At 37.5% G+C, this 115,343-nt stretch carries 102 protein-coding genes (1 of these 102 running past the window's edge); 66 read left to right on the plus strand and 36 right to left on the minus strand.

What is annotated here, in order from left to right; all coding sequences use genetic code 11:
- The first annotated feature begins 230 nt into the window (after positions 1-230).
- The 3 genes from HHO41_RS08690 (at position 231) to HHO41_RS08700 (ending at position 3,977) form a co-directional block, all read left to right on the plus strand.
- A complete protein-coding gene (locus HHO41_RS08690) occupies positions 231-2,381 on the plus strand; it encodes an EAL domain-containing protein (protein WP_169097538.1) in 2,151 nt (716 codons plus the stop codon).
- A gap of 119 nt (positions 2,382-2,500) precedes the next feature.
- Positions 2,501-2,716 (plus strand): DUF1540 domain-containing protein, encoded by a 216-nt coding sequence (locus HHO41_RS08695; RefSeq protein WP_169097540.1) that lies wholly within the window; start codon positions 2,501-2,503, stop codon positions 2,714-2,716.
- A 139-nt stretch (positions 2,717-2,855) separates the two neighbouring features.
- Positions 2,856-3,977, plus strand: coding sequence for a GerMN domain-containing protein (locus HHO41_RS08700; RefSeq protein ID WP_169097542.1), 1,122 nt, complete (start codon positions 2,856-2,858; stop codon positions 3,975-3,977).
- Positions 3,978-4,066: 89 nt separating this feature from the next.
- Here HHO41_RS08700 and HHO41_RS08705 read toward each other — a convergent pair whose 3' ends face one another.
- On the minus strand, positions 4,067-4,255 hold the full coding sequence (locus tag HHO41_RS08705) for a hypothetical protein (RefSeq protein ID WP_169097544.1): 189 nt from the start codon (positions 4,253-4,255) through the stop codon (positions 4,067-4,069).
- A gap of 176 nt (positions 4,256-4,431) precedes the next feature.
- Between HHO41_RS08705 and HHO41_RS08710 the strand changes: the two genes are divergently transcribed.
- Positions 4,432-6,531 carry an RNA degradosome polyphosphate kinase gene (locus tag HHO41_RS08710; RefSeq protein ID WP_169097546.1) on the plus strand — a complete coding sequence of 700 codons (2,100 nt, stop codon included), beginning with the start codon at positions 4,432-4,434 and terminating at the stop codon, positions 6,529-6,531.
- Positions 6,532-6,570: 39 nt separating this feature from the next.
- On the opposite strand, the gene HHO41_RS08715 is transcribed toward HHO41_RS08710, so the two are convergent.
- Positions 6,571-7,494: a cation diffusion facilitator family transporter gene (locus tag HHO41_RS08715; protein WP_169097548.1), complete on the minus strand. Its 924-nt coding sequence runs from the start codon at positions 7,492-7,494 to the stop codon at positions 6,571-6,573.
- Between the two features lie 331 nt (positions 7,495-7,825).
- Here HHO41_RS08715 and HHO41_RS08720 point away from each other — a divergent pair, with 331 nt between their 5' ends.
- From HHO41_RS08720 to HHO41_RS08730, 3 genes are all read left to right on the plus strand, one after another.
- Positions 7,826-9,805, plus strand: a complete 1,980-nt coding sequence (locus tag HHO41_RS08720) for an oxidoreductase (protein ID WP_211171095.1) — start codon at positions 7,826-7,828, stop codon at positions 9,803-9,805.
- A gap of 140 nt (positions 9,806-9,945) precedes the next feature.
- Positions 9,946-10,827 carry an EamA family transporter gene (locus HHO41_RS08725; protein WP_169097552.1) on the plus strand — a complete coding sequence of 294 codons (882 nt, stop codon included), beginning with the start codon at positions 9,946-9,948 and terminating at the stop codon, positions 10,825-10,827.
- A 1-nt stretch (position 10,828) separates the two neighbouring features.
- The gene (locus tag HHO41_RS08730; RefSeq protein ID WP_169097555.1) at positions 10,829-11,761 is read left to right on the plus strand and encodes a D-2-hydroxyacid dehydrogenase; all 933 of its coding nucleotides are present in this window, start codon (positions 10,829-10,831) and stop codon (positions 11,759-11,761) included.
- Positions 11,762-11,894: 133 nt separating this feature from the next.
- Here HHO41_RS08730 and HHO41_RS08735 read toward each other — a convergent pair whose 3' ends face one another.
- Positions 11,895-12,086: a YbxH family protein gene (locus HHO41_RS08735; protein WP_169097557.1), complete on the minus strand. Its 192-nt coding sequence runs from the start codon at positions 12,084-12,086 to the stop codon at positions 11,895-11,897.
- A gap of 195 nt (positions 12,087-12,281) precedes the next feature.
- Between HHO41_RS08735 and HHO41_RS08740 the strand changes: the two genes are divergently transcribed.
- Both HHO41_RS08740 and HHO41_RS08745 read left to right on the plus strand, forming a co-directional pair.
- Entirely contained in the window at positions 12,282-12,782 is a 501-nt protein-coding gene (locus tag HHO41_RS08740) for a hypothetical protein (protein ID WP_169097559.1), read from the plus strand.
- Between the two features lie 237 nt (positions 12,783-13,019).
- Entirely contained in the window at positions 13,020-13,913 is an 894-nt protein-coding gene (locus HHO41_RS08745) for an acyl-ACP desaturase (protein WP_169097561.1), read from the plus strand.
- Between the two features lie 128 nt (positions 13,914-14,041).
- Here HHO41_RS08745 and HHO41_RS08750 read toward each other — a convergent pair whose 3' ends face one another.
- Entirely contained in the window at positions 14,042-15,088 is a 1,047-nt protein-coding gene (locus tag HHO41_RS08750; protein ID WP_169097563.1) for a M42 family metallopeptidase, read from the minus strand.
- Positions 15,089-15,182: 94 nt separating this feature from the next.
- Between HHO41_RS08750 and HHO41_RS08755 the strand changes: the two genes are divergently transcribed.
- The gene (locus HHO41_RS08755) at positions 15,183-16,499 is read left to right on the plus strand and encodes a D-serine ammonia-lyase (RefSeq protein ID WP_481747091.1); all 1,317 of its coding nucleotides are present in this window, start codon (positions 15,183-15,185) and stop codon (positions 16,497-16,499) included.
- Positions 16,500-16,843: 344 nt separating this feature from the next.
- Here HHO41_RS08755 and HHO41_RS08760 read toward each other — a convergent pair whose 3' ends face one another.
- Positions 16,844-18,058, minus strand: coding sequence for an MFS transporter (locus HHO41_RS08760; protein WP_169097567.1), 1,215 nt, complete (start codon positions 18,056-18,058; stop codon positions 16,844-16,846).
- Positions 18,059-18,808: 750 nt separating this feature from the next.
- Here HHO41_RS08760 and HHO41_RS08765 point away from each other — a divergent pair.
- Entirely contained in the window at positions 18,809-19,012 is a 204-nt protein-coding gene (locus HHO41_RS08765; protein ID WP_169097569.1) for a hypothetical protein, read from the plus strand.
- A gap of 83 nt (positions 19,013-19,095) precedes the next feature.
- Here the strand turns inward: HHO41_RS08765 and pabB are convergent, their stop codons facing one another.
- The gene (pabB, locus tag HHO41_RS08770; RefSeq protein WP_169097571.1) at positions 19,096-20,850 is read right to left on the minus strand and encodes an aminodeoxychorismate synthase component I; all 1,755 of its coding nucleotides are present in this window, start codon (positions 20,848-20,850) and stop codon (positions 19,096-19,098) included.
- A 187-nt stretch (positions 20,851-21,037) separates the two neighbouring features.
- Between pabB and HHO41_RS08775 the strand changes: the two genes are divergently transcribed.
- From HHO41_RS08775 to HHO41_RS08835, 13 genes are all read left to right on the plus strand, one after another.
- Positions 21,038-21,574 (plus strand): HD domain-containing protein, encoded by a 537-nt coding sequence (locus HHO41_RS08775; protein ID WP_169097573.1) that lies wholly within the window; start codon positions 21,038-21,040, stop codon positions 21,572-21,574.
- A gap of 126 nt (positions 21,575-21,700) precedes the next feature.
- The gene (locus tag HHO41_RS08780; protein ID WP_169097575.1) at positions 21,701-22,876 is read left to right on the plus strand and encodes a TraB/GumN family protein; all 1,176 of its coding nucleotides are present in this window, start codon (positions 21,701-21,703) and stop codon (positions 22,874-22,876) included.
- Between the two features lie 445 nt (positions 22,877-23,321).
- Positions 23,322-24,284, plus strand: coding sequence for a sugar ABC transporter substrate-binding protein (locus tag HHO41_RS08785; protein ID WP_248278408.1), 963 nt, complete (start codon positions 23,322-23,324; stop codon positions 24,282-24,284).
- Between the two features lie 162 nt (positions 24,285-24,446).
- The gene (locus tag HHO41_RS08790; protein ID WP_169097578.1) at positions 24,447-25,937 is read left to right on the plus strand and encodes a sugar ABC transporter ATP-binding protein; all 1,491 of its coding nucleotides are present in this window, start codon (positions 24,447-24,449) and stop codon (positions 25,935-25,937) included.
- A 1-nt stretch (position 25,938) separates the two neighbouring features.
- Complete coding sequence (locus HHO41_RS08795) at positions 25,939-26,940, plus strand: ABC transporter permease (RefSeq protein WP_169097580.1); 1,002 nt, start codon at positions 25,939-25,941, stop codon at positions 26,938-26,940.
- A 14-nt stretch (positions 26,941-26,954) separates the two neighbouring features.
- The gene (locus HHO41_RS08800; protein ID WP_169097582.1) at positions 26,955-27,971 is read left to right on the plus strand and encodes a carbohydrate kinase family protein; all 1,017 of its coding nucleotides are present in this window, start codon (positions 26,955-26,957) and stop codon (positions 27,969-27,971) included.
- Between the two features lie 10 nt (positions 27,972-27,981).
- Positions 27,982-28,857 carry a class II fructose-bisphosphate aldolase gene (locus HHO41_RS08805; RefSeq protein WP_169097584.1) on the plus strand — a complete coding sequence of 292 codons (876 nt, stop codon included), beginning with the start codon at positions 27,982-27,984 and terminating at the stop codon, positions 28,855-28,857.
- Positions 28,858-28,890: 33 nt separating this feature from the next.
- A complete protein-coding gene (locus HHO41_RS08810; protein ID WP_169097586.1) occupies positions 28,891-29,433 on the plus strand; it encodes a D-lyxose/D-mannose family sugar isomerase in 543 nt (180 codons plus the stop codon).
- 13 nt (positions 29,434-29,446) lie between these two features.
- Positions 29,447-31,123 (plus strand): ribulokinase, encoded by a 1,677-nt coding sequence (locus HHO41_RS08815; protein ID WP_169097588.1) that lies wholly within the window; start codon positions 29,447-29,449, stop codon positions 31,121-31,123.
- 31 nt (positions 31,124-31,154) lie between these two features.
- The gene (gene araA, locus HHO41_RS08820; RefSeq protein ID WP_169097591.1) at positions 31,155-32,648 is read left to right on the plus strand and encodes an L-arabinose isomerase; all 1,494 of its coding nucleotides are present in this window, start codon (positions 31,155-31,157) and stop codon (positions 32,646-32,648) included.
- A gap of 108 nt (positions 32,649-32,756) precedes the next feature.
- Positions 32,757-33,866 carry a GntR family transcriptional regulator gene (locus HHO41_RS08825; protein WP_348981247.1) on the plus strand — a complete coding sequence of 370 codons (1,110 nt, stop codon included), beginning with the start codon at positions 32,757-32,759 and terminating at the stop codon, positions 33,864-33,866.
- A 5-nt stretch (positions 33,867-33,871) separates the two neighbouring features.
- Entirely contained in the window at positions 33,872-35,371 is a 1,500-nt protein-coding gene (gene xylB, locus HHO41_RS08830; RefSeq protein WP_169097595.1) for a xylulokinase, read from the plus strand.
- Positions 35,372-35,553: 182 nt separating this feature from the next.
- Positions 35,554-36,135 (plus strand): hypothetical protein, encoded by a 582-nt coding sequence (locus HHO41_RS08835; RefSeq protein ID WP_169097597.1) that lies wholly within the window; start codon positions 35,554-35,556, stop codon positions 36,133-36,135.
- Between the two features lie 50 nt (positions 36,136-36,185).
- On the opposite strand, the gene HHO41_RS08840 is transcribed toward HHO41_RS08835, so the two are convergent.
- Entirely contained in the window at positions 36,186-37,436 is a 1,251-nt protein-coding gene (locus HHO41_RS08840; RefSeq protein WP_169097599.1) for a DHH family phosphoesterase, read from the minus strand.
- Between the two features lie 212 nt (positions 37,437-37,648).
- On the opposite strand from HHO41_RS08840, the gene HHO41_RS08845 reads away from it, so the two are divergent.
- Positions 37,649-38,269 (plus strand): zinc metallopeptidase, encoded by a 621-nt coding sequence (locus HHO41_RS08845; protein ID WP_169097601.1) that lies wholly within the window; start codon positions 37,649-37,651, stop codon positions 38,267-38,269.
- 10 nt (positions 38,270-38,279) lie between these two features.
- Here HHO41_RS08845 and HHO41_RS08850 read toward each other — a convergent pair whose 3' ends face one another.
- On the minus strand, positions 38,280-39,056 hold the full coding sequence (locus tag HHO41_RS08850) for a nitrilase-related carbon-nitrogen hydrolase (RefSeq protein ID WP_169097603.1): 777 nt from the start codon (positions 39,054-39,056) through the stop codon (positions 38,280-38,282).
- Positions 39,057-39,177: 121 nt separating this feature from the next.
- Positions 39,178-39,477 carry a hypothetical protein gene (locus tag HHO41_RS08855; RefSeq protein WP_169097605.1) on the minus strand — a complete coding sequence of 100 codons (300 nt, stop codon included), beginning with the start codon at positions 39,475-39,477 and terminating at the stop codon, positions 39,178-39,180.
- A gap of 606 nt (positions 39,478-40,083) precedes the next feature.
- Here HHO41_RS08855 and HHO41_RS08860 point away from each other — a divergent pair.
- Positions 40,084-41,094, plus strand: a complete 1,011-nt coding sequence (locus HHO41_RS08860) for a VanW family protein (RefSeq protein WP_169097607.1) — start codon at positions 40,084-40,086, stop codon at positions 41,092-41,094.
- Between the two features lie 56 nt (positions 41,095-41,150).
- Here HHO41_RS08860 and ltaS read toward each other — a convergent pair whose 3' ends face one another.
- Positions 41,151-43,106 carry a lipoteichoic acid synthase gene (ltaS, locus tag HHO41_RS08865; RefSeq protein WP_169097609.1) on the minus strand — a complete coding sequence of 652 codons (1,956 nt, stop codon included), beginning with the start codon at positions 43,104-43,106 and terminating at the stop codon, positions 41,151-41,153.
- A gap of 290 nt (positions 43,107-43,396) precedes the next feature.
- Here ltaS and HHO41_RS08870 point away from each other — a divergent pair, with 290 nt between their 5' ends.
- From HHO41_RS08870 to HHO41_RS08890, 4 genes are all read left to right on the plus strand, one after another.
- On the plus strand, positions 43,397-44,236 hold the full coding sequence (locus HHO41_RS08870) for a DMT family transporter (protein WP_169097611.1): 840 nt from the start codon (positions 43,397-43,399) through the stop codon (positions 44,234-44,236).
- Between the two features lie 298 nt (positions 44,237-44,534).
- Positions 44,535-45,020 carry a nitroreductase family protein gene (locus HHO41_RS08880; protein WP_169097615.1) on the plus strand — a complete coding sequence of 162 codons (486 nt, stop codon included), beginning with the start codon at positions 44,535-44,537 and terminating at the stop codon, positions 45,018-45,020.
- A gap of 129 nt (positions 45,021-45,149) precedes the next feature.
- Positions 45,150-46,937 carry an oligoendopeptidase F gene (gene pepF, locus HHO41_RS08885; protein ID WP_169097617.1) on the plus strand — a complete coding sequence of 596 codons (1,788 nt, stop codon included), beginning with the start codon at positions 45,150-45,152 and terminating at the stop codon, positions 46,935-46,937.
- A 302-nt stretch (positions 46,938-47,239) separates the two neighbouring features.
- Positions 47,240-47,629, plus strand: a complete 390-nt coding sequence (locus HHO41_RS08890) for a MarR family winged helix-turn-helix transcriptional regulator (protein WP_169097619.1) — start codon at positions 47,240-47,242, stop codon at positions 47,627-47,629.
- Between the two features lie 74 nt (positions 47,630-47,703).
- Here HHO41_RS08890 and HHO41_RS08895 read toward each other — a convergent pair whose 3' ends face one another.
- The gene (locus HHO41_RS08895) at positions 47,704-49,230 is read right to left on the minus strand and encodes a peptide MFS transporter (protein WP_169097621.1); all 1,527 of its coding nucleotides are present in this window, start codon (positions 49,228-49,230) and stop codon (positions 47,704-47,706) included.
- Between the two features lie 457 nt (positions 49,231-49,687).
- On the opposite strand from HHO41_RS08895, the gene HHO41_RS08900 reads away from it, so the two are divergent.
- The 5 genes from HHO41_RS08900 to recQ all read left to right on the plus strand — a co-directional run bounded on the left by HHO41_RS08900 (position 49,688) and on the right by recQ (position 55,696).
- Entirely contained in the window at positions 49,688-51,799 is a 2,112-nt protein-coding gene (locus HHO41_RS08900) for an ATP-dependent DNA helicase (RefSeq protein ID WP_348981248.1), read from the plus strand.
- 259 nt (positions 51,800-52,058) lie between these two features.
- Positions 52,059-52,283 carry a hypothetical protein gene (locus tag HHO41_RS08905; RefSeq protein WP_169097625.1) on the plus strand — a complete coding sequence of 75 codons (225 nt, stop codon included), beginning with the start codon at positions 52,059-52,061 and terminating at the stop codon, positions 52,281-52,283.
- 164 nt (positions 52,284-52,447) lie between these two features.
- A complete protein-coding gene (locus HHO41_RS08910) occupies positions 52,448-52,939 on the plus strand; it encodes a hotdog domain-containing protein (RefSeq protein WP_169097627.1) in 492 nt (163 codons plus the stop codon).
- A 225-nt stretch (positions 52,940-53,164) separates the two neighbouring features.
- Complete coding sequence (locus HHO41_RS08915; RefSeq protein ID WP_169097629.1) at positions 53,165-53,428, plus strand: hypothetical protein; 264 nt, start codon at positions 53,165-53,167, stop codon at positions 53,426-53,428.
- A gap of 129 nt (positions 53,429-53,557) precedes the next feature.
- A complete protein-coding gene (gene recQ, locus HHO41_RS08920; protein WP_169097631.1) occupies positions 53,558-55,696 on the plus strand; it encodes a DNA helicase RecQ in 2,139 nt (712 codons plus the stop codon).
- A gap of 74 nt (positions 55,697-55,770) precedes the next feature.
- On the opposite strand, the gene HHO41_RS08925 is transcribed toward recQ, so the two are convergent.
- Complete coding sequence (locus tag HHO41_RS08925; protein ID WP_169097633.1) at positions 55,771-56,037, minus strand: hypothetical protein; 267 nt, start codon at positions 56,035-56,037, stop codon at positions 55,771-55,773.
- A gap of 297 nt (positions 56,038-56,334) precedes the next feature.
- On the opposite strand from HHO41_RS08925, the gene HHO41_RS08930 reads away from it, so the two are divergent.
- On the plus strand, positions 56,335-57,126 hold the full coding sequence (locus tag HHO41_RS08930) for an enoyl-CoA hydratase/isomerase family protein (protein ID WP_169097635.1): 792 nt from the start codon (positions 56,335-56,337) through the stop codon (positions 57,124-57,126).
- Between the two features lie 138 nt (positions 57,127-57,264).
- Here the strand turns inward: HHO41_RS08930 and HHO41_RS08935 are convergent, their stop codons facing one another.
- The gene (locus HHO41_RS08935; protein ID WP_169097637.1) at positions 57,265-58,089 is read right to left on the minus strand and encodes a P-loop NTPase family protein; all 825 of its coding nucleotides are present in this window, start codon (positions 58,087-58,089) and stop codon (positions 57,265-57,267) included.
- Positions 58,090-58,326: 237 nt separating this feature from the next.
- Here HHO41_RS08935 and HHO41_RS08940 point away from each other — a divergent pair, with 237 nt between their 5' ends.
- Positions 58,327-58,755: a VOC family protein gene (locus HHO41_RS08940; RefSeq protein ID WP_169097639.1), complete on the plus strand. Its 429-nt coding sequence runs from the start codon at positions 58,327-58,329 to the stop codon at positions 58,753-58,755.
- Positions 58,756-58,852: 97 nt separating this feature from the next.
- Here the strand turns inward: HHO41_RS08940 and HHO41_RS08945 are convergent, their stop codons facing one another.
- The 5 genes from HHO41_RS08945 to HHO41_RS08965 all read right to left on the minus strand — a co-directional run bounded on the left by HHO41_RS08945 (position 58,853) and on the right by HHO41_RS08965 (position 62,775).
- Positions 58,853-59,200 carry a MaoC/PaaZ C-terminal domain-containing protein gene (locus tag HHO41_RS08945; RefSeq protein ID WP_169097641.1) on the minus strand — a complete coding sequence of 116 codons (348 nt, stop codon included), beginning with the start codon at positions 59,198-59,200 and terminating at the stop codon, positions 58,853-58,855.
- The gene (locus HHO41_RS08950) at positions 59,197-59,592 is read right to left on the minus strand and encodes an FAS1-like dehydratase domain-containing protein (RefSeq protein ID WP_169097643.1); all 396 of its coding nucleotides are present in this window, start codon (positions 59,590-59,592) and stop codon (positions 59,197-59,199) included. Before HHO41_RS08950 ends, HHO41_RS08945 begins: the two co-directional genes overlap by 4 nt.
- The gene (locus tag HHO41_RS08955) at positions 59,589-60,683 is read right to left on the minus strand and encodes an acetyl-CoA C-acyltransferase (protein WP_169097812.1); all 1,095 of its coding nucleotides are present in this window, start codon (positions 60,681-60,683) and stop codon (positions 59,589-59,591) included. Before HHO41_RS08955 ends, HHO41_RS08950 begins: the two co-directional genes overlap by 4 nt.
- Entirely contained in the window at positions 60,661-62,142 is a 1,482-nt protein-coding gene (locus tag HHO41_RS08960) for an AMP-binding protein (protein ID WP_169097645.1), read from the minus strand. Before HHO41_RS08960 ends, HHO41_RS08955 begins: the two co-directional genes overlap by 23 nt.
- 78 nt (positions 62,143-62,220) lie before the next feature.
- On the minus strand, positions 62,221-62,775 hold the full coding sequence (locus HHO41_RS08965) for a biotin transporter BioY (RefSeq protein ID WP_169097647.1): 555 nt from the start codon (positions 62,773-62,775) through the stop codon (positions 62,221-62,223).
- 202 nt (positions 62,776-62,977) lie between these two features.
- On the opposite strand from HHO41_RS08965, the gene HHO41_RS08970 reads away from it, so the two are divergent.
- Positions 62,978-63,601, plus strand: coding sequence for a hypothetical protein (locus HHO41_RS08970; protein WP_169097649.1), 624 nt, complete (start codon positions 62,978-62,980; stop codon positions 63,599-63,601).
- Positions 63,602-63,639: 38 nt separating this feature from the next.
- On the opposite strand, the gene HHO41_RS08975 is transcribed toward HHO41_RS08970, so the two are convergent.
- From HHO41_RS08975 to HHO41_RS08990, 4 genes are all read right to left on the minus strand, one after another.
- Entirely contained in the window at positions 63,640-64,116 is a 477-nt protein-coding gene (locus tag HHO41_RS08975; protein WP_169097651.1) for a flavodoxin family protein, read from the minus strand.
- 131 nt (positions 64,117-64,247) lie between these two features.
- Positions 64,248-64,595, minus strand: coding sequence for a GIY-YIG nuclease family protein (locus HHO41_RS08980; RefSeq protein WP_169097653.1), 348 nt, complete (start codon positions 64,593-64,595; stop codon positions 64,248-64,250).
- A gap of 67 nt (positions 64,596-64,662) precedes the next feature.
- Positions 64,663-65,418, minus strand: coding sequence for a DUF2087 domain-containing protein (locus HHO41_RS08985; RefSeq protein WP_169097655.1), 756 nt, complete (start codon positions 65,416-65,418; stop codon positions 64,663-64,665).
- A gap of 131 nt (positions 65,419-65,549) precedes the next feature.
- Positions 65,550-66,785, minus strand: a complete 1,236-nt coding sequence (locus HHO41_RS08990) for an AraC family transcriptional regulator (protein WP_169097657.1) — start codon at positions 66,783-66,785, stop codon at positions 65,550-65,552.
- A gap of 248 nt (positions 66,786-67,033) precedes the next feature.
- Between HHO41_RS08990 and HHO41_RS08995 the strand changes: the two genes are divergently transcribed.
- The 4 genes from HHO41_RS08995 (at position 67,034) to fabF (ending at position 71,450) form a co-directional block, all read left to right on the plus strand.
- Complete coding sequence (locus tag HHO41_RS08995; protein ID WP_169097659.1) at positions 67,034-67,405, plus strand: DUF485 domain-containing protein; 372 nt, start codon at positions 67,034-67,036, stop codon at positions 67,403-67,405.
- Positions 67,402-68,970: a sodium/solute symporter gene (locus HHO41_RS09000; protein ID WP_169097661.1), complete on the plus strand. Its 1,569-nt coding sequence runs from the start codon at positions 67,402-67,404 to the stop codon at positions 68,968-68,970. The genes HHO41_RS08995 and HHO41_RS09000 overlap by 4 nt, the downstream gene beginning before the upstream one ends.
- Positions 68,971-69,228: 258 nt before the next feature.
- Complete coding sequence (locus HHO41_RS09005; RefSeq protein ID WP_348981251.1) at positions 69,229-70,164, plus strand: beta-ketoacyl-ACP synthase III; 936 nt, start codon at positions 69,229-69,231, stop codon at positions 70,162-70,164.
- A 47-nt stretch (positions 70,165-70,211) separates the two neighbouring features.
- Positions 70,212-71,450: a beta-ketoacyl-ACP synthase II gene (fabF, locus tag HHO41_RS09010; RefSeq protein ID WP_169097665.1), complete on the plus strand. Its 1,239-nt coding sequence runs from the start codon at positions 70,212-70,214 to the stop codon at positions 71,448-71,450.
- A gap of 66 nt (positions 71,451-71,516) precedes the next feature.
- Here the strand turns inward: fabF and HHO41_RS09015 are convergent, their stop codons facing one another.
- Positions 71,517-71,768, minus strand: coding sequence for a hypothetical protein (locus HHO41_RS09015; RefSeq protein WP_169097667.1), 252 nt, complete (start codon positions 71,766-71,768; stop codon positions 71,517-71,519).
- 244 nt (positions 71,769-72,012) lie between these two features.
- Here HHO41_RS09015 and HHO41_RS09020 point away from each other — a divergent pair, with 244 nt between their 5' ends.
- The 11 genes from HHO41_RS09020 to HHO41_RS09085 all read left to right on the plus strand — a co-directional run bounded on the left by HHO41_RS09020 (position 72,013) and on the right by HHO41_RS09085 (position 86,109).
- Positions 72,013-72,204, plus strand: a complete 192-nt coding sequence (locus HHO41_RS09020; protein WP_169097669.1) for a DUF2281 domain-containing protein — start codon at positions 72,013-72,015, stop codon at positions 72,202-72,204.
- Between the two features lie 176 nt (positions 72,205-72,380).
- Positions 72,381-75,887 carry a LysM peptidoglycan-binding domain-containing protein gene (locus HHO41_RS22240; RefSeq protein WP_211171097.1) on the plus strand — a complete coding sequence of 1,169 codons (3,507 nt, stop codon included), beginning with the start codon at positions 72,381-72,383 and terminating at the stop codon, positions 75,885-75,887.
- Between the two features lies 1 nt (position 75,888).
- Positions 75,889-77,298 carry a C40 family peptidase gene (locus tag HHO41_RS09045; protein ID WP_169097671.1) on the plus strand — a complete coding sequence of 470 codons (1,410 nt, stop codon included), beginning with the start codon at positions 75,889-75,891 and terminating at the stop codon, positions 77,296-77,298.
- A gap of 289 nt (positions 77,299-77,587) precedes the next feature.
- Positions 77,588-77,977 carry a GntR family transcriptional regulator gene (locus HHO41_RS09050; RefSeq protein ID WP_169097674.1) on the plus strand — a complete coding sequence of 130 codons (390 nt, stop codon included), beginning with the start codon at positions 77,588-77,590 and terminating at the stop codon, positions 77,975-77,977.
- Positions 77,970-78,872 (plus strand): ABC transporter ATP-binding protein, encoded by a 903-nt coding sequence (locus HHO41_RS09055; RefSeq protein ID WP_169097676.1) that lies wholly within the window; start codon positions 77,970-77,972, stop codon positions 78,870-78,872. Before HHO41_RS09050 ends, HHO41_RS09055 begins: the two co-directional genes overlap by 8 nt.
- Complete coding sequence (locus HHO41_RS09060; protein WP_169097678.1) at positions 78,847-80,805, plus strand: DUF6449 domain-containing protein; 1,959 nt, start codon at positions 78,847-78,849, stop codon at positions 80,803-80,805. Before HHO41_RS09055 ends, HHO41_RS09060 begins: the two co-directional genes overlap by 26 nt.
- 15 nt (positions 80,806-80,820) lie before the next feature.
- A complete protein-coding gene (locus HHO41_RS09065; RefSeq protein WP_169097680.1) occupies positions 80,821-81,345 on the plus strand; it encodes an RNA polymerase sigma factor in 525 nt (174 codons plus the stop codon).
- 80 nt (positions 81,346-81,425) lie between these two features.
- A complete protein-coding gene (locus HHO41_RS09070) occupies positions 81,426-82,115 on the plus strand; it encodes an ABC transporter ATP-binding protein (protein WP_169097682.1) in 690 nt (229 codons plus the stop codon).
- Positions 82,115-83,464: an ABC transporter permease gene (locus tag HHO41_RS09075; protein WP_169097684.1), complete on the plus strand. Its 1,350-nt coding sequence runs from the start codon at positions 82,115-82,117 to the stop codon at positions 83,462-83,464. The genes HHO41_RS09070 and HHO41_RS09075 overlap by 1 nt, the downstream gene beginning before the upstream one ends.
- 80 nt (positions 83,465-83,544) lie before the next feature.
- The gene (locus HHO41_RS09080; protein ID WP_169097686.1) at positions 83,545-83,661 is read left to right on the plus strand and encodes a DUF4023 domain-containing protein; all 117 of its coding nucleotides are present in this window, start codon (positions 83,545-83,547) and stop codon (positions 83,659-83,661) included.
- Positions 83,662-83,820: 159 nt separating this feature from the next.
- Entirely contained in the window at positions 83,821-86,109 is a 2,289-nt protein-coding gene (locus tag HHO41_RS09085) for a nitric-oxide reductase large subunit (RefSeq protein ID WP_169097688.1), read from the plus strand.
- Positions 86,110-86,177: 68 nt separating this feature from the next.
- Here HHO41_RS09085 and phaC read toward each other — a convergent pair whose 3' ends face one another.
- The 3 genes from phaC to HHO41_RS09100 all read right to left on the minus strand — a co-directional run bounded on the left by phaC (position 86,178) and on the right by HHO41_RS09100 (position 88,679).
- Positions 86,178-87,266 (minus strand): class III poly(R)-hydroxyalkanoic acid synthase subunit PhaC, encoded by a 1,089-nt coding sequence (gene phaC, locus HHO41_RS09090; RefSeq protein WP_169097690.1) that lies wholly within the window; start codon positions 87,264-87,266, stop codon positions 86,178-86,180.
- 150 nt (positions 87,267-87,416) lie between these two features.
- Positions 87,417-88,199 (minus strand): 3-oxoacyl-[acyl-carrier-protein] reductase, encoded by a 783-nt coding sequence (gene fabG, locus HHO41_RS09095; protein ID WP_169097692.1) that lies wholly within the window; start codon positions 88,197-88,199, stop codon positions 87,417-87,419.
- Positions 88,200-88,241: 42 nt separating this feature from the next.
- Positions 88,242-88,679, minus strand: a complete 438-nt coding sequence (locus HHO41_RS09100) for a poly(R)-hydroxyalkanoic acid synthase subunit PhaE (protein WP_169097694.1) — start codon at positions 88,677-88,679, stop codon at positions 88,242-88,244.
- Positions 88,680-89,013: 334 nt separating this feature from the next.
- Between HHO41_RS09100 and HHO41_RS09105 the strand changes: the two genes are divergently transcribed.
- The 3 genes from HHO41_RS09105 (at position 89,014) to HHO41_RS22620 (ending at position 91,012) form a co-directional block, all read left to right on the plus strand.
- The gene (locus HHO41_RS09105; protein ID WP_169097696.1) at positions 89,014-89,544 is read left to right on the plus strand and encodes a hypothetical protein; all 531 of its coding nucleotides are present in this window, start codon (positions 89,014-89,016) and stop codon (positions 89,542-89,544) included.
- Between the two features lie 136 nt (positions 89,545-89,680).
- Positions 89,681-90,043 (plus strand): HTH domain-containing protein, encoded by a 363-nt coding sequence (locus HHO41_RS22615; protein WP_282434276.1) that lies wholly within the window; start codon positions 89,681-89,683, stop codon positions 90,041-90,043.
- Positions 90,044-90,298: 255 nt separating this feature from the next.
- Positions 90,299-91,012, plus strand: coding sequence for an IS3 family transposase (locus HHO41_RS22620; protein ID WP_348981252.1), 714 nt, complete (start codon positions 90,299-90,301; stop codon positions 91,010-91,012).
- A gap of 80 nt (positions 91,013-91,092) precedes the next feature.
- On the opposite strand, the gene HHO41_RS09115 is transcribed toward HHO41_RS22620, so the two are convergent.
- Positions 91,093-92,208, minus strand: coding sequence for a glycoside hydrolase family 18 protein (locus HHO41_RS09115; RefSeq protein WP_169097698.1), 1,116 nt, complete (start codon positions 92,206-92,208; stop codon positions 91,093-91,095).
- Positions 92,209-92,336: 128 nt separating this feature from the next.
- Positions 92,337-93,014: a hypothetical protein gene (locus HHO41_RS09120; RefSeq protein ID WP_169097700.1), complete on the minus strand. Its 678-nt coding sequence runs from the start codon at positions 93,012-93,014 to the stop codon at positions 92,337-92,339.
- Positions 93,015-93,267: 253 nt separating this feature from the next.
- Here HHO41_RS09120 and cysK point away from each other — a divergent pair, with 253 nt between their 5' ends.
- Together cysK and HHO41_RS09130 are read left to right on the plus strand one after the other, a co-directional pair.
- Complete coding sequence (cysK, locus tag HHO41_RS09125; protein WP_169097702.1) at positions 93,268-94,191, plus strand: cysteine synthase A; 924 nt, start codon at positions 93,268-93,270, stop codon at positions 94,189-94,191.
- A 116-nt stretch (positions 94,192-94,307) separates the two neighbouring features.
- Entirely contained in the window at positions 94,308-96,731 is a 2,424-nt protein-coding gene (locus HHO41_RS09130) for a Lon protease family protein (protein ID WP_169097704.1), read from the plus strand.
- A 27-nt stretch (positions 96,732-96,758) separates the two neighbouring features.
- Here HHO41_RS09130 and HHO41_RS09135 read toward each other — a convergent pair whose 3' ends face one another.
- Positions 96,759-97,094: a hypothetical protein gene (locus tag HHO41_RS09135; protein WP_169097706.1), complete on the minus strand. Its 336-nt coding sequence runs from the start codon at positions 97,092-97,094 to the stop codon at positions 96,759-96,761.
- Positions 97,095-97,298: 204 nt separating this feature from the next.
- Here HHO41_RS09135 and HHO41_RS09140 point away from each other — a divergent pair, with 204 nt between their 5' ends.
- From HHO41_RS09140 to HHO41_RS09165, 6 genes are all read left to right on the plus strand, one after another.
- Positions 97,299-98,096 carry an HAD family hydrolase gene (locus HHO41_RS09140; protein WP_169097815.1) on the plus strand — a complete coding sequence of 266 codons (798 nt, stop codon included), beginning with the start codon at positions 97,299-97,301 and terminating at the stop codon, positions 98,094-98,096.
- Positions 98,097-98,421: 325 nt separating this feature from the next.
- Complete coding sequence (locus tag HHO41_RS09145; RefSeq protein ID WP_169097708.1) at positions 98,422-99,288, plus strand: tyrosine-type recombinase/integrase; 867 nt, start codon at positions 98,422-98,424, stop codon at positions 99,286-99,288.
- A 31-nt stretch (positions 99,289-99,319) separates the two neighbouring features.
- Positions 99,320-100,093 carry a cobalamin-binding protein gene (locus tag HHO41_RS09150; protein ID WP_169097710.1) on the plus strand — a complete coding sequence of 258 codons (774 nt, stop codon included), beginning with the start codon at positions 99,320-99,322 and terminating at the stop codon, positions 100,091-100,093.
- A gap of 105 nt (positions 100,094-100,198) precedes the next feature.
- Positions 100,199-101,152 carry a DMT family transporter gene (locus HHO41_RS09155; protein WP_169097712.1) on the plus strand — a complete coding sequence of 318 codons (954 nt, stop codon included), beginning with the start codon at positions 100,199-100,201 and terminating at the stop codon, positions 101,150-101,152.
- 111 nt (positions 101,153-101,263) lie between these two features.
- A complete protein-coding gene (locus HHO41_RS09160) occupies positions 101,264-102,058 on the plus strand; it encodes an LAGLIDADG family homing endonuclease (RefSeq protein WP_169097714.1) in 795 nt (264 codons plus the stop codon).
- A 13-nt stretch (positions 102,059-102,071) separates the two neighbouring features.
- Positions 102,072-102,443 carry an rRNA methyltransferase gene (locus tag HHO41_RS09165; protein ID WP_169097716.1) on the plus strand — a complete coding sequence of 124 codons (372 nt, stop codon included), beginning with the start codon at positions 102,072-102,074 and terminating at the stop codon, positions 102,441-102,443.
- 203 nt (positions 102,444-102,646) lie between these two features.
- On the opposite strand, the gene HHO41_RS09170 is transcribed toward HHO41_RS09165, so the two are convergent.
- The 7 genes from HHO41_RS09170 to HHO41_RS09200 form a co-directional block, all read right to left on the minus strand.
- Positions 102,647-103,804, minus strand: a complete 1,158-nt coding sequence (locus tag HHO41_RS09170) for a glycosyltransferase (protein ID WP_248278409.1) — start codon at positions 103,802-103,804, stop codon at positions 102,647-102,649.
- 137 nt (positions 103,805-103,941) lie between these two features.
- Positions 103,942-105,315, minus strand: a complete 1,374-nt coding sequence (locus tag HHO41_RS09175) for an exosporium glycoprotein BclB-related protein (protein WP_169097718.1) — start codon at positions 105,313-105,315, stop codon at positions 103,942-103,944.
- 152 nt (positions 105,316-105,467) lie between these two features.
- Positions 105,468-106,190: a hypothetical protein gene (locus HHO41_RS09180; RefSeq protein WP_169097720.1), complete on the minus strand. Its 723-nt coding sequence runs from the start codon at positions 106,188-106,190 to the stop codon at positions 105,468-105,470.
- 126 nt (positions 106,191-106,316) lie between these two features.
- Positions 106,317-108,761, minus strand: a complete 2,445-nt coding sequence (gene parC / locus HHO41_RS09185) for a DNA topoisomerase IV subunit A (RefSeq protein ID WP_169097722.1) — start codon at positions 108,759-108,761, stop codon at positions 106,317-106,319.
- The gene (parE, locus tag HHO41_RS09190; RefSeq protein WP_169097724.1) at positions 108,758-110,737 is read right to left on the minus strand and encodes a DNA topoisomerase IV subunit B; all 1,980 of its coding nucleotides are present in this window, start codon (positions 110,735-110,737) and stop codon (positions 108,758-108,760) included. Before parE ends, parC begins: the two co-directional genes overlap by 4 nt.
- Before the next feature lie 337 nt (positions 110,738-111,074).
- On the minus strand, positions 111,075-111,494 hold the full coding sequence (locus tag HHO41_RS09195) for a CoA-binding protein (protein WP_169097726.1): 420 nt from the start codon (positions 111,492-111,494) through the stop codon (positions 111,075-111,077).
- Between the two features lie 143 nt (positions 111,495-111,637).
- Complete coding sequence (locus tag HHO41_RS09200) at positions 111,638-113,455, minus strand: glycosyl hydrolase family 18 protein (RefSeq protein WP_348981249.1); 1,818 nt, start codon at positions 113,453-113,455, stop codon at positions 111,638-111,640.
- Positions 113,456-113,599: 144 nt separating this feature from the next.
- On the opposite strand from HHO41_RS09200, the gene plsY reads away from it, so the two are divergent.
- Both plsY and HHO41_RS09210 read left to right on the plus strand, forming a co-directional pair.
- On the plus strand, positions 113,600-114,205 hold the full coding sequence (gene plsY / locus HHO41_RS09205; RefSeq protein WP_169097728.1) for a glycerol-3-phosphate 1-O-acyltransferase PlsY: 606 nt from the start codon (positions 113,600-113,602) through the stop codon (positions 114,203-114,205).
- Between the two features lie 277 nt (positions 114,206-114,482).
- Positions 114,483-115,343 carry the 5' portion of an ATP-binding protein gene (locus HHO41_RS09210; RefSeq protein WP_169097730.1) on the plus strand. Its footprint extends 252 nt past the window's final position, so the window shows 861 of its 1,113 coding nt (coding positions 1-861); the start codon lies at positions 114,483-114,485; its stop codon lies off the right edge, out of view.

Raw genomic sequence — 115,343 nt, forward strand, 5'->3', positions numbered from 1 at the left:
TACACACTGTAATATAAATTGAACCGCCGTATACGGAACCGTACGTACGGTGGTGTGAGAGGGGCGAAAATAATAATCTTATTTTCCCTCTACTCGATTTAGAATACATTCATGAAGAATTCAGATTTGTGATATTCCATCTAGCGATAGGTATACTATAATAAGTTATTGATATTGCATGGATTCATCAACCAATCTAAAGCATGAAATAGTATATGAGGTGAACATTTGTGAACGATCAGTGGAAACAAACAAACCATGCGAATAATGAGCTGCTGCGCTCACAAATAGAAGAATTAAAGCAAAAAAATCAAGAATTGGAAAAGCAACTCCGTATCAAGGAATCATTATATCTTAGTGTATTTGATGCTTTGCCGATTGCAATTTTTCTTGAGGACCCTGAAGGTCGTACGACCTATGCTAATAAAAATGCATGTGAAGCAAATGGTTTGGATTTTGAGGATTTAATCGGTAAAACAGTATTTGATTTTTTTCCGAAGCCAATTGCCGAGCTAAACCGTGCCTATGATTTAGAAGTTTGGAAAAAAAGAAGTCTGATAACGAAAGAAATAGAGGCAGGCTTCAAAGGTGAAACTCACCACATGTTTACTGGAAAGACGATATTACACATAACCGAATCTAATCAGGATTTTTTGTTGGGTTTTGGCTTAGATATCACTGACCGGGTAGAGGTTGAGAAGCAGTTAATCGAAAGTGAAGAGAAATTCCGGAGTGTGATAGAGCAAGCAGGAGACAGCATTTTTCTTATCACTACAGAAGGAACTCTCGTCGATGTAAATCCAACGGCATGTGAAGTACTTGGGTTAACTAAGGAAGAATTGCTAGAAATAAATATTGAATTACTTTTCCAAAACTTGTCAGGTAAAATTAGCGAATTTAGCAATATTGAAGGAAACCATTCGATCACAAATTTCGAAGATTATCTGATTGGAAAAGATAATTTACAAATCCCAGTTGATATAAGCATCCGTCTCATATCGATTGGGGAAAACCAAGTGTTTGTTGCACTATGTCGGGATATCCGCGAGAAAAAAAGAGCCGAAGCCCAAATCAGACATATGGCCTATCACGATGCCTTAACAGAACTACCGAATCGTTGGTATATACAATCCTATATTAATAAATATACTTCAAACCACCGGACTACAAACGATCAACTCGGTTTTATTTTACTTGATCTTGATTATTTTAAAGTGATCAATGATAGTTTGGGCCATGATGCAGGAGACCAATTATTAAAGGAAGTTGCGCACCGCTTACAGAATACCATTCAAGATTCTGAGAACATACTAGCCAGGTTTGGCGGGGATGAATTTATTATTCTGCTCCCTCATTTACAAAGTGAGCAAGCAGTCCTTTCCTTAGGGGAAAAGATTATTGATCAACTATCGATACCATTTATGATTTCAGGGCAGAAATGTAATATTTCAGCCAGTTTTGGAATAAGCTTATACCCCTTGGATGGGCAGGATTTAAATACCTTAATCAAAAACGCAGATTTGGCAATGTACTATTCGAAGGAAAAAGGACGAAGCTGTTACAGTTTATATAATCCAATCATGAAAATGAAAGCAATCGAAAGAATGGACCTTGATATTCATTTGCGAGAGGCTTTAGAAAATAATGAATTTATTCTTCATTATCAACCGAAAATCAACTTAAAGACTGGAAAAATTGATGGAATGGAAGCACTCATTCGCTGGAAAACAAAAGAAAACCAGATTTTATATCCAGCTTCGTTTATTCATATTGCGGAAGAAACGGGATTAATTAATCCGATTGGAGAATGGGTATTACGTGAAGCCTGTCGTCAATGTAAGGAATGGCAAAACGAAGGCTTTAAAGACTTGACTATAAGTGTAAATTTATCTCCAAAGCAATTTCAGCATAATAATCTTGTCGAGCTAATCGTTTTAGTTTTAGCTGAGACAGGGTTACCACCTGGGTCATTGGAATTAGAACTGACCGAGGGGATGATTATGAAGGAACCGGAGGAAGCGGTACTGGTATTGACTAAACTAAAAGATTTAGGGGTCAAAATTTCCATCGACGATTTCGGAACAGGATTTTCGTCATTAAGTTACTTAAAGCTATTCCCAATTGATACCCTTAAAATCGATAAATCATTTATTTTGAATATGGATGAAGATAAGACTGCATCAAAGATTGTTACAGCAATTATAACATTGGCTCATAGTTTAAATTTAAATGTTGTCGCTGAAGGAGTAGAAAAAAAAGAGCAATTTAACTTGCTTATGGATGTCAACTGTGATGTTGTCCAGGGGTACTATGTTAGTAAGCCAAAAAGTGCCATGGATATTATTCATAATCTGGAAGAATTTCAATATCTAAAAAGATAATTCAACTAACCTTGATGCCAAATTTATTTGGTAACAAGGTTTTTTTTAGTTGTTTTAGGGCAAAATAGTCACTATGGCAAAAAATGCTGATAAGTTATTAAAGTAGGAGGTAACGAACAATGCCAAAGGTTGAAGTTTCGTGTGCAATTTCAAACTGTAATTTTTACGGTGAAGGAAATGTTTGTAGAGCTGAAAAGATCATGGTTGAATTAGATCAACATGCTCGATATGACTCAGAGTTCTCTTCTGAATTAGGTGAAAAAAATCATATTGATGAAGCTGGTAGTTCAGCACACACCTGTTGTAAAACCTTTAAACCGAAAAATGAAAACTAATTGAAATTGAATGAAAAAGCATTGATTATCTACTTAGTTAGAAATCAGTGCTTATTCTTTGTTGTTTATTTTAATTTTCTGATAAATACTCTTTTTTTGCTAGGTTTCGAGATATACTAGAGAAAAGGGGGCAAATGCAATGAAAAAAATGCTTGTCGTTTTCTTTATCCTATTAATAGCAGGTTTTATGGCAGGGTGTAATTTATTTGAGAATTCCAATCAAACAACCTCAGACAAAAATAATAATCAAGCACCGACTAAAACAAGCGACAATAAGTCAAAAAGTGATACCAAGAAACAAGTTGATAATGAAAAGGATAAAAATAATAACTTATCTGAAATTGAAGCATACTTTCCAATGAAAAAAAACACCAGATATATATACGAAGGTAGCGGCAACGAGTTCGCTTCATTTGATATTTACAATGATTATATAGATGAAAAAAAACTACAACAACGCTTTAATAATGGTGGAACGGTAATGGCTTATGTGATAGAAATTAAGAATGGACAATTAGTGAAGGTCTACTCAAGAGGTGAAGTCTATTATCGGGAAAATCTTTTAAAAGAAACCGGCGATACGGAAGTTTTGTTAAAAGAGCCACTTTCAAAAGGTACCCAATGGACATTAGCTGATTCACGAGTCCGGACGATTACAGCGACAGATGCATCTGTTACGACCCCAACTGGGACTTATAAAGCAATCGAAGTAACAACCGAGGATAAAGAAGGGAAATCGCTTGAATATTATGCACCAAATATGGGTTTGATAAAATCGGTATTTGTCATGAATGGTTCTGAGGTTTCTTCCTCTTTAGCAAAAGTAGAAGAAAATGTTCCTCTAATTCAACAAATTCGATTCTATTATCCAAATATTGATGACGACAAACTCTATTATAAAGATCGTGATGTTCGCTTTTTCACTAATGATATTACGCGTAAGGTACTAGCTGAAGAATATAAAAAAGCCGAAAACAATGAAGTTGTATTTACAAAAAATACGACGATTAACAGTTTATATTTAAATAAAGACCAGCAAGTCTACATTGATTTGAATAAAGAATTTATTAATGAAATGAGCGCAGGTGCAGCTTTTGAAGGGAAGATTTTACAATCAATTGTTAATACGTTTGGAGGCTATTATCAAGCTGATAGAGTTTATTTAACAATTAATAATACGCCGTATGAATCAGGACATATCTCTAAGCAAAAGGGAGAATATTTTATCGTCAATACCGAGAATGCAGTTAAGTTACCATAATACTGAACTGGAATGATTAGTTTATGGCAAAATGAATGAAAAAAGCCATCCAAGCATGAATTGGATGGCTTTTAATCATTGTTCGTGGCTTAGAACCAAAAACCACGACCTTCATGTCTGCGATTATCATTTCTGTTGTTGCGATTATGATCACGATCTTCTTCGATTCTAATGTTTTCTGCATTGATAATCACATTTTCAGCATTAATAATCACATCATCTACATCAATTTCAATTCTACTTCTGTTTCTGTTTCTATCATTGTTTCTGTTGCTCATTAACATTCCCCCCTTTCTTGTTTTCTACTTCAGCATATGCTTGTCTCAAATAAACGTTTGGGTAAGCATGGACATTAAGCAAAAAAGGGCTAAGTGCTTCTTGGTAATTAAGAGCCATCAATTGTAAAACTTTGTTATAATAAAAGGGAACAGATTGGGATAAAGAGGGGAAAAAGATGCTGACGCCAAATAAACAAAGAGAAATGCTAAATCATTCAAAATTCTATGTTAACAGAGAACTAAGCTGGCTATCCTTTAACAAACGTGTATTAGAAGAAGCAATTGATACACGCAATCCCTTACTTGAAAGATGTAAATTCTTAGCGGTGTTTAGTTCAAATTTAGATGAATTTTTTATGGTTCGTGTAGCAGGACTTAAGGACCAAGTTAAAGCAGGCTATCATAAGCCTGAAAAAAAGGCAGGTCTGACTCCGAAACAACAATTAGAAAAAATATCCTCAAAAACCCATGACCTAGTTAATCGACAGTATGAAACTTTTAATCACGATATACTTACTAGTTTGAAAGAGCAACAAATCGAACTCTTGCATATCGAACAATTAACCGATGATCAACTCAAAGAGGTTGAGGACTATTTTGAAAAGCAAATATTTCCAGTCCTAACCCCAATGGCCATTGATGCTTATCACCCTTTCCCGATGCTTCTTAATAACAGTTTAAACATTGCCATCGTTATTGATGAATATCAAAAGGAAGACAAACATCCGTTGAAAATTGCGATTGTTCAAGTTCCGAAAGTGTTAAATCGATTCGTTCAACTTCAATGTACAGGAAAACTTCAGTTGATTTTATTAGAAGAAATTATTTGTCACTTTATCGAGAAATTGTTTGCTGGATTTCAAGTAGTGTCACGCTCAATATTTAGAATTACTAGAAATGCCGATTTAACCATTCAGGAAGAAAGTTCGAACGATTTACTGGAAGAGATTGAGAAAGAGTTAAAAAAACGGAAATGGGGTGCCGCGGTCAGGTTAGAAATCCAGACGCCTGGCTTCGACCAACGAGTCTTAGAATATATTGCAGAGGAACTAGAGCTTAAGGATCAAGACATATACGAAATTGAGGGTCCTTTGGATTTAACGGTTCTTTTTCAATTATATAAAATATTGGAAACTACTCATTCAGAGTTGATGTATGACAAACTGATTCCGCAGCAACAAAACAACCTAATCGAGGAGCTATTTGACATTATTTCCGAACGAGATGTTTTGCTACATCATCCATATGATTCGTTCGAGCCTGTTGTTGAGTTCGTTAGGAAGGCCGCATTTGATCCTGAAGTCTTAGCGATTAAACAAACACTATATCGGGTCAGTGGTGACTCACCAATCATTCATGCCTTAAAGCGAGCTGCAGAAAATGGTAAGCAGGTAACCGTATTGGTTGAACTCCGGGCACGCTTTGATGAGCAAAATAATGTTCATTGGGCGAAAGAACTTGAAAAGGCAGGTTGCCATGTAATCTTTGGTAAGCACAATTTGAAAACACACAGTAAAATTACCCTCGTCGTACGGCGTAAGGCTGGTCAGATTGAGCGACTCATCCATTTAGGAACAGGGAACTACAATGACCAGACCGCAAAACTTTATACCGATTTTGGGTTGTTTACAGCAAACAAGAATTTGGGGGAAGATGCGACCAATTTTTTTAATTATTTAAGTGGTTATACCAAAAGACCAATCTTTCATTATTTTTCGATTTCGCCGACCGATATTCGAAAGGAACTTTACCAGTTAATCGATGACGAGATTGCCTTTCATCGTCAATTCTCTAATGGTCGAATCATTGCCAAGATGAACTCGATAACAGACAAAGACATGATTATCAAACTATATGAGGCATCTATAGCCGGGGTTCAAATTGATCTAATTGTAAGAGGAGTTTGTTGTTTGAAACCAGGCATACCTGGAGTAAGTGAAAATATACGGGTACGGAGCATTGTTGGTAGATTTTTAGAGCATAGCCGAATTTTTTACTTTCATCACAACGGGGAAGCGAAGACTTATTTATCTTCAGCTGATTTAATGAAACGAAATTTGGATAAACGAGTGGAAATTATGTTTCCGGTTTTGGAGGAAAGTTTAAAGGAAAAGGTTACCAGTGTTTTATCCTATTTGTTAATGGATAATGTCAAAGCTCGTGAAATGGATGAGGATGGCCATTATCATTATGCATATAAACAGGTAGGTATTCCCGAAGTAGAAAGTCAGTTGATATTATTTCATGAAGCAAATCCAGCTCATGAATTCGTATGAAAAAAGCAGATCTCCTAAGGGAGGTCTGCTTTTTGAGTGTTAAAGAAACTTTTGTCCATATAAACCGTGATCATTAATTGCAGGATGTTCAATCTGGATCGTTGAATGGGTCAGACCGTATTTTTCTTTTAAAAGCTTACTGATGGCTGAAACAGCCTTAAGTGGTTCGCTTTGTTCATTAAGAAAAACATGTGCAGTAAACGAATAATGGTTGGATGTGACCGTCCATAAGTGCATTTCATGGACATCTTCGACTCCCTCAACAGCCGTAATATCAGTTCGAATTGCTTCAAGATCAAAATTCTCAGGAACTGTTTCCATTAAGATTGTATAGGACTCTTTGACAATTTTGGCACCACCGATCAGAATAACAGCTCCGATAACCATACTTATTATTGGGTCTAATATTTGGAAACCAGTAAAGTGGATAATAAGAGCGGATGCAATGACGCCAACTGAATTCAACAAATCCCCAATAAAATGCCAAAGTGCGCTTTTGATGTTTAAGTTTTCTTCATGTTTGGTACTTTTTGTTAGAACAATAGTCAAGATAATATTGACAATTAACCCGATAATCGCAACCGTTAGCATGAGACCGAGTTCTATTTCTCTTGGAGTAATAATACGTTTGACACCTTCGATAAAAATCCCTAACGCAATCACAATTAACGCTAGGCCATTAATAAAGGACGCGATGATTTCAAACCGCAAATAACCAAACGTATACTTTTGATTTGGCTTTTTGGTGGCTAAATAAATAGCTGTCATACTAAATCCTAAGGCAATTACATCGGAAGCCATATGGGCAGAATCTGATAATAAGGCGAGGGAATTGGACAATATACCTCCGACAACTTCCACAAGCATAAAAAATGAAGTCAATATTAATGTAATCCATAGTGTGTTTTTCGACTTCTGTTGGTTCTTCACATGATTTAAGTGATGAAAATCAAAATCTCTCATAATACCATCCCTCTTTTTATTAAAAACTATTTCATCTAGATTATACGCTTAAACAGGATGATGTCAATCTAATTGAGAATAAATAATTTGTAATTGAGAATAGGTTTCAAAATCACTCATGAATAAATGGGAATGATTCTTATATTTAATAAAAAACATATTATAATCATTATTATTTTTTTATTATTAAAAAACTTTTTTGATATCATATTGGAGAATATTTTTTATTTGTTTTACAATGAAATTGACAACTGCAGATTCTCTTTTTAAAGAAAAGGGGTTCAGCTGACAAGGCTACCCTATGATGATATTAAAATAGGAGGATGTAGTGATGAGCAAATGGAAGTTTGAGAAGGTACTAGAGCCGTTGAAAATTGGATCAATGGAAGTTAGGAACAGATTTGTGATGCCGCCAATGGTTACAAATTATGCAGTTTCAGATGGTTCGGTCTCTGACAGAATCATTGATTATCATGAAGCTAGAGCAAGAGGTGGAGTGGGCTTAATTATTGTCGAAGCAATTTATGTTCATCAAACAGGGAAAGGGTTTTCCAATGAATTAGGTATTGACCGAGATGAACTGATACCTGGTTTAAGAAAACTGGTGAATGCTGTTCACCACCATGGGGCAAAAATTGCCTGTCAACTCTATCATGCTGGTCGACAGACATCATCTGACGTTACAGGCATGAAGCTAGTAGCTCCATCACCAATACCTTGTCCCGTGAAGCAGGAAATTCCTAAGCAACTCTCAACCTTGGAAATTAAAGGTTTGATAGAGGAATTTCGCCATGCGGCACGTCGTGCAAAACAAGCCGGCTTTGATGCCGTGGAAATCCATGGAGCACATGGATATTTATTAAATCAATTCCTGTCAGCTAATAGCAATAAGCGTCAAGATGAGTATGGCGGGTCATTTGAAAATAGAATGCGCTTCCCGCTTGAAGTGGTAAATAGTGTTCGTGAAGAAGTAGGATTGGATTTTCCAATCATTTATCGATTAAGTGCGGAAGAATATGTTGAAGGTGGACTCACAATTGACGATACGACGTGGTTTGCTCAACAATTAGTCGAAGCTGGCGTGAATGCAATTCATGTTTCCGGGGGTGTTTATGCATCAGCAGCAATGATTATTCAACCTGCTGCCTTAACACAAGGACTTTACATAGAAAATGCTGCAGCAATTAAGCATGCGATAGATGATGCGGTACCTATCATTGTGGTGGGTAGAATCAAAAATCCTGAAATGGCAGAAGCTATTATTCGTGGCGGACAAGCCGATTTTGTGGCCATGGGACGTGCGTTGTTAGCAGACCCTAACCTCCCTAATAAAGTGAGAGAGGGTCGCCTTGCGGAGATTCGAAATTGCCTCGGCTGTAATCAGGGCTGTATAGATCGGTTATTTGAAGATGAGGATATTGCCTGTATGATTAATCCATTAACGGGTTATGAAGGGGAATATGATTTATCTGCACCTGTGGAGAAGAAGAAAGTGTTAATCATTGGTTCGGGTCCAGCTGGATTAGAAGCAACAAGAATTGCCGCAATGCGCGGTCATGAGACGATATTATTTGAAAAAGAAGACCAATTGGGTGGACAATTACGGATCGCAGCTAAGCCACCATTGAAGTCAGAATTACACGATTTGCTGCATTATTTAACAAGACAGGTCGAAACCTCCAATGCTGAAATAGTAAAAGGGTGGAAGGCGGACATCAGTGCTATCCGTGAATTACAGCCCGATGTAGTGATACTTGCCACAGGTTCTGAGCCGGTGATTCCAAATATACCAGGTATTTTCCAAAGAAATGTGGTTACTGGAAACGATGTATTGAATGATACTGTATCTGTCGGCAATAAAGTAGTCGTGCTAGGAGGCGGAATGGTCGGTTGTGAAACAGCCGAATATCTCGCTGAGCGTGGCAAGAGTGTGACCATTATTGAAGTGATGGATGAAATCGCCACAGATGTAGGCTCCTTAACACGTGCCTTAATGTTGAATCGAATTGCAGAAAAGAACATTTCTGTGTTGACGAACTGCCATGTACATGAGATTATCGATGACCGGATTAGTGTTACTAAAGACGATGGTCATGGATTCTTAACAGGTATTGATACGATAGTGGTTGCGGTTGGTTCAAGATCAGTCAATGAAATGGCTGGAGTCATTAAGCGGGAGGGTATTCCGGTTTATACTATTGGAGATGCAACCAAACCTAGAAAAATACTTGATGCCATTCATGAAGGCTTTAAATTGGCTTATAATATTGGGACGATTCCGACCTCTCAACGTAAATTGGTTACGAGTTAATCGATAATAATAACTAAATCTTATTCTGAAAGAAGGCAGGAAACTGCCTTCTTTTTTCTGGTTATTTCTACGTTAGAAAGTTATAATAAAATAATTATTAACGATAAATACCATTTATCACCAAGTGAGGGAGGGTTACGGTGAAAGGGGAAGCTAGATTAATTATTGCCATGCTCATTTTTGGAAGCATTGGTTTGTTTGTGAAAAACATTCAGTTTGCATCCAGTGAAATTGCGTTATTTCGTGGTATTATCGGTAGTGTATTTTTACTTGGTGCGAGTTTAGTCGTAAAACAAAAAATCTCATGGACAAACATAAAAAGAAACCTTTTATTATTGATTCTGTCAGGTGCTGCCATTGGCTTTAATTGGATTTTTTTATTTGAAGCCTATCGGTATACATCGATTGCCAATGCGACTGTCAGCTATTATTTTGCACCTATCTTTGTGATGCTTCTTTCGCCCCTTGTGCTTAAAGAGAAGCTAACAATGATCAAGGTAGGCAGTATTTTTATCGCCATGCTCGGTTTATTTTTAATCGTCCAAAACGGCAGTATTACTAATAGCTCCGATCAACAACTTGTCGGAATATTTTATGGTCTTATCGCTGCAAGCTTGTATGCAAGTGTGATTTTAATAAATAAATTCATCAAAGGCCTGTCAGGTTTTGAGACAACTTTAATTCAATTGGCAGCAGCTTCACTTGTGTTACTGCCATATGTTCTTATTAAGGAAGACATTAATCTAGTAAGCCTGGATGTACAATCACTTTTATTCATTGTGATTTTAGGAATTATTCATACTGGTTTTGCCTATTTTCTATATTTTGGTGCTATTCACGCCTTGAAAGGTCAAACCATAGCAGTCTTGAGTTATATCGATCCTATTTTTGCGGTGATGATATCAGCTTTATTTTTACAAGAAAACATGAGCCTTATCCAAATTTTTGGAGGTATTCTTATTTTAGGCGCAACCTTTATGAGTGAAAAAATCGGAAATCAACAGCCTGTGGAGGTAGACTAAAATGGAGATTCATAACATTTTGATTGTTAGTCCTATGCATCAAGAGCTACGAGCCATTATCGAAAAAGAACAGCTTCCAAATCAATTTCGATATTCCTCAGATGCAGAGTTGAATAATGGAGATTTAGCTTGGGCGGATGCTTTGGTGACATTTAATCTAAACGCAAATCTAGATTATTCACATCTAAAATGGGTTCATTCACTAGGGGCTGGTGTGGATCGCTTTTTATACCAGAAAAGCTGGAACGATTCAGTTTTATTAACAAGAACGATTTGTTCATTTGGGCAACGTATAGCCGAATATTGTTTAAGCTATATTTTAAAGGATATTCAATTCCATGAGGATTTTCAAAAACATCAAGAAAATCGTAAATGGGAACAGAAAACCCCTGGGTTATTGCAAGACCAAAGCGTATTGGTATTTGGAACAGGCGAAATTGGCCAAACAGTCGCAAGAATTCTTTCCAGTCTTGGCGTAAAAGTGTTTGGGGCGTCTTTAAGTGGAAAGCAAAAGAGTTTCTTTCACGAAGTATTTTCTAGTGATGATGTTTTTTCAAGAGTTGGCGGGATGAATTTTATCATCAATACCATGCCATTAACCGAAAAAACAGCACATTATTTTGATTCTCAATTTTTCAGTCATCTTACTGGTGCTGGTTTCATCAATGTTGGCCGCGGGGCTTCGTTGGATGAAATGGCATTACTACAAGCAATCGAGGAACATCGTGTCAAATTTGCGGTTCTAGATGTTTTATCACAGGAGCCTCTTCCAATCGATAGCCCATTATGGGGACATCCGAACGTATATATTACACCACATATTTCCGCGTTGACCACTCCTGTTGAGGGTGCAGCTTGTTTTATCGAAACACTGAAAAAAATAGAAATGGATCAGCACCTCAAAAATATTGTCGATATTCATAAGGGATATTAGCTTCATTTTTCATGTATTTACCAGATTTGTGCAGTATGATGTGTTTAGCCTAAACCTCTTGAGGAGAATGGCTGATTGGGAATAGGCCACCAATCAGTCATTCTCCTTAATACTTTTTCTGGAGTATTTAATCTTATATCCCATGTTCTTCACAATATTTGTCAACGATTTTTTCAATTTCATCAAGCTCAGGAAATTTACCGTTAAATGTAAACTTCAACTCATCGATAAAGTCACCTTGATGATAGACATGTATCGCGCCGTTTTGAGCTATTACGCTATATTCAGGCTCGAACCGATAATCATTTCGTTCTATTGCTCCCATTTCAACACTCCTACTTTTTTTACTTATTATTCCACCTTTCAATCATGCTCAATCTGAATTTGTTTTTAAAAGTAAAATAATGATACAGCTAGGAGAATTTTTGTATTAAGATAAAAGATATTCATTCATTGTATGAAACGATCGATTATTTTAGCGATATATATAAAGCATCGTACCAGCGGAAGGGGATTTAAGATGGTACAAGTCAAAACAGTTGTGATAGATGGGGAGCCCATCCATTTCTTTAATAGTGCAATTTACATATTCGAATCTAGTAACAGTTACTCGATTGAATTAACAATGGTGGTCAGTGAAATTGTAGTCGCAAAGTATAACCAGATTGAAAATCTGTTTCTGGAAATTGAACTGACGGACGGAAGACTGTTCAATTTTTTAATGCATCAGCAAGGGGATTCAGGAGGCTTACCGAAATTGAATTTATTCTGTGAAGTGGGGAATATTGAAGAATATTACGATTTTCAGATAATCCATGAGAGCGATCCAAACTTTCCAGATATTGAAGCCGGATTAACAATCGAGGAAATTCGAAAACATGAAATGCCAAATGTAAAGGTAAATCTTAAATTAACTTTACCAATTGATCAGGCAGAATGGCTATCCAAACAAAAGAAAAAGGATTTGGAGCATTTAATCAGAGAAACGATTTATGAATATTGGGATAAACAACAAGATTAGGATCAAAAAACAGAGAATTCTTTTAAGGATTTTCTGTTTTTTTATTATGGGGGGATTAAAATTCATATCGATTTGTAAGAATGATGATATAGAGTATCGCATAGACATAATAGAAGGAAATTTCAGTGATTTTAATAAAAGTATGAGACATTTCTTAATTTTTAAAGTAAAATAAATAAAGGTTTATGTAATCACTATTAATACAATGAGTACAGGGATAATTTCAGGAGGTAAACTTTGTTAACCAATCATTTAGATTTTAGATTAGAACCAAAATTGAAAGAGCTTTATGAAGAACATAAAAGAAGGGCTGCAAAAATAGATTGGGGCTATCATGAGTTCCTTCCATGGGACAAGGCTCAAGACTTTAGAAGAGTTCCGTGGGATCCAAGCCAAGTAACCCTTCCGCAAGGACTGGTTACGGCTGTTGAAACCGCCCTTTTAACTGAAGTAAATTTACCTTGGTTCACTTCCCACCTTGATCAAACCTTTAAAGGATCACTTTCGGTTATTAAGGATTTTGTTCATACATGGACAGCGGAAGAAGACCAACACTCCAATTTATTGGAAACGTATTTACTCATAACAAGAAATGCAGATCCAATGCGGATTCGCCAATTGCAAAAACAAACAATCGAGGGTGGCTGGGAACCAAGTTTTCATACACCATTTGAGACGATGGTTTACACATCGCTGCAAGAGTTAGCCACCATGGTGTTTTATAATAATGTGGCGAAGGTTGCAGGTCAGCATGATCCTGAATTAGCAACGCTTTTACGTCGATTAGCGAAGGATGAGATATTACACTATGCGTTTTATCGCGATGTGATTAAATTTCATCTCGAGCTTGAGCCTAATTATTGCTACTATTTAGGATATGTTATTAAGAATTTCCAAATGCCTGGAACGGTCATGCCGGATTTTGAAGACCGCATGTCCATTATTGCTAAAGAAGTAAATTATGGACCATTAGAATATTTTGATCAGGTGTTAGATGTTATCGTCGATTATTGGGAGCTAGAAAAGCTTAGACCAATTGCACCAGAGGCCGAAGAAGCAAGGTTGGATATCTTAAAATATCACGCTAGGCTCAAAAAAGTCAGAAATCGTTTCTATTCATCGAAGCGATAATTGAACATTAAATTAAGAGTGGTACTAGGTGCTGCTCTTTTTTTGTTTTACATAATATGATTATGTAAACCGTTGTGCTGGTAAAGTGAGTTGAGGCTTGAGTGTATACTCAAGCCTCGTATAATTTATCAAATCATGTCAGAAAGAACGTAATGGTATAAAAGCTTGGCTGTGTTTTCAATCGAGTCCCGATGTGTTCTTTCAAACGCGTGTGAAGCATCAATTCCTGGACCAATTAGACCGTGGATGATATCGTGACCAGATCGAATTGCCGCTGATGCATCGGAACCATAGTAAGGGTAGATATCGAGCTTATAGGAAATGTTGTTATCCACGGCAAGTTGAATAAGTCGCTTTCTTAATCCGTAGTGGTAAGGGCCGCTTGCATCTTTCACGCAGATGGATACTGTAAACTCATCAGTCGCTTGTCCGTCACCAATAGCCCCCATGTCGACAGCAAGATATTCGACGGTTTCAGGGGTTATGTTTGAATTTCCCCCATATCCGATTTCCTCATTATTTGAGATGAGAAAATGGGTGGTGTAAGGTAATACAATATTATTAGTTTTTACCTCTCTAATTAACATTAGGAGAATCGCGACACTGGCTTTATCATCGAGATGGCGTGACTTAATAAAACCGGTTGGCGTAATCTGAGCCCGCGGATCAAAGGATACAAAATCGCCTACCTCGATGCCAAGAGCTCTTACGTCCTCAGCATTATGCACTTTATCATCAAGACGGACTTCCATGTTTTCTTGATTTCGCTCCACTTTATCTGCATCTTTATATACATGCACTGAGGTTTGATGCATTAAAATTGTACCTGTGTACTTTTTACCTCCAATTGTTTCGATTTGACAATATTCACCTTCGATGGAGTTATATTTAAATCCACCGATTAAATCTAGTTTTAAACGACCACTCGGTTTGATTTCTTTGACGATAGCGCCGAGTGTATCGACGTGAGCTGTTAAGAATCGATGGTGGTTTTCATCAGTTCCTTTAAGCGTGGCAATCAAACCACCTTTGTGATTTCGTCTAGTTACAATATTATATTGCGATAGGAAGGTTTCTACAAAGGAAATGACCTCATATGTATTTCCAGAAGGACTTGGGATATCAACTAATTTCTTGATTAGTTCTAGTGTTTTATCAGGGCATGGATAACTCAATATAATGCTCCTTTCATGGGAATATGTATTAATAATTTCATGTTAACACTTTAGGTGGGATAAACCAAAATAGTAGAGAATGAGGGGAGTTCATATGCACAAAAATCTTCTTATCCAGTATCCACTTATGAAAGAGATCGCAAATGAAAATGAAGTGGTTTGGTTAAATACTAATGTGCAGTCCAATTATGTAAATCAGGTTACAGTTGCTGACATTGAAGAAGCAAGAAAACGTTTAGAGCGGTTTGCACCGTATTTCCGAAAGGTATTTCCGGAAACTACCGCAAATGGTGGTTTAATCGAATCTGAATTAATAGAAATCCCATTGATGAAAGAAGCATTACAAAAATACAGCGAGAATGAATTATTAGGGACATTACTATTAAAATGTGATAGTCATTTGCCAATTTCAGGATCGATTAAGGCGCGTGGTGGGATTTATGAAGTGCTGACCATTGCCGAAGCTATCGCTGTAACAGCTGGTATGCTTTCATGGAAGGACGATTACTCAATCCTTGCGGAAGAAAAATTTCATCAGCTTTTTTCAAATTACACGATTGCAGTTGGATCAACTGGTAATTTAGGTTTAAGTATAGGGATTATGAGCTCTAAGCTCGGTTTTAAAGTCGATGTCCATATGTCTAGTGATGCAAAACAATGGAAAAAAGATTTGCTAAGAAATACGGGAGCAACGGTGATTGAATATAGTGGTCATTATGAAATAGCAGTATCCGAAGGAAGAAAACAAGCTGAACAAAACCCAAATTGTTATTTTATCGATGATGAAAATTCGAAAACTCTCTTCCTAGGGTATGCGGTGGCAGCCACGCGGGTAGCAGAACAATTAAATCAAAACAATATCATTGTGAACAACGAGCATCCATTATTTGTGTATTTACCATGTGGAGTTGGAGGTGGCCCAGGAGGTATCACTTTTGGTCTAAAGCAAATTTACGGAGAGCAGGTTCATTGCTTTTTTGTAGAACCAGTTGCTGCTCCGTGTATGCTTTTAGGTGTTATGACCGGACTGGGTAATAAGATTAGTATACAAGATATTGGTTTAAGCGGAATCACAGCAGCTGATGGATTGGCAGTCAGTCGTCCGTCTAAACTTGTATGTAAAAATGTTGGTCCCCTCCTAGATGGAATCGCATCGGTTCATGATTATCGTTTATATCAATATCTCGCTGAGTTAGCTAATAATGAAGGGCTTCAAATCGAGCCTTCGGCAGCAGCTGGATTCCATGGGTATATCACGATTCAAAATGATCAAAACTATCGAATGAAAATATCACAAACTACCCTCCAAAATGGAACTCATATCGTCTGGGCAACTGGCGGGAGCATGGTTCCGCAACAAGAGATGGAGCAATTTCGAAAAATGGGAGAAAAAAATATAAGATTGACATGAAGTTTAAGTAAGGGTGATTCAATTACGAAAGAATTTGTTATCTACGAAAAAGTAGCGCCAATCATCCGGATTGGAGCTACATTCTCAGTATGCACTACGCAAAAGTAGCACCAATCACCCTCATTGGAGCTACATTTTCAGTATGTACTACGCAAAAGTAGCACCAATCACCCTCATTGGAGCTACATTTTCAGTATGTACTACGCAAAAATAGCACCAATCACCCTCATTGGAGCTACATTTTCAGTCTGCACTACGCAAAAGTAGCGCCAATCACCCTCATTGGAGCTACATTTTCACTATGTACTACGCAAAAGTAGCACCAATGAGCCTATCCAGGTATTTTAATCTGAGTCAGTTTCTAGTTGATTGTTATTTAATTCTCTTATTTTCGTTGATTTAACAAAAAATAATAATGTCATCGTAATCGCGAGTACTCCAAACAGAACACACATTTGTTGTAAGCCCATTAAATCAAGCAGAAAACCAGTTAATAGTAAAATGATTTGAAAAGTTACACGGTCCAACATATTACGGAACGAGAAAAATCGACCATGGTATTTTTTTGGAATTTTCGTTTGAAAAATCGTCGCAACAGTTGGAAAAAAACAACCAACGGAAAAGCCAAACAGTAAAAAAGCCATAATCGTTAGAGTCGGACTGATTGAAAAATAAAGCATTAATTGAGATAGGCCAATCAAAAAAGATGTAATAAACAGAATGGATAATGTTGAAATTTTTGCGATGATTCGATTGACGAAAAACGCACCAAGCATAAACGATACACCTTCAGCGGTATAAATCATTCCTTTTATTAATGAGCTATCCTGCAATTCGCTAATGTTAATCACGATTAAATTGAAGCCGCCTAAAAAGAGGGTCGGAACTAGTGTCAAAAGTAATGTCATATAGACGATTGGGCGTTCGACGATAATTGGAAATACATCCTTAAAGCTTGTATTAATCTGTAGTTTCTCTTTTGAAATATTACCCGTATGATCTTCATTTATATTTAAGAAGAAAGTAAGGATGAATAATACGATATATGCCACAAAGGACGCAGTGTAGACAACATATAATGGTACTATTACAAGCAAAAGTCCAGCCAATGCAGTACCGATGATTCTAGAAAGGGTTGAAACATTCATGTGAATGCCATTTAGACTTAGTAAATCCTGCTCTTTGACGATAAGTGGTAGTGCGGCCTGAAGTGCCGGAAAATAGAATGCAGCTGACGTTTGAAGTAGAATCAGGAAACCAACCATCCATATAATCGATCCAGTATATAAGGCAATGAACATAAACAGGACACTAATTACCCGAATGAAACCAGCAATCAGCATTACCCTTTTTTTACTAGAACGATCTGTCAGTCTACCCGCCAGTGGTCCCACTGCAATCCCTGCCAAAATTCCAGTTGCTAACAGCAAGGATTTTAAGAAATCAGAAGGTATCTTTGCTTGCATAAATTCCAAATTACCGATAATTCCTAACCATAATCCAAGTCCTGCAATGAATTCCCCTGATAGGATAATCCAAACATTTTTATCTCTTAACATCTCGGTGCCTCACATTCCTTGAATTCATACTTTTTCATTTTACAATATAAAAAGAATGAATGTTAGCAATACGATTTTTGATACTCTTAGAAAATTATCTCAAAAATCATACTCTGATATAGAAGGGAAAGGCCGAACTAAAATAATCTTAGAAAAAATAAAGGACACCTCCATAAAAATGAAGGTGTCATCCGAAATAGGTTTAGGGATGGTGCCTAAATCCAATTGAAACAATACATGAAACGCACTGCATGTGACATTTTTTATTTCCCTGTAGTATCAGCCCCACCTACGCTAAATACCATGATGACCACTTATGTCATCCCACCCACTTATTATTATAGTTGAAAACGCTTACAATATACAATGGTTTTTTCAGAAAATTTTAAAAAAGGTAACTAAAGTCCTAGTAGATAAACATTTGATTACTTACTTATATTAGTGTACTAAAGTTTTTAGCAAGTTTAAAATATTTTTACTTTCGACAAATTATTATATTAATATATTAGATTATGGTATTAAAACATTCTTATAAAAGGTTATTAATCTAGGAAAAGAAATTAATTAATATAGTAATATTATTTACAAGTTATCTCAATATTTCCATTTTTATTATACTCATTCACAGAAAATAATGTCTATGCTAATATGAAAAATATCTTGGGGCAGGTAAGATGGGGACTTGACCTTTAGGGGTATGGGTTCAAGTGGTCATGCATTGAAAATTTATCATAAAAGGGTGGTCATTCTATGCAATGTATGAATTTGGAAAGAGAACCGCTTCAATGTGAAAACATAAGCCTATTGATGGAGATTCTCGAACTAAAACAACGGTTAAGTGATTTGTACCGTCAAAGTGGACCGGGGAGCTCAAAATATATTTCACTTTCATTAAAACTGGATTTATTAATCCATGAGTATTTCGAAGAAAAAGCACGAGACCTACTTTTATAGGATCGTAAATCAGGCACTCTTCCTAATGATTTAGGGGAGTGCCTTAATAATTTGCATTAACACTATTCCGTTACTTGTTTAAGTTACAGTAATTCCACTTCCAGCCATTTACGTACACTATTGATAAACCAAATTGTTGTTGCATTTATAAGTTCGTTTTTGTAAATTACTTTCTCATGAATTTTACCGCTTTGAACCAGTGTATTTCGAAAAGTACCTCCTAGCAATCCAGATTCAACTGGCGGTGTCCAAAGCTTTCCACCCAACTCGACAACAATATTACCATTGGTAAATTCAGTTAATTCATCAGCTTCATTCCATAATAATACATCAAAGGCATGCTGAGGTTTTAGTCTCTGAAAGTTTGTGTATATGTCTCGGTAAGTGGTTTTGTGATATAAAAAGTGCTGGGACCTTTCTATAGGTTGCATGGCTAAAACAATTTTGATTGGTGTAGAAATAGGCTTGATTTTTTCTGTTTCAATTTTGAAACCTCCACTTTTTGACAGTAATAAACGTACTTTAAATTTCCCAATGGGATGCTTCCGCGCACAAGAAATTAACCCTTGTTTAACGTCATTGTTAATAAATGTGTAGCTAAAATAAGTGGCAGAGTCACCAAGACGGCGTAAATGCTGGTCTAATAAGAAATATTCCCCATCCTCTAATAGCAGACTTTCAAGCAAATCGAATTGTGGTGGATGCTCTTTAAGGAAACGGGCTTTGGTAAGGATTTCTTCATATTCTCCGGTTGTTGTTGAATCCCACGTAATTCCACCACCGACTCCATAAACAGCTTTGCTATTCTCCTCATCAATGATGACTGTTCGTATCGGAACATTGAAGATTGCTTCTTTTTCTGGGGTAAGATAGCCTATCGCACCACAGTACACTTCACGCGGAGATGTTTCCAGTTCAGAGATTATTGCCATCGTCGTAAGTTTCGGAGCACCAGTAATCGAACCGCATGGGAAAATTGCTTTAAAAATATCAATAAGTCCTCGATTTTCTGCAACAGTTGCACATATTGTGGAAGTCATTTGATGGAGAGTAGGGTACTTCTCGATTTCAAACAGTTTTGATACATTGACCGAGCCTGTCTCCGCAACCATACCTAAATCGTTCCGTAATAAATCAACAATCATAACATTTTCGGCACGGTTTTTCTTTGAATGAAACAAGGTATTTGAATTGAGTTCATCTTGTTCCAAAGTGTAACCACGCTGAATTGTACCTTTCATCGGCCGAGTAGTAATCATATTTCCGTTTAGGTGGAAAAAGAGCTCAGGAGACGCGGACAGAATTTTGTATTTACCGATATTGAGATACGCCGAGTAGTTTGAGGCTTGTCCGTGTTTTAATTTTTCATAAAAAGCTAAATCATCCCCAGCAAAGTCCGCTTCTAAACGAATGGTGAAATTGGTTTGATACGTTTCTCCTTGTTCGATTGCATTTTTTATGGCCTGAATCGAATAATGATATTCCTCTTTTGAAACAGTAGATTTCCAATGAGATAGTGTATAAGATCCATGGCTTTTAACAGTGTCTTTGATTGGTTCATCATATATGCCAAACCATAGCAGTGGCATTTTGTGGCCTGCTTTTACCTTCATACCTTGTTGAAATGCCGGTGCACTTTCATATGATAAAAAACCAGCAGCGTAATAACCTTTTTCGACTTCAGCTTGTACACTATTTAAGCAAGGAATTACTTCATCTACGGTGTAAGCTTCGAAAATATAAACTGGATTAATAAACGTTAGTGGTTGTTTTTGTCCAGTTGAAGTAGCAAACTCAAAAGATAGTAATGGTAGTTGTTCTGAAATTGATGGTTCCATTTTTAGTTTCCTTTTCTCGTAAAATTAATCATTACTCTAGATTTAAGCAAAATTACTGCAGAAATTCAATCAATTGAGTAAAACCATTCAAATCGGATGAAAATGATTCATTTTGAGACTATGTAGCAGCTTCCTGTTACTATAATTAAGATAATCGTACTGAGTAAAATAAAGGAGAGGTTATGAGATGGATTTAATTGATAAGGCATTACAAATAGCTAGCATCGCTCATGAGCATCAATATCGCAAGGGAACAAAAATCCCATATATTACACATCCTATAGCTGTGGGCATGATATTATTGAAAGCGGGCTACGGTGATGAGGTGGTCGCTGCAGGGATATTACATGACACAATTGAGGATACCAATGTTTCCGTAGATGAAATTGAAGCGGAGTTTGGCAAAACAATTGCAGAGATTGTTATGGGCTGCTCAGAGCCAGATAAATCTCTATCCTGGCATGAAAGAAAGGTGCATACGATACAATTTTTGAAAACAGCTTCACCGAATGTTCGTGCTGTTGCATGTGCAGACAAGTTGCATAATGTTCGCTCAATCATTGATGACATTGAGCGGGAAGGTGAAACCGTATGGACACGTTTTAATGCGGGGAAGGAACAGCAGGATTGGTACTATCAAAGTCTGGTTGATAGTATGGGGAATTCTGAAACTTTCCCTTTATTAAAAGAATTACAAAAAGCAGTTACTGAACTCTTCCAATAAAAATAAAAACAATTTAAGAACACAGACATCGATTTAGGTATTTCGACACCAAATTAATGTATAATAGAAAAAATAAACAACAATTGTTTCTATTTAGAAATAGAAAGCTATAAAGGAAGGTAACACATGTCTGTTGAAAATGAAAACATAACTAGAATCGAGCTTGACGGCAAAGAATTTATCTTAATTGGTACTGCTCATGTTTCAAAAAACAGCGCAGAGCTCGTCAAAGAAGTAATTGAAGCGGAACAACCTGACTCCGTTTGCGTCGAACTGGATGAACAGCGATATCAATCCATTGTTGACGGAAACAAGTGGAAGGACACTGACATTTTTAAAGTCATCAAAGAAAAGAAAGCTCCGTTATTATTAATGAATCTTGCTTTATCTTCCTTTCAAAAACGAATTGCTAATCAATTTGGAATTAATGCTGGTCAAGAAATGATTCAAGGTATTCAATCAGCGAAAGATACGGGTGCAGAACTCGTTTTAGCAGACCGAAATATTCAAACAACCTTTTCAAGAATTTGGGGTAACGTCGGATTTAAAGGCAAAATGATGTTACTTGCTCAAGTCATCGCCAGTGTCTTTAGTAACGAAAAAATTACTGAAGAAGAACTGGAAAAAATGAAAAACCAAGATACGATTAATGCAGTTTTAAGTGAATTCACGGAAGCATTCCCGCGATTGAAAAAGCCCTTAATCGACGAACGAGATCAATACTTATCTCAAAAAATTAAAGAAGCTAAAGGTCCAAAGGTTGTCGCTGTGCTTGGAGCAGCCCATGTACCAGGGATTAAAGAGGAAATCAAACAGGATCACGATTTAAGGCAACTCAATGAACTCCCGGCAAAGTCAAGTTTTCCGAAATACATTGGTTGGCTTATTCCAATCATCATTATCTCAATGATAGTCTATACTTTTGTGACGAATCCTGAGGTGGGGATGCAACAAACGATGAGTTGGATCCTTTTCCATGGAACGTTCTCAGCGCTTGGTACTGCGTTAGCCTTTGGTCATCCGCTTGCTATATTAACAGCATTTGTCGCAGCACCAATCACAGCCCTAGATCCAATTACCGCCGCTGGATGGTTTGCTGGAATTGTACAGGCATATTTTAGTCGCCCGAGTGTTCGAGATTTTGAAAACTTGGCAGAGGATGTGTTTAGCTTTAAGGGGTTCTGGCACAACAAAGTAACTAGGGTATTACTAGTTGTTGTATTCGCAAATCTTGGCAGCTCGTTAGGTACGTTTATTGGGGCTGCAGATGTTGTGCGCTTATTCCTAAAAAACTTTATTTGAATACAATATGCAATATAAAAAGGAGCGGGTAATCCGCTTCTTTTTTGTGCTTATAGAATCATAAATATTTATTATGTTGATATAATTATACGGACAAATAATTCAGGATAATAATTAATAAAATGAAAATTAAAGTGATTTATATCGCTTTAATTCAGGGGTTTTTACGTTGTTTATAAGAAATATATGCTGATAAGTTCGTCTGAATTGTGACAAATACAATATATTTAAATAATTCTATTGTCAACTTATACGTACATATATATAATGTGCTTGTGAACCTGATAATGTTACACTATTTAGAAATTAACGGCATAATAGTATGTCACTTTTAAATAGTGTAAACGCTTTATGCTCGTTATTTAAACTCATTAGGTTATCGATATTAAATCACGACTCTGTGATTCTAATATAAAAATTACAAATGGTTAGAGGGGGCAGTACATTGAAAAAATTTATTTCTTTAATGTTGGTTGCAGTCCTGATGTTGGGATTAGCTGCGTGTAACGGGAAAGAAAATGCCAAAAGTCCTGGTGAGAAGAAAGCCAAGGATGATCAAATTGTCTTTGGGTATACATCAATGACCCAAAACAATCCTTTCTTCCAAATCCTTGAAGAGTCTATTCGTAAGGAAGTTGAAGCAAATGGCGACAAACTTATTACAACCAATCCGGCTATGGACGTTGCACTGCAAATTAACCAAATTGAAGATATGATTTCTCAAGGAATTGATGCCATTTTCTTAAACCCAGTTGATTGGGAAGGAATTCGCCCAGCTCTTGTTATGCTTGAAGAAGCAGGAATTCCAATTATCAACTATGACACAGAAGTAAAAGATTTTGATTATGTGACTGCATATGTAGGTTCCGATAACAAAAATGCAGGTCGTGTTTGTGGTCAAGACCTTGTAAAAAGATTTCCTGATGGTGGAGAAATTGTCATCTTAGATAGCCCAACAATGAATTCAGTCAATGATAGAATCGCTGGATTTGAGGAAGCGATCAAAGGGTCAAAACTTAAAGTTGTTGCACAACAAGATGCAAAAGGCGATTTAGAAACAGCACTTGATTTAACTGAGGATATCCTTCAAGCACATCAAAATGTAATCGCCATAATGGGCGGAAATGACCCTACTGCATTAGGTGCTTTAGCTGCTGCAAAAGCTGCTAACAAAACAGATATTGCTATTTACGGTGTAGACGGATCTCCAGATGCGAAAGCCGCAATCGCTGAAGGTGGAATGTTTGTTGGATCAGGTGCACAATCACCAATCCAAATAGGTGTTAAATCAGTTGAAGTGGCCTACAAAGTATTAAATAAAGAGAAATACGAAAAGAGAACGCCAGTAGAAACATTCCTCATTAACAAAGATAATGTAGCTGAATATGGCACAGATGGATGGCAATAATATTTTATTCATAATGGTTTAGATTATAGTGGGTGGCTCAATACATAGGTTTTCTGCTAAGACTTACATTTCATAGTGAGAAACAACTCACTGCTGGAAATGCAAGTTCAATTAGGGCAAAACACATATGAGTCACCCTTTATATTTAACGAGGTGGAGAATATGAGCGGCAAACTGTTGGAAATGAGTGGTGTTAATAAACGATTCCCTGGTGTTTATGCTTTAAAGGGAGTCGATTTTGAACTGGAGCGCGCAGAAGTTCATGCGCTTTTAGGTGAGAATGGTGCTGGGAAGTCGACGCTCATGAAAATATTAAGTGGCATTTACAGCATCGACGAAGGAAAAATTTTCATCGAAGGACAGGAAGTGCAAATCAACGGAGTTAAGGATGCTCAAAAACATGGGATTAGTATTATCCACCAAGAAATTTGTTTAGTCCCTTATTTATCAATTGCCGAAAATATTTACTTAGGTCGAGAGCCTGTTACTAAAACAGGATTAATTGACAAATATACAATGGATGACAATGCCCAGCAGTTTTTAAATGATTTTGGACTTGCTTTATCATCGAGAACACTCATCAAAGAACTTAATGTTGCCCAGCAACAAATGATTGAAATTATTAAAGCGGTTTCATTTCATTCTAAAATCATTGTGATGGACGAACCAACCTCTTCATTAACCGAAAAAGAGGTTCAATTTTTATTTAGTACGATCCGAAATTTAAAAGCGCAGGGCGTTGGAATGGTTTATATTTCACACAGAATGAATGAATTATTTGAGATATCAGACCGAATTACCGTTCTCCGGGATGGTGCTTATATTGGAACGGTCAAAACAAAAGAAACTACACATGAAAAATTGATTGCGATGATGGTTGGGCGCGAACTAACGAACTATTATGTAAGAGACTTTACTACTGCAGGTGAATCCATCCTTAAGGTGAAGAACTTAACCCGAAAAGGTGTTTTGGAAAATGCTAGTTTTGAACTAAGGAAAGGTGAAATCCTTGGTTTTGCAGGATTAGTCGGAGCAGGAAGATCAGAATTGATGAAATGTATTTTTGGACTAGATCCATTTGAAAAAGGAGAAATTTTTGTAAATGGTGAAAAGGCAAAAATAAAAAATCCAAATGATGCGATGAAAAATGGAATTGCCTACGTAACGGAGAATCGAAAAGAAGAAGGCTTATTTTTAATTCAGTCTGTTCGATACAACACAACCATTAAAATCTTGGACAAATTTATGAAGTTTTTCCGAGTCGATTCTAAAATTGAAAATAATGAAACCAATAATTATATAAAGGAATTGTCAATCAAAACACCTAGCGCTGATCAAGAAGTTGGTAATTTAAGCGGTGGAAATCAGCAAAAGGTTTTAATTTCCAGATGGTTAGCAACTAAACCGCGCGTATTAATTCTTGATGAGCCGACCCGAGGTGTCGATGTTGGTGCAAAAGCGGAAATCTATACGATTATGAACCAATTAGTAAAAGAGGGTGTTTCAATTATCATGATTAGTTCGGAGCTGCCTGAAGTTATTAATATGAGCGACCGAGTTGCGGTTATGTGTAAAGGGAAAATCCAAAGTATTTTAAATAAAGACCGCTTTAGTCAAGAAGCAATTATGCATTACGCTACTGGGGGTAATTAATATGGCTCAAGCTATTAGTTTAACAGAAAAAAAGCATAGCGGATTTGTTCAAAATGTCGGTATTGGGATTAAAGATTTTGTGCGTCATAATTTGGGGATTATGTTAGGTCTAATAGTTTTGTGTATTGTCATTTCGGTTATTAACCCTAATTTTTTGACCTCTAACAATCTCCTAAATGTATTGCGACAAACATCTACAAACCTATATTTAGCTCTTGCGATGACGATGATCATTATTTTGGGTGGCATTGACCTATCAGTTGGTTCGATTATGGCCGTTGTGGGGGTTGTGACAACCGCCCTTATTGCTCAATTCGGAGCACCCGTTTATCTTGCAGTAGCCGCTGGATTTGCAGTCGGTATTCTAGTAGGAGCGATGAACGGTTATGTCGTTGCGACAACTGTTATTCCTCCGTTTATTGTGACTTTGGCGACGATGAATATTGCCCGTGGTGCAGCTTACGTTTTAACTGATGGTAAGCCGGTTCGTGTAATGTCTGACTCATTTAACTATCTTGGTTCTGGCTATCTTGGTGGCGTCATTCCAATGCCAGTCGTGTACTTACTTATTATCCTGTTAATTTGTTATTTAATAATGAACAAAACAAAGCTAGGCCGTTACATGTATGCAGTAGGTGGAAATGCTGAGGCGGCAAAATTCGCCGGAATTAATATTAAGAAGGTAAAATTTTTCGCTTACACTTTTAGTGGATTAATGGCATCTGTAGCAGGGATTGTGCTAGCTTCACGGATGTTCTCTGGGCAACCTACTGCAGGGAACGGAGCAGAATTAGATGCAATTGCCGCGGTTGTATTAGGCGGAACTAGTATGACCGGTGGTTCCGGTAAAATTGGCGGGACGGTAATCGGTGCACTTATTATTGGAATTTTAAGTAACGGCCTAAACCTGATGGGAGTTAGTTCGTTTTGGCAATATATCGTCAAAGGAATTGTTATTCTAGTTGCAGTTTATGCTGATGTGATTAAAAAACGTAAAGCATAAAAGTGGGTGATTTTTTGGAACCGGGAATTGCAATCGCCGGAACTATTGCAGTTGATGAAATCAAACAAATAGCAAAATTTCCTCATTCCTCTGAACTGACAACCATTCAAAGTGTAAGCCGCTCTATCGGCGGGGCAGTCTCTAATTGTTCAGTCGCCTTGTCAAAAATTGACCCGAATTTACAGGTTGAGGTGATTACACTTATTGGTGCTGATGACAAAGGTTTATTTTTAAATGAAAGATTGGGAAGCTATCAAAATATCGATTTAAGTCAGGTAAAAATCGTTGGAGAAACACCTTTTACTGATGTTTACCAAGACGTTACAGACCATAGTCGGACATTTTTTACTTTCCGCGGGAATTCGCGTTTTTTTGATGAGAATTCGATAGACTTTACTAAGTTAAACGCAAAAATACTACATATTGCCTATATTCTGCTGCTGGATGGTCTTGACCAACTAGATCCTGTGTATGGAACGAAGTTAGCAAAAGTATTATGTCATGCGCAAGATAAAGGTATCAAGACTTCGATTGATATTGTGAGCGAAAATAGTAATCGATATCAACAACTTGTACCACCAAGTTTAAAATACACAAATTATTGCGTCATTAACGAGCTTGAAGCTGGTAAAACCGTGGGGATTAGTTTAAGAGACGGTGCAGGTAAGCTTAATAATCAATATATTAAACAGGTTCTCTATAAACTTATGGATTTTGGCGTCGAAGACTGGGTCGTGATTCATACACCAGAGGGAAGCTTTGGGTTTGATGGCAAATCTGTATATAGTGTTCCATCAATATTATTATCAAATAAAATGATAAAGGGAACAGTTGGTGCAGGTGATGCTTATGTTTCAGGTGTATTATATGGTGCGCTTAAAGAGATGGATCTTGAGAGCGCAATGAAGCTTGGCACGGCTGCAGCTGCTTCGTCTTTGTTTGCAGAAGACAGTACCTCTGGGATAAAGCAATATGATGAACTCATATCGATGTACAACGACTACCAAAAACGAGAACCAATCGAAATATAGGGAGGAAGCCATGTTAGTTTCTTTGAACGAATTGTTACATAATGCACAAGCAGGCAATTATGCAGTTGGAGCGTTTAATTGTCCGACGTTGGAGTCTGTAAGAGCCGTGATTGAAGCTGCTGAGGAATTGCAGGTATCTGTTATTTTATCCCATGCTGAGGTCCATAATGATTTAGTTCCAATTGAAATTATCGGGCCGATTTTGGTTGATTTTGCCAAGAGAGCTAGTATTCCTGTTGCTGTCCATCTTGATCATGGCTCTAATTTAGACATAGTAAAAACAGCTATTGGTTTAGGGTTTAGCTCGGTGATGATCGATGCTTCACATCTAAACTATGAGGATAATATCAAAATTGTGAAGGAAGTAGTGGCATATGCTCAAGCGCGCAAGGTTTCTGTAGAGGCTGAATTAGGGGTCATGACCTCTTCGGGACTAGGTGGTGAAGATACGGAACGCTCCGAAGTAGTAGAAGTGGGTGATTTGTACACGGATCCGCTTATTGCCAAAGATTTTGTAGAAAGAACTGGGACGGATGCATTGGCAGCTTCATTTGGCACTGTTCATGGAATTTATATGACAGAACCTAAATTGGATTTTGAACGGCTGCGAGCTATTCATAAAAATATTAAAAGACCGGTTGTCATGCACGGAGGGTCCGGATTAAGCGAAGCAGATTATCGTTCAGCCATCAATAATGGTGTGAGAAAAATAAATTATTATAGCTATTCTGCACTCGCTGGTGCAAAGGCAGTGAAGGATTTTATCGAACAAAACGAAAAGTATTTCTATCACGACATAACGACCGTTGCCAAAATTGCGATGAAAAAAGATGTTAAAAAAGCAATGGAAATCTTTCAAAACAACAAAATCAATGTTCATGGTTGATTTGAAAACCTCAGATGATAGGAGTGGTTCAATATGAATTTAAATGATGATCAAAGAATGAGAGCGCGAGCAATTGAATTATTTTTTAAAGCAAATATTATTGTGACAGAAAAGGAACAGGAAAACATTGAGGTTGCTGACTTCGGTTTGAACCATGTTGAAGAAACGGGTTTGCAACTAATTACTTATGTGAACACTGACAAAGTTTGTGCCAAAGAGCTTGCTCTCATCCCACACCAAACTTGTCCGGAACACCGCCATCCAAAACGAGCTTTTGATGAAGGAAAAGAAGAAACGTTTCGCTGCAGATATGGAACTGTGTATTTATTTGTAGAAGGTGAACCAACGCCAAATCGAAAAGTGGAACCACCACGTGGCGACGAGAAATATTACACTGCATACAAGGAAATTGTTTTACATGCGGGAGATCAATACACTATTCATCCTAACACACTTCATTGGTTTAAAGCAGGGAGTGAAGGTGCAGTAGTTTCAGAATTTTCAACCAGAAGTACAGATGAAGAAGATATCTTTACCGATGTTAGAATTAAACGGATCCCAGTCATCGATGTGTAGGGGGGAAACCGGGATGACAAAATACACGATCGGAATTGATTATGGGACTCAATCAGGACGGGCAGTTTTGGTATCTCTTGTTGATGGTAGGGAAATTTGTGATCATGTTACTCTTTATCGTCACGGTGTGATTGATAGGGTGTTACCAGACACGGACATTCAGTTAGGCCATGAATGGGCGCTTCAGCATCCAAATGATTATCTTGACGTATTGAAATTCTCAGTTCCGGCTGTATTGAATGAATCTGGTATCAACCCTCTAGATGTAATTGGAATTGGGATTGATTTTACAGCATGTACGATGTTGCCTGTGAACGAATTAAATGTTCCATTATGTATATTGGAGGAATATAGAAGAAATCCACATAGTTGGGTAAAGCTATGGAAACATCATGCTGCACAACCAGAAGCGAATAAACTTAATGAAATTGCAGCACGGCGAGGAGAACGATTTTTACAAAGGTATGGTGGAAAAATCTCATCAGAATGGATGATTGCCAAGGTATGGCAAATCTTAAATGAGGCACCAGATATTTATGAAGTAACAGATAAGTTTGTTGAGGCGACTGATTGGGTCATATCGCAATTAACAGGGGTCTTGTTGCGAAATAGTTGCACAGCAGGCTATAAAGCAATTTGGCATAAACAGGAGGGCTACCCAAGCGAAGCGTTTTTCCAAGCTTTAGATTCGCGTCTAGGGAATTTTCGCACGACGAAGCTCAGAGGCGATGTTGTCCCATTAGGAACAAAAGCAGGATCGCTAACAATCGAAATGGCTCAGATGATGGGTCTTCCAGCAGGGATCTCAGTTGCCGTTGGTAATGTAGATGCTCATGCTGCTGTACCTGCAGTAGGAGTAGTAGAGCCGGGGAAATTAGTAATGGCAATGGGTACTTCGATTTGTCATATGGTTCTCGGACAAGTAGAACGTGAAGTTGAAGGGATGTGTGGTGTTGTTGAGGACGGAATCATCCCTGGATTATTTGGCTATGAAGCAGGACAATCTGCGGTGGGTGATATATTTGCATGGTTTGTTGAAGAAGCTGTGCCTGAGTATGCAAAAGTTGAAGCAAAACGCCACAACTTGTCCGTACATCAGTATTTAGAACATAAAGCTTCCCAGTATAAGCCTGGTGAAACGGGATTACTTGCTTTGGATTGGTGGAATGGTAATCGCTCTGTTTTAGTCGACACTCAGTTAAGTGGAATGTTATTAGGAATGTCACTGCATACGAAACCAGAAGAAGTATATCGAGCTTTACTTGAAGCGACAGCATTCGGTACAAGAATGATCGTCGATTCTTTTAACCAAAATGGAATCTTGATTAACGAACTATATGCGTGTGGAGGTTTACCACAAAAAAATCGGTTGCTCATGCAGATATTTTCTGATGTAACAAATTTGCCTATCAAAATTGCTGCGTCAAAGCAAACACCAGCCCTCGGTGCAGCAATGTTTGCTGCAGTAGCAGCAGGAAAAGCAACAGGGGGATATAACACCATTTTAGAGGCAGCTAGGAAGATGGCTCGTGTAAAGGATGATGTGATTAAACCCATCGCTGAAAATGCTGTAATCTATGATAAACTATTTGCGGAATACAAAAGATTACATGATTATTTCGGTCGAGGTGAAAATGATGTAATGAAGGTGCTAATGTCCCTTCGAAAATCGGCACCTGAACCTGAATAATGACATTTCTTCGAGACATTGGGAGGTTCACATGATACGCGTAAAGCCATATCAGTTTTGGTTTGTTACCGGTAGTCAGCAGCTTTATGGTGAAGATGTTTTGAGTGAGGTAGAAATTAATTCAAAAGTGATTGTCGAAACATTAAACAAAAATGGACATCTTCCCTATAACTTGGTGTTTAAAGGTGTGTTAACCAACGCAAAAGAAGTTGACCAACTCATTCTCACTGCAAATTATCATGAAGAATGTGCGGGGTTGGTTACTTGGATGCACACATTTTCACCAGGGAAAATGTGGATTACTGGTTTGTCAAAACTACAAAAACCGTTGCTTCACTTCCATACTCAGTTTATTCGGGATATTCCTTGGGATTCAATTGATATGGACTATATGAATTTACACCAATCAGCACATGGTGATCGTGAATATGGCTATACTGTTACTCGTTTAATGCTGCCTAGGAAAGTGATTTTCGGTTATTGGGAGCAGGAGTTGACCCAGAAAAAGATGGGTGATTGGATGAAGACAGCAGTAGCTGTTTTTGAAAGCGGACACATTCGCGTAGCCCGATTCGGCGATATTATGCGAACTGTGGCTGTAACAGATGGAGATAAGTTAGAAGCGCACATTAAATTTGGCTGGACCTTAGATTACTATGGAATTGGTGATTTAGTCGATAAAATAAACACAATTTCCAAAACTCAGGTTGAAGAACTTTTTTATGAATATCAAAAGTTGTATGTAATGGATGAAGTGTATCTTCAGCCTGGCCCGCTTCAGGACTCGATTAAAGAACAGGCTCGAATCGAATTAGGATTAAGGGCATTTTTGGAGGAAGGCGACTATAACGCATTTACAACCAATTTCGAGGACTTGCATGGAATGAAACAATTACCGGGTCTGGCTGTTCAACGATTAATGGCTGAAGGTTACGGCTTCGCTGCAGAAGGTGATTGGAAGACGGCAGCACTGACACGTTTGATAAAAATATTAACTCATAACCAAAATACATCATTTATTGAAGATTATACATACCATTTAAATCCCGAAAATGAGATGACTTTGGGCTCTCATATGTTAGAGGTTTGCCCATCCATTGCTACAGAAACACCAAAACTTGTCGTACAGCCTTTAAGTATCGGTAATAAAGAAGACCCAGCAAGACTTATTTTTGACGGAAAATCAGGGTTAGGCTATGTGGTTTCGCTTGTAGACATGGGTGGACGCTTTCGACTGGTAGTGAATGAAATTATTGCGGTGCAATCCGAGGAGCTGACGCCAAACCTTCCAGTTGCTAAGGTATTCTGGAGGCCGATTCCATCTCTTACGACAGCAACTGAAGCCTGGATATATTCGGGTGGTTCTCATCATTCAGTGTTCTCATTATCGGTTACAAAAGATCAGCTGTTTGATTTTGCAGAGATGCTAGATATTGAATGTATAATCATAGATCAGGACACCGATATTAGGCAGCTAAGACAAGAATTAAAATTGAATGAAATGTATTGGAAAATAAGAAAATAGAAACCATTCCGGTCATTTAGTTAAGCATGGCATAATGTACTCTAATCGTTATACAATAGTTGTACGAATAAGCGAATGCTTACTAAAAGGACATCGAGGTGCAGGTTCGTGACAGAGACTAAATACAATAAAGTTAAAGGTTGGATTAGATCCAAAATACTAGATGGAACATACGTCCCTAATCAAAAAATCCTTTCTGAAAGTGAATTAATGAAGCTATTTAAAGTTAGCCGCCACACAGTTCGTATCGCCATCGGCGAACTAGTGAAAGAGGGCTGGCTTTATACCGAACGAGGTGCGGGTACATATTGTTCCAATCGAACAATTCATAAAGCAGAAAGTGCTGAAATTCCGCAAAAGAAGATTGCTATTATTACGACCTATATATCTGATTATATTTTTCCATCCATCATTAGGGGAGCCGAAGCAGAAATTAGCCAGGAAGGCTATCAGGTAAGTCTTTTTAGTACGAATAATGATCATGATCAAGAACGGCGGATATTAGAAGCAATCATCACCCAACGTTTTGATGGGGTTATTATTGAAGCAACTATGAGTGCTACACTTAATCCAAATATTAATTATTATTTACATCTTGAATCAATCGGAATTCCTTATATTATGATTAATGCTTTTTACGAAGAGCTTGAACCAATTAGCGTGGTGATTGATGATGAAAAGGGTGGTTATTTACAAACTGAGCATTTAATTAAGCTTGGTCATAAAAGGATTGCTGGATTTTTTAAAACGGATGATTTACAAGGCGTAAAGCGAATGAAGGGTTATATTAAAGCACTTAGAGACCATGGGCTATCAATTAATTCCAAGAATATTATTACATATTCCACCTCTGAGAAATTAACAAAACCTGCCGAATGTTTAAAAGCGATGCTTGATAGTGGGACAGAGCAACCGACTGGATTGGTTTGTTACAACGATGAGTTGGTCATGCGCTTGTTAGACATTTTAAGGCAAAAGGACATGAACATTCCAGAGGATATCTCCGTTGTCGGTTTTGACAATTCATTTCTAGCAGAAATAACAGAAGTCAAACTGACCACGATTGAACATCCTAAAAGCGAGTTAGGAAAAGTTGCGGCACAAAAGATTTTAGAAATCATAAAAAAAGGAAAAACATCAAAGCAGGCTAATCAACTGCAGTCGGTCGTATTTGATACAAGCTTGATAATAAGAAACTCTACCAAAGCGATAGGGTGATCACAGTGAAATATTGTATAGGGATAGACCTGGGGACTAGTTCGGTTAAAGTGATATTAGTAAATCAGAACGGTAAAATTTGTGGTGAAGTCTCCAAAACATATCCATTAATTCAGGACAAGCCAGGTTATAGTGAACAAAACCCCGAGGAATGGGTTAAAAAAACCGTAGCTGCGTTACAAGAATTATTTAAGGCGTCCACATTAGCTCCAAACCAAATAGAAGGGATTAGTTTTTCAGGACAAATGCATGGGTTGGTGTTGTTGGATGAAGCGCATCGAGTGCTCCGAAATGCAATTCTCTGGAATGATACAAGAACAACGGAACAGTGTGAAAAAATCAAACGGCTTGTTGGAACGAAAACATTATTAGAAATAACGAAAAATCCCGTTCTTGAAGGGTTTACTTTACCAAAAATCTTGTGGGTAAAGGAGCATGAGCCAAATGTTTTTGAGCAAGCTGCGCTCTTTTTATTACCAAAAGATTATTTAAGATATCGATTAACTGGAAAATTGCATAGTGAGTATTCAGATGCTGCGGGGACCCTCTTATTAGATGTAGCCGAAAAGCAATGGAGCAAGGAGATTTGTGATGCTGTAGGAGTTGATATTCGGCTTTGCCCGCCATTGGTCGAGTCGCATCACTGTGTTGGTACGATTACTAGACAAATAGCAGAACAAACCAGTTTATCTGTTGAGACTAAAGTGTTCGCAGGTGGAGCTGACAATGCATGTGGCGCAATAGGTTCAGGGGTATTAGAGGAAGGAAACACTTTGTGTAGCATTGGGACTTCAGGTGTCCTCCTATCCTATGAAAGTAGTTCACAACATGATTTTCAAGGGAAAGTACACTATTTTAATCATGGCAAACAAAATGCGTATTATACGATGGGTGTCACACTTGCAGCAGGCTTTGCATTAAGTTGGTTTAAAGATACGTTCGCAGCCCATGAGAATTTTTCTGATTTACTCGATGGAATCGAAGAAGTACCTGTTGGTGCTAACGGGTTACTGTTTACCCCTTATATCGTTGGGGAACGAACTCCACATGCCGATGCCCAGATTAGAGCAAGCTTTATCGGTATGGATTCTAGGCATAAAATGATTGATTTTGTTCGTGCTGTAATAGAAGGTATTACTTTTTCTTTAAATGAGAGCATCGAAATTTTTCGTGAAAGTGGGAAGAAGATTGATTCAATCATTTCCATTGGTGGTGGAGCGAAAAATGACGAATGGCTGCAAATTCAAGCAGATATCTTCAATGCGAAGATTCACAAGCTAGCTTCGGAGCAAGGTCCAGGAGTAGGCGCAGCAATAATCGCTGCCTACGGCTGTGGCTGGTACACATCTTTAAAGGAGTGTGTAGATTTGTTTTCGCATACCGTGAAAACGTTTGTACCAATGCCTGAGAATGTTGAAAAATATAAAAAGTTATTCTCACTCTATCAATTAATTTATCAGCAAACGAAAGATTTAAATAGAGAATTATATGCATTTAGATATTGAGAATTACAATGAATTGAAAACAGCCAATTATTCTGGCTGTTTTTATTATAAAATCCTGACCAGCACCTCCATATATTGGTATAATGGAATATATAGGTAAATTATAAAAGCTAAACAACTAACGAAAGGGGGAATATAGTATTATCCTAAATATTTTATTTATTACTCTATTTATTGTCGGCATGTACTACATACTTTGGTATCGAATAAATCTGAAGAAAGCAGTTGAAGCTTCCAAGGATGCCATTTTTCCACAACCAAAAGAGGAATTAGCCAAAATTCTGATTCCTGCGGAATGGAAGGAAATGCAGCCACTCACAAAACATTCTAGGTCCTATCGCCTCGTTAATTGGGGGACCGTGCTTGTTATCATATTATTTTCCGGTTTATTCACGTTGGCCTTAGTGACTGACTGGTTTCAGTCGGAATTTTTAAACCTTATCTATTTTTTCTGTGTTGCGATAAGTGCCATTCACCATCCTGGCAATTTCTATATTTGTCAAAATGGACTTGTGTTAAACGGAAAATATCATTCATTTACCCAAGTAAAACACTATCAGGTTGAGCAAATCATCCGTTGGCATGATTTATATGGGTTAGATTCACGTGTGAATAATGCTTATAAATTGAGCTTTGATGTTAAGAATACATTTACTCAGCCAAATTTTATTGTCATCGAAGATTTGGAATCACTGAATACAATTGTGGGATTATTACAAAAGCACAACATTAGCAAAAAAAATGAAATTCAGCAGGCAAAATAACAAAGAAGGTCGGGTAATGTAAGTTATCCGACCTTCACTTTTAAGTGGTTCTATTTCATTTTTTCAAGTTTAGCAATAAATGTTTTAAGATGATCTTTATATTTCTTTTTCACTTGGTCGATTGGAAGTTGCAATTGTCTTGAAATATCAAATAAATTATCGTTATCATATCGTAACCATGATACGAAATTTCGTTTGATATATCTTTCAGCATCATCGTAACTATTAAAGCTTTCTGAGAGCTTACGTCCATTATGGATGATTTCAAAAACATTCGTCGTAGCTTGGTGAAGGTATGAAATTTCACCACGGCGATTTTCATAAATGGTGCCGTATGCTGCCTCCTTAACATTTAGTTCATTTCGGTCAGCGTCTATTTTTGCTGGAACGACTCCAAAAACATTGACCACAAATTTTTCGAATAGTTCACTACTTAAATCACAACCGGAAGCTTTTGGGTGACCACCACCGCCATAGCCCTTTGCAAACTCAGACACATTAATGTGATCATGAATCGTCCGAAAACCAGATTTCTTCGTACCAACATTTAAGAGAGCAATCATATCAAGATGTGGATTAAGCTTATTCAACGCATTACCAAGTTCTGACAAATATTGTTCAGCATGTACAATGCCTATTGCATAATCATCAATCATCGCTTGAACCATTTGTCTGTTTTTTGAGTTAATGTAACGATCAATTTTTTTCTCTTCAATATCTAGAAGCAAATTCTCTGTTTCTGTTAATGAAAATGTATCCGGATTATCTACAAGTCGTTTGAGAAGACTTTCCTCAAATTTTTCACGCTCAAGGATATAAAATAAGTCATTAAGTCGCTTTGCTGTGATGTTATTATTTTCGTCCCATTCCCATGTATCATATTGTCTAACGAGCTCAATAAATTCTTCTAAGCTTTTTAACCGTTGCATTTTGTTGTTAGTAATGAGGTGATCATAAAATAATGAAGTCGCACATGTTTTTTTGCCTGTTTCATATTCAGGTAATACCTGGCCCCATTGGTAATCGTTGAAGTGCAACGCTGTAACGTGATGATCAATCATTTGAATATGATGCCCTTTTTTATGACGTTCCTCAAGTTTCTTCTCAACAGCCTCATTCACCGCAAGGTCTGTGATATAAGTTTCTGTATGATGAAAATCAGGGTTGTCGATAAATTGTTCGACGCGCTGATTTAGAACACGGTAAGTGCAGTAAGATACGTGCGCTTCATCGCCGAAAGCAAGTTTGGCAATAATTCCGCAACCGAGACCATCTAAATCAATATCTGTAAAAAGTTTCATTCTGAAAATCTCCATCCTGTAAAATTTTCCATAAGGTCTATTTTAAACTAGGTTGTCTTTCTTATACAGTCATTAACAAGAAAAATATGAAAAAAATAGACAAATTCACTTAGAAAGAAATATACTTCAATTGAAACCATAGCCTAAATATTATAAAAATTCAACTTGGTGACCGCTTTCGACCCATTATTAAATGAATAGGGGGGAGTAGCTTGACACCATATGTGATTATTTTCATAACAATCTTATCTTTTTTGTTGAATTTACTCGCAGCGCAAAAGTGTTCGAACTTGATAACGCAAACTAGGAAATCAAACATGTCCGGAGACGAACTTGCTAAATGGATATTGATAAAGAATAAAAAAAGACATATCAAAATAGTCCAAACAGAAATAATAGGGGAAAACTTATATGACCCCTTATTAAAGGTAATTCAATTTGGACCGGATGTTTACGGAAAGAAGACAATTTATTCTATTGCTGTTGGAAGTCACGAGGCATGCCACGCCTTAAGATTTCAATATTTTCGTTTTTTATTTATACCAATTTCAGTCATTGCTAAGTACATATTCATCCCATTATTGCTCGGTTCACTATTATTTAACTTGCCAGTGTTACATGGAACAGTGCTAATCCTTTATGTAGGTCTGATTTTAATCAAACTTCAAATAGAAGTATATGATGAAATCAAAATCAATCAGCTTTCAATTAGATTGCTGTCACAAAACAAGCTTATTACCGATACGGAGTTACTAGAAACCAAAAAGCTCTATCGATTTTTCAATTACACATATTTTGTCAGCTTGCCCTTAAAAATTGTTCTGAATCGTTAATAAGTGAGTGTCAATATAGGTCTGTACGTCTGTCTTGAAAGATGGGGATAGTTTGGCGGACTTGTTCAATCTCGGTTAATTCCAATTCAACATAGTACAAACCTTCTTCAGTCTGATTACTTAATAATATGTCTCCCCATGGCCCAATAATCATTGAGTGACCGTTGAATTCATTGTTAGGATCACTACCGACTCGATTTACAGCAACGATAAAGCATTGATTTTCGATTGCCCGCGCTTGGAGGAGGAGGCGCCAATGGTCAATGCGTAGCTTTGGCCACTCAGCAGGGATAAAAATAATTTTAGCACCTGCTAATACATGGCTACGAAACCACTCTGGAAATCGTAAATCGTAACAAATCAGACCGGCGCAAACAGTACCTGATAGTTCAAACAAGTTTTTGCTATTTCCGGGATTTAAATAGAGATGTTCATCCATTAATCTAAAAAGATGGGCTTTATCATATTCAGCAACGATTGTACCAGCTTTATTGCTTACATACATTGTATTATAAAAGCCATCTGCTTTTTTTGTGGCGACTGATCCGCCGACTATATTAATATTATATCTGCGGCTAAGTGTGGTTAATAATTGTTTTGTTTTGTGACCGTCACAATCAGCGAGGCTATTAAGTTGAGTTAAAGCATAACCGGTATTCCACATCTCTGGAAAAACGACAATATCGCTCCCAGCAGCTGCTGCATCTTGGACGAAATTTTCAATAGTCAAGTAATTCTTATCGGGTTTAGCAAAAGCTATATTCATTTGCACACAAGCAATTTTCACCTTAAAACACCTCTATCACGTTTTAGTTTAGATTAAGAAATATTTTCGTTTACTGCAATAAAAAAATAAGTGAAGTCAAATAAAGAGGACATCATCTGATGGATGATGTCCTTTTTTAAAGTTAAATAAACATTGTACCTGAAACGATAAAGCTAAATAATGTACCTAGAACGGTGCTAGTTGCAGCGAATACCATCAACATGATACCGTGAAGTTCATTTCTCTCATGATAGGTCATGAACCCCATCGCCAAAGCAGCTACTCCAAAAATAATTGGCATAAAAATGAGTGAAATTGCTAAAAACAGCCATCCCAACGCCACATAAGCTAATCCACTTTTTTTAGTTGCTACTGCTCCATCATTTGCTAAAGTTATATTTCCGCAATTTTGACAATATGACCCACTTTGAGAATTATACATATGATCCACTCCATAAATTTATTTTTTTCACAAAGACCAGTAACAGGAAAACATGAGTACGAAAGAGACATATGGCTCGTTCTAACCTCTTAAATCACTCCTATCAACCGATTATCTATATTGAAAAAAACTGGATGTACAATACTTGGGTGATTGTTCACAATTTAGACAAATTTGTGAATGTAATCATAGATTACCATAATATTTAGAAAAATCAAGCAAAAAGTTTCGAAAAATACTATTGTAATAAAATGTAATCAATGTACTTACAGTGAAAACTCTGCGCGCATCTCAGACAAAATAATAGTTCTCTGCAAATTCGCAGTGGACCTATATGGTAAGACCCGCTTAAATTGACAAGAAATTTGTTCAATTTCTCACAAATACCGACAAAAGGACAAATCTATACAATATCATCAAAAATTTTGTGTCTTCATTACAGTTTTTGACTAAAAGTATAGCGCTATATGTTGAAGGGATTTACATGTCCTGGTGGAATACCTTTATACAAGAATGAATAAATTGAAAAGTGGAAATATTCTTACCATTAATTTGATCGATTAGTTATGGATAGAAAATATTGTTAAAGGTTAGGTAGGATGTGACATGTTAAAGCGGAAATGGTTCATGGCAATGGTTGTGGCTAGTAGTTTAATAGGATTAGTAGGTTGTTCAGGAAATACCACCAAAGAAGCAGAGGCATACAATCGAACTGTTAACAAGGAAGAAAAGAGGGCAGAGGAGAAGGTATCTGGAGAAGAATCAAATAAAAAAGAAGAACCTGAGGAAATTGTCGTCAATATCCTGGATCCAAACACAAAAGCTGTTATCAAGACGATAAATCCACAGGAAATGGGCTTTGGTTCCAATGATCAATTATATAAACAAGAGCTTGGAAAATGGGCACAGGAGTTAGCGAGGGGAAATGATACTACACCAGGATATGACCAACGAAATACACCTGATAGAATCGGACCAGATGGACAAATTGTTAAAGGTAATCCTCGAGTAGTCCTTGAGGAAGAGGAACTTGTGAACCGAATCTTCTCTGCATCTTCTAAGGGTGGTGATATTGAACTACCTCTTACCATTCAAGAAAGTAGTTACAATCCAGATGATGTTCCATTTTTAGGAGAAGTTGTTGTTGCTACATATACCACAAATTTTAATCCTAGTGTTACTGGGCGAAATAAAAATATTGAACTTTCAGCTGGAGCAATCCACAATGTAATTGTAGGAGTCAATGATTATTTTTCTTTTAATACAACAGTTGGTCCAAGTGATCAAGAACATGGCTATCAGCCTGCACAGGAAGCTGTAAATGGACAATTGATTATGGGGATTGGCGGCGGAATTTGCCAAACTTCATCTACCTTATATAATGCCGTTGATCAGATTGGTGTAAATTACATTGAGCTACATCACCATTCAGTCACGGTAGGATATGTCCCATCTGGGCGTGATGCGACCGTGTCATATGGTGGAGTTGATTTTCGTTTCCAAAACACAACCGGTGCACCATTTTTGATTACAACCACCTATAATCCAGGCGGAACATTGACGGTAGAAATAAAAACGTCTGCACAATATGCTGGTGTTATAAAGCGAGCAGTATAAGAAACACCATTATAGAAAAGCAGCCTTGGATGAATTCCAAGGCTGCTTGCTTTATCTTATTGTTCGTTAACTTGTTGATTATCAGGAGTGTTATAATTATATTTTGCTCGATCAACTGAGACAAAATTATCTGGTTTGTAAAATCTTAACAAATCTCCATTTACAACTCGATCTGAAAGCTCTAATTTTTGCTCAACACTCTCCGAGTATTTTTTAGCCTCTTCAAGTTGGTCCTCAGATAATGGTAAACCTGTTACAGAATCATAATATTTTCCATCAATAGAAGTAATGGTTGAACTTACATAATCCCCGTTACGGAATGGAACGATATCGTCATGTTGTTCTGATAATAAATCTGTACCAAATTGAACATATTGCTTCGAATCAATCCCTAGTAAATGTAAAAGGGTAGGTAGGATGTCAATTTGTCCACCATACTCATGGTTAGTTCCACCTTCAATCCCTGGAACGTGGATGAAAAATGGCACACGTTGCAAACCAGTGCTTTCAAAAGCGTTTACTTCTTTTCCAAGAACTTGTTCCATTGCTTGATTATGATTTTGAGATATTCCATAATGGTCACCGTACATAATGATAACTGAATTATCATATAAACCTGATTCTTTCAGGTAATTGAAGAATTGCTCTAAAGCCTCATCAGCATATCTTACTGTTTGGAAGTACTGATCAACTGACTTATCTCCTGTTGTCGCTGCTTCAATTGTTGTATCTTCTTGCGCCATATTATACGGATAATGGTTTGAAACTGTTATAAATTTTGTATAGAAAGGCTGCGGTAGTTTATCTAGTAGTGCAGTTGATTGTTCATAGAATGGTTTATCCATTAATCCATAGTCCGCAAGGCTTTCAGGCGTCATTTCATAATAATTTTCATCAAAGAAGTTTTGATATCCAAAGGACTTATAAATTTCATTTCGATTCCAAAAACTTCCGGAATTCCCATGGAATACTGCTGAAGTGTAACCTTGCTGTCCTAAAATTGCCGGTGCTGCCTGGTACGTATTCAACCCTTTTGTTGTAAAAGCGGAACCTTGAGGCAATCCATATAAAGAATTTTCAAGAATAAATTCGGCATCCGCTGTCTTTCCTTGAGCTGTTTGATGGAAGAAGTTATCAAAATAAAGCGTATTTTTCTCTCGAGTTAACGAATTTAAGAAAGGTGTTACTTCTTCACCATTTAGTTTATAATTAATGACAAATTCTTGCATCGATTCAAGATGGAGATATATGACATTCATGCCTTTAGCTTTACCAAAATAGGTTGGATTAGGCTCTGCATAATTTGATTTTGTAAAGTTAATGACTTCAGTGATATCGTTACTGTCAGCTAAAACTCGTTGAGCAGATGCTTTTGTACTTTGAACCGCATCGTATATTGTGTAATTATACATACCTAAATATTTAACAATATAGTTTCGATCAAAGCCACGTGTCAAAAGCTGTGGACGGTCAGCTTCAGCTAGTCCAAGGTTTGCACATGTAATTCCGAGTGCTAATGTAAACAGGGCTGCAACTTTACGACGTGTTATATCTTTTGCTTCCACTTTTATAAAACGCAATGATAGCAATACTAGTAAGATAAGAAAATCAACAAAAAACAAAACATCGTAAGGCTTTAATAATGAAGTAACGCTTGTACTTACATCGCCAAAGTTTTGTGTCTGCGTCAAAGTCGGTAATGTAATAAAATCGTTAAAGAAACGGTAGTATAGGACATTGGCGTATAGCAGAAAACTCATAATGAAATAATTAATCATCAGGAAGGTGTATTTCTTTCTTCCTTTAAAAATTAACGCTAATCCTAAAAACAATATCGAAGATCCTAATGGATTTAAAAACAAAAGAAATTTTTGAATCGTATTTTCAATACCTAAGTCAAACTGTGTGAGCTGAATTAAATACGTTTTAATCCATAAAAGGATTACCGCCATAAAGAAAAAGCCAATATATTTGTTTAAAATAATTTGACCTTTTTGAACGACGTTATTCATATAAGCACCTACCTTCTAGCACATAATTATGGCATAGTTTTTATGTTTTTTAAATACGTTATTTGAACTAATTGATGTAGGAAATGGTAATTTTGTTAAAAGATGAGCAACCGTCATTTTATATAAAGAATCGTTGCACAAGAGACTATCATACTACTTTTTTATAAAAAGTCAAGGATATGACCAAAGATTCTTTCTCACATTTTTTCTTTCCTCGGCCTTATTAAATGATTATACTAATATAGTGTTAGAAAACATCATTCTTTATACAGTTTGCGAGGAAAGTGGATATGTGGTTTTTGGGAGCAATGTTAACAACTGTTTGTTTCGGCATCAACAATGCAATTTTTAAATGGAGCACACAAAAGGGATTTTCCAAAGTTCATCTGCAATTTTTCTTTTATTTTACAGCGTTTATACTCACAACAGCTTACGCAATCAGTACCGGATCGTTAAAATTGAATGTCATTACGATTGTGCTTGGTGCGACGATTGGGATATTAAATACGAACGGAAATATTCAAATGTCAAAAGCATATGATAATGGGCCAGCGAGTTTAACTGCACCTATTGTTTCAGCTAATGCCATCTTTCCCGTATTAAGTGCAGGACTTATTTTTCATGAGCAGATTTCAACCGTTCAATGGCTTGGCATCTTGTTAATTTTATCCTCGGTTATTACGATTCAATATACGCCTAAACAATTAAAAATGAACACGAATTATTCAGCATGGTTATTCAGAATTATCTTGGCGTTTTTGTCGTTTGGAATATTGGGTGTTCTGATGAAATTATCTTCCGTTTTACATATTAGCTCGTTAAATATTTTAATCTCATTATATGGTGGAGGTTGTACTTATTTGCTCGTTTTAATGCTTTCAAATCGAGAAAAAATTGTACTACCCGTCATCAAGCTTGGTGGTTTAGTAGGTTTATTAAGTATTATTGGCTATAGTTGCTATTTTTTTGCATTGAAAACGGGTGTCGCGAGTATTGTTTTTCCGTTAGTTAGTTTAAATTGTTTGATTGTCATCTTCGTCGGTTGTTTCATATATAAAGAAACGTTGAAATCTTATCAAGTTGTTGGAATTTTTTCAGCCCTGCTCGGAATTATTTTAACCAAAATATAGCAAGGTAAAAATGTTGATTTCCGCTGCAGGCACTTCGCTTTCCGCAGGGCTAGTTGGGAGCCTCCTCGGCGCATTCGCGCCTGCGGGGTCTCCCATACCAGCTACTCCTGCAGGAGTCTTCGTGCCTTCCGCTCCAATCAACTCAATTTGTAATCAACCCCATCCTTTAACATTGCAACTATATAAATTTGTAACGATTCTTCATGTGAGGAATCGTTTTTTGTTTGTATGGGTATAGGCTGGTGGTCAAACACCCAATAATCGTAATAGCATACGTTATTATGAGGAGGGATGTTTAGTGGAGATCATCGAGGTTATAAACACCCGTCGCATTATTAAAAAATTCAAACCAGAACAAGTTGAACGAGATAAAATCATAGCTTGGTTAACAGCTGCCTCAATGGCACCAAACCATCGGCTCACAGAGCCATGGGAGATCGTGTTTATTGGGCCAGAGACACGTTCGAGTATTAATCACAAGACTAACTTTGGTGGAGCACCCATCGTCTTTGCAGTATTATCGAAACATGGGAAAAATGAAGTGGAACGTGAGGAAAACCGCTCGGCTACCTCATGTTTTATCGAAAACTTTATGCTTGCAGCCTGGGCAGAGGGGGTCGGTACATTTTGGTCCTCGGTTGGAATCACCCCTAAGAATCGCACACTTTTAGCTGTAAATGAGGATGTTGATGTGATCGGGGTGTTTGGCGTAGGCTACCCTGAAGAAATCCCAGAAGCTAAAAAAAGAACGCCCATCGTTGAAAAAATAAGCGAACTACCATAACACTAAGCCCGCAACGCAAACGCAGTGCGGGCTATATTTTTAGCATGAATTGGATAAAACAAGCATAAAGATAGATGATTATTGGTTGTTAGGTTAAAATTTAATCAAATATGTTTAAAGGAGGAGACTATGAAAACCTATAACTCAAGAACAGAAGTACCTATCGAAGAAACTTGGAACTTAGCTGATTTATATACAGACATTGATAAATGGGAGAAAGACTTTACTAAAGTTGAAAATATTATTCCGGAATTGAAGAAATTTGATGGGGCGATTCATGATGGCAAAAGTCTGTATCAATACCTGAAGCAATCAGAGCAACTCTCCTACACATTTAATCATCTATACGCTTATTGCATGCTTAAAGCTGATGAAGATACACGAGATACTTCTTCACAAAGTCTCCTCGACCGAATGAAGGGATTAAGTGTAAAGTTCAGTGGAGCAACCTCTTTCTTCATGCCATTTTTATTAAGCCTGGATGAGGACACGTTAAAAGGTTATATCGCGGAAGAAAAAGGACTTGATTATTTTGCAGAGGATTTGTTTGATTCATTTCGTTATAAACACCATGTATTAACGAGTGAGCAAGAGGCGGTACTTTCACAGCTAGGCGAAGCTCTATCTGCACCTGCGACAACATTTGGGATGATTAATAATGCAGATATTAAATTTGGCGAAGTAACAGGTGAGAATGATGAAAAGATTGAACTAACAAGGGGATTGTATTCTAAATTAATTGAGGATGAAGATCGAAGCAAGCGAATGGAGGCGTACAAAGCCTATTACAAACCCTATATTGCTGCGAAAAACACAATTGCTTCGACATTGTCCGCTGCAATTAAAAATAATGTAACATTAGCACGGCTTAGAAATTATCCTTCTGCCTTAGAAAAAGCATTATTTGGAGACAAGGTTCCAAAAGAAGTATATGAAAACCTCATAAAGGCCACGAAGGAAAATATTACTCCACTACATCATTATACAAGCATTCGTAAGGCGAAGCTTGGGCAAGATGACTTGCGTCAGTATGACATGAGCGTGCCGCTTGTAAAGGGAGTAAAAAAAGAGATTTCATATGATGAGGCATACGAATTAATGTTAAAAGGCTTAGCTCCGCTGGGCGAAGATTATGTTGAAGCATTAAAAGAGTTCAGAGCATCCCGCTATATTGATGTTAGAGAAACTCCTGGAAAACGATCAGGAGCCTATAATCTTGGAGTTTATGGTGTTCATCCATTTATCCTCTTAAATCACCAAGATGATTTGGATAGTCTATTTACCTTAGTTCACGAGTGCGGCCATGGAGTACATAGTAAGCTTAGTTCACAACACCAGCCGCAAATTACAGCACGTTATAGTATTTTTGTCGCTGAGGTTGCTTCTACAGTAAATGAGGTCCTCATGATGAATTATTTAATTGCGCATGAACAAAACGAGGAACTCAAGAAGTATTTATTAAACCATTTTATTGATAAGTTTAAGGGGACATTTTTCACTCAAGTAATGTTTGCTGAGTTCGAGAAGATCACTCATGAATTAGCTGAACAAGGGAAGCCCCTAAATGTTGAGATATTTAACGATATATATGAAACTCTCTTTAGGGAGTACAATGGACCTGAAGTCGTTTTCGATGAGGAAGTCAAATATGGCTGGTCGAGGATTCCGCATTTCTATCGACCATTCTATGTTTATAAATATGCGACAGGTTTTGCATCAGCTATCGATTTGGCAACAAAGATTTTTGAGGGAGATAAGCAAACTCTCTCAGCTTACTTAGAGTTTTTAAAAAGCGGTAGTAGTGATTATCCGTTAGAGTTATTGAAAAAAACAGGTGTGGATTTAACCACACCTATGCCAATTGAAAACACTCTCATTCGATTTAAACAATTAATCGAGGAGTTTTCACAAGTATAAAAAACCAGGCGAATCAGCCTGGTTTTTTCTTCGTACTGTATTATTTTGTTGTTTGATAAACTTTAATATTGAGGAAAATAGTCCATAATACACCTGTAGCGAAAACAATCGCACCAGTTAAGCTATTCGGAGAAAACAATTGTAATAAATCCATTACGATTCACCATCCTATTTTAGTTATGAAGTAGTATATAAATTCACAGTATGGACATACTTTATATCGCATTAAGATATATTCTTTGTTAATATTATATCGCAACAAGATATAAATATCAATACTAATACGAAAGTAGGGAAATCGGTTGGCTTCGATTTTAACGAAAGAAGTATACGAATATCTTGCCGAGTTTCGCTATCAATTGCGGAAATTCCAAAAATTTAGTGAATCTGCTGCTCGCGACCTTGGCCTAACACCGCAGCAACATCAATTAATTCTCGCAATAAAAGGTTATCCGGGTAGAGAATATGTTACGGCTAGTGAATTGGCTGAACGGCTTCAAATTACCCATCATGCTTGTGTAGGGTTGATTGATCGTTGTGAAACTGTTGGGTTAGTAACGCGAAGCAAAAACCCTGATGATGGCAGAAGCATATTAATTGAAGTGACTCCTCAGGGTATTCAATTGCTCGAAAAACTTTCAGAGATTCACCTAGAGGAAATAAAACGGATAGGTTTGTTTAGAAAACAGTAGTGGTCAAAATATATATCTTCAAAGACAAAAATGAGTGCTGTTCATGTGAACAGCACTCATTAACTTTATATTATTTATTTTACACCCTTCATAAACTCTTGAATTTTTGGAGCAAGAACGAAGAGGATAATACCTAATACGATAGAGGCACCACCGATTGTACCGAAATACGCTGTTTCGGTTTCGGGAGAGTAAAACTTTACTAATTGAGCATTAAGTGCTTGTGCTGCTGCACTTGCTAAGAACCATAAACTCATAATTTGTGCTGAGAAGGCAGCAGGTGCTAGTTTCGATGTTGCAGATAAACCTACAGGTGATAAAAGCAATTCACCAAAGACACAAACTAATATACTTAATACAAGCCATAAAGGGTTTACCAATGAATCAGTTCCACCAATGGCTGCTGGTAAAAGAATAACAATAAATGATATTCCAGCTAAGAGTAAAGATAAAGCAAATTTTTGCGGCACCGTTGGTTGGCGTTTCCCTAATTTTACCCACATCCAAGCAAAAAGTGGCGCAAACGTAATAATAAATAATGGATTTAATGATTGGAACCAAGCTGGTGAAATCTCAAGACCAGCAAAGTTTAATTGCGTACGATTATCTGCGTAGGTGGCAAGAATGGTTGATCCTTGCTCCTGGATTGCCCAGAACATGACTGCTGCAATAAATAATGGAATGTATGCAAGTAAACGAGAACGCTCGACTGCAGTTGTTTTGGGGCTGCGATACATCACAATAAAATAAGAAGTTGGAATAATGATACCAAGAATTGTAACTAGATTAATGACACTTGTAAATGTAAGAATGCCCATTGGAATCAACACTGCACACAATATTGCGACAATTGCAACTCCAATACCCATCATTGTGAAGACTTTCGTCTTTTCTGTTGGTGAAAGCGGATTTGGAATATTTGTACCTGCTAAACCTAAGTTTTTCTTTTTTGATAATACAAACATTACTAAACCTAAGAACATTCCAACTGCAGCTACACCAAAACCTAAATGGAAACTTTGCTTCATTAGTGAACCAACGATAAGCGGAGACAAGAAAGCTCCCATATTGATACCCATATAGAAGATGGTGAAACCTGCATCGCGTCGCTCATCTGATTCGCTGTACATTTCTCCAACAATCGTTGATACGTTCGGTTTTAATAAACCAGTACCTAAGACGATTAGAACCATGGAAATAATGAACATGGTAAAGCTACCAGGTATAGCAAGAGCAATATGCCCGGACATGATTAAGATTCCACCGTAAAATACTGCTTTTGAGGGGCCAAAGATACGGTCTGCAAACCAACCGCCAATAATACCACTCATATAGACGAGGGAACCATAAATTGAAGTGATGGATAACGCGAGGGATTGATCTATTCCTAAACCACCCTTTGATACCTCGTAATACAAATAAAACACTAGGATCGCTTTCATTCCATAATAGGAGAAACGTTCCCAAAATTCTGTGAAGAAAAGTGTGAAGAGTCCTTTAGGATGCCCTACGAAACCAGTTTGTGGCACACTGTCAACAATGCGCTGGCGCTCGCTAATTGGGGCACTATCCACAATTTTCTGTCTTTTTGCAACTGACATGTTTCAACCTCCTTGTTATTTTAATATAATACTTTCAATAGTTTGTTATTGTCAAAATAAATATTTGTAATACGTTATCTGATAATGTATAAATGCTTTAATGCCAATGTTTTAGAGTGGGTATCATGAAAAAGAAAGTTTTTTCAAAAGAATATTGTTATTTCGATATAATAAAAATTTCAAATAATTATGTTGATAATAAGCCGTTTGGGACTTATTTTGAAAGATTTGATATAATACAATAAGAACATACATTCTTATTGTTGATATAAAGGCTGGTGAGGTTTTGGCGTTAGAGGTTCAATTATCAGTTAGGGCTTTGGTGGAGTATGTGTATTCCAGTGGTAACATTGATGTGCGTTTTCGCTCACAAGGGTCGAGGGTAGACGGGACGAGGTTGCACCAAAAAATCCAAAAAACATACCAGGAAGGGGATCAAAAGGAGGTTTACTTGTCGATGAAGCTTCCTTTTGATGATCTTTGGTTCTTAATCGATGGCAGATGTGATGGACTATTAGCAGAGTCAGATGGTTATTGCGTGGATGAGATTAAATCGTTTTCACAGCCACTCAGAGATTTGGAACCAAATGGATATCCAGTTCATTGGGCGCAGGTCAAATTATATGCTTATATGATTTGCGCAGAACGTAAGATAACTGATGTTTATGTACAATTGACTTATATACATGTCGATACAGAAGAAACACGGAGATTGCGTCTGCGTTATTCATTCGCTAATCTTGAGGATTTTGTGTTTGAATTGTTAAGTGCATATGCTCCATATGCGCGCTTACAGCAGGAGCATATAATAAACAGAAATAAGAGTATCAAGCAACTGGCATTCCCATTTGAAAAGTATCGGACAGGTCAGCGGAAACTAGCCGGTGCAGTTTATAAGACGATTTTAGATGAGAAAAATTTGTTTGCGAAAGCACCAACAGGAATTGGTAAAACGATGTCAACCTTATTTCCTGCTGTCAAAGCAATCGGTGAAGGTCTATGCAATCGAATTTTTTATTTGACCGCAAAAACCATTACGAGAACCACAGCCGAGGAAGCCATGGTACAGATGCGTGGACAGAGTCTTCAGATAAAACATGTGACGATTACAGCGAAGGATAAGATTTGTTTCAAAGAGAGCACAAAATGCCAGGCTGATGCATGTGAATTTGCAAAGGGCTATTATGATCGAGTAAATGAGGCTGTACTTGATATCTATTCAAATGAAATGAGCATGACCAGAGAAGTCATTGAAATCTATGCGCGTAAATTTCAAATTTGCCCATTCGAATTTTCGCTCGATTTGGCCTATACAGTTGATGTAATCGTGTGTGACTATAATTATATTTTTGACCCACGAGTATCTTTAAAACGTCTTATGGAAGAACAAAAGAATACAACGGTTTTGCTCGTGGATGAAGCACATAATCTTGTGGACCGCGGCAGGGATATGTTTTCTGGAGCACTTGACAAAGCCCCATTTTTAGAAATAAAGAAACAGTTCAAGAATCATGATCAAAATCTGTATCAAGTGAGTTCACAAATCAACTCATTGTTCCTTTCAGTGAAAAAGACTAATCCTCATCATGCTGATTTTACAATCACTACATTGCCAGACGGTATGACTCAGCTTTTGGAACAATTTATTGGAACTGTAGAGACAATCTTGTTAAATGAGAGCCATGCCGAGTCAAATCTTCTCGAAACGTATTTTGAGGTTCAAAGGTTTTTAAGGATTTCGGAACTTCTCGATGATCACTATATTATTTATGGAGAAACAATAGGAACGAATGTAAGGATTAAATTATTTTGTATCGATCCATCCCAATTGTTAAAGAAACAGGGTAAGGGCTACCGATCAAAAGTTTTCTTTTCGGCTACACTATCACCCATCTCCTATTATATTGATATTTTAGGTGGAACTTCGGAGGATTTTCACCTTTTGATTTCATCTCCCTTTAAACAGGAACAACTTGATGTGTTTATTAACCCATTATCAACTAGGTATAAGGATCGGGAGCGTTCGTTAGCAAAAATTGTCACGATGACACAATCGTTAATTCTGAGTCGACCAGGTAAATATTTAATTTTTTTCCCTTCATATCAATATTTGTTAGCTGTCTATGATGAATATAAAAAATATGACCAAACTACAAAGACTATTGTTCAAAATCAAGGAATGTCAGAAGCCGAACGAGAGAACTTTTTAAATACATTTACAGACGAGCCTAATGAAAGTTTACTCGGGTTCGCTGTTTTAGGCGGGATTTTTTCCGAGGGAGTCGATTTGGTTGGAAATCGCCTAAATGGTGTTATCGTCATCGGGATCGGTTTGCCACAGGTTTGCTATGAACGAAACTTAATGAAGGAACATTTTTCCGAAAAAAATAAAAATGGTTACGATTATGCGTATGTATATCCTGGAATGAATAAAGTTCTGCAGGCAGGCGGAAGATTAATTCGTTCCGAATTTGATAATGGGACAATTGTTTTGGTTGATGATCGTTTTTTATCAGAGCCCTATCATTCGCTATTGCCAATAGAGTGGGGTCACTACACGATCATATAAAACAAGCTGTATGAATCCATTATGATGGAGGACATACAGCTTGTTTTTTTGAAATTGGAAAATATTTCTTATAAAAACTGCATAGGATGGATTAATAAGTAAATTTTAAGGATTTACCAGAAAAATGTATACATAGATTGTGATTTATATCGTTGGTGGATGACATTTGTCTGTATTATTATTAGTTTTAAATGATTGAATATTTTGTAATATAATGTTATTTTGAAATCGGAACTAGTGAAAAGGAATGGGGGATAACATGATTCGAATGGCCATAGCGGGGGTAGTTGGTTTCGTTCTGATTTTTGTTGAATCAATCATCGTAATGAAACTAAAAGGCTATCAAACCATCGAATTTGGCGGGATTGCCCCGTTCATCAACGTGTGGGCAATGAATTTTTTTCTCGTCTTTGCGATTGTAACTCAAATTACCAATTGGTATGAAAACAGAGAAGAAACCAGAGCAGAAGAAGAACGTCTTTAACTGACGTGCCAATTTAACTTGTCCTTTATGTTTCTATGATATCACCACATTCTATGACTAAGGAGAATGTGGTTTTCTTTTGTGCAAATTTTGGATTAATTAACCAAATTTTCTGTATTTTTAGAATAAATATGTTATAATGTACAACAAAGGAGTGATTTTTAGTGGCAGAAACTGTAGAAAAAGTAGTGAATGCAATTCAAGATGAGTATCCAGATGATTTCGCATGGTGTTATGGCTGTGGTCGTTTAAACGAACACGGACATCAATTAAGAACAGGTTGGCAGGGCGAACAAACAGTCACAATCTATGAACCTAAACCAGAGCATACAGCACTTCCAGGTTTTGTGTATGGTGGTGTCGTGGCTTCATTAATTGACTGTCATGGGACAGGTTCTGCAGCATTGACATTACATAGAAAAAATGGTCATGAGGTCGGCGACGGAGCTGAACCGCCTCGATTTGTAACCGCTTCCTTGAAGGTTGATTTTCTGCAACCGACACCTCAAAATGTTCCTTTAAAAGCGGTTGGGACTGTCCATGAAATTCATCCAAAAAAATTCAAGGTGGAAGCAGAAGTGTATGCAAACGAAGCATTATGTGCTCGTGGCGAAGTGATCGCTGTCGTTATGCCAAGCACATTCTTGAAGAAGTAATTGATTTAAGTAATCTATTTATGAAAAATAATCAGGGTGTCTCAAATTTTGAGACCCTTTTTATTTTTTGCAGCAGTTGCGGTAGGGTTACAAAAAATATTAGATAATTTTTCGACAGAAACACTATTTTACGATTTTAGGAGTATACTGAAATTGAGGGATGCTATTAAATTTTGTCGCACTTTTTGTAACCCTCATAAAGCGTAATATCGTGGAGGGAGTCATATGGAATTCTTCTTGTTAGGCTTTAACTGGGGGGATTGGGGACTCTTATTTATCGGAGTTGTTGTGTGGGGTCTTGTTATTGCATCTGGACTTTTGTTATTATGGGGAATTTGGAAAAAGTCTTGGAAAGCCTTAGTCATAAGTGGTTTGGCGTTCCTAGTACCAGCAATTATTCTGTTTACACAGCCCGGATTTACTAGATTATTTATCCTGATACCGTTACTCGTTTTCATTCTAGCTTACTTTTTTAAAAAGAAGCATTAACCATTTTTAAAATTGGGATGACTTAGTTGGTGTAAACTGATATAAGTCATCCTTTATATTTTTCTTATACATAATCATGTATAATACTCATATGATACATGTCTTTAAATGGTAAGGAGGGAATGTCGTTTGCTTGAAGCAGCACAGCAAATTTTAAAAACATATTTTGGTTATGATGAATTTCGCCAAGGCCAAAAAGCTACGCTTGAACACGTATTTAAAGGCGAAAATACGTTATGCGTAATGCCTACTGGAGGCGGAAAATCACTCTGTTATCAAATCCCCGCACTTAATTTCCCTGGAACAACGATTGTCATCTCACCACTTATTTCTCTCATGAAAGATCAGGTTGATTCATTGCAGCAATTAGGTATTGCTGCCACATATATTAATAGCAGTTTAACACCAGCGGAAATGAATGAAAGATTGACATTAGTTCAACAAGGTACATACAAGCTGTTATATATTTCACCAGAGCGGCTAGAATCAGGGATGTTTTTAGACGAGTTAAAGGATATAGAAATTCCTTTGATTGCCGTTGATGAAGCTCATTGCATATCGCAATGGGGTCACGATTTTCGACCAAGCTATCGTTATATTTCGAGCATTCTGGCTCACATAAGTACAAAGCCGATTATCTTAGCTTTGACTGCGACAGCAACAGCTCAGGTCCGTGCGGATATCCGACAATCGTTACAAATCGAAGATGAAGTTGTCACTAGCTTCGAAAGAACCAATCTAGCTTTTTCTGTTGTTAAAGGTCAAGACCGCGACGCATTTTTGCTAGATTATTTGAAACAAAATGACAAAGAATCTGGCATTATTTATGCTGCCACTCGAAAAACAGTTGATCAACTTTATCAGCAATTACAGGCACAAAATATTCAAGCTGCACGCTATCACGCGGGTTTAAGTGATCAAGAGCGGCAAGAGATGCAAACGGCATTTTTACAGGATGAAAAAACGGTCATGGTGGCTACTTCTGCATTTGGAATGGGAATTGATAAATCGAATGTTCGTTTTGTTATCCATTATCAAATGCCACGAAATATGGAAAGTTATTATCAAGAGGCCGGTAGAGCAGGACGGGATGGATTGGACAGTACATGCATCCTTTTATACGGACCTGCCGATACACAAATTCATCGCTTTTTAATAGATCAATCATGGGAGAGAGAACGCATCCCCCTCGAACTCGAAAAATTAAACCAAATGGTGGGGTTTTGTCATACCGAGGATTGTCTCCAAAGTTGGATTGTTGATTACTTTAATCAAGAGCCTTCAGGTGACTGCGGGAGATGCAGCAATTGCACTGATACGAGACAAAGTGTTGATGTGACAAAGGAAGCGCAAATTGTGCTTTCTTGTATTGTGAGAATGGGGCAGCGCTTTGGTAAGGCGGCTGTTGCCAAAGTCCTGACTGGTTCAAAAAGCAAGTCGGTGACACAATTTCAGTTTGATAAGCTTTCCACCTATGGACTGCTGCAATCAGAGGGCACGAAGGATGTCACTGAGTTTATCGATTATTTAATTACCGAAGAATTAATTGGAATAGAGAATGGGCAATTCCCAACGATATACGTCACGGTTAAAGGCAAAGAAGTACTTACCGGTCGACAAAACGTCAGCCGAAAAGAGGCAATTCAAGCAAAAACGATTTCAAAGTCAGACCCATTATTTGAGGAACTCCGCTTGCTCCGCAAATCGATTGCCGAACAGGAAAAAGTACCACCGTTTGTCATTTTTTCAGATTCTAGTTTGCAAGATATGTGTATAAAGTTGCCAAAAACAAACAGTGAAATGTTAAATGTTAAAGGTGTAGGCGAACATAAGTTAGAAAAATACGGTCTGGAATTTATTCAATTAATCCGTGACTTTTGTCAGCGAAATCCAGAGCGGGAGACGCAAGTCTCATTACACGAAGCAAATTCTGTTACGACACCAAAACCTCATGCTAAGAAGCGGAATCCAACTGGAAGTCCATCACATCATGAAACGTATGAAAAATACCGGTCTGGATTGTCATTATTTGAGATTGCAAAGGAAAGGGATATTACCTTAATTACCGTTCAAAATCACCTGATTCGCTGTGCCGAAGAGGGACTTGAAATTGATTGGGAAAATGAACTGCCGCAGGAGGTCAGACCAGTCATTGCAAAAGCCGTTCAAACCGCAGGTACTGATAAACTAAAGCCTATCAAGGAATTGCTTCCTAATGAAATCACCTATTTTATGATTCGAGGATATTTCTTTTTAAATAGTAAATAAAATGAATCCCTGTGAAAAGGAAACAAGCACCTTTGCACAGGGATGTTACATATCATACGGTACCATAATATTCATTAAAGGATCCCCTCTAAAAGTTGTCGAAAATAGAAAGCCCCCAACGATGTCACACTAATAATCAACACTGCGATGGATAAATAACGCGCTCTAGCAGCTTGTTTTACATATTGGTACAGAAAATAAGCAGATATGATTATACCTAAGTAAAAAGCAATTGCCCAAACTGAATTCAAGAGAGCAGCACTGCCAAAATTAGCGATGAAAAAAATATAATAAAAGCTGTTTACCACTAATAGTATCATTAAAATAATTTTCCTTATCATTCATCTCATCTCCTTTTATGCTCATTCATATTTTAACATAATTTACTCACTAATTGTAATATTCTGATTTTTAATTTGATGATTGTCATCATATCATTATGGAAACAGAATAATTCCGAACGAAAAATTTTGTTAAAAGAGCGCGAATTGTTTATATTTTTCGTCAATTGTGTTATAGTACAGTATGTTATCATAATCACATACGGAAAATTCCATCAATTTTTGTCGGGATATGACAAAGGTTTGCACAATAGTTGACCAATATTTTCAAAGATTATCGTAAAGGGAGAGAGATTGATGCGTGTAGGAATTAAAAGAATGACAGAGGAACAAGCGAAAATTACATTGCAAGAAGCAGCAGGGCTGGCCATTATTACCATTCATCGCCCACAGAAACGCAATGCGCTAACTGCTAATATGTGGAATCAGTTAGCTGAAATAGGTCAAAAGGTGATTGAAAATCCTAAAAATAGAGTACTGCTTTTAAGAGGTGCTGGCGAACAATTTACAGCTGGTTCTGACTTAGGTGAGTTCCATGAAATGTCACTGGAAGAGGCAGAGCATGCGTTTGTATTAATGGAAAAGGCTATTTCGACGATTGAAGGCTTACCAATTCCGACAATCGGTGTCATTAACGGACCGGCAATGGGCGCAGGTCTTGAACTAGCCTTAGCATGTGATATTCGTGTAGGTTCAAACAAGGCAGCATTGGGAATTCCCGTTGGAAAGCTTGGTATAACTTTAAATAATAAATTTGCGAAACGGATCGTTGATCTAGTGGGTCCAAGCATTACAAAAGAATTAGTTTATTTAGGGAGAATTTTGAAAGCGGAAGAAGCATATTCGTTAGGGATGCTAAACTATTTGGTTGATGAGTCAGAATTAGACCGGTATGCATTTAAAATGGGGAAATTAGTTGCGACGATGTCACCTGCATCATTGTTAGCGGTGAAACAATCAGTTAATGAATGCATTAACAGCGCACCGGTACTTTGGAATGGTTCAACACCATTTGTCGATGCCCAAGATTTTCCTGAAGGAGTCGCAGCTTTCGTTGAAAAAAGACCACCTCAATTTAAAAGAAAATAGTAAGAAAAGCGGAAACGGCTCGCATAGGGGCGACAGGCATAAGACGAATCACGCAGGAGGCGTAAGCCTCTGGAGAGATTTGGCTTATGACCCGAGGCCCTAGCCGCTGAAGCTAGACAGTAAAAAAAACGGAAGGCTCTAGCTTATGCTTGAGCCTTCCGTTTTTTTTGATAACAGAATGGTAAGATTTACTTGATAAAGCTCAATATTTAACTGATTTAAAAAATGCATGCGGATTTCTTGTTGCAGCTTTTCCGTCAAGTTAATCAGATTGCCGCGGATTGGGTATTTAATCGAAATGATAACCTTAAGGAGTGGCATTTTGTCAATATTAAATTCAACTGCTTTACATTCACCAATTTGCTGATATTGACTACAGATAATTTCAACGATGTTTTTAAATACTTTTGGCTGGATGTTAATTGCGCCGCGATGGAAATCAGGATGGACAATGGTATTTTCACCAATTCGTTCTTTTTTTGAGGAGAAGATTTCGACACCACTTTGGATCAGTTTTTTAAAAAAATTCTGATCTACCTGTTTATACGGAATGGGGATAATATGCTTACCCTCAGTTCCTCTAATAAATTGAGCTAATTTTATTTCGCTTGAAGTCCGAATATCCTCCACATAAAAATAATGGTTAATGTCACCTAGATTTAATCGACTAGCGATTAGACGGGTCATTTTATCAGAAGTCCCGATGATAAGAATTCTATCGATGAAATAATTATTGATTGCCATTTGAACCTCTTTTAAATGATCTTCATCGAAAAAGGTTGCCCGCTTCACAGCTTTTAGAGCATTTTTTTCAAATTTTGCTGAGTAGCCAGCAATTTTTTCACCATTAAAAATTAATAAACCATCATCAATAATGGCAGGAATTTTATGTTTATGCGCAAATGAAAGAGCGCTTGTACTTTTCCCTGATCCACTTGGACCACTTAATGAAAAAATTTCCATTCATGACTCTCCTAAATCTATAGACTTTTCTCTATTTTATGTCATTTTACAATACCTGTCATCACAATGGTTTTGACAATATTAAACTAGTAATCGAATATAGCGGCAGAATATAGTCGATATTTGTAAAGAAATGTAGCAAATAATTTTCGTAGTTTTGAAATGAATATCACTGATTTTGGACATGCTATAATTGAGAATGAATCATAAGGATAGCAATAATAGGAGGGGATTTATATGCCGATTGAAGCGTATTTAAATTTTGATGGGAATTGTCGTGAAGCAGTTGAATTTTATGCAGAAGTGTTTGAAACGGGAGCACCACAAATTATGACATTTGGTGAAGGCCCACAAAACCCAGACTATCCTTTACCAGAAGAGGCAAAACACTTAGTCATGCACGCTAATATCATCGTAAGTGGCAGCCGCTTAATGTTTTCAGATGTTTTTCCAGGGATGCCGTTTACACAAGGGAATAACATTAGTTTAACCGTATTAAGTAAGGATGAAAATGAACTTAAGGTGTGGTATAACAAGCTTAAGGACGGCGGTAAGGTGAATATGGAGCTTCAGGAAACATTCTGGAGTAAATGCTATGGAAGTTTAACCGATAAATTCGGAATTGAATGGCAATTAAGTATGGAACCAGAAGAAGCGCAAGGTTAATTTTCATTAAGTTCTATTGAAGTGTAGCTCCAATCTACCGCATTGGAGCTATATTTTTATTGAGTTTTTTCGAAACGTAGCTCCAATCAGCCCCTTCTTATTGTTTTATTAGGATGGTAGCATTAATAATTGGTTTTTTGGCACACACACCTTTGATGGTCCATTTATCACCAACATGGTTTATGGATAAAGTCACCGTATCACCTACAAAGACGGGGGCAATAAACTTCATCTCATACGAATAAGGTAAATCGTTTGGTTTAAGAAAATGGCTTGATAATACACTCCAAACCTTTCCCATTGTTAATAATCCATGACTAATCCGATTGGGGAATCCATGAACTTTGGCGTATTCTTGATCCAAATGAACAGGGTTGAAATCTCCAGAAACATGAGCAAACGCTTCAATATCAGCTTCACTTATGATAAATTCTATCGTTTTCATATAACACCACCACAGACAATTTGATAATTTCCTTCAAAACAAAGTTTACCTTGCATATCCACAATGACTAGAGATTGTTTCACTAGATAAAAACCTTTTCGCTCAGTATGCTCTGTTAAATAAATGTGCGCTTTGTAAGTTTCTCCGATATACATCGTTTGATGATACGAGCATTCTTGTTTGCGGTGAAGGATAGGTTCAGTCAACTGCCAAGGAAGGTTCAACAGTTTGTAAGCAACCAACGGCATGGTTGGTGGAAGTGGCATTGTTTTAAATCCAAAATTTTTAGCTGCTTCCACACTTTGGTAAATTGGATTTGGGTCAGACATTACTTTCATAAATTCAGTAACGTCCGTTTGATGAAATATGATAGAAACCTCACTAGTTTTCATTGTACCACCTCAAATAAAATTGCCATACCGATGCCGCCACCACTACCAACTGCAGCAATTGCATATTTTGCAGCTGCCATTCTTTGAACTTCATAAAATAATCGGGTTACAAGGACTGCACCAGAAGCTCCGTATGGATGCCCTAGTGTTAAAGCCCCACCGCGAACATTTACCTTTTCAATTGGTATGGATAGTTCATTTGTACAAGCTGCTATTTTGGAAGCAAACGCTTCATTTATTTCAATCAAGTCAATATCGGCGATTGTAAGTTTGTTTCGTTCAAGTAGTTCAGATATCGCCGGAACTGGTGAAATGCCAGGAAAATTCGGATGGACACCGGCTATAGCACTGTCTACAAAACGAAGCACTGGCGTGTATCCTTGAGAACGAGCCGCTTCTTCTTCCATGATTAATACTGCACTGGCGCCATCATTTATCGCACAGCTGTTTGCTGCGGTTACTGTCCCATTTTTATCAGTAAAAAGCGGCTTTGCACGTCTTAATAATGCTTCCATATTACGTTTTTTGGTAAATTCCTCATCGCGTGCTTGCTCTTCAATTGGGACTATTTCTGCTTCGAAAATCCCTTGCTCGAGGGATGTCCAACTTCTTTCATAGCTTAATAGAGCAAAGTGATCCTGAGTCTCACGGCTAATCCCATAATACTGTGCAACAAATTCTGCTGCTACACCCATGTCAGGGTCACCGATTTCAAGAGGAGCAAAGCGGGCTCTTGTTGGAAACGGTGAAGTTGATGTACTCTCGACCCCTCCGGCAATATAGCTAATTCCGGCACCAGCTTTAATGAAGCAGGCAGCGATTCTGATCGCTTCTAATCCTGCACTACATTGGCGATCTAAGGTTAGTCCAGTTACGGAAAGGGGCAGACCAGCTTTTAACGAAGCGACGCGAGCCACATTACCGCCAGGGCCGACAATATTACCGAGAATCACCTCATTAATGGTTTCAATTCCGGTGGCTAAATGACGAATGATAGGAGCAGCGAGGTCAGAAGCATCCAAGTGCTTAAACATGCCATTTTTCTTTCCAATTGCTGTTCGTTTTGCATTAACAATGACTGCGGTTGGCATCATTCTTCACCTCGCTTTCTATTAATTGCTTTAATTCAGCACGTGCAATTTTTCCGCTAATGGTGTGCGGCATTTCCTCTACAAAAACCCATTTTCGCGGGATTTTAAAGGAGGCCAACTCATCTTTGCAGTGTTTGACTAATCCTTTTTTTGTGGTGTTCCCAACGACAACTGCTGCGACGATTTGTCCCCAGTATTCATCAGTCAGACCAATAACAGCAACCTCGTCAATGTCTGGATGGGAAGATAAAACTTTTTCAATTTCTTCCGGAAAAATATTAATACCGCCGTAAAGAATCATATTTTTCTCTCGACCAACTAAATACAAATATCCATCTTCGTCAAAATAGCCCATATCATCAACGGTTATCCAACCTTCCTTATCAGCTATTATCGTGATCGAGTCATTTGATTGATAAAGATACCCCATAAACACCATTTCGCTTCGCACGTATATTTTTCCAATTTCATTAACTTTAGCTAATTCATTATCTTTAGTGCGAATTTGCAATTCAACCTTGTAGCAAGGCTTTCCGACAGAGCCGGGTTTTAGTTCTTGCTCGTGATTGTTTAAGACCGTCACAAAGCTAAGCTCGCTTGCTCCGTAGTACTCGTACATCGTTAAATTTGGAAACCAACGACGAATGCTCAGCTTTGAAGCTTCCTCCCATTTTGCCCCAGAGGATATCATGGTTAGCTGTTTTGAGATGGGTTTACATTGCTTCAAAAAGGCTTGTACCATCGTCGGAACGACAAAAACGGTAGAGATCGACTTTTCTTTTAAAATCGAAAGGGTGAGGGAGGGGTTGAATTTTTCGAGTAAGTAAACTGTCCCTCCTAAGTATAGTGTGCTGATAGCGCCATACAGAAAATGTGAATGGATCAAAGCGCCAGGAATAAGCACAGACTCAGAGCCGTCCATCGCAAAATCATAAATATTACAGATAAAGCTCGCAGTCCATGAAGCATGTGAGCGCACAAACGCTTTAGGATCCCCAGTTGTACCAGAGGTGAAACCCATATAAAAGGGGAGTGCGGGATTCGGCTCCTGTATTAGAGGAGTTGCCTGTAATATGCTGATATGGCATTCCTCCCAAATCAAGATTTCTCCCGAAAAAGGCCTAATTTTTTCTGCCATTCTACGAGTTGTGATAAGGATTGAGGGACGAGAAAGAGACAAACGTTTGTCAATTTCCGCAACTTGCCACTTTGGGTCAAATAGAACTGAGGTCCAACCAGCCTTTGCTGCACCAGCAAATAATTGTAAAAATGGAATGCCATTTGGTAAATATATCCCCAATGTTGGTGTTTTTTCATGTAAGCTAATAAGCCAACCTGCTGTTTTTTCAACTATTTCATTCCATTGCTTATATGTAATCGTTTGTTGTCCTATCTGAATCGCCGGGCGATTAGGAAATTCGCTAGCGTTTTTTCCATATGTCGCAGTAATCGTTGTCATTGCTACTCTCCTTTTGCAAAGAAACTTTATGTTCTAAAACATTTAATATGAAGAAAAAGGAGACACGATTGCGTCTCCTTAGGAAGCTTTTGCAAGATTTTTTTGTAATGCCGGGTGTTTTCTTAATCGATAGACTACTAGTGAAGCTAAAACAGCTTTAATTACATCACCAGGAATATAAACAAGGCTTAATTTAATTGCTTCTGCTACTGGAATATCCATGATAAATGCTTGGACAGGGATCCCGAAAAGGTAAATTAACAAAATGCCGACAGTTAGGTTAACTAGCATAATTTTTCCAAGTTGTACAGTACGTAAGTGAGACACTAAATATCCAATGACAAAAGCAGTGATGGGATATGCGATTAAATATCCAGCACTAGGTCCAACAAATACGCCGATACCGCCACGACCTCCAGATAGGAGTGGTAAACCTGTTGCAACAAGTAATAAGAATAAAGTGATACTTAACCCACCTAATCTTGCACCTAAAATTCCACCTGCTAGAAGGACACCGATAGTTTGAAGTGTAATAGGAACAGGCGTAAACGATAACATAATCGGTGGCACAAAGCCAAGAGCCCCCATAATTGCAGCAAATAAAGCTACATAAGTCATTTCTTTAATTTTCATTATTTCCTCACCATTTTCTTAAATATTTCGACTTTTTTTCCTCTTTTTTTCATTTTAGTTTGGTCAAAAGATATTGTCAACTATTAATTAAATAAAGTTAACAATAAATAAACGGCTGGAATCTGGACAAGACAGTGGAATAACCGTCTCGTTTTTGAAAAACGAGAATAGTATGACTATATAATGAAAGGGGTGTTGATGTGTGGGAGAAGACAATGAACGTTTGAACAATGAAGGTCCAACTTTCGAGAAATGGAGTAAGCAAAGGATGATAAGTTCAGGACCAATCGAAGCTACACCAAATACAGAAATAATATCTGTAAATATAATAAATGTAGATCCTGTACAACCACGTGATATCATTGTGGAAATTAAGAATTGGACAACTTGTCCACCAACCGAACTGGGTAAAATCATTCTCCTGTGTGGAGAACAGGTTAATCCAAATGATATTGGCTATCAGCAAGATGAAGGGGTACAGGGGTTTGACCCAACGATTCACCCGTTTGAAGAAGAGGATGATATTCCTGCTTTGACAAAGCCGTTAGTTTTTAAACTCCCACCACAAATGCAGCTCACTGTCTTGGCAGATTTCCCACAACCACTATTATTGCCCTCAAATCCTTGTTACGAGGTCAGAATATCACTCATTAATACTAGTAATATGTTAATCAGCAGTTTTGGTTTAAATGATGAATTTGAACCACAAGTGGGGAACACAGTATTACATCATCAATTTTTTACTTTAAACCCTATAATGATTGAATCTCCCGAAAATCCCGGTTCCACGAATAATCAAGACTTTGGAAATAAAAAAACTGAGTGAGGAATCTCACTCAGTAATTGTTGTCGAATCAGTCAGACCTAGGTCCCATTTTTAAGCTTTTGCAGAATATCTTGTGCCCAATGTTCCGCATGCTCGAGTTCATTGGCTTTTAGTGGACCTTCACATTTTGTAACAAGAAAACTTTCGGGTTTACATATTGTTGCAATTCCAAACTGCTTAAGTTTTTTTGTTATTTTTTTAGCGGCAGAGCCTGATATCAAAATGTGCATATTATACCTGGTATCAAATACTGCAGCATGTTTGATATAATTCTTTTTTGCTGCCAGCTGATCCAAAAATCGCGACATCTCATGTGTCGGCTTATGGCTGTGTGTTGGGCTTCCAATGATTAATAGGTCGATGTCAGCTATATCATCCGGCTCTATTTCATGATGAATGGATCCAGCGATAATCTTACAATCATTGCATAGTTCCAAACCGATGCGATCAGCGATTCTTTTTGTGTTTCCAAAAATAGAATCATAGACAATTACAACCGAAAAACTCCGTTTCATTCAAGCCCTCTCCCTATTATTACCGAAAACTAAAATACCAACTTAAATTTACCATAATTAACAAAAGAAATGGCATTTTAATTATTGGAATTTTAGCAGTATAAAGGGGATTTGTTGACAAGTCTGTGTTTTTAGCGGTTATAGCCTTGATCTCCGTAAGGCTTAAGCTCGTTTAGCCATTTTTCTTCAAGTTTTTTAAGTTCACGTTTTTCATCGAAAAAGGCTGATTCTTTTGGTTTAAGCACTTCTAAAATTTCAAATTCAAAGGCATCTTTTCCGTATTCATTCCATGCTTGTTGAAGTAGAGGATGAGTGTAATCTGTACCTGACTCCAACATGAATTTTTTGCCATTTAATGTTTTGAAGTTTCTGGTGCTATCGACGTAAATTTTGCCGTTAATTGTATTTTTGATTTGATAGATTCCGCCTTCTATTTTTGTTTCTTTATATTGCTGCTTTAATTCTTTTTTACGATCCATCGTGATAGTCTCCTTTATTATTATTTTGCGTTGTTAATGAGTAAGTGATTTCCGTTCCAGGCACTTCCTATTTTTTTAGCCAGTATTCGCTTCCGTCTGGCTTTCGGTCTAGGAAGCCGTATTCAATCAGGTAGCGTCTGATAGTTACGAAATCAGCGTGAATTGGTTTGATGATTTCATTCAGTTCTTTTTCAGTAAGGATACTGTCTGATTTTATCCGTTTAGTGATCTCCTGAAGAATAATAAGTTTTTGTTTTTCTTTTTTGGGAAAAACTTTCAGGGGACCATCCGTTCCTTCTGGAAAGAATTTTGCGAGTGTTTCTTCTTTATCCTTTACGGTAACATTGTACCGCTCATCCACCATAGTTGCTGTTTTATGGGGAGCTAGGAAGGTGGGGGCGTTCTGGTCTTTTTCCTTCAGCAGTTCCATTAACGTTAAGAACATTTTCGCTTGGCGTTCTTTTTCTTTTAAGACAAAACGGTGATTTCGGATGGTTGATGCACTACCGATTCCCATTTCCTTTTGAATTTCAGCATCATTTTTACCCTGGTAAAATAACTGCAACAAACGATTCTGATGGTCGGTTAATCCGGTTAATTTTTTATTCAAACTGATTAAATAATCAAAAACGGAATGATGTTGCTTATAAATATGAACGCTCATAAACTTTTCAGCTTCATAAAATATGTTATCAAGAGGGTAAATTACACCTTTTTCAATTCTTTCTCCGCACAATAGGCAGACGTAACCGTTAGTTTCCTCAAGGTAGCCTCGCTTTAATTCATTAATATCTGCATTCCAAAATAACTCAGATAGTTCCATTTATAAACACATCCTTAAATTGTCTATCTCTACACAAACATTTTACGTTAATGTTTTATAAAATACAACAAATCTATGACTAGAAAACATAAAAACGCACACCACTAATGGCGTACGTTTAGAATGAGGTATTAATAAAACAATATTTCTTTTGTGGCTCGGTATTCACTTGGAGTAAGTCCAACATATTTTTTGAAGGTGTTACTAAAATAATTAGGGGTATTAAAGCCCAGTTCTTCGGCAATTTGTTCAAGCGTATTATCAGAGTGGCGTATTAACGCAATGGCTCTTTGTAAGCGAACGAAACTAACATATTCCACGTAACTCCGACCGGTTTCTTTTTTAAATAGCCTACTAAAGTAGGTTGGACTAAAGTTGATATGCGCTGCCACCTTTGTACAAGTGATTTCATCCGCATAATGTTCAGCGATATATTCAATACTTTTTAAGATGGTTGGGTCCTGTGCTGTTTCATCATAATAACGAAGTTCAAGTCGTTCAAAAGGAGGGGTCCGTCTAGCCGTCTTTGCCTCGATATAAGATTTATACAAGAGTTGAGGCTCGCTGTATATACTACCAATACCGATAAACAGAAATATTCCATATTGTTGCTGTAATTCTGTGATGACCTCCAATATGATATCTTCACCTTGCTTCCAAAACCTAGGTGAAGTAAAACCAGTTGGAACACGGAGGAGCATCAACAAATGCTTACGATAGGGCACGAAGAAGATTTTACCGTTTAATTTTTCAAAATGCCGTTCAAAGCATTCTTGAATGATTTGGTGTGCTTGCCATCCTTCTATTTTCTCCCGGTTTGCTATGTTCACGTAACCTTGAATAAAGCAAACTGTGTTAGGAATCATTTTAGAACTGTTGAACAACCCAGATTCGATTATTTCTTGCTCAGATGTAACATCACCACGAAGCAAGCGCCGCAAAAACAATCCCTGAAGCGCTTCATGATCCTCATAATCATAGTGAGGAATGTTTGTTTGTTGTACATGAAATTGATGATAAGTAGTTTTTGGCTCGAGAAATGCTTGTTTAATTTTTCGAATAAACACGTTTTTCCGTAGAGGTTTAACAAAAAAGTAGGGCAAATTTAGCTCAATCGTAACTGATGCCGTATGTAATAGCTCATTATTGACAATAGGAAATACGATTAGTTGAGGATTGTGCTTTTTCAATCTTTTAATAAAGACCCAATCTAATAATTTACTAATTTCGACGACTAAAATGCGGTAATCGAAAGAAGGGTCTATGTTAGAAATAAGAAGTGAATTATTGTGGAATTCCTCTTGCAGCCACATGGTAAGCTTGTCTTTTTCATTGATATCATTGATGATTAGCTGAATGCTATCCAATGCCATCCTCCTCCATTCAACACACATCTATTTGATTATCCCTTTCCTATTATAACGAAAATATTTTGAAAATAGCAAATATTTATAAATTTATGACAATTATCTGCAAGGTATTGTCTGACAATTTACAGTAAAATCAAGACAAGCATCAGTTAAGATTTGTTGCAAATTGATGAAAAGGGGGATAGAACAAAAGGGGAAACGAACTCTTACGATGCATTTTAGTTAAAAGAGGAGGAGATGAACCAATGGCAGGCGAGTATACTGAATATGATTATGTAGAAGCAGGCAAGATTGACGTAAAAGATCTACCACCACTAGACACTGAAACAAATAATATCATGAAAAAAGAGTTTGGGACAGGAATTACCCTTTCTTTATTCTATTATGTATTTGTTTTCACGATCCCAGTATTAAACTGGTTCGCTCCAGATTTTATGTTTTCCCAGATGTGGGGAGGAATGAGTGTATCTTGGTTTTTCACAGCAATTGTATCAATGGCTATGGCGTTTATCATCGCTTATGTACATACACACTTGTATGAAAAACGCTTAAAAGCATCACAAAGCCCTCTCGACAAAGATGTTAACAAATCTAATGATGGGAGGAGCATTATATGATCCAAACGCTACTCGAACCAAAAATGCTCATGACGATCATCCTAATGGGAACTATCGTCTTCATCACGTATTTAACTAAACGAAATGCAAGTGCGTCTGACTTCTTCGTAGGCGGACGGAGTTTTGGCTGGTTTACAAACGGGTCAGCAATCGGGGGAGACTACCTTAGTGCAGCAACCTTCCTTGGTATTGCAGGTCTTACCTTCCAATTAGGCTATGATGGTGCTTATTATGCATTCTGTTTCTCAATTGGTTTAACGCTATTGGCTATTTTCGTTGCTGGTCCACTTCGTCGTTTTGGTGCTTATACAGTTCCGGATTTCTTAGCTTACCGCTTTCATAGTAAACGCGCTAGATTAGCAGCTGTTGCTGTTGTATTAGCCATTTCCGGTTTCTATGCAGCCCCACAATTATTAGGTGCAGCTCAGATTTTAACGATGTTCTTTGGTACTTCCTATGAATTTGGAATCATTTTTACTTGCACAGTAATGATTTTCTATGTTGGTGTAGGGGGTATGAAAGGGACTACACTTAACCAAGCATTAGAATTATGGATTCGTTTGGGATGTTTCGTCCTGATGGTTGCAGCAGCTATTTATGGCGGCTTACATTATCCAAAAATTCTTGCTGGATTAACTGAATTTACAGGATCAATCAAAGGAACTGCTCAATTTGCTCTTGATGGTAAAGATGTTGTACATGATGGACAATCATGGTCTGGTACAGGAAACTACTTCCCAAGCTTCTGGCAAACTGTATCAATGACAATCGCCTTATCTCTAGGAACAATGGGCTTACCACATATTTTATTACGTTTCTATACGAATCCAAGTGCAAAAGCAGCTCGTAAATCAGCATTAATGGCAATTGGAATTGCATCTGTCTTCTTCTTCTTTGCAGTATATCTAGGTGCAGTAGGTCGTTCAATTTATCTTGCAGGCACAGCTGATCCACAAGTTATTAAAGACTTAGTACTTGGTGGAAACAACATGGTTATTCCTTCAACAGCTCAAGCTCTTGGTGGAAAATGGTTATTAGGTTTAGTTATTGCAGGTGCATTTGCTGCGATTTTCTCAAACTTATCTGGTTTATTTATTGCCAGCTCCGGAGCACTTGCACACGATCTATATGCAAACCTTTTCCGCAAGAATATCAGCGAAAAACAACGTGTTATTGCTGGTAAAGTATCGATTGTCATTCTAGGTATTCTTTATGGTGCATTAGGTTTAATGGTTAAAAATGCTTCAATTGGTCACTTGGTTGCTCTTGCTTTTACAGTGGCAGCTAGTACTTTCACACCAATCTTCATCCTTGGTATTTGGTGGAGAGGTATGACTGAAAAAGGTGCAATTGCGGGTCTTATCATTGGATTAGCAGTTTCAATGTATATGATTTTCTTACCAACTACATTACCTGAGTTTTTACAATTTAAAATTCCTGGAATCATCACGGTACCAGTTGGTTTCTTATCTGTATACATCGTTTCTAAGCTTGACCGTAAAGTTCCAGCCGATGTTAACAGCTTTATGAAGAAGGTTCATTCGAAGGAATCTGAGGTTGCATAATCCGGATTTTAAAAATGATGCACTTCGACAAAAACATTAAGTTTTTTGACAACGCTTACATTGTTCGACAAACGTTTTCTATTAATACTTCCTTCTATATTGTTAGACTGCTACCTGTTAGCAGTCTCTTTTTTATTTCACAACTTTAGTGGTTTTCTGTTTCCTTTCTTCACTTTTTCGCAAGAAGCGTTTATAATGTTATATGAGATATTATGACCTAGTCTTAAAAACAAATGTTAGGGTGATGTAATGAAACGGGTGGGGATTGTTGGAATTGGGACATACGTTCCAGAGCAAATTGTGACAAACATTGATTTAGAAAGTAAAATAGATACTAATGACGAATGGATTCGTACCAGAACCGGTATTGAAGAGCGTCGAATTGCCGGAGAAGATATCGATACTTCGCATATGGCAATAAAAGCGGCAGAGCGTGCCCTTCTAAATGCAGGATTAAAGGCTAGTGAAATTGATATGATTTTAGTTGCGACAGCAACACCAGATCAGCCATTTCCATCGGTTGCCTGTATGGTACAGGAGGCACTTGGTGCTAGAAACATTCCAGCCATGGATGTTGGAGCTGCATGTTCTGGTTTTATATATGCAATGGCCACTGCAAAACCTTTTATTGAAACAGGTACTTATCGAAATATTTTAGTGATTGGCAGTGAGAAATTCACGAAAACACTAGATTGGAACGACCGAACGACATGCGTTTTATTTGGAGACGGTGCAGGCGCCGTCATTCTCAGTGAGGTCTCAAGTGATAAAGGCATCCTTTCAGTAGATTTAGGTGCTGACGGAAGTGGTGGGGATACTTTATACATTGATTCTGAAACTGGTAAAATAAAGATGAATGGTCGTGAAGTTTATAAATTTGCCGTTCGCCAAATGCCTGAGTCCAGTTTGCATGCAGTAGATAAAGCAGGGCTAAAAAAAGAGGATGTTGATTTTTTGATTCCGCATCAAGCTAATGTTCGAATCATTGATGCTGCCAGAGAACGGTTTGGACTTGACAAAGACAAGGTATCAACCGCTGTTACGAAACATGGGAATACCTCAGCAGCATCGATTCCCTTAGCCTTGTTTGAGGAAATTGAAAAAGGTTTAATCCAAGATGGCGATACCATCGTCCTCGTCGGCTTCGGCGGCGGCCTAACCTGGGGTTCGGTTTGTATGAAATGGGGCAAGTAAACTAACGGCATAATTGCCAAATATATATGATTTGGGGAGAAAAGCTAATGAAAAAAAGAGTAGTAGTCACAGGGATTGGAGCCATTACTCCACTTGGAAATGATGCTTTTTCAACATGGGAAAACATTAAAAGTGGCGTTTCCGGTATTGCTCCAATCACTAAATTCGACACAGAAAAGTTTAACGTTAAAGTTGATGGAGAAGTAAAGAACTTTCAACCAGAGGAATTTATGGACGCTAAGGAAGCGAAACGAATGGGGCGCTATACCCAGCTAGCTGTCGCTGCAAGTAAAATGGCAATCATGGATGCTGGTGTTCAAATTGGTGAAGATGTTGACCCAGAACGTGTTGGTGTATGGATCGGTTCTGGAATTGGCGGCTTGGATGAATTCGAGGCGCAACATAAGCGCTACCTTGATAAAGGACCACGGCGTGTTAATCCATTTATTATTCCGATGTTAATTCCTGACATGGCTGCAGGGCGTGTATCTATCGAATTGGGCGCAAAGGCAATAAATAACTGCTCGGTAACTGCCTGTGCCTCTGGATCGAACTCAATTGGTGATGCTTTTCGGGTGATCCAAAACGGTGAGGTTGATATGATGGTAGCGGGTGGTACAGAAGCAGCCATCACGGAAATGACTTTAGCAGGATTTTCAAATATGACTGCCCTATCAACGAATCCAGACCCCAATACTGCTAGCCGTCCATTCGATAAAAATCGCGATGGATTTGTCATCGCCGAAGGTTCTGGAATCATTATATTAGAAGAGCTTGAACATGCTCTAGCACGTGGCGCGAAAATTTACGGTGAGATAGTCGGCTATGGTGCAACAGGTGACGCACATCATATTACAACACCGGCTCCAAATGGTGAAGGTGGACAACGAGCTATGAAGCTTGCTTTAAGCGATGCTGGATTAGCTCCTGAACAGGTTGATTATATTAATGCACATGGTACAAGTACTTTTTATAATGATCTCTATGAAACGAAAGCGATTAAGGAAGTATTTGGTGACCACGCATATAAACTATCAGTTAGCTCAACTAAATCAATGACAGGCCATTTATTAGGTGCAGCTGGTGCAATTGAAGCGGTATTTTCTTTATTAGCAATCCAGGATGGTATCATTCCACCTACCATTAATTTAGAAAACCCTGATGAAGAACTAGATTTAGATTATGTACCTAATGTAGCGAGAGAGCAGGAAGTAAATATTGTTTTATCGAATTCACTAGGATTTGGTGGACATAACGCTTCATTAATTTTTAAAAAATATGAATAAATAAAGATAACCCCGCATTAAACTGGTAAGCAAGTTTAATGCGGGGTTTTTTAAGTTATTCTGGCTTTATTGTGGCTTCGAAATAGGAAGTCTCTCTTCTACAGGTAAATAGCTCTTTTTGCTTAACACTAAGGGAACTAAAACCGCAACAGCCATCGTAATCATAGCCACTTTAAAAGAAACAACTGTCCAAATGGTAATGGATGCTAAAAATATTACAATAAATCCGAGGAGAACCTTGTATTTATTGAAAAATTCAGTAATTTTTTCTCTCTTTTTTTGCCTCTTATACTCGACAAAATCGATTATCTTATTCATTTCGATCCCCTCAACAATTTCAAATATTTAGATATTTTCAGTTAATTATACTTTTACCAACTTTCTATAATTTTGTCAATAGTGTTTTTTAACAACTTTGTGAATTTGGGGCCGCTAAATGTAATGTTAAACCCGCAAAATGTTAATACTGTCAGTAATTTTTGAAGGTTTTGTTAACATCGCCATATTGGAAAATAAACATGCTATAATGTAATCAAGTCAAATAAACACAGGAGTGATTGCCATGAACGAGGCAAAGGAAAAATTATTAAAACTAATTAATGAAATTCCAGAAAGTGAAGTAGCTGATGTTTTAGACTTTGCGGAGCGTCTACCAGAGTTGAATTTATATAAGGAACTTACCAGTGAGGATAAAGAAGTAGATATCCAATATTGGGATAGTGATATTTATGATGAAGTTTGGAAAGATTTGTAATCATCTCTATTCCATTACATTACAAAGATTAAAACGCGCACAGCATTTATAAAATGCTGTGCGTTTTTATATTTACCTTGCTATTTTCTACACTTTATAAAGTGATGTATGAATTAATGAATGATAATCCTCGCTCAATCGAAAGATATGACTAAACAAAAATGCGAGGTGATTAGATGGAAATCAGAAATGTAAAACTCATCCCTGATGGTGATGGATATAAGTTAGTCGTATACGTAAATCAGCCAACAGCAGAATTTGCGATGGAGTTCGGTTCAATAAATCAACAAATAAAACCATCGTTTCGACAGGATTTAAAGCAGTTGATTCGTGAAAAGTTTCCCAATCTTAGAGTGACGACTGTTACCATCATGATGGGGACGATGTTAATTGGGTCATTTCCATTTACTCAGATTGATGTTAAGGCACAGGAGACAAATTCGACCTCCTCAACGCAAAACACCATTGCGAGTTTACCATATATTACATATATCGTAAAAAGCGGAGATAGCTTATCGAAAATCGCAGCTGCAAACGGGATATCAGTCAGTCAAATTACACAAATTAACCAAATTAATGGAACAACCATTTATGTTGGACAATTATTAAAATTACCATTTGTAGGATATACGGTTGTAAGCGGGGATTCACTGTCAGTGATCGCCAAGAAATACTACTCTACGGTTGATAGTATTAAAGCTAAAAATAATTTAACAACTAATGTGATTTTGATTGGACAGCGGTTAATCGTTCCAGTTGTAAATCTTCCTAGTAGTACAGGTAACGTTACAACTACAACATCAGCTCCAACGACACAGCCGGTAACTGCACCGGCACAGATCGTTCCAATAGTACCAACAACAACTGAAACAATGGGGCCAACACAGCAAACACCCGTACTCACTGACTATCGCGTAGTCTCTGGAGATACACTATCAATCATCGCCAAACGCTTTAATACAACTGTCGCAGCAATTAAAACGGAAAATCAGCTAACAACTGATTTGATTCGGGTTGGACAAGTGTTAAAAATCCCTGGTCCAACTGCTATTACAAATACTAATACCAGTACGACACCTGTTACTACACCATCCACAACTCCGAACGTTGAGCCTGTGCCAGTACCAGCTCCTACTACTGCACCGGCACCAACAAACACTGTACAAAATCAATCTGCTTATATCGTTGTCAGCGGGGATACTTTAAGTATTATTGCGAAAAAATTCAATACAACCTCAAAAGATATAATGGAGCTGAACAAATTAAACTCTGACCGAATATATATCGGTCAGAAACTACTCATTCCCGTTAAAGTAGACGAACCTGTTGTGGCAAAAGATACCAAAGCTCCAAATATGCCAAGTCTTCAGGTGGACTCATTCGCCACTTCCGAAAATTTAGATTCATTTATGGTTTCGGGGAAAACTGAAGCTGGAGCACATATCATCTTAACTGTATTTGATGAAATCGGTGGTTTGTTAACAAAACAAATTAATGTGGATAATGAAGGAAATTATCAAACCACGATCGATTTAACTTCTCTTAAAGATGGAAATTTATCCATCACGGCGATTAGTGAAGATGTTGCCGGAAATAAAAGTGTAGCGAATCAAATATCATTTCAAAAAGATACAACTGCTCCAAGTTCACTTACATTTAACCCTTTATTGACAATTAGTCATCAGACGATTAGTAATTATGTAGTTTCAGGTAATACAGAACCAAACAGTACTGTCGCTATTTCGGTAACAGATGGCGTAAATACTGTTTCCGAAACTATTCAAGCAGATACTAACGGACAATTTTTATTTCATCCAAATCTTAGTGGTTTAGGCGATGGTGAAATTACAATATCAGCAATTCCGCGCGATCAACACGGTAATCTTGGAAACAGTTTTGTAACCAAGGCTGTAAAGGACACGACTATAATTCCTGTGTCGGCAGTTGAGTTTGAAAATAACGGAAAAATCAATAATGAGAATGTGAAGAACGTTTCGATTCGAGGAAATAGTGACGAAGATGGCAGCATTGTTTCTATTACTGTTTCTGATGGGGTACATTCGATTACTGAAGAAGCATTAGTGTTAAACTCTCGCTTTGATAAACAAATTGATTTAGTTAGCTTAAATGACGGTACGCTAAATGTCTCGATTACCCACCGGGATCAAGCCGGAAATATTAGTGACATTGTGACAAATACGATTGAAAAGGATACAAAGATTATTGATCCAGTTATTGTTACAAGTAAAGTAGAAAAAACTGCCAATGGTTTATTTTATCGAGTATCTGGTACCGGTGAAGCTGATTCAACAATTGAATTGACAGTACTAGAACAAACAGGGACTAAGGAATTGCAGCAAGTCATTCAAACAGATCACAACGGAAAGTTTGAACAGATCGTTAATATTTCAACAATTTCCAAACCATTTGTAATGATTAAACAAACTGATTCATTTGGGAATCAAACCAATGATTCCATTGTTGGAATTACGAGTTATGTCGTCGGAAGCGGGGACACATTATGGGGAATTTCATCGCGCTTAAATATTACCGTCGCCAGCATCAAAGCGCTAAATAATCTTAGTACTGATATGATATTCATTGGTCAGGAATTAAACCTTCCCGTCGTTGCAGGAGTCCAATCTCCAAATATTAATGAGCAGGAATTTTTCAATATGGGTTATTTATATTTTGGTAATACGCAAAATTATATTGAAGGAATAAATCAAACCGCTAATACGATTAACGTTGTTTCACCTAGCTATTTTGACCTTAATAGCGATGGTTCATTAAAGCTTACAGCCAATTTTGACCGACAATTTATTGTTTCATCGCAAAGTGCGGGAGTCAGAGTTGTGCCATTTTTAAGTAATCACTGGGACCGAGCAACAGGAGAAATTGCATTGAAAAATCGCGATCAACTATCAACTCAAATCGCCGAAGCGGTAAAGCTTTATAATTTAGATGGAGTAAATATTGATATTGAAAATGTAACGGCGGAACATCGTGACGAATATACCGATTTCGTTCGCTTGCTAAGAGAAAAAATCCCACAAAATAAAGAGGTTTCAGTGGCGGTTGCAGCCAATCCTAATGGACTAACATCAGGCTGGAATGGTTCTTATGACTATAGTGGCATAGCTAAGTACTCTGATTATCTGATGATTATGGCTTATGATGAAAGCTATCCAGGAAGTGCAGCTGGACCCATTGCTAGTATAAGTTTTGTTGAAGATTCAATCCAATATGCCATCAGTCAGGGTGTTGACAAGGATCAAATAGTTGTCGGAGTGGGACATTATGGGCGTTATTGGAAGGAAGGGACAAGCTATGGTGGTGACGGTATATCAAATAATCAAATCCAAAAAGCTTTGGAATTATATAACGGTACGGTTACTTTTGATGAAGCCACTAAGTCAGCCAAAGCTGTTTTTACAATCAAAAAAGGTGACCCTGTGATGACCGTAAGCGGTAAACCACTAACCGAGGGTACCTACACGGTTTGGTTTGAAAATTCCGAAGCGATTAAAGCAAAAATTGACCTTATTCATCAATACGATGTAAAGGGTTTGGGGAACTGGAGCATCGGTCAAGACAATCCATTGATTTGGAAGGATATCTCAGCATGGCTTCAAGTGGGTTCTACACCTGAAGCGGGTCAGACTACTCTAGGGGGGGAATAGGATGGATATTTTCTCAAGCTATCGTTTAATTCCTGACGAAGATGGTTACACGGTTATTCTTTTCTTAAATAAACATGCAACTGAGTTTTCAAGAGAGCTAGACATAACAAACGCGCAAAATCCGGACACATTGGAACGTTCGGTTGGGCGATATATTGCCGAAAAGTTTCCGAAAAGAATCGTCATCAAAACCGTGCAAGTGATGATTGGGACTCTTTTAATATCGACTGTACACATGATGGGTGAAACCCGTCATCATGCAGAAGCAGCTACTAATTCTACACAAACAGCCAATCAAACAACTTATGTTGTTAAAGCCGGTGATAGTTTGTGGGGAATTTCGAAAACATATGGTGTTAGCGTCGATCAATTAAAAGCTGCGAATGGACTGACGAGTAATATTATTCAAGTAGGTCAAACGTTATTGATTCCAGGAACAGGAACCGCTTTTGAAGAACCGGCTCCAGCACCACAGCCAGCCGCGATAACTTATACTGTAGTCTCTGGAGATAGTTTGTGGGCGATTTCGCAAAGATATGGCACGACAGTTGATGCGCTTAGGTCCGCTAATCATTTAACTTCCGATCGATTATTTGTAGGTCAAACATTGATTATACCGAGTAGTTCAACTACTCCGTCACCTGCGCCGACACCAACTCCAGCCCCAGCACCAGTACAAACGATTACTTATACAGTCAAAGCGGGTGATACGCTTTCAGGAATTGCCAAGCTTCATAATACAACGGTTGAAGCGATTAAAAAAAGTAATAACTTAACTACGGATTTAATTAGGGTTGGACAAGTATTGACGATTCAAAGTAATACAACTACTCCGCCAACCACGACGACTCCGAGCAATTCTGGCGCAGCGGTGACGATTCAAAAGCAATTACAGGTATTGGGGTATTATTCCGTACCGACCATGACAGGCAATTATGATAGCGGTACGATAGAAGCCATTAAAACGTTCCAAAGCGATTATGGTTTACCAATAACAGGCACCGGGGATGCAGCAACGGTGACTGCACTTGAACATGCCATGGTGAAAAAAGGATTAATTCAGGATTCACAAAATTATATTGGAGTTCCCTATTTGTGGGGAGGGACAACACCGAGCGGCTTTGATTGTTCTGGATTTGTCTATTTTATGTTTAACAAACATGGAGTAAATACGGCTCGGTCTACATCCAGTAATCTATACACACAAGGAGCATCGATAACTAAAAGCAAGTTACAGCCTGGAGACCTTGTCTTTTATGCGGTGAATTCACCAGGAGTTATTTCTCATGTTGGTTTTTACGTTGGTAATAACAAATTTATCTCCGCAACAAGTTCAAACGGGATTCAAATCGTCTCACTAGATAATACTTACTGGTCTAAATACTATGTAGGTGCTAAAAGGGTCTATTAGCAAACAAAATTTAAGACTACGGTTAAACCTTTATATACGGTCATATAAGGCAGGTTTTCTGGTTTTATATGACCATTCCTCTGCTTTTCTTCACTAATGAACTTTCACATTTCCCCATCTTAATAAAATCTTAAGAAATATAGGTCTTTCCATTTCAATCAACTTGAATTATAATCTAACTGTATTAAGAGAAGTAGTACACATAATACACATACATTTTATTTAATGCGCTTCAATACATTTATTTAATATTAATTGATGCTATGTAGCATCAGAATTGGGGGGTTTTATGTTTGAGCTTGATTTAAGAAGCCGGAAACCCATTTATGAACAACTGGTAGATAAATTGAAAGAATTGATTATGAATGAGGTCCTTAAGCCAGATGAACAACTGCCGTCAGTAAGGCAATTAGCAACACAGCTAACAATAAATCCAAACACGATTCAAAAGGCATATCGGGAGCTCGAGGTCCAAGGCTTTATTTACTCTGTCAAAGGGAAAGGAAGTTTTGTGAACCCAAGCAATGAAACAAAGAATCACGAGAAAATCGCAGAGGTGAAAAAAGAATTGGAAAAGCTGATCCTTGAGGCTCTCTATCTTGGTGTCCCGGTAGAAGAATTAGTCCAGCTCATTTTGAAGTTAGACAATGCGAAAAAGGGAGGCGACCATATTGATTGAACTAAAGCAGGTATGTAAAGCCTTCGACCGCTCACAAGCAGTCAATCATGTTAATTTATCAATATCAAAAGGCTCTATCTATGGATTGATAGGCTCAAATGGGGCTGGGAAAACAACACTGATCAAAATGATTGCGGGAATATATCAAACAGATCTTGGCGCAGTGACAATCGCTGGCCATTCAGTGTTCGAAAATATCAATTTAAAACAAAAGTTGTTTTTTATACCAGATCAACCGCAGTTTTTATCGCAATATAATACGAAGCAAATGGCCCGTTTCTATCAAAATATGTATCCATCTTGGAGTGAAGAACGGTTCGAGAAGCTAACAAAATCATTTGAGCTAAATATTCATAAAAAAATCCAAAGCTTTTCAAAGGGATGGCAACGGCAAATTGCATTTATACTGGCACTTTCAGCTAAGCCTGAGATTATGATTCTTGATGAACCAATGGATGGACTTGATCCGGTTGTCCGAAAAAAAGTAAAAAATATATTAATTCAGGATGTAGCAGAACGGGAAATGACAATATTAATCTCGTCTCATAATCTTCGTGAGATTGAGGATCTTTGTGACCATATCGGAGTACTTCATAAAGGAAAATTGCTGTTAGAAAAGGAAATAGATGAATTAAAAGCCGATGTCCATAAAATCCAGGTAGCCTATAAAGGCGGAAGTGTTCCTGAGCAGTTGAAAACGAAGTTTGATATTCTCCATTCAGAAACAAGAGGAAGTGTACAACTTTATATTGTCAGGGGCAGTGCTGGGTCAATTGAATTGGAATTTGAAAAAACCAACCCTGTCATTTTTGACATATTGCCGTTGACACTTGAAGAAATCTTTATTTATGAAATGGGGGATATCGGCTATGCAATCAAAAATGTCATCATTTAATAAAGAGCTATTTTTGCAAATCATTCGCAGTGTTGGCTGGGTCTCCATCGTTTATTTCATTGGATTGTTTATTGCGTTACCCATTCGGGTCATGATGACGTATTCGAATGATCAGCTAGGTCCAGTTAAAGTTGAAAATCTGTTTTATTTTGATTATGAAATCCAAATGACCTTGTTAATCGCTGTTCCCGTATTAATGTCGGTATTCTTGTTTCGTTTTTTACACGTAAAGCAAGCAGCTGATTTAATGCACAGCCTACCGATAAAAAGAGCTAAAATCTATCATCATTATTGTCTTACTGGTGGAGTGCTCTTAATTCTTCCAGTCGTGTTCATTACGATTATCATGTTCATTATTCATAGTATGTTAGACCTTGGCCTGTTTTTTGATGGTAAAGATATTTTGTATTGGGCTGGGGTTACCATATTATTTAATTTAGTGTTGATGATTTGTGGCGTGTTTGTGGCGATGATGACAGGGATCTCAGCGGTTCAGGCTGTATTATCATATATTTTTATGGCATTTCCAGTCGGTATTACCCTGTTAGTATTTTATAACCTGAGGATAACACTTTATGGATTTCCTGGAGATTTTTTATTAAGTCGTGATTTGGAAAAGTATTCACCGCTTACTTATGCGTTAATGCTTCAAAATCGTCCGTTACAGTGGGGTTACGTGTTTGGATTTAGTGCTCTGGCAATAATTTTATACTGGCTCTCTCTGTATTTTTATCAAATCAGAAAAGTGGAGGCAGCTCAAGAAGCAGTCGCATTTTCAAAGCTTCGATCCGTTTTTAAATATGGCGTTACTTTTTGTATGATGCTATTCGGAGGTGCTTATTTTTACGAAATTGAAAATTCCGGTAGAGGCTGGGTTATTTTTGGCTATATACTTGGGGCGGCTATAGGTTATTTTATCGCCGAGATGGTTCTGCAAAAAACTTGGCGTGTACTTGGCAGTATTAAAGGGTTTGTAATATACGGACTAGCTGTTACTGTTATATTTACTGCGGTTCAATCGCTAGGTTTTTATGAAAAAAAATTGCCTGCGCTAGCAGAAGTCGAGAATGTGATATTGACTGACCAGCCTTATGTTTTATCTGAAAATCCAGATATATATGGTGAATATTTTGTCCCAACTCCTTTAGTTAGTGAACAAAACAAAAAAGAAATCATTAAGTTGCATAAACAAATCATTGCCGATAAGGACATGAACGAAAAGTTGAAGGATGGAAAATATGAAACAGCGTTGTTTATGTATACACTAAAAGATGGAAGTAAACTCACTAGACAATATCGTGTGAATCGAGACGTTTATGAAGATTCTTACAGCAAAATATATGAAAGTGCAGAATTCAAGCAGGGAACCAATCAAATATTCCATATAAACATAAATAAAGTAAGTAGCATCACCATTTCGTCTCCGCTTGCTACAAAGAAAAATACAATTGTGTCAAACCCAACTGAGATTAACGAAGCAATTGCAGCGTTGAAAGCGGATATTCTCGAGGAAACGTATCAGGACCAATTTTATTATGATAGTCGCAGTCAGGGAATTGAACTGTTTATTAACAAGCAACAGTCCGTTTACCTAAATTATAAACCAAATTATCAGCATTTTAAAAAGTGGTTAACGAATCAGGGATTATTTGAGATTGCTACTGTCACCGCAAAGGATGTTGATAAAATAACGGTAGCAAAAATAAATACCACAGACTTTTTAGATATAAATGAACTTATTAGTGACATCGAGAACAGCCATAATCCGTTAACAGTTACGAAAGACGAACAAATCGAGCAGTGCTTACATCAGGCCGGAACGATGGCAAAGCAAAAATATGCTGCTGCTGTTTATTACAACGGGGGACCGGCGGAAGTATTCTTTTTTGATGAAGCCCATGCACCTGACTTTGTGAAAAAACATTTTAACTAAGGGAGATTTATCAGCATGGAAATAGCACTCGATTTTAATCAGTTGTATTCCATGTACTCCAAACGCTTATATTTTACTGCATTCAAAATCGTCCACGATCATCATTTAGCTGAGGACATTGTCCAAGAAACATTTTTAAAGGCGTATAAAAAAATGGAAACAATCGATGATGTTTCGAAAGTCGCTGCCTGGTTGAATGCCATTTCAGCCAGGACCGCGATCGATTTTCTCCGTTCTAAACAGAGAAAGAACTACCTCGTATCTGATCATACATTAATTGAATCTGTATTATATGAGTCGAATTGTCAAAATCAGACTGAGGATGAAGTTAGCCAGCATTTTTTCGAACAGGAGCTCAACGATTCAATGGCCGACTTATCCAAGGAGTACAAGGAAGTATTGGAATTAAAAATAAATCATGGCTTAAAGGAACAAGAAATTGCGACTTTTTTACAGCTAAAGCCAACCACCGTCAAAAATAGATTATATCGTGCTCGAAAAAAGCTCATTGCGCGTATGGCAGAAAAATATATAGCTTAAATGATCATTACTTTTCGGCCTTTTTGACTAATCGGATGTAAATATTTAGAAAAAATGCAAAATATTGAGAGGAGAAAAACATGATTACTGTTCAAAATCTAAGCCATGATTTTGTGATTGGCAAAAAGGGACGTCAATCGATTATACCAGTACTAAAAGATATTTCTTTTACAATAAACAAAGGGGAAATCGTTACGATTGTAGGACGAAGTGGTTCTGGGAAATCGACCCTGTTAAACCTGATTAGCGGATTCATCCGACCAAAGCAAGGTGACATTATCATTAGTGGTGTGAAGGTTTCTGAATTAAATGAAGCAAAATTCGCAGATTTTCGAATTCAGAATATCGGATTTATTTTCCAGAGTTTTCAGCTGATTCCGAGCATGACAGCCTTTGAAAATGTTGAACTACCACTTATCCTAAAGGGTGTTAGTGAAGTTGCTAGGAAAAAACAAACAGAAGAAATGCTTTCAAGAGTAGGTCTTCTCGATTACAGAGACCATTACCCTGGGGAGTTATCAGGAGGACAACAGCAGCGGGTCAGCATCGCCAGAGCTTTGATTGTAAATCCACCGGTAATACTTGCAGATGAACCAACAGGAAGTTTAGACAGTGAAACAGAAGCGGATTTATTAATGTTTATTAAACGATTAAATCACGAGCTTGGAATAACGTTTCTGATTATTACCCATGATGACAAGGTTGCTGAAACCGGAGATCGCATCATCGAACTAAGGGATGGACAAATATTGGAAGGAGCATTTGCCTGATGAAACTAAAGGATCAATTCCGGTTTGTCCGACAAAATATGAAGAAAAATAAGACAAGGGTGTTTATGACGATTTTAGCCACTGCAATGGGTTGCGCCTTCTTAATTGTTCTCGCATCAGTTGGATTTGGTTTGCAGAAATCGCTCATAAAAGATTTAATGGAACAAAGAATTGTAACTGCGATTGACGTATATGGTAAAGAAATCAACAAGGGCGAATTTCAACAGTTAACGGATAAGGATGTTCATGCTTTTGAAAAAATCAAAAAGGTAAAAGCGGTTACGCGTCGAAAGCAGCTCATGCAAGCAGCCAGCTATGAAATAGACAATTATCAAACAACAGCAGAAACAATTGTCACCCATGTCCCATCTGAAGTAAAGGCTGGGTTTGAGTTATCTAAAGGAAGGCTTCCTAAAAGCAAGGATGAAGTGGTAGTTGGATACCATTTTGTCGAGGAACTTGCTCAAAAAACTGTAGATCAAAATGATCTATACGATGAAAAAGGGCAGATTAAGGAGCAATATAAGTACAAAAAAGACATGATTGGTAAGAAAGTTCAGTTGACTGTGAAACAATTTGAAAATAACCAGGAAGTGTCGAAAACTTTTGAAGTGACAGTTGTCGGCATCACAAAGAAGCCAACAAAGGAATGGGTCTTCGATAAAAATGTTTTTATTTCAGATGAAATTCTAAAAGAGATTGAAGCATTTACTGGTACCTCAAGAGGGATGATAAAAGACAGCTATTATAATGAAACAACACAGTCAGGTGTAACTGACGGAGGATACGACCAAGTAAAAATTTATGCGACCAATATGGAAGCTATAAAAGGAATTACTGACAAACTTAAAGAGGAAAAATATGCTACGTATTCAGTGGTTGATGAACTAAAACAAATCAATATGGTGTTTAATATTATTAAAATTGGATTGATTTTCATCGGAACGATTGCAATTTTAATTGCATCGATAGGCATCTATAACACGATGACCATGGCAGTAACAGAGCGCGCTCCCGATATCGGGATTATGAAAGCAATCGGAGCGAACCCAAAAACAATCAAAAATATTTTTCTATTGGAAAGTAGTTATATTGGCTTGATTGGAGCATTAATTGGAACCGTTGTTTCCTATGCTATTAGTTTTGGCGTTAATTTCGCGCTCCCACTTGTCATAAAACAATTTTTCAAGGAAAGTATTCCTGAAGGATTCATGTTTAGCCATATCCCATGGTCCTTGCCAGTTATCTGTTTTGTGATTTGCTATCTAGTAACGATTGTTTCTGGTTTAAGACCAGCAAAACGCGCTACACAAATTGATGTACTAAGCGCTATGCGTCGTGAGGTATAATTTCGTTCTGGATTGCGCATGATTTTCCTGCTCTTAGGTAACAGTAACATTAGGCTGTTCTATGAAGGAGGGAAAGCAATTTGGATACAAGTCAATTTGTGAAAAAGCTTGCAGATAATCAAGCAAAGCAAGAAAAAAATAAACGAACACAAGGAAAGGGTCATCCGGAAAGACAATTGCCTAATAAACAGCATTAAATCATTTGTATTAGAAGCTTCGGAATTAACCGAGGCTTCTTTTTCTATATATACATCTAATTTCCAAAACAGGAAAAACTACCAAAACATTATTAAATTCTTACATTAAATTGGAATACTGTGGAATGCTAACTTTATTAAATTTATTGGAGGTAAAACATGGGAAACTATAGAAGGCTTTGGATTAGCTTAGCTCTAGTCGTCGTTATCTCTTTTATTGTTCTAGGTTATTTTGGTGGCCGGATTTATCAATCTATGCCCCCTATACCGGATAAGATAGTCTCGGAGAATGGCGAAGTGCTCTTTACAGGTGAGGATATTAAAAATGGTCAAAATGTATGGCAATCAATGGGCGGTCAGGAACTGGGAAGTATCTGGGGTCATGGTGCCTACCTTGCGCCTGATTGGAACGCCGATTGGCTTCATCGCGAGTTAACCTATATTTTAGATAACTGGTCTCACCAAGATTTTAAAACAGATTACGACAAATTGGACAATGAACAAAAAGCGATGCTTAAAGCAAGACTAAAGGATGAAATTCGAACTAATAATTATAACCCTAAGACAAAGGAATTGGTCATTTCCAATGACCGGGTTGCTGCGCTTGACTATTTAAGTGACTATTATCGCGGACTCTTTATGAATGATCCTGAGTTTGAAGAGCTACGGGCCGATTATGCTATTCCTGAAAATACAATAAAAGATGAAGAACGAATGGCAAACATGAACGCATTCTTTTTCTGGAGTACTTGGGCAACAGCAACAAATCGACCAAATGACGATGTTACCTATACAAACAACTGGCCGAATGAAGAGTTAATCGATAATCATCCATCTGGAGAGATGGTCGTATGGTCAGTCGTTAGCTTTGTCTTATTATTAGCAGGAGTTGGTGCGCTTGCCTGGTATTTTGCTGCACAGCGTCATAAGGAGTCACATATAGATGAGGTGTTCCCGGAAAAGGATCCTTTGTTGGCGCTAAATCCAACTCCGTCAATGAAAGCCACGCTTAAATATTTTTGGGTGGTAGCAGCGTTGATTGTTCTCCAGGTCGCACTTGGTGCAATTGATGCTCATTATGCGGTAGAAGGTTCAGGGTTCTTTGGTATTCCGCTGCAAGATTGGCTTCCTTATTCAGTTGCAAGAACATGGCATACACAGCTTGGTATTCTTTGGATAGCAACCGCTTGGCTAGCCACAGGTTTGTTCATGGCTCCAGCTGTATCAGGCTATGAGCCGAAATTTCAACGAGCTTTAGTAAATTTCTTATTTATTTGTTTACTAATTATTGTCGTAGGTTCAATGGCTGGTCAATGGCTGGCTGTTGATCAGCGGTTCTCGAATGTACAAAACTTCTGGTTCGGGCACCAGGGCTATGAATACGTAGATTTGGGACGCTTCTGGCAAATTTTCTTAACTGTAGGCTTATTTTTATGGTTATTCTTGATGGGAAGAGCACTGATTCCTGCTTTAAAGAAAAACAAAGAAGATCGCCACTTGTTGACAATGTTCTTACTAGCCGCGACTGCAATTCCACTATTTTATATTCCTGGGCTATTGTGGGGTCAACATACTCATATTGCGATTGCTGAATACTGGCGCTGGTGGGTGGTTCATCTTTGGGTTGAAGGATTTTTCGAAGTTTTCGCGACGGTTATTATTGCCTTCCTGTTTACACGAATGGGCTTATTAAGAACAACGACTGCGACTGCGACCGTGCTCTTCTCCACAACTATCTTTTTGTTCGGTGGTATTATTGGGACGTTCCATCATCTTTATTTTAGTGGAACGCCCATTGGTGTATTAGCCTTCGGTGCAGTTTTCAGTGGACTAGAAGTGGTTCCGCTGGTCTTAATTGGATTTGAAGCTTATGAAAATCTAACCATGAGTCGCGCAAAGGAATGGACCCAAGCTTATAAATGGCCGATATACTGCTTTGTTGCAGTGGCCTTCTGGAACTTAGTTGGAGCAGGGATCTTTGGCTTCTTAATTAATCCACCGATTGCACTATATTATATGCAAGGGTTAAATACGACGCCAGTTCACGGACATACAGCTCTTTTCGGGGTTTATGGAGTACTCGGTATTGGCCTCATGCTGTTTTGTCTAAAAGGCTTAACCGGAATGCGGAAGTGGAAAACAAAAGTTTTAGCTTTTGCCTTTTGGAGTATCAATATAGGATTAGCCTTGATGGTACTGATTAGCTTATTACCAATTGGTCTTTTACAGACGTGGGCAAGCGTTGAGCATGGAATGTGGTATGCAAGATCTGCCGATTTCCTCCAACAGAATATCATTTTGCGGTTAACTTGGCTTCGCATGTTTGGTGACATTATCTTTGCTTCCGGTATTTTAGCACTTGGTTGGTTTATTTTAGGTTTAAAGACGGGCTGGTCCTTAGAGGATGAAACGCATAATTTCGTCGAAAAAAATAGTGTAAAAAAATAAATCAGATTAACCTGTAACTATATTACCCACAAAAAACCCCTTCACAAAAGAAGGGGTTTTTGAATAACCTAGTTTGAGCGCTCGCTCAACCATTGGTCAATCAAAGGATAGGTCTTTCTTACTGCAGTTCCACCAACAATAACAGATACGTGACCTGTTGGCATCACTTCAAAAGTTTTATCAGTGCTAGAAATTTTCTCTATTAATGGTTCAACTTGGTTAGGTGCTGCGATATGATCGCGTTGTGCTGCAATATTTAAGACATTCGCTTTGATATCGCTCAATTTAACTTGGCGACCACGAATAAATAATTCGTCGTTAATCAGCTTATTGTTTTGATAGAATTCACCAATCCATTGTCTGAATGCTTCGCCAGGGAAAGGTACGCCATCAGCAACCCATTTTTGCATTAAGCTCCAGCTTTTGATGAATTCTTCGTTTTCATATCGTTCTGCTAAACTAACATATGGACCAACGTAATTTACCAATGGTTTTAATAGCTTATTACCAAGGTCAATCATTTCACCAGGAACGATTCCGAATGTATCAACAACTTTATCAAGGTTGAAATAACGCTCATCAAGCCAGTTTGAGAACAAACCTGTATCTTCAAAATCAAAAGGACTTGTTAAGAAGACTAAGTTGCGAATTGGCCAATCAGAATGAAGTGCAGCGAAAATAGATGTCAAGGTACCACCCATACAATAGCCAAGAATGCTGATTTCATCTGCCCCAGATTTACGTAGGACCTTCTGCACAGCGCGCGGGATGTACTCAAGTACATAGTCATCAAATTTCAAATTGCGATCTTCATAGCCTGGAGTACCCCAATCAAGTAAATATACATCATGACCTTGATTAGTTAAGTATTCAATTAAGCTACTACCAGGTGTTAAATCAACAATATAAGGCTTATTGATTAAGGCATAAATAATCAATAGGGGAACCTTTTTAGTTTTAGTTAAAGTTGGTTGGTAACGATATAATTTTGCTTTATTTTTAGTCCAAATAACTTCTTTTGGAGTTTGACCTACTTGTGGCTCTGGTTCTCTTGTTAATACATCTGAAACACGCTTAAAGCGACGATAGCTTTTTTGTGTTTCTTCAGGCATCATGTTAAGCCATGATTCCACTTCTTTCGTTGTTGAAAAAACCATGATTCTCCTCCTTATAACCATTCGTTTTCTGATTAATATTTTTGATTAAAGACTCAGAACAGGGAATACTTATCAGTTTACTAAACATTAACTTTGTAATTAAAACTTGTAGTAGACAAGTATCAAAACCGATTAGTAACCGGTTTAAAATTACATGTAAGCTCCACCGTTTACGTTGATGCATTGACCAGTGATATATTCGCTGTTTGCTAAGAAAATGCAAGCATCGGCAATTTCAGTAGTTGTACCCATACGCTTCATTGGGATGCTGTTTACGATTTTTTCCATAACATTTTCAGGAATTTCTGCAGTCATTTCAGTTAAGATATAACCTGGGCAAATTGAGTTTACAGTAATTCCATTTTTAGCTGTTTCCAATGCAAGTGATTTTGTGAAACCGATCATTCCAGCTTTTGCAGCTGCATAGTTCGTTTGACCAAAAGCACCCGCTTGACCAACGATAGAGCTAATATTGATAATACGACCGAATTTTTGCTCTAACATTGTATTAATTACTGCAGAAGTAGTGTGGTAAATGCTGTTAAGATTTACATTGATAACTTCATTCCAATCAGCTTCGCTAAGCTTACGGAATGTGCGGTCGCGAGTGATACCTGCATTGTTAATTAAGATATCAATGCGTCCGAATTCGTTAATTGTTTGTTCGATTAAAGATTTCGCTTCTTCAATGTTCGAAACGTTTGCTTTACAAGCAATCGCACTACCACCAAATTGCGTAATTTCGTCGACTACGTTTTCAGCGGCTGTAGAGCTTGCGTTGTAGTTTACAACAACTTTAGCACCTTTTTTTGCGAATTCTTTTGCAATTGTTGCACCAATACCTTTAGAGCTACCTGTAACAACTACTACTTTATCCTTTAGCCCGTATGTATTATCTAATACTTGTACTTGCTCTTTATCTACGATTGCCATGTTAATTGCTCCTTTTCATATAATAATTATTTTTTAAAAAACTTACTTATTTTCTACTGGAGTAGAAGTGCGAACTGGCTCATCAGTTACTTGAATAGCCTTTAATAACGTGTCAATCTTCTTATCAAGCTTAGCAATGCTAGACTTAAGCTTATTAATCTCAGAAGCGGCACTGTTTGTTAACAATTCCTCTTCAATTTTTTGGTCAAGGTCTTCAACCTTTTCTTCTAAATTAATAATAAGAGAAGCAATGCTGGAAATTTCTTCACGAGTTGGTACATTAACTTGCTTTAAATAGCCTTCAGTCGAATTTTGAACGAATTGTTGGTATTGTAAATATCCATTTTGAACTTGACCCATCCATTCAGAAAATGCTTCTTTTTGCATTGTTTCATGTAGAACTTCGTTTACTTTGGACTCAGTTTGATCATATAAGCCTTTCCAAATGGCGAATGGATCCAAAAACTTATTTTGTGTCACCAATTTTCAACCCCTTTTGATTTTTCAAGCTTTTTGGAAAATTTAAAAAACTATATCTATTACAATAAACTATTTTGTTAATATATGGTCGGAAAAAAAACCGTTAAATTACGCTGAAAAAGGCTAAAATCCGACAAAATCTGGTAAACTCTAGCCAATTTAAGTGAAATTTTGTCTGATTATGCATAATAAGTAACCGTTGACAGTAAAAACAAATAGGTGTAAATTACACATATGGGTAGCAAAAAACTTGAACTATTTTTTTCAAATGATGAATAGGAATAAAATAGGGCAAGTTTACTTTATCAGGTGACGAATAAGGGGAGGTATTTTTATGGCAGCAAAAAAAGAAGAAAATAAGTTAATTAATGTAATGGATGTATTTTGGGATGGCTGGTTTAACAGCTACCGAACATTCCATACGATTCAAAATGAAGTGGAAGAAAAATCGATTCAGGCTTTCGAAAGCCAAAAAGAATGGATTCGTTCAACTGGAGATCAATTAACAAAGATGGAAGAAGATTCAAAACGCTTAACTACTGAGTGGATTACTAACCTTCAAGATGTTTTAAGCAAAGCACAGCTTGATTTCGGCTTCCAAAATACGCTTGATTGGACAGATCGCGTCGAAGAACTTGGACATAAAGCGCAAACATTAGCGTTCACTCCTGGTAAAAACTCTTTAGAAGTTGCTGAAAGAACGCTTTCGCAATTAGAAGAAACTTTCAAAAATGTTATTGACCAACAACAAAAAAATCGCGAAGAAGTATTAAAAGCGGTTGAAGGATTCCTTGATCAATTAAAGCAATCTCAAGCAACAGCAACAAAGCAATTAGAGCTTTACAACCCATTAGTTGCGAAGTAATCAATATGAAAAAAGCGGCATACAAGAAATAAAATGTACCCTATAGAGTAGACACGTAAAAAAAGTCTACCTATAGGGTATTTTTTTGTATAATTTAGAAATACAACTAGAGAATCAACACGGAGACGGGGAAATTATGAGTAAAAAGATATTCACAGACAAAGAGATCAAGCAGCTATCAATTAATCCTTACGTTAAATCAGTAAGTAAAAAAGGAGTTACTTATACTGATGAATTTAAACATATTTTTATTGCAGAAAAAGAGAAAGGCAAGTTTGCCAGAGGCATATTTGAAGAACATGGTTTTGATGTAGATATTCTGGGGAAACAGCGGATTCAATCAGCGAGTAGAAGATGGAATGATACTTACAAAGAGAGAGGAATCAACGGTTTACGTGACACGAGATCTGATAATTCCGGTCGCCCAGTGGAAAGAGAGCTTTCTCTAGAGGAGAAAAATGCTCGCTTAGAAGCACAAATTAACCTGCTAAAGGCGTAAAATGAACTCTTAAAAAAGATTCGTTTTGCAGAAAGGGGGATGAGGAAATAATACTTCCCCCAAGTCAGAAATTTATCCTTATTCACTCAGTTATAGAGAAATATCAATTAGAAAATATGGTGAGCTATCTTTGCGAAGTTGCCGGTGTTTCAAGGAGTGGTTATTACAATTACTTTTCAGAGAAGTCCCAAAAACAAAGAGAGCTTAAAGATGAAAAGGATGAAGTAGTAAAGGAGATTATCTTAAAGGCATTCAATTTCAAACGACGGAAAAAAGGGGCACGTCAAATCAAAAATGACTTTGGCGGGTCAATTTGGTGTTGTCTATAATTTGAAGCGTATAGGACGAATCATGAAGAAGTATGGAATCAAATGCCCAATCAGAGAGGCAAATCCATATAGACGAATGATGAAAGCCACTCAAGAACACCGGGTTGTACCAAACCTATTGAACCGACAATTTAAGCAAGGAATCCCTGGAAAGGTTCTCCTAACCGATATTACATATTTATTTTATGGAAAGGGTCAGAAAGCCTATTTGTCGACAATTAAAGATGCTTCAACCAATGAAATCTTGGCCTATCAAGTGTCAGAACGTATTACTATGGATTTAGCCACAGATACCCTCCTAAAGCTAAAGAAAAATCGGAACTTTAGAAAGGTAGAAGACACTTTAATACACTCTGATCAAGGTACCCACTATACACACCCTGACTTTCAGAAATTAGTAAAGAAACTTGGATTACATCAATCCATGTCCAGACGAGGAAACTGTTGGGATAATGCTCCTCAAGAATCTTTCTTTGGGCATTTTAAGGACGAAGCCTGTATTAAACCATGTACAACACTAGAGGAACTAAAACATGAAATTAAGCAATATATGATTTATTACAATAACTACAGGTATCAATGGAATTTAAAAAAGATGACCCCTGTTCAATACAGAGATCATCTTCTAAAAGCAGCCTAGGCTTTTTTAAATTGTCCTTTACAAAGGGTACATTTTAAAACTTGTATGCCGCTTTTTATTACTGACTATCTGACTAACTATTAAGTATTTTCAAGTACTTCAAAGATGGCGCTTGTTAAACTTTGTGAGCCTTTTGCATCTAAACCAACCTCCCAAAGCATCATGCCCCCGAATCCGCTTGATAGTGCTAGGCTGGTTTTTCTTTGAATCGTCGCATCACTATTATAATGATAGGTTGTCCCGTTTATGAATGTTGAATCTCGATTGGCATTAGCCGGATCATATTCTAGCAGTGTTTGATAAGATAGTTGTTTCGTAGCTGGATCCTCAGGTTGTGCATAGGATGGAACACCAAGAATTAGTCTTTCAGTTGGAAGCTTGAGCGACTGAAATAGATTGGACCAATAACTTACAATTTTTTCAGTAAACGGCAGCGGTGATAAATTTGCTGCATTATAGCCGCCATCCCATTGACCATCATATGCCATGATATTGACATAATCTACATATTTGAACATCTCAGGTGCGTATTTTACAAAATGTGCTTCAGTAAGTGTACCTGCATGAATTTTCGCATGAACAGCAACCGTCACCTGCTTGTTTAATGGATGAAGTTGATCGCTTAATTGTTTGATAAACTGTTCAAGATTTTCCGCATCTTGAACAGTTCGGGGATGTTCAAAATCAACATCGATCCCATCGAGCTGTTCTGCTTCCACAATTTTTATTAATTCTTCAACCAATCTTGACCGAGTAGAATCATTACTAATCGCGCTTTGAAAATATGGGTAAGCTTCACCACCTTGAAGATGAAACCAACCTCCGACAGCTAGCAGTACTTTTGTATGGGAGGATTTGGCTTTACTGACCACTGAGCGCAAATTGGTAAGGGCTTGGTCGCCATTTAAGATGAAGCTACCATCCTTAGTCGGATGCGCAAATGAAAAAATAAGATGGCTAAAAGCTTGGTAATCAATAGAATCCGGGCTTCGAAAATCTTGAACATAACCAATCAACACCTTTTGTTGTTCAGGTTTCCAGCTTAACGCCTCTTTGTGCTGCAGTTTTTTTTGAGAAAGAGGATTATTGCTAACATTTAATACTTTATGTTTTTCTATTTTAGTTTCAAAAAAACCTCTAGCAAAAAAAACTCCAATAAAGGTGAGAATAATGAGTAGGAGTATTCGACGTTTCATATCATTCAATCCTCCTTAGTCTGTCTCCATTTTAAAAGTGTAACAGATTATCGAGGGAGGAAAGGTTGGTAAATATAACTAGTTTGACATATTAGGAGAGGGAAAATGAGGAGTATCCTATGAAACAATTAATAGAACAGTTTACTATTGAGAGCTTTGGTTAATTGTTCTGAGGTAAGGTCGGGCATATTAGGCAGCTTTGGCCAAAACATGCCGGTTGGATACATTAAATTCGCTTGATGTGAATTATGTGCTGGGTCGCTTCTGATTGGCTCGGGATCATTCGTTTCTCCAAAGCGATTGGTATTAAATAGGAAATGTCCCATTTCATGTGCGAGGATAAAATCACTTGATTGTGCACCATTTGACATGATGATAATCGGATAATCGATGTAGGTTATCGCCAGAATTCTAGACCCTCCTTGCTGAACAGCTCCAACTCGATCACCATCCATATAAAAAACATACAAATCACATGAAGGACCATATTTTTCAGCCAGCCCCAATAACAGCTTTGCGTTTTTTGAAAGTTTTCGGGCATTCATGCTGATATCTTCCGCACTCACTGCAAAACCTTTAACAACATTCGGAAAAATGATGGTTTTCTTTAATTTAAAATGAACTGCTTTTTTTGTTTCATTACCTGATTGTTGTTTCCAAACAGCATTGGCACAGGCAATTTCTCGCTTTATTCGTGCTGGTGCAGATTGTTTTGTAGATGAAAACGTGCCAATATCTGCGCCAGGAAACACAAATGCACATACATTAATGGTACCAAAAGACACGGTGTCCTTACGCTTTTTCATGTATGACCACTCTTTCATTCGTTTATATCTTTATATGAAAAACGAGCAGAATGGCTTGGACAAACATACTGAGTTCAAAAGTATTTTCATACAAAATACAGCAGCGCCTGGCATTTCCTCGGCGTTTTTTTGATTCTTGTGATACACTTATTTGAGTAAAATATTGTAGGACATCGTTAAAAGAGGTTCTTCGCAAAAGAATTGTCTTCAAAGACACGCCTCAACACAAATTCGAAGGAAAGGTTGATTACGAATGAGACTTTATGAGTCAGTATTAGATTTAATCGGCAATACGCCCATTGTTAAAATCAATAAACTTGCTAATCCAAATGGAGCACAAGTATACATAAAACTGGAATCGTTTAATCCCGGTGGTAGTGTGAAGGATCGAGCTTCAATTAATATGATTGAACAGGCCGAGCGTGAAGGAAAATTGATTCCCGGGACAAGCACTATTATCGAACCAACATCTGGAAATACAGGAATAGGAATTGCGATGGTTAGTGCGATCAAGGGGTACCCTTGCATCATTACGATGCCAGATAACGCAACAGAAGAAAGGGTTAAAATATTGAAAGCATATGGTGCAAAAGTGGTGCTGACTCCAGCAAAAGACCGTATGCAAGGTGCAATTGATGAGGCTAATAACATAGCTGAAACCATTCCAAATTACTTTATTCCGATGCAATTCGAAAACCCTGCAAATTCAGATGCTCATCGTACTACAACAGCTGTTGAGATCATTGAAGCCTTTGATGGTAAGCTCGATGCCCTAGTACTTACTGCCGGAACAGGGGGGACTGTTACTGGGGTCGGAGAGGAATTAAAGAAAGTGATGCCCAATATCAAAATATATGTGGTCGAGCCATATGGCTCACCAGTATTATCTGGTGGACAACCTGGCCCGCACAAAATTCCAGGTACTGGCCCAGGTTTTATTCCGAAGATATTAAACCAAACGATTTATGATGAAATTCTTCATATCAAAGATGAGGACGCACAAATGATGGCGCGTCAGTTAGCTGCGAAAGAAGGGATATTTATCGGTGCAAGTGGGGCATCGAGTGCATATTTTGCTCTTGAAGTAGCGAAAAAGCTTCCAAAAGAAGCGCGAGTTCTATGCCTTGCTCCAGATACAGGAGAACGGTACTTATCATCTGATTTATTTCCAAGTTAAGATCGTTCCATTTAAAACATGAATATTAAAAAAAACAGTCAGCAACAGTTGTTGTTGGCTGTTTTTTATGAAACAATTAAGTAAATATAGAGAATAATCCGAATGGAGAGATATCTATGAATATGGAAGAATATAAAAATATTACATCAATCCTCCGCGTTCCAATCGGAAGCTTACGTAGAGAATTTGATTCAAGCAATTTTCCGTTTGAAACGACGGCAGACCTCGATAAAATGGCTAAAGAAATGATCGGACAACAGCGTGCAGAACGGGCGATGGAATTTGGTTTATCTGTTGAGCAACTCGATTATAATTTATTTGTCGTTGGGCCAAGCGGAACGGGACGAAAAACCTATACGCTTGATAGTGTTGACAAAATCGCAAAAACACGGGAAGTACCTAACGATTGGTGCTATGTATTTAATTTTGATAATCCTGATCATCCGCTAGTGATTTCTTTGCCTGCTGGGGAAGGACAAGTATTTCAGCGAAAAATTGAAACATTATTAATAGATATAGAACGTGAATTCCGTTCGACTTTTTCTAGTGAAGAGTATGAAAAAAAGAAACAAGTCATTATTGATCAATTCCGTGATGAAACGGAGGATTTGTGGGATTTAGCCGAAGATTTTGCTAATGAACAGCAATACAATTTGGAGCGAACTCCTACAGGGATTAATTCTTATCCGCTTTATAATGGCAAGCCATTAGAACGAAAAAAGTACGAACAGCTTTCCGTTGAAGCCCAGGAGCAAATCGCAGCTTGTGAAAAGCTTGTCGATGGAAAGATTCGCGAAACACTCCATCAAATTAGAAAATTAGAGGAGCAATTACAAAAAAATCTTGAGCAGTTTATGAGAGAATCAGCTGCGAACTCGATTGAAGCATTATTTCAACCGCTTCGAGAAGCTTATCAAGATTATCCTAACATCCTTACCTATTTAGAAGCGTATTTCCATGATGTTGTTGTTAGTTTTTCGTTCTTTTTGGCATCAGAGGAAGATGAACAGAACAACATCATGAATGCACTCATCGGTTCGAAGGAACAGCATTTTCATCGCTATACTGTTAACCTTTTGGTGAATAACAAGCATCAAAAAGGGGCACCCGTGATTTATGAAACGAATCCGACTTTTTACAATTTATTTGGAAAAATTGAATATCGAGGTTCATTAGGTAGCTGGGTCACTGACTTTTCATATATCAAACCAGGTGCGCTCCAGTTAGCTAATGGTGGATACTTAATCCTTCAGGCGACGGAATTGCTACAGCAGCCATATGTTTGGAGTCTATTAAAACGTTCACTGCAAACTGGCTATGTGCAAATCGAAAATTCACTTGAAGATCGTGGTATGGTGCCAACAAGTGGGATAAAGCCAGAGCCGATTCCATTAAATATAAAGGTGATTATAATCGGTTCTTATTATTTATATGACCTTCTTTCAGCTGTTGATGACGATTTCCATAAACTGTTTAAAGTGAAGGTTGAGTTCGATACAGTCATGGACCGAAATAGTGAAAACTGTTACAAAATGGCCATGTTTGTGAAAAATTATGCTGAACAAGAGGGGCTCCTTCCGTTTCACCGCCAAGCAGTAGCTAAAATTGTTGATTACAGCTCCCGTTTAGTCGAAGAGCAATCTAAACTGTCAACACGGTTTCAGGATATTACGAAATTATTAGTTGAAGCGAGCTACTGGGCGAAAAAAAGCGAGGCTGAAAGCGTCGATGGTCGCCATATAGAGCAGGCGATAGCTGAACAAATCCAGCGCACAAATCATGCATCCGAGCAAATTCGCGAAATGATCCAAAAGGGTACGATTATGGTTGATACGGAGGGGTTCCGTACTGGTCAAATTAATGGTCTGGCCGTATTAGGTACTCGAGATTCTGTGTTTGGTATTCCAACCAAGATTACAGCACAAACGTTTGTTGGGAAAAGTGGAATTATGAACATCGATCGTGAAGCGTCATTAAGCGGCCAAATTCATAATAAAGGCTTAATGATTTTAACGGGATTTTTATCCGGAGAATTTGCAAAGAATCGGCCGATTCCATTATCAGCAAGTATTACTTTTGAGCAAACTTATTCTGCAATAGATGGTGACAGCGCATCAAGTACGGAATTGTATGTTCTCTTATCTTCACTGGCAGAAGTTCCAATTAACCAGGGGATAGCTGTAACAGGATCTGTAAATCAATGGGGTGAAATTCAGCCAATTGGTGGTGTGAATGAAAAAATCGAAGGATTTTTCCATATTTGCAAAGAACGAGGTTTAACAGGTGAACAAGGTGTCATGATTCCGAAGCAAAACGTAGCCAATTTGATGCTTGATCATGAAGTGGTTGAAGCGGTCAATCAAGGAAAATTCCACATTTGGGCGATTGGTCATATTGCTGAAGGAATTGAGTTGTTAACCGGAGTAGTGGCTGGAAATATTCGTGATGAATTCGGTCAATACCCAGCCGGATCCATCTTCGCTAAAGTAGAGGACCGCTTCAATACAATGTATGAAGCAGCCAAAATAGAAAAGCAATGAGAGAATTCGTTTTAAACAAATCGTCGATTAATATCTAGTTTTAATGTTTATTTTAGGCGATTTGTTATGTTCTTCTTTGCGAGGGTGTGGATGTTGAATGTGTTGCAATAGTGGTGTAGGTATTTCAGAAGATATGACTTGAATATTTTCTATCGTAATATGATCAATTGTGATGCTTGGTAATTCTTTTTGCTGTACGTCTGACTTTAGTGTTTGGATTTCCTTATTTTGCTTTAGGTCAAACAATTCATTTTCCAGAAGAGCTAGTTTCTCGTTCAGGCGAGCGTGGTGTTCATCTGTTCTTTCAAGGACATGGGAAAGAATTCTGCTCACCAGTTTGTTTAAAAGAAATGCAGGAATCATGTTATCACACACTTACGTTATAGGTTTATGAGCCATTATCGACAGTTTGGTCTTTTATACATTATGCATAACAAACAAAATATGTTAGCATCCTAAATAATATGCTAAAATATTAAGAAATTTCACTATATAGGATACCTTTAACGATGATTAATGGTAAACTATGAATATTCATATTTCTAATAAAGAGAGGCATATTTGAGCATGATTAAAGCATTATTTTTCGATTTAGATGACACGCTCCTTTGGGATCAAAAGAGCATTAAGGATGCATTTGAAGCAACTTGTAAAATTGCCGAAGTACGCTACGGTTTAGACCCAGAGCAATTTGAAGAAGCAGTTAGAGAAGCGGCGCGCGAGTTGTATGCTTCTTATGAAACATATTCGTTCACGCAAATGATTGGTATTAATCCATTTGAAGGGCTTTGGGGCAATTTCCTTGACGATCATGATGATTTCCGGAAAATGGCTACGATTGTTCCTACATATCGTAAGGATGCTTGGACCAATGGATTAAAGAAGCTAGGAATTGACGATCCTGAGTTTGGTTACGAACTCGCCGAACGCTTCCCGGAGGAGCGCCGCAAAACACCTTATGTTTATGAAGAAACTTTTCACACACTTGATGCATTGAAAGGGAACTATAAACTTCTTATGTTAACTAACGGCTCACCAGACCTACAAAATACGAAGCTTGCGATTACGCCTGAGTTAGTACCATATTTTGATCAAATTCTGATTTCAGGAGATTTCGGAAGAGGGAAGCCTGATCCTTCGATTTTTGAACACGCCTTAAAGCTTATGAATTTAAGTAAAGATGAGGTGTTAATGGTTGGTGATAATCTGATGACGGATATTCTTGGGGCAAATACTGTCGGGATTAAGTCCGTTTGGATTAACCGCCATGACAAAGAGAGAAATGAAGTCATTCCAACATACGAAATCAAGCACTTAGAAGAACTTTTTGGCATAATCGAATCATTGAATGAAGCAACTAAATAATCAAAAAGGCCACATTCCAGGTTTTTTACCCGAGAATGTGGCCTTTTTTACTAATAATAGCTTGAAATTTGAATCAGAATCGCGAAAATTCCTTAACTGCTATTAATTATTTGGACAATCATCATTTAGGGTACAAACATACCCTAAATAAATCTAGTGTTTTCAAAACTAGCAACTAAGGGGAATTTTAAAATATTAACAAAAGGAATACAATCCTTCTATAAAAAGTGATAAAATTCTGTTAATTTCGATAATTTGACAGGAAATTGCGAACCTATACTCGAATATTATTCTTATCTGACAGTATATTGGGGGGAATAAAAGGATGCCTTACGGATTTATTCAAGCGATAGAGCAAAAAGGCTACAGCGAGGAAACGATTAAAAGTTATGAAAAAGTAATCCAGCAGTTTTTTAGTTTTATTGGCAGTACTTATCCGCAAAACAAGGAGCCTTTTCAAATATCTCCCAGTGATATAAAGCAATACCTGAAGGAACAACAGGAAAAGCAGAAAAGTATATCAACAATTAATAAAGAACTCGCTATCATTAAAACGTTATTCAATTATTTATGGGAGATTGATAAAGTCCCTGTGGATCCGACGGTAAAAATTCGCCGAATCAAATTGCAGGAAAGAATAAATTTAGAAATCACTTATCAAGAAATATTGGAATTGCAAATTAAAGTATTAAACAATCCGAGCTATTCTCCACTCAGAAAGGTAATATTTCTATTAGCAACAAAAGGCTTAAAAACAGCAGATTTCCGATTTACAAAACAACATGTAAGCATTTCAAGTACGAGAAATCAAGTTGAAATTGACCTCAGTAATCGTATGATAACGCTTGATGGTGTAGAAGCGACGATTTTTAAGGAATATTATTACGAGTCGTTAACAAACAACAATCATTATGTGTTTATCACTAAACATCGCGCAAAAGAAGACCCTGGTCCAATTCAGGTGATGTCAATCTTGACTCATTTACGTGCAATATCCAAGGATCTTTTACCAGAACATGTTCCAGCACTTACGCTCATTTCGATTCGAAAGGCATTAATTTATGATTTATATAAAAAACGCATCTCCATACAATCGATTGCAAATCAGCTGGGAATCGAAGAAATTTCAGCCTCAAATTATCTTAAAACCATTACCGAAGGCGTTTTCCGCCAAAAAACAAATACAGTATAAATGAAGAAAAATAGGAAGGTTGATTAAAAACATGAGAGTTATTTCTATTTGCCCAAGCAATACCGAAATCGTAGAATATTTGGGTTTAACTCATCTATTGGTTGGGGTAGATGACCATTCAGATTGGCCGGAAAGTATCACCCATCTGCCGAGACTTGGACCTGATTTGAAAATAAACATGGATTTAGTCGAACAATTGCAGCCGGATCTAGTGCTGGCTAGTTTAAGTGTGCCTGGGATGGAACGAAATATAGCAGAATTAGAAAAACGCGGCATTCCACACATTATTCTTAATCCACAATCGCTTGCTGATATTGAACAGGATTTAACTATTACAGCAAATGCATTGGGTGAGCCTGAACGGGGTAGAGCAGCAGCGCAAAGTTTCAGAACTCGGTTGGAGTCGATTCAAGCACGATCAAAAGAGCATGAGTACCGTCCCAAGCTGTATTGGGAGTGGTGGCCAAAACCTGTGTTTACACCAGGTAAAACAAATTGGTTAACCGAAATTTCACAGGCTGCTGGTGCAGTCAATATTTTTGAAGATGTTGACTTGGCAAACGTGCAAACCGATTGGGACGATGTTCTATCACGTAAACCTGATTATATTTGTCTGGCCTGGGTTGGAGTTCGTAAGGAAAAAGTCCAGAAAAGTAATGTTACAAAACGACCTGGCTTTGAGAGCCTTAAACTTTGTGCCGATAACATCTTTATTCTTGAAGAAGAGCTATTTTGTCGGCCATCGCCACGACTATTGGATGGATTAGAAAAACTTTATTCATTAATCCATATTGCGATAGATTAAATTTGTAAAAATCAAACAAATCTCCTGCAGAAAAAATAGTGGTATAATACATTGTTATTGAAACAAAATACCCACTAATGTATTGAAGCTAGGAGATGGGCTTAATTGACAAATGTTTTTCAAAATAAATGGACTGTTATAGGACTTGCTTTGGTCTGTTGTTTACTATGGGGCAGTGCATTTCCAGTATTGAAAATCAGTTACGTTGAACTGCAAATGATAAAAGGTGATGTCATTGCACAAATCGTCTTTGCTGGTATGCGTTTTTTATTAGCAGGAATGATTCTGTTAATATTTTTAATGATAACGAATCAAAACGTATTACGTGTTAAACGTTCATCTATATTGATTTTAGTATTGTTTGGAGTCATTCAAACAGCAGTTCAATATTTCTTCTTTTACAATGGCTTAGCGAAAGTGTCAGGGATGCAAGGGGCGATATTAACTTCAAGTGGCACGTTTATTGCGGTAATTCTGGCACATTTTTTCTATAAAAATGATCGTTTGAATGGAAAGAAGGCGATTGGAATTATCGCAGGAATTGCCGGTATTATTGTGGCCAATTGGGGTCAGGACTTTCAGTTCTCATTTCAATGGACCGGTGAAGGATATATGATCCTTTCTGCTTTAACTAGTGCAGTGACAACGATCATGGGTAAAGAGCTCGCTTCTGACATTCATCCCGTTGCACTAACAGGCTGGCAATTGACGATTGGTTCCCTGGTGCTATTATTAATTGGTCTACCGCAGCTTACGCCAAATTCGATTACTTTTACGCCATTTGGTTGGGGCCTATTGGTATACGCCGCAATTATTTCGTCAGTTGCATTTGCGCTATGGTTTACAATTTTGAAATACAATAAAGCTGGCGAAATGAGCATATATAATTTTTTAACACCTGTTTTTGGAACGATGTTATCAGCCATGTTCATACCGGGAGAAAGTATGAATTTCTTTATTATTGCTGCTATTGGACTAGTTGCAATAGGTATTATTGCGATTAACTATCAAAGCAAATCAATTCCTAATATTTCTATCGAGAATAAAAAAATAGGTTAATTAAACAGTAGAGTGGAATCATGATGGTTCTGCTCTTTGTTATGTTTATTACTAGAACATTTGTTCTCATTCGTGTATAATGGTATATATAAGGATGTGAGGAGTGGGATGATGACTAGAAACGAGGGGATAACAGACGAGGTTATTATAAAATTGTATAAAAGTGGAATGCCTTACAAAGAAATGATACCAATTATCGGACTAACAGCTAGAGGGATTTGTAAGGTACTACATAGGAATGGAGTTAAAATGCTCCGTGAACAAAGATCTGGGCAGCCACGAAAGCACAAGGTAAATGAGGATTTTTTTAAAACATGGTCGCACGAAATGGCATGGGTTTTAGGTATGTTTATCACAGATGGAAATGTAAATAGAACAAACAATACTATCTCATTTGCTCAAAAAGATGAAAAAATATTACATATAATAGCTGATTACATGAATGCAGAATACGTTTTATCTCCATTTGGCCCAACAAAAACAACTCCAAGCCTAATCATACATTCAAAAGAAGTTTGTAACGATCTTGAAAAAATAGGAATTAAATCAAATAAATCCTTAACCGTACCGTTTCCAGATGTACCTATGGAGTTTTTACCTTCCTTTATTAGAGGTGTAATCGATGGTGACGGTTGGGTTCAAAGATCTGGATATGTTATGAACATTACAACTGGCAGCATTCTCTTTGCAGAAGGTCTTTTAAACGTTTTTCGATCATGGGAATTACGAAGCGAAATTAAATCTCAAATTACCAAGGCTGCTATACCTGTATATCGGGTATGGGTTAAAGGAAAACATGAACTTCCAAAGTTAGCGAAAATTATATATGATAGAAACACACATCAAGCTTATATTGATTATAAAAAACAACGTATGATGATACATGTAAGTCAAGACAATTATTAATGGAGTGATATTTATGTGGAAAAAATCAAATGGAAGATTAGTTTCAGTTACTGATTCATCAAGAATAAAATTTAGGACCACAATTAGTAAATCAATTTTAGATCAATTAAAAATGTTAGCCAAAAATAACAATACTTATGTGAATTATTTAATTGAAAGTGGATTACAAGTTGTATTAACAAAAGGCATCATTACTTATAACAAAGAATTGAGACCTAAAGATCGAATCCATTATAAAACTGTATACGACAAACAAACGCTTGAGAATGTAAAAAAGTTTGCTAAAGATCACGATCTGTATATCAATGACGTAATTGAATACAGTGTGAATCATATCAATCTGGAAAATATAAAAAACAGTAACTATCGACACAGGGTAGAGTGAAATCCGATTATTCTTTTAGTGCCCCCGACATAATATTCATTTAAGGAACATGAATCTAAAATAAATATTCTGTCTCAATCATTAAGTATACTTATAATAATGAGACAGAATTTATTTTTATATAAATTGCTGATTTATTTACAATGTTCCTTGTTGATTACAAATTGATACTCATTAAATATAAAAATTTCTCATCATTATGGTCAATAAAATCTGGCATTATTTTTTACCGACACAGCTAGATGATCTGGTAATCGATCGATCATTGATTCTAATCGTTTCTGAGCTGCACGACCAATTTCCAGTTTATCTTTAATATAATTTGCACATATTGAAATTTCGTAATCAAACAAATATTCGTATACATGATAATCAACAAACAAAATATCCTCATTTGGAAATGGGATTTCTTTGCCCCGACTAGCGAATAACAATCCTAAATGGTGATTGGAATTGATTCGATGAAGTCGAGCTAAATGATATAATGGTTCAGCTCTTGTAGGTCGGGTTTCCCAGGCTTTCTGGAAATAATGTAATGCCAATGCAAAACTCTCTTCATTTGACTCTGTACTATTTGCTATGAAATCATAACAAAGACCAATTTGTAACAAAGAATAATAAATCTCTTCTACCCACCCACCTACTTCAATTCTTTTCTTATACCAGTGTATAGACTCGGCATATTCTCCAAGGCACATATGGGTTTGAGCTAGGTAAAACATGTAACGACCTCTTAAAAAACCAGGTGTTTTACTATCTCCGAGACCTTGTAATAATAATTGTTTATCACGCTCAAATTTGTCGGTTTTACTTCCCCCATCTTCCTGGTCGTTTACAATTAAGCTATCCAATTTACCTTTACTATCTATATATATAAATGACTCTTTAGGTAATTTTGCACGATCAATGTCCCAATATTCATGGGTAACACCTACAGAATGCCATGGTAATGAGGTTTTAAGGAGGCGTGTTAACCAATATTTTATTTTTCGATTGTATTGCATCGTTAAATATTGGTCCTGTTTTAAGGAATTTTTATTAAATTCCGGTGAAACCTCTAACACCATATCTGCATCAAGTAGCAGTAAATAATCAGACTTTGGATATGCTTCCTTTGCTAAAGTTACTGCCTTGCTGCGATTGTAACCAAAGTTTTTAAATGGTTCGAAATGAACTGTTCCGGGAATTTTTTTATCTTTACACCAATTTTTTATTATTTCAGGAGTGCCGTCCGTAGAGCCTGTATCACAAATCGAAATACAGTCTATTACCCCTTTTGCAGAATTTAAACATCGTTCAATTATCTTAGACTCATTTTTTACGATCATACATAAGCATATTTTTTTTTCAACTTCCTCCATTCTCGTTCTCCCCCATTCTCTTCTATTAATATTATGAAATATACTTGATAATGGTTATACGTAGTACCTGAATGTAACAATGAAATAGGAAGGATACCTAAGTAATCCTTCCTAAATTTGTAGCACCATTCCTTTAATTAGCTTAACGCTAGACCGCCGCTTGCTACACCTTCCAGTCCTGCAACTAATAAACCAGGATCTGAAGATGCATAGATTACCATAATGAGGCGTTCACCTGCTAAAACTGGAATGCTTAAGCCACTTAGGACCCCACTAGCAGTATCCCCAAGTGAAATCAATCCAGAAAAATCAGGGGATAGAGCTAAATCTGTTCCAACAATTGGTGTGAATACGTTTGAGTTTGCTGGTGCACTCCAAATTTCTGCGTGGACTGTAACTGTTTCTAGTAGTGATACGCCAAGTGTAACACTGAAGAAGGCTGAAATATCGGTGATAACGGTATCCCTTGGTACTGAAAATGCCAGATTTAACTGTCCTTGCAAATCCAGTGTATTACCTACAAGAGATATCGTTGGTAAAGCATCGCCAAATGCAATGACACCACCTGAACCAATTGTTCCACCTAATACTGTTGAAAGAGTTAAACTTGCTCCAGATGAGAATGGAATAATCGCTCCCAAGCCGTCTGCTCCAGTCGGTCCTGTCGCACCTGTTGCACCAGTCGGTCCTGCTATACCTTGTGCTCCAATTGGTCCTGTATCACCAGTCGGTCCTGTTGCTCCCGTTGGTCCTGTTGCTCCTGTTGCACCAGTCGGTCCTGCTACACCTTGTGCTCCAATTGGTCCTGTATCACCAGTCGGTCCTGTTGCTCCCGTTGGCCCTGTTGCTCCTGTTGCACCAGTCGGTCCTGCTATACCTTGTGCTCCAATTGGTCCTGTATCACCAGTCGGTCCTGTTGCTCCCGTTGGCCCTGTTGCTCCTGTTGCACCAGTAGGTCCTGCTACACCTTGTGCTCCAATTGGTCCTGTATCACCAGTCGGTCCTGTTGCTCCCGTTGGCCCTGTTGCTCCTGTTGCACCAGTCGGTCCTGCTATACCTTGTGCTCCAATTGGTCCTGTATCACCAGTCGGTCCTGTTGCTCCCGTTGGCCCTGTTGCTCCTGTTGCACCAGTCGGTCCTGCTACACCTTGTGCTCCAATTGGTCCTGTATCACCAGTCGGTCCTGTTGCGCCAGTAGGACCAGTGCCTCCTGTTGGGCCAGTAGGGCCAGTGCCTCCTGTTGGGCCGGTAGGACCAGTGCCTCCTGTTGGGCCGGTAGGACCAGTGCCTCCTGTTGGGCCGGTAGGACCAGTGCCTCCTGTTGGGCCGGTAGGACCAGTGCCTCCTGTTGGGCCAGTAGGGCCAGTGCCTCCTGTTGGGCCAGTAGGGCCGGTATTTCCTGTCGCGCCCGTAGCTCCAGTAGGGCCAGTAGCTCCAGTTGGACCCTGTTTAGGTTTTGGAGGCTTGGGTTTATGATGATGGTGTTTTTTTTCTTCTTCTTCGTTAGACATATACTCAACTCCTTTTTCATAATTTGTGCTTGCATTCTATAATATTTAGAAACTGGAAATTTGGTATCGGACAACTGCCTTTCATATAAAAAATTTTGTGGAATAATAAAAAAACCTATGCTCAAAAGTCTTGAGAATAGGTCAGGAATTTATTAGTATTGGATTTTTCTAACTGTAGTTTTCTGTAATTCCCAATTAGCATTTATCCTTTTCCAAGTTGAATCCACATAAGCAAATTTTGCACCGCCGTAACCATCATCAACAAACTGTCTTCCTTTTAAACCAAGTGATAAATCCTTATGACGAATAATGTGTAATGAAGTTAATTCTGAAACCATTAATTCCGTCGGCTCATTTAGAGCACCATTATGATAGACACCCGTTTTTTCAAGTTGTCCCTTATAGTTGAGCAAATTTACCATATAAGATTGTTTTGTTTGATTAATTTTTATTGATGCTTGATAATTATTTTCAAATTGAGCTGTAATATCTAACGTCTCTGGTAATGATACGTTTGATATTTCCCCATTTTCATAAGCAACTAATAAATTTAGAACCTGATTGCTATTTTTATTGAAGGACGTTAAAAAAATATCCTTAACTCGATCCTGAGTTAAATCTTGAAAAATTAGCTTGACCTTTTTTGCAGCTCCTAATGAAAAACTATATGCTTTATAATTGCCAGTATTAACGACTAATTTAACTTTCTGACCTTCTTTAATAACTTGAACTTGTTCAGGATGATGATCTCCAGTGACATCCTTTTTATACGAACTCATGATTTGTGATTGCTTATCCAAAGCGTAAACAACTGTCATATTGGTAAAGGATACAAAGAAAATCGTGAGTAAAACAAAAAGTTTATCAATCTTCATCTAAAATCACCATACCTTTCCTACATGGTAATTTGCCCAAAATAGGAAAAATGATGCAAGTATATTTTCTATTTTTATAAAAAGAAAACCTCTTACCAGTTTGATAAGAGGTTTAACTTTTGATAATTATTCGTTTGTGACTTGTTCTAACTTGCCTTCTTCTTTAAAAATGGTGACAGTCTTACCGCTTTCTGCCTCGTCCAGCATGAAAGAACCATTTTGATAACGGTCGTTATATCGTAGTTCACCAACAAGCATTGATTCGGATTGTCCCTTGGATGATTCAATATGAACCGTATCAATATCATTGGCCATGACAAAACCAATTACCCGATGCGGATTTGTCTTTAGCTCACGTAGAACAATAACACCGCGCTTTGCTCTTGTTGCCAATTCAAATTCAGCTAATTTCATTTTCTTAACAGCTCCACGCTGTGTGGCCATAACTATTGAGTGGGAATGTTCCGATTCAATTATCTGACCGCCAACTACGTAATCACCTTCTTTAAGGTTCATTCCTTTGACTCCGGCCGCTCTAGCTCCGACAATGCTGATTTCTTCTTCTTTAAACCACAAAGCATAACCAAAGTGAGAAATCATAAATAATTCCTTATTGCCGTCTGTAATATGGACATCTAACACTTCATCATTACCCTTTAAATTAACAGCTACAAGAGGTTTGGAATAACGCTGTGCTTTATACTGATTTAATTCCGTTTTCTTGACCATTCCATTTTTAGTAATGAACAATAAATATTCATTTGTATCGAATGTCTTGATTGGTATGGCTTTAAGAATCGATTCATCACGATCAATTGGAATGATATTGGCAATATGCTGCCCCATATCCTTCCAGCGAATATCTGGTAGTTCATGAACAGGACAGTACAGATAATTACCTTTATTGGTAAACAAGAGCAATACATCTGTTGTATTCATATCTAACTTAGCCATTAAGCGATCGCTATCCTTGATGGCGAAATCTTGTCCATTTGAGGCTGCATAAGAACGTTGACTAGTTCTTTTCACATAACCATGATCAGTTACGGTAACAATTACATCCTCGTTAGGTATCATAACCTCAAGGTTAATTTTAATTTCCTCTATCTCAGCTTGAATCACAGATCGCCGTGGATCAGCATATTTCTTTTTCACTTCTTTGAGTTCTTTTTTGATTACAGACAAAAGCTTGGTTTCACTGTTAAGAATGGCCGTTAATTCTTCAATTTTCTTTGCCAATTCTTCCGCTTCATTTCTTAATGCGGTAATATCAGTGTTTGTCAAACGATATAGCTGTAAGGACACGATTGCTTCAGCTTGAGCTTCGGTAAAATGAAATTTGGCAATCAAGTTATCCTTGGCATCTCGTTTATCCTTTGAAGCACGAATTGTTGCGATTACTTCATCCAAAATAGAAAGAGCCTTAATTAAACCTTCAACGATATGTTGTCGTTCACTTGCTTTTTTCAGCTCAAATTGCGATCTTTTCGTCACAACTTCCTTTTGATGATCAATATAGGAGGTTAACATCTCCCTGATACCCATAAGTTTAGGACGTTTGTTAAGAATCGCAACCATATTAAAATTATAAGTAGTTTGCAGATCGCTATTTTTATATAAATAATTTAATACGCCCTCGGCATCAGCATCTTTCTTTAATTCAATGACGATACGTAAGCCTGTACGGTCGGTTTCATCACGAACCTCGGAAATTCCTTCAAGCTTTCGGTCAAGGCGAAATTCATCCATCTTTTTAACTAAGTTTGCTTTATTGACTTCATACGGAATTTCTGTAATGACGATTTGTTGCTTGCCACCACGAACGGTCTCAATGTCTGCTTTGCTACGGATGATAATCTTTCCCTTGCCAGTTTCATATGCTTTCTTAATCCCCTCAATACCTTGAATGATAGCACCTGTTGGAAAATCTGGACCCTTTATAACGGTCATTAACTCGTCCACCGTAACGAAAGGATTTTCAATTTTCATAAGGGCAGCATCAATCGCCTCACCAAGATTGTGAGGTGGTATATCAGTTGCATAGCCGGCAGAGATACCAGTCGAACCATTAACCAATAAATTAGGAAATCTAGCTGGCATAACGGTAGGTTCTTTTGTGGTGTCATCAAAATTCGGAACAAAATCAACAGTTTCCTTATCAATATCTCGCAAGAGTTCAGAAGCGATGGCCGATAGTCGTGCTTCTGTATAACGCATCGCTGCTGGAGGGTCACCATCAACGCTACCATTGTTTCCGTGCATTTCTATTAGAACATTCCGTACCTTCCAATCCTGACTCATCCGGACCATTGCATCATACACGGAGGAATCACCATGTGGGTGATAGTTACCAATTACATTCCCAACCGTCTTTGCAGATTTGCGGAACCCCTTTTCATGCGTATTGCCTTCTACATGCATCGCGTAAAGAATCCGCCGTTGCACTGGCTTTAAGCCATCACGGGCATCTGGTAAAGCCCGCTCCTGAATAATGTACTTACTATATCGTCCGAAGCGATCACCTAAAACATCTTCAAGAGGAAGATCTCGGAATTTTTCTACTTGACTCATTCTTCGGATTCCTCCTCTGCAACACTAATATTCTCATTTTCCAGAATGTTTCCATTTTCTTCCAATCCAAACGCTACATTGGATTCAATCCATTTTCGTCTCGGTTCCACTTTATCACCCATTAAAGTTGTGACACGTCGTTCAGCTCGAGCTGCATCATCAATACGGACACGAATTAACGTCCGTGAATCTGGATTCATGGTCGTATCCCAAAGCTGGTCAGCATTCATCTCACCAAGCCCTTTATAGCGTTGAATCATATAACCTTTGCCAATCTTTTTTATCGCCCCCTGAAGCTCATCATCGCTCCAAGCGTATTCGATTATCTCTTTTTTTCCAGCGCCTTTACTTACCTTATAAAGCGGAGGAAGGGCAATAAACACTCTACCCTTATCGATAAGGGGCTTCATATAACGATAAAAGAACGTTAACAATAAGACTTGAATATGGGCACCATCTGTATCCGCATCAGTCATAATGACGATTTTGTCATAATTAATATCTTCTATGCTAAAATCAGAACCTACTCCACCACCAATGGCGTGAATGATTGTATTAATTTCTTCATTTTTAAAGATATCTGATAACTTTGCTTTTTCGGTATTAATGACTTTACCTCGCAATGGCAGCACCGCCTGAAAACGACGATCACGCCCTTGCTTCGCTGAACCACCCGCCGAATCTCCCTCTACTAAATAAAGCTCATTTTTTTGAGGATTCCTAGATTGTGCAGGTGTAAGTTTGCCAGATAACACTGCTTCTGAGCGTTTTTTCTTTTTCCCACTGCGTGCTTCTTCGCGTGCTTTACGTGCAGCCTCGCGTGCCTGATACGCTTTGACAGACTTTTTAATAAGCAGGGTACTAATGTCAGGGTTTTCCTCCAAAAAATAGGACAAATGCTCAGAAACAACAGAATCAACTGAAGAACGTGCTTCACTTGTTCCTAATTTCCCTTTTGTTTGACCTTCAAATTGAAGTAACTCTTCGGGGATTCTCACTGAAATAATCGCCGATAGACCTTCACGAATATCTGCACCATCAAGGTTCTTATCTTTTTCCTTTAGCAAACCAACTTTGCGTGCATAATCATTAAATACACGCGTCATCGCCGTTTTCGAACCAGCTTCATGTGTGCCCCCGTCTTTTGTTCTTACATTATTTACGAAGGACAACACGTTTTCAGAATATCCATCATTGAATTGAAAGGCAAAATCAACTTCAATTCCATTTTGCGAACCTTCAAAACTTACAACTGGATGTAGGACGTCTTTTTCCTCGTTCAAATACGTGACAAATGCTTCAATTCCGTTCTCATAATGAAATACATCTTGTGCACTGTTTCGATCGTCTATAATCTCAATTTTCATGCCTTTAAGTAAAAAGGCTGATTCTCTGAGTCGTTCTGATAAAGTTTCATAATTATAGGTGGTGGTGGAGAATATGGAAGTGTCTGGTTTAAAATGAATCGTCGTCCCAGTCTGATTCGTCTTTCCAATTTTCTCTAAGGTAGTAATAGGTTTACCACCATTTTCAAAACGCTGCTCATAGACAAAGCCATCACGCTTAATCGTAACGACTAGCGATTCCGAAAGTGCATTTACAACAGAGGCACCAACTCCATGGAGACCTCCACTTGTTTTATAGCCGCCTTGTCCAAATTTCCCGCCGGCATGGAGAACTGTCAAAATTACTTCTGGGGTTGGTTTTCCTAGCTTATGCATCCCCGTCGGCATCCCTCGACCTTTATCTTGGACACTGACAGAATTGTCTTTGTGGATTTTTACAATGATATGGTTACCAAAACCGGATAATGCTTCATCAACAGAATTATCAACGATTTCATATACAAGGTGGTGAAGACCGCGGGCATCGGTGCTGCCAATATACATTCCAGGTCTCTTCCGGACTGCCTCCAGCCCCTCTAACACCTGGATGGCGTCATCATTGTAATCGAATACTTGCTGGTTTCTTGCCACGAACATACCCCTTTCATACTTACAAAACAACAAATCCTATTATAAAAGCGATGTTGTCAAACTTGTTTAATTATTCGTCTATTAAATCGTATTTTCCTTGTTGGTTATAAGAAAATATATTTTCAGAACGAACGTTCGAATTATAATATTTTACCATATATTTTTGAAACGTCTAATGTTTATTGTATCTCGCTTTCTTTATGTTTGGCAAACAGTTCTGTGGAATGCTCACCAATTTGTAGAAATTTTATACATTTTAAATAGCCTGATTTATCAATATTCTAGGCTGTTCATTAAAAGAAATGGCATGAGACTATTTCGCCCCATGCCAGTTTACTTACATATTTTTAGTAATCGCATGCTCAACCTTGATACAGCGATCCATAATAACCGTATATCCTTTATCTGTTAAATCTTTAAAGACGCCTTCGTGTTGAAGTCCTAACTGAGCCCAGAAGATATCTGCGTCAATCTTCAAAAACTCTTCTGCAACTTCTGGCAAAAATTCTGATCGGCGAAACACATTGACAATATCGACATGTCCTTTCACATCTGAAAGCTTCGCGACCGCCTTGACACCTAATACCTCGTCAGCTTGTGGGTTAACGGGTATGATTTCATAGCCTGCATCCTGCATCGCTTTGGAAACCATGTAGGAGGTTCTTTCGGGATTATCACTTAAGCCAACAACTGCAATACGCTTTGCCTTTTTTAAGATAGTAGCAATTGTTTCACGACTAGGATTTTCAATTGACATGTTCATCACTCCTGCTTCGGGTCAAATATCGTTTTGTACTATTATCTTACCTTTTTCTCCAAGATATTCCTATTATTCTGCTTGAGATGAATATCAAAGTACAGTGATATTTAACATTTTACTATCGTGATTGATTGGAGTGATTAATTTGACACTTGACTTGAAGGCATTTGCAGAGCTGACCAGGCTTCGGGCGCTGCAAAATACCGCGACCAACTTGCCACACCTGCAAGCTCATATTTGGCAGCAAGCTCGGCTCTTTTTTTCAATGAAACCTCATCTTCTAACCAAACTTTGTACGTCGCATTTTCTTCAACTGAAACATATTCTACATAGTTTTGACCGCTTTGAGCATCATATGTCGGTGTCAACTGGTGCTCTGTTAGCCATTTGGTCATTTTCTCCATCGACATCGCTTCTGAGGTTACGACCGGAGCTCCGTCCTCACCTAGCGTTTCCTTCCATAAACGTGTATATAACGGGACACCTAGAACCAATTTATGATTCTGTACTTGCTTTAGTAAGGATTGCAGATTATTCTCCACCCACGGAAGGCTGGCAACACTTCCGGCTTCAGGTGAACTCCCCCAATGCTCATCATAGGCCATAACCACCATGTAATCGACAATATCGGCTAGTTTTTCGCGTTCATAAAAACCTGACCAGTTTCCGCTCGAAGAGATAAATGTAATATCCATGGAAACATATAAACCAGCCTCATGAAAATATGGCGTCGCTTCACGGACAAATTGGGTCACTAAAGGACCATCTTCATTACGGACATTCTCAATATCAATATTAAAGCCATCTAAATCATAGATTTGGCTAAAGTGGAGCAATTGCCGAATCACGTTTTGTCTCGTTTCGAAATCAGAAAAAGCGGTATGGGTTAGATCAGGGTCAAACGCATTTGAGAATAAGCCCCAAACTTGATAACCGCGCCCCTTAGCCCATTTCACATAATCTGTAGAGGCTAAATTATGAACTGTTCCATCTGTACCTCCAAGTTTAAACCAGGTTGGTGAAACAACATTAACCCCAGGCATATCAGGAATTGAAGCAGTATTAGGATTTTTAGAATAAACTGCTTCCCAGGTTAAGTGAATGGACCCGGAAATTTCAGGAAGGTCGGCTTGTTTCACCTCCTGTTTTACTGTAACCGTTTCTTCTTTGCCTGGTGTGACAAGCTTTTTATCAATGTAACCAGCAATTCCATTTTCTTTTCTTACAAAATAGTAATCTTCCTTCTTGCTTTCAATAAATACTGATTCATTCGTAATCGTTTGTGCTGTATAAGCAGATCTTAAGTTAGGTTCTTGTCTTAATCTTAACTTTTCTTCGTTAACATCTTTGCTCGTAATCTTTGCCTTCTTAAGCTTTTGACCATCCATTTCTATTAATACAGCATTTGTATTTGGGAGAATTTTATAACGGAGTGGATAAAATTCCATGATTGAATCGATAGCAATGAAATGCTCACCATTTTTCTGCGTTAAGGCTGGGATTTCTAGGTTTACCGGAGTTTGGTTCACAAAAAAGGTTAACGATTCCGTTGGCATTTGTACCACTTTATCCGAAGTAGTAATAATCATAGATTTGGATTTTTTATCATAAATTACACTATCATCCATCTTCTTTAATAATTGATAAGGAATATAAATGGATTCCCCGTCAACAAAGGCATTCCCTTGTTGTTTTCCTGCAAAAACAATGGGGTGCTCCCCTTTGAAATACTGAACTTTATCCTTTGATGCAAAAGGATATAAGAATATCAGAATACTAGATATGACCAAAAGCACGCCAAAAAAGATGCCGGCAATCAAAATACCAGACGGAATTGATTTTTGTTTATGAAGTTGTACTCTAGCCAGTAAAATCGCCTCCTTGTTCAAACAATACAATAAACTAATCCGCTGACTTAAATCAGTGATGATCGGCCCATTATACGATTGATTTTTCACATACTCTCTAATCTTAACAAAGGATGACTGTGAAAAAAAGCCGATTCTGTGTCAGTTTTAAAAGCTTCAGATTCCCCGTGGTGTTTTTAAAAAAAGATGATACAATATATAAATGTGATTAAGTAAGTTTGAAGGAGACATTTTATGGTAACTAACGGAATTATTATTATCATCGCTTATCTACTAGGTTCCATACCTTCAGGATTAATTGTTGGGAAGGTATTTTATGGAATTGATATAAGGGAACACGGAAGCGGAAACTTAGGTGCTACCAATACTTTTCGCACATTAGGAAAAAAAGCTGGTCTTGTTGTTACTTTTGCAGATATTTTAAAGGGGACTTTAGCTGTCCTATTAGTACGTTGGTTGGGTGCTGACTTTCATCCCCTGATTGCCGGTATTATCGCCGTAGTCGGTCATATGTTTCCTGTTTTTGCAGGTTTTAGAGGTGGAAAAGCAGTCGCAACCTCAGGAGGAATTTTATTAGCTTACGCTCCAGTAATGTTTATGATATTATTACTAGCCTTTTTCATCAGTCTTTATATAACGAAGTATGTTTCACTTTCTTCGATGCTCGCTGCGATCGCTGCGATAACCTATTCACTTTTTACTGGAGATTTACCATTAATCATTGTTGTAGGTTTATTAAGCAGTTTTGTAATCTTCCGTCATCGAGCAAATATTAAAAGAATTATAGACAAAACCGAACCTAAAGTAACATGGCTTGATTTTAACAAAACAAGAAGATAGCCGAATCAAAGGACCCGCCTACAACGGGTTCTTTTTTATTACAAAACGATGTCTTATCGATTAAATCCAAAGGAAAAATGACATATTTTGTGTAAATTTCTGTTCTGAGTTGCCTTTATTTGGTATGATGTGTTTGTGTAAAGGTGATTTTTCTCACAGTTAACAATGTTTTTTCAATAATCGACATATATACAGGAAAAGTATCATAAATTTTTTGTAGACGAATGAAATTAAAAATGACTGGTACATTTACCGGTATACTTAAGGGTGGATGGTTATGCAAATGGATCAAAAATCAGTATTTGAACAATTGCCTTTTCCTTACTTTATCATTGATGCACACTATCAAATTCTGTTTTCTTCTCACTCAGCCAAACGGCGTTTTTCAGAAAGGTCTACTATTTTCGAAATTGTTCCGGAAACTTACTGGCCTCTATTAGATGACTATTTTAACAATAAGTTAGAACATCCATATGTAGAGGTAAAAATGAATGTAAATGAAAACAAAATGCTGTTTTTTCAAGTTTACAAAGTTCAACAGGAAGATGGCATATGCCATCTGTTTTGCATCCCTATGGACAGCTATTATGAAGTAGATCATATGCTTGATTCTGTAGAACAAAAAATATCTACGCTTAATCATGATCTTGAGGCTAATAAATTCTTCTTTGATCAAAAGTTGGCAAAAATGAAGGATGCCGCAATTTTATCCGAACATTTGGCAACTATAGGTCAGTTAGCTGCTGGAATTGCCCACGAAATCCGCAATCCGCTTACAACTGTAAAAGGATTTATTCAACTCATCCAGCCTTACTTAGTTGATATTGGTAAAGAGGAATATGCACTGATTGCCCTTGAAGAAATCGATCGAGCAAACGAAATTATTTATGAATTTCTAAACTCCGCAAAACCAAAAGAGAATAAAAAACAAATTATTGATCTACAAAAGCTCATAAAAGACATTATGATGCTTTTTGAAAGCGAAGCAATCCTCAGGAATATTGATATGGAATCGATATCTCAAGGTGGAAGTGTCCACTTGTATCTTGATACAAAACAGATCAAACAAGTCCTTGTAAATTTAATCAAAAATGCATTTGAAGCAATCGCGGAAAATCCCTCTAAAGAAAAAGGGAAA

The organism is Bacillus sp. DNRA2 (assembly GCF_012843265.1).
Lineage (GTDB): Bacteria > Bacillota > Bacilli > Bacillales > Cytobacillaceae > Bacillus_BU.

Coding starts and splice junctions, on each gene's coding strand:
- HHO41_RS08695 (WP_169097540.1), top strand. CDS start 2,501: ATGCCAAAGGTTGAAGTTTCGTGTGCAATTTCAAACTGTAATTTTTAC.
- HHO41_RS08700 (WP_169097542.1), top strand. CDS start 2,856: ATGAAAAAAATGCTTGTCGTTTTCTTTATCCTATTAATAGCAGGTTTT.
- HHO41_RS08705 (WP_169097544.1), bottom strand. CDS start 4,255: ATGAGCAACAGAAACAATGATAGAAACAGAAACAGAAGTAGAATTGAA.
- HHO41_RS08710 (WP_169097546.1), top strand. CDS start 4,432: ATGCTGACGCCAAATAAACAAAGAGAAATGCTAAATCATTCAAAATTC.
- HHO41_RS08715 (WP_169097548.1), bottom strand. CDS start 7,494: ATGAGAGATTTTGATTTTCATCACTTAAATCATGTGAAGAACCAACAG.
- HHO41_RS08720 (WP_211171095.1), top strand. CDS start 7,826: ATGAGCAAATGGAAGTTTGAGAAGGTACTAGAGCCGTTGAAAATTGGA.
- HHO41_RS08730 (WP_169097555.1), top strand. CDS start 10,829: ATGGAGATTCATAACATTTTGATTGTTAGTCCTATGCATCAAGAGCTA.
- HHO41_RS08735 (WP_169097557.1), bottom strand. CDS start 12,086: ATGGGAGCAATAGAACGAAATGATTATCGGTTCGAGCCTGAATATAGC.
- HHO41_RS08740 (WP_169097559.1), top strand. CDS start 12,282: ATGGTACAAGTCAAAACAGTTGTGATAGATGGGGAGCCCATCCATTTC.
- HHO41_RS08755 (WP_481747091.1), top strand. CDS start 15,183: ATGCACAAAAATCTTCTTATCCAGTATCCACTTATGAAAGAGATCGCA.
- HHO41_RS08760 (WP_169097567.1), bottom strand. CDS start 18,058: ATGTTAAGAGATAAAAATGTTTGGATTATCCTATCAGGGGAATTCATT.
- HHO41_RS08765 (WP_169097569.1), top strand. CDS start 18,809: ATGCAATGTATGAATTTGGAAAGAGAACCGCTTCAATGTGAAAACATA.
- pabB (WP_169097571.1), bottom strand. CDS start 20,850: ATGGAACCATCAATTTCAGAACAACTACCATTACTATCTTTTGAGTTT.
- HHO41_RS08775 (WP_169097573.1), top strand. CDS start 21,038: ATGGATTTAATTGATAAGGCATTACAAATAGCTAGCATCGCTCATGAG.
- HHO41_RS08780 (WP_169097575.1), top strand. CDS start 21,701: ATGTCTGTTGAAAATGAAAACATAACTAGAATCGAGCTTGACGGCAAA.
- HHO41_RS08790 (WP_169097578.1), top strand. CDS start 24,447: ATGAGCGGCAAACTGTTGGAAATGAGTGGTGTTAATAAACGATTCCCT.
- HHO41_RS08795 (WP_169097580.1), top strand. CDS start 25,939: ATGGCTCAAGCTATTAGTTTAACAGAAAAAAAGCATAGCGGATTTGTT.
- HHO41_RS08805 (WP_169097584.1), top strand. CDS start 27,982: ATGTTAGTTTCTTTGAACGAATTGTTACATAATGCACAAGCAGGCAAT.
- HHO41_RS08810 (WP_169097586.1), top strand. CDS start 28,891: ATGAATTTAAATGATGATCAAAGAATGAGAGCGCGAGCAATTGAATTA.
- HHO41_RS08815 (WP_169097588.1), top strand. CDS start 29,447: ATGACAAAATACACGATCGGAATTGATTATGGGACTCAATCAGGACGG.
- araA (WP_169097591.1), top strand. CDS start 31,155: ATGATACGCGTAAAGCCATATCAGTTTTGGTTTGTTACCGGTAGTCAG.
- HHO41_RS08835 (WP_169097597.1), top strand. CDS start 35,554: ATGTACTACATACTTTGGTATCGAATAAATCTGAAGAAAGCAGTTGAA.
- HHO41_RS08840 (WP_169097599.1), bottom strand. CDS start 37,436: ATGAAACTTTTTACAGATATTGATTTAGATGGTCTCGGTTGCGGAATT.
- HHO41_RS08855 (WP_169097605.1), bottom strand. CDS start 39,477: ATGTATAATTCTCAAAGTGGGTCATATTGTCAAAATTGCGGAAATATA.
- HHO41_RS08860 (WP_169097607.1), top strand. CDS start 40,084: ATGTTAAAGCGGAAATGGTTCATGGCAATGGTTGTGGCTAGTAGTTTA.
- ltaS (WP_169097609.1), bottom strand. CDS start 43,106: ATGAATAACGTCGTTCAAAAAGGTCAAATTATTTTAAACAAATATATT.
- HHO41_RS08870 (WP_169097611.1), top strand. CDS start 43,397: ATGTGGTTTTTGGGAGCAATGTTAACAACTGTTTGTTTCGGCATCAAC.
- pepF (WP_169097617.1), top strand. CDS start 45,150: ATGAAAACCTATAACTCAAGAACAGAAGTACCTATCGAAGAAACTTGG.
- HHO41_RS08895 (WP_169097621.1), bottom strand. CDS start 49,230: ATGTCAGTTGCAAAAAGACAGAAAATTGTGGATAGTGCCCCAATTAGC.
- HHO41_RS08900 (WP_348981248.1), top strand. CDS start 49,688: ATGAAGCTTCCTTTTGATGATCTTTGGTTCTTAATCGATGGCAGATGT.
- HHO41_RS08905 (WP_169097625.1), top strand. CDS start 52,059: ATGATTCGAATGGCCATAGCGGGGGTAGTTGGTTTCGTTCTGATTTTT.
- HHO41_RS08915 (WP_169097629.1), top strand. CDS start 53,165: ATGGAATTCTTCTTGTTAGGCTTTAACTGGGGGGATTGGGGACTCTTA.
- HHO41_RS08925 (WP_169097633.1), bottom strand. CDS start 56,037: ATGATAAGGAAAATTATTTTAATGATACTATTAGTGGTAAACAGCTTT.
- HHO41_RS08930 (WP_169097635.1), top strand. CDS start 56,335: ATGCGTGTAGGAATTAAAAGAATGACAGAGGAACAAGCGAAAATTACA.
- HHO41_RS08935 (WP_169097637.1), bottom strand. CDS start 58,089: ATGGAAATTTTTTCATTAAGTGGTCCAAGTGGATCAGGGAAAAGTACA.
- HHO41_RS08940 (WP_169097639.1), top strand. CDS start 58,327: ATGCCGATTGAAGCGTATTTAAATTTTGATGGGAATTGTCGTGAAGCA.
- HHO41_RS08945 (WP_169097641.1), bottom strand. CDS start 59,200: ATGAAAACGATAGAATTTATCATAAGTGAAGCTGATATTGAAGCGTTT.
- HHO41_RS08950 (WP_169097643.1), bottom strand. CDS start 59,592: ATGAAAACTAGTGAGGTTTCTATCATATTTCATCAAACGGACGTTACT.
- HHO41_RS08955 (WP_169097812.1), bottom strand. CDS start 60,683: ATGCCAACCGCAGTCATTGTTAATGCAAAACGAACAGCAATTGGAAAG.
- HHO41_RS08960 (WP_169097645.1), bottom strand. CDS start 62,142: ATGACAACGATTACTGCGACATATGGAAAAAACGCTAGCGAATTTCCT.
- HHO41_RS08965 (WP_169097647.1), bottom strand. CDS start 62,775: ATGAAAATTAAAGAAATGACTTATGTAGCTTTATTTGCTGCAATTATG.
- HHO41_RS08975 (WP_169097651.1), bottom strand. CDS start 64,116: ATGAAACGGAGTTTTTCGGTTGTAATTGTCTATGATTCTATTTTTGGA.
- HHO41_RS08980 (WP_169097653.1), bottom strand. CDS start 64,595: ATGGATCGTAAAAAAGAATTAAAGCAGCAATATAAAGAAACAAAAATA.
- HHO41_RS08985 (WP_169097655.1), bottom strand. CDS start 65,418: ATGGAACTATCTGAGTTATTTTGGAATGCAGATATTAATGAATTAAAG.
- HHO41_RS08995 (WP_169097659.1), top strand. CDS start 67,034: ATGGCAGGCGAGTATACTGAATATGATTATGTAGAAGCAGGCAAGATT.
- HHO41_RS09000 (WP_169097661.1), top strand. CDS start 67,402: ATGATCCAAACGCTACTCGAACCAAAAATGCTCATGACGATCATCCTA.
- fabF (WP_169097665.1), top strand. CDS start 70,212: ATGAAAAAAAGAGTAGTAGTCACAGGGATTGGAGCCATTACTCCACTT.
- HHO41_RS09015 (WP_169097667.1), bottom strand. CDS start 71,768: ATGAATAAGATAATCGATTTTGTCGAGTATAAGAGGCAAAAAAAGAGA.
- HHO41_RS09020 (WP_169097669.1), top strand. CDS start 72,013: ATGAACGAGGCAAAGGAAAAATTATTAAAACTAATTAATGAAATTCCA.
- HHO41_RS22240 (WP_211171097.1), top strand. CDS start 72,381: ATGGAAATCAGAAATGTAAAACTCATCCCTGATGGTGATGGATATAAG.
- HHO41_RS09045 (WP_169097671.1), top strand. CDS start 75,889: ATGGATATTTTCTCAAGCTATCGTTTAATTCCTGACGAAGATGGTTAC.
- HHO41_RS09050 (WP_169097674.1), top strand. CDS start 77,588: ATGTTTGAGCTTGATTTAAGAAGCCGGAAACCCATTTATGAACAACTG.
- HHO41_RS09060 (WP_169097678.1), top strand. CDS start 78,847: ATGCAATCAAAAATGTCATCATTTAATAAAGAGCTATTTTTGCAAATC.
- HHO41_RS09065 (WP_169097680.1), top strand. CDS start 80,821: ATGGAAATAGCACTCGATTTTAATCAGTTGTATTCCATGTACTCCAAA.
- HHO41_RS09070 (WP_169097682.1), top strand. CDS start 81,426: ATGATTACTGTTCAAAATCTAAGCCATGATTTTGTGATTGGCAAAAAG.
- HHO41_RS09075 (WP_169097684.1), top strand. CDS start 82,115: ATGAAACTAAAGGATCAATTCCGGTTTGTCCGACAAAATATGAAGAAA.
- HHO41_RS09085 (WP_169097688.1), top strand. CDS start 83,821: ATGGGAAACTATAGAAGGCTTTGGATTAGCTTAGCTCTAGTCGTCGTT.
- phaC (WP_169097690.1), bottom strand. CDS start 87,266: ATGGTTTTTTCAACAACGAAAGAAGTGGAATCATGGCTTAACATGATG.
- fabG (WP_169097692.1), bottom strand. CDS start 88,199: ATGGCAATCGTAGATAAAGAGCAAGTACAAGTATTAGATAATACATAC.
- HHO41_RS09105 (WP_169097696.1), top strand. CDS start 89,014: ATGGCAGCAAAAAAAGAAGAAAATAAGTTAATTAATGTAATGGATGTA.
- HHO41_RS22615 (WP_282434276.1), top strand. CDS start 89,681: ATGAGTAAAAAGATATTCACAGACAAAGAGATCAAGCAGCTATCAATT.
- HHO41_RS09115 (WP_169097698.1), bottom strand. CDS start 92,208: ATGAAACGTCGAATACTCCTACTCATTATTCTCACCTTTATTGGAGTT.
- HHO41_RS09120 (WP_169097700.1), bottom strand. CDS start 93,014: ATGAAAAAGCGTAAGGACACCGTGTCTTTTGGTACCATTAATGTATGT.
- cysK (WP_169097702.1), top strand. CDS start 93,268: ATGAGACTTTATGAGTCAGTATTAGATTTAATCGGCAATACGCCCATT.
- HHO41_RS09130 (WP_169097704.1), top strand. CDS start 94,308: ATGAATATGGAAGAATATAAAAATATTACATCAATCCTCCGCGTTCCA.
- HHO41_RS09135 (WP_169097706.1), bottom strand. CDS start 97,094: ATGATTCCTGCATTTCTTTTAAACAAACTGGTGAGCAGAATTCTTTCC.
- HHO41_RS09140 (WP_169097815.1), top strand. CDS start 97,299: ATGATTAAAGCATTATTTTTCGATTTAGATGACACGCTCCTTTGGGAT.
- HHO41_RS09145 (WP_169097708.1), top strand. CDS start 98,422: ATGCCTTACGGATTTATTCAAGCGATAGAGCAAAAAGGCTACAGCGAG.
- HHO41_RS09150 (WP_169097710.1), top strand. CDS start 99,320: ATGAGAGTTATTTCTATTTGCCCAAGCAATACCGAAATCGTAGAATAT.
- HHO41_RS09160 (WP_169097714.1), top strand. CDS start 101,264: ATGACTAGAAACGAGGGGATAACAGACGAGGTTATTATAAAATTGTAT.
- HHO41_RS09165 (WP_169097716.1), top strand. CDS start 102,072: ATGTGGAAAAAATCAAATGGAAGATTAGTTTCAGTTACTGATTCATCA.
- HHO41_RS09170 (WP_248278409.1), bottom strand. CDS start 103,804: ATGGAGGAAGTTGAAAAAAAAATATGCTTATGTATGATCGTAAAAAAT.
- HHO41_RS09175 (WP_169097718.1), bottom strand. CDS start 105,315: ATGTCTAACGAAGAAGAAGAAAAAAAACACCATCATCATAAACCCAAG.
- HHO41_RS09180 (WP_169097720.1), bottom strand. CDS start 106,190: ATGAAGATTGATAAACTTTTTGTTTTACTCACGATTTTCTTTGTATCC.
- parC (WP_169097722.1), bottom strand. CDS start 108,761: ATGAGTCAAGTAGAAAAATTCCGAGATCTTCCTCTTGAAGATGTTTTA.
- HHO41_RS09195 (WP_169097726.1), bottom strand. CDS start 111,494: ATGTCAATTGAAAATCCTAGTCGTGAAACAATTGCTACTATCTTAAAA.
- plsY (WP_169097728.1), top strand. CDS start 113,600: ATGGTAACTAACGGAATTATTATTATCATCGCTTATCTACTAGGTTCC.